Below are 112,612 nucleotides of genomic sequence, written 5' to 3'. Positions count from 1 at the left end.
CGTCGGCTTCGACTATGCCCAGGCGAACCGCCTGGTCTACGTCGATCTCATCAATGCCGACGGCCGCGTCGTGCAGCCGACCCTGGCCTCCATCGCGGCGGCGGCTGCCGCTGGGGACTGGTCGCACGGGCTGACGCCGTCGCTGCAGGCTCGACCGGGCGGCGCGAGCTGGCCCATCGTGTCGGCCACCTACGTGTTGATGCGGAAGTCCAACAAGGACGATCTGGCGGCCTGGACGGTCCTGAAGTTCTTCGGCTGGGCGTTCCGCTCCGGTGGCCCCGCCGCCGAGGACCTCGGCTTCGTCCCCATCCCCGCCCGGGCCGAGGCCGAGGCGCGCCGCGCGCTGCTGGGCGTGCAGGACCTGCAAGGCCGCGCGCTGGCCCCGCCGGACGTGACATCCCCCCCGCCCGGAGCGTCGCCCTGAGCCCCGCCGATCCCCGAGCGGCCGTTTCCGCCGTCCCCGACCTCGCCGCCGGCTGGGGCGCCGAGCAGCGGCTCGACCTCGCGCGGCTGTCGCCCAACGACCGCGCCCTGGCCGAGCGCGTCGCCGCCGACCTGCCCGCGCTCGACGGCGCCGCCATCAACGGTTTCGGCGCCGACACGCAGACCCGCGCCAACGCCTTCCTCGACGAGCTTCTCGACGGCATCCGCACGGCGGACGCCGGCGTGTCGGGCCGCCTGCTGGCCGAACTCGCCACCGGCGTGAAGGCCCTGAACATCCCGGGCCTGAAGCGCGAGGCCGAAGGGCGCGGCACCGCGCTGATGCGGGTGGCGGGCGAGCTGCCGATGGTGGGGAGGTACGTGTCGGCCTTCACGCGCTTCCGCGCCGACTACCGGATGGTGGTCGACCAGTTCTCCGACATCGAGAAGCGCGGCCGCATCGAGATGGGCCGGCTCGCCGCGATGGACAGCCGCCTGGACAAGCTCGTGGCCGAGAACCTGCGGTCGCTGCGCGAGCTGGAGGTGCAGGTGGCGGCCGGCCAGATCGTGCTCGACCGCGAGCGCGCCCGCTTCGCCCGCGAGCGGCGCGACGCGCTGCAAAGCCGCGATCCCGCCGCGCTGGCCGCCGTGCGCGACTTCGGCGAGCAGATCAACGGCTTCGAGGCGCGGCTGCTGCGCCTGTCCATGGCGATGGGCGACGCCATGCTGTCCGTGCCGCAGACCCGCACGGCCCAGACGGCCGGGCGCATCGAATACCGCAACATCCTCGACACGCTGCTGTTCGACCTGCCGCGGCTGAAGTCCGCCATCCTGCGCATCGCGGCGCTGAAGGGCATCGCGGACGCGTCCAAGGCCAGCGACGCGCGCCGCCGCCTGGCGCAGCAGATGAACATGGCCGGGATCGACGCGCTGGAAAGCGCCTATCTCCGCGCCAAGGACAGCGAGGGCGGCTCGCTCGGCGAGGTGGCGGCGCTGGGCGAGATCGCCGACCGCATCATCGGCATGGTCGACAAGGGCGCCGCCATCGACGCCCGGAACCGCGCCGAGCGGGCGCAGGCCCAACTGGCACTGGAAGGCACGAAGAAGCGTTACGTGGACGGGCTCGCCGCGGCCGGCGAGCGGGCCGTCCAATCCGAGCGTTCGGCCTGATCCGGAAGGGTCGGGCGGGCCGGGGGGCAGGGGATCATGCAGTTCAGGCTGGACAGCTTCTTCAACCCGCACCTCGCGCCCGGCGTGCGGCGGCTCGACGCCATCCTCACCGTGACGGCGGACGGGGACGCCGGGGCCGCGGCGGCGCGGCGCGCCGTCGGCATCGTGCTCGACAACTCGAGCTCCATGAACTTGCAGGGCAAGATCGAGGCGGCCCGCCACGCGGCGCGGCGCTGCATCGACCTCCTGCCGCGCGACGCGCTGTTCACCGTCGTCACCTTCGGCACGGCGTCGCAGGTCGTGGTGCCGCTGTGCGAAGCGACGGACGCCAACCGCGCCGCCGCGCACCGCGCCGTGCAGGCCATCGCGGCCAACGGCGCCACCTTCATGTCGAAGGGGCTTTCGGCGCTGCGCCGCGAGCTGGAGAAGGCACCGGACGCGATCCCCTACGGCTATTTCCTCACCGACGGGCAGAACGACGTCGACGACCGCGAGGACCTCCGCCGCGCCGTGGAAGCCTGCCGCGGCCGGATCGGTGTCGACTGCCGCGGCGTCGGCACCGATTGGGAGCCGGACGAGCTGCGCCGCATCTCGTCCGTGCTGCTCGGCACCGCCGATGCGGTGCCGGAGCCCGCGAATCTCGAGGCGGACTTCCGCGCCTGCCTGGCGCGCGCCCTGTCCAAGGCCACCGGCAAGGTGATGCTGCGCTTGTGGCAGCCGGCTTCGGCGCGCCTCGTGTCGCTGCATCAGATGAACCCGGACGACATCGACATCACGGCGCTGGGCGCGCCGGCGGACGCCCGATCGACCCTGTGGAACCTCGGCGCCTGGGGCCGCGAGACGCGCGACTACCACGCGGTGTTCCAGGTCGGCGACGGCGGCGTCGGCGAGGACATGCTGGTGTGCCGGCCCACGGTGCTGTGGGACGCCGGCGCGGGCGAGGGCAAGGCCGCGGGCGCGCCCGTCGTCGCCACCTGGAGCGAGGATGCGGGGCTGACGGCGCGGCTGAACCCCGAGGTCGCCCACTACACCGGCCAGGCCGAGATCGCCGCCTCCATCCGCGACGGCCTGGAAGCGCGGGACCGCGGCAACGACGCCGAGGCGACCCGCCTGCTCGGCCGGGCGGCCCGCATCGCCGCCGCGTCGGGCAACGAGGACGTCACGCGGCGCCTCAACAAGGTGGTGGACGTGGTCGACGCCACGGCGGGGACGGTGCGGCTGAAGCGCGGCGCCGGCAAGGCCGAGGCGCTTGAACTCGAGATGGGCGGCACCCGCACGGTGCGCCGCCGGCCGGGCGCATGAGCGACGCCGTCTGCCCGCGCGGGCACCTGTCGGACGACCCGGACTTCTGCTCGGAATGCGGGCTGCGCATCGCCCCGCCCGCGTCGACGGTCCCGCCCACCACGCCCCCGGCCGCGGCTCCGCCGCCGCAGCCTTGCCCCGACTGCGGCACGCCGCGGGTGCCCGGCGCCCGCTTCTGCGAGGTGTGCCGGCACGATTTCTCGTCGGCGCCGTCCCCCGCTCTGCCGTCGGCCGGCCCGCCGCTCGCCGCGGCGGCGCCATCGGCCGCGCCACCGCCACCGCCGACAGGGGCCGCGCCATCACCTCCGCTGCCCGTTTTCGCCGGTGCGGCCGCGGGCAACATGTGGATCGTGGTGAGCCGCGACCCCGCCCGGCTCGACCCCGCCGTTCCGCCCGAGCCCGACCGCGCTTATCCGCTCGACCTGGTCGAGAACCTCGTCGGCCGCCGGAACGGCCGCCGCGACCTCCACCCCGAGGTCCCCGTCGCCGATCCGTCGGTGTCGGCCCGGCACCTCAAGGTCTGCCGGCGGCCGGACGGGAGCCTCTACGGCCTCGACGTCGGCTCGTCGAACGGGACGCTGCTCAACGGCGCTCCCCTCATCGAGGGCGTCGAAGCGCCGTTGAAGGTGGGCGACGTGCTGGCGCTCGGCGCCTGGACGGTGCTGAAGCTGGAAGCGCGCTGAGATGTCCCTGCCCGCCTCCGTCCCCCCGGGCCTCACGGTCGCGACCTTTCGGGCCGGCCTCGCGCGCGGCGCGGGGGCGGTCGCCGCGGCGGCGCGGCCGTGGCGGGGCGGGGCGGCGCCCGGGGACTACCGCTCGCCGTTCCAGGCGCGGCTGCGCGCTGCCCGCGCCGCTGTCGTGGTCCTGGCGCTCCTGTGGCTCGCGGCGGGCTTCCACGGGCTGAACGCGACGGCCTCCATCGTCCGCACGGTCGGCTACGACACGGCGCCCTCGGTGTCCTCCGCCGAAGCGGTCCGCACCGGTCTCGCCGCCGCCAACGCCGACTACGCCCTGGCGATGCTGTCGGACGAGGGCTCGGACGGCGCGATCCTGTCGTCCATGAGGCGGCGGCTCCGGGCGGTGCGGGCCGCCCTGGTCGATGCCGCCGCCAACATCACCTACGGCGACGAGGAGCGCGGCCCCATCGGCACGGTGCTGCAGGGGCTCGGCGACTACGAACAGGCCGTGGGGCGGTCCATCGCCAGCGCGGGCGACGCCCGCCGGAGCCTCGCCTTCGCGGCCGACGACCTCATGCACTGGACCGTGCTGCCCGCTGCCGCCACGCTGGAGCGCGTCAACGCCGATCATCTCGCCGCGGCCTATGGAGACTACCTGCGAGGGACGCCGCTGGCCTGGTTGACGGTCGCCACGCTGCTCCTGCTGGCGCCGCTCGCCGCCGCGCAGGTCGACATCGCCCGGACGGCGCGGCGCTTGGTGAACCCGGGGCTCGCCGGTGCGACGCTGGTTGTCGCCTCCGCCTCCGCCGTCGTCGCCCTTCGCCTGCTCGCCGCGCAGGGGGACCTGCGCACCGCCAAGGTCGACGCCTTCGACTCGGTCTACGCGCTGTCGACCGCCCGGGCGCTGGCCGCCGACGCCGATGCGGCCGAAAGCTTCGCGCTGCTGGCCGAAGGGGATACCGCCCGCGCGCGACGTCAGCGGGACACCGTCGACGCCCTCGCGGCCCGCCTGCTCCCCATCGACGGGGAGGTGGCGATCCGGTCCGCCAAGGCCGGGCGGAGCCCCGGCGGCTATCTCGGGGACGAGCTCGCCAACACGACCTTTCCCGGCGAAGACGCGGCCGCCACCGCGGCGGTCCGGGCCTGGGGGACCGTGCTGCAGGCCGACCGGGCCCTGGGCGCCGCGCGACAGCGGGGGGACGGCCCCGGGGCGGTCTCGGTCAAGTCCAGTGCGGTGCCGTCCGGGGCGCAGACGGCCTTCATGCGTTTCGACGCCGCGCTCGGTGCGGTGCTGGCCATCAACCAGCGCGCCTTCGCAGCCTCGATCGCTTCCGCGGAGCGCGACGACGCCCCGCTCGGGGCCCTGCTGGCGGCCGGTTTCGTGCTGGCGGTCGCGGCGGCGGGGTTCGGCATCGGCCGCCGCCTCGACGATTACCGGTTCTGACCGCGTGGAGCCCGCGCGCCGCGCCGTGGAGATGTGGCGGGACCGCCTCGCCGTGGCGGCCCGCAACCTCGCCGACCTCAACGACAGCGACGACGTTCGGCACCTCCGCGCGCGCCTCGCCGGCCTGGACGCCTTCGAGGGCGCCACGCTGGCCCAGGCCCGGCGGGTCGCCGCCTCGCTCGACGGGCTGTGGGCCGACTACCTCCTGGTGGCGCGCACCGTGGACGAGGCCGCCGCCCTGGCGCGCCGCCCGCTCTTCGGCCAGCCCCGCGACGGCGACGCCGCGGCGCTGCTCGACGGCCCGTCAATCCGCCTGCCGGCCGTGTCGGTGCCGTTGCGCGCGCGCGGGCTGCTCGACAGCGCCGAGCGCAGCGCCGCCGTCACGCCCTCGGCCATGCTCGACGCCATGGTGGAGGGCTTCGAAGCGGCGCGGCGCGGCGCGGCCGCGATCGCCGCCGCCGTCACGGCGAACTGCATCAAGCTCGACGGCCTGCGGGCCGAGCCCGCCGCGCGAGGACAGCCGATGGCGGCGCGGCTCGACGCCGCCGCGCGCGCGCTCGACCGCGACCCGCTGGGCGCCGCCGCCCTGCTGGCTCCGCTGCCCGCCGCCCTCGCGGTCGTCCGGGCCGAGGCGGAAGCTTTGGAGCGGCATCGCGCCGCCCTGGCCGGCGAGGTCGCGCTCGCACGCGCCGACCTCGTCGCGCTCGAGCTGGCGGTCGCGCGCCGTGACGCGGCGCGGCGGGGCGCGGCGGGGCTGGACATCGGGCCCTCAGCCGACGCCGCCGGGGCCCAGGACTTCGCTGGCGGGCCCCAAGACTTCGCCGCCGGGCTCCAAGACCTCGCCGCCTGGCTCGACCGGCTCGCCGCCCTGGCGGCGGCCGGGGCGGGCGCCGCCGCCGTGGGGCTGGGGCGCTGGCGGGCGGCCTGCGCCGAAGCGCGGCGCGCCGCGCAGGCCGAGGCGGACGGCATCGCGGCGCGTTCCCGCGAGCGCGACGACCTGCGCGGGCGCTTCCGCGCGCTGCTGGCCAAGGCCGAGGCCGCGCGCGGCACGCCGCCGCCCTTCGATCCCGTCGCGGTCGCGGCGGCGCTCGACGCCGAGCCCTTCGATGCCGGGCGTGCGCGGGCGTTGCTGGCGAACGGCGACGCCGGGTTCATCGCGGCGAAGCGCGCGACGTGAAGCGGCCGAGCCCGCGGGGGGAAGGCGCATGAGGAGAGCACCATGGCGGCCCTGACCTGCGCCCGCGTCGACGCCGGGGGCCGCGTCTGCGGCGGCGAGATCGACGAGGGCGTCTGCTCAACCTGCGGCCGGCCGGCCGAGGCCGGCGCTCTCGCGGGGGCCGTCGCGGTGGCGGCGGCCGCCACCGCCGCGCCCGGCGCCGCGGTGCCGACGGGCCCCTGGTCTCAGGCGCCGGCACCCGCCGCAAGCCCCCTGGCAGCGGGCGGCTGGAGCGGAGCCACCGTGTCGCGCACCACCGGCACGGCGGCGCGCACGGGCGCCATGGGCCACGGGGTCGGGCATACCCGGGGCAGCCGGGCCAGCCGCCGGCAGTCTCGCGGGACCACGAGCCGGCGGCAGTCGCTCGGCGGCGGGCTGGTGTCGCTGCCGCCGCAGCCCAGCCAGGACCCGCTGGCGCTCGTCATCGCCCGGCCGGAGGTGTCGCTCGGCAAGCGGCGCTGCCCGCATTGCGACGCGCGCGTCAACCGGGTGAAGGGCTTCTGCCCGCAATGCTCCGAGGCCTACGACTTCGAACCCAAGCTGAAGCCCGGCGACGTCGTGGCCGGCAAATACGAGGTCAAGGGCGCCATCGCGTTCGGCGGCATGGGGTGGGTCTACCTCGGCTGGGACGCCGTGCTGTCGCGCTGGGTGGTGCTGAAGGGCCTCCTGAACTCGAAGGACCCCGAGGCGGTCGCGGCGGCGCTGGCGGAGCGGCAGTTCCTCGCCGCCGTGAAGCACGGCCGCATCGTCGGCATCTACGACGTCGTGAGCCAGAACGGCGAAGCCTTCATGGTGCTGGAATACGTGGGGGGCCGCACCGTCGAAGCGATCCGCGAGGAGCGCGGCCCGCTGCCGCCCGAGGAGGCCATGGCCTACATCCTCGGCATCCTGCCGGCCTTCGGTTACCTCCATGCGCAGGGCTTCGTGTACTGCGACTTCAAGCCCGGCAACCTGATGATCGAGAGCGACGACGTGAAGCTCATCGACATGGGCGCCGTGCGGCGGGTCGGCGACCCGGACGGCGCGGTTTTCGGCACGGACGGCTATTCGGCCAAGGAAGCGTCGGACGAGCCGACGCCCGTGTCCGACCTCTACACCGTCGGCCGGACGCTGGCGGTGCTGCTGATGGACTTCCTGTACCGCGTCCAGAAGGACGCCGATCCGGCCACCGGCGCCGTCACGACCACGCGCCGCATGCGCGCCGACTACGTCCACGCCCTGCCGACGCCCGACGCCGAGCCACTGCTCGCCGCCAACGACCCGCTGTACCGGTTCCTGATCCGCGCCACCCACGACGACCCCGACCAGCGCTTCCAGACCGCCGAGGAGATGGAAGGCCAGCTCTTCGGCATCCTGCGCGAAACCGTGGCGTTGCGCTCTGGCCCGCGGCCGGCCGAAAGCCGCGTCTTCTTCGGCGACGGCCTGGTCGACGGCGGCGACCGCGCCGGCGCCGCGGCGCCCCTCGCCCGCCTGCTGCCCGCGCTGCGGCTCGACACCGGCGACCCCGGCGCCGCCGACATCCTCAGCCTCGCCGCCGTGCTGGATCCGGCGCGGCGCATCGAGGGGCTGCGGGCGCTGGCCCGCAAGCGCCCGAACTCGGCCGAGGCCAGGCTCCGCCTCGCCGAAGCGCTGATCGCCGCCGGGAGCGGCGACAGCGCCATCGCGCAGCTCGACACGGCCCTCGCCGCCAACGCGTTCGAGTGGCGGGCCTACTGGTATGCCGGGCTGGTCCACCTCGCGGCCGGGCGCGCCGACCGCGCCTTCACGGCCTTCGACAGGGTGTATTTCGAGATGCCGGGCGAACTCGCCCCGAAGCTCGCCATGGCGTTCGCCGCCGAGACCGGCGGGCGGGACGCCGACGCGGCGGCGCTGTACCGCCGCATCGTGGCGACGGACCCGTCCTACGCGTCGGCCTGCTTCGGCCTCGCCCGCTGCGAAGGCCGCGCCGGCCGCCGCGACGGGGCCGCCGCGGCTCTGTCCGCCGTGCCGGCGACCCACAGCCTGTCGGTGGCGGCGCGCACCGAGCTCGCCGGTCTGCTGATCGGCGCGGGATCCGCGGTCGACGAGGCGCGCCTCGTGCGGGCCGCCGGGGTGATCGAGGGCATCCGGGCCGACACGGCCGAGATGCACCTCCTGACGGCCCGCCTCTTCGCCGCCGCCCTGGAAGCGGTGGGCCGGGGGACGGCGGCGGAACGGCGCGACGTCGAGCTGCTGGGCCGGCCCATGACGGCGAGCGCCCTGCGCTTCGGCGCCGAGGCGGCCTACCTCCAGGCCGGCCGGCGCGCGGCGTCCCGCTCCGAGAAGGCGCGGCTGGTGGACCTCGCCCACGCGGTCCGCCCGGTGACGCTGCTGTGAGGCCCCCCGCGTCGTGCGCCGCCTGCGGGGAACCCGTCCCCGACCCGGCGGCGCGGTTCTGCGAGAACTGCGGGGCTTCGCTGGCCGTCGCGGCCCTGTCGGCGGTGCCGGCGGGGCCGCCGGCCGCCGGTTGCGAGGAATCCATCGACGCCGCCCTCGCCATGGCGAGCGACCGCGGCCGGCGCCACCCCCTCAACCAGGACGCCGGCGCCGTGGCGCGCCGGCCCGACGGCGCCGTGCTGCTCTGCGTCGCCGACGGCGTGTCGTCGGCCGACAACGCCGAGGGCGCTTCCGCGGCCGCGGTCGCGGCGGCCCTGGAGCGGTTCGCCGCGGGGCCGGGGAACACGGTGTCGGTGTCGGGCGAGGCCCGCGCCTGCGTCGAGGCGGCGGCCCGCGCCGTGCTGGACGTGCCGCGGCTCGGCGAAGACCCCGACCTCGACCCGCCCGAAACCACCATCGCGCTCGCGGTGGTGCGGGACGGCGTGGCCGGCCTGGCCTGGGTGGGGGACAGCCGCGCCTACCGCGTCGACGGCGCCGCGGACACGCTGCTGACCCGCGACGATTCCTGGGCCTGGGACGCGGTGGCGCGCGGCACGATGAGCCGCGAGGCCGCGGCGCGGGACCCGCGCGCCCACGCCATCACCCAATGCCTGGGCATGCCGCCCGACGACATCGAGGTCCACGCATCGACGGCGGCACTGCCCGCCGGGGCCGCGCTGCTGCTCTGCACGGACGGGCTGTGGAACTACCACGACGCGGCGGGCGGACTCGGCGAAGCCTACGCCGATGCGGCCGGGGGCGGCGCCGACGCGGCGCTGGCCTGTCGCCGCCTCGTCGCCGAGGCCAACGGCATGGGCGGGCGGGACAACATCACGGTGGCGCTCTTGAAGACCTGAGCGACGTGCGGGCCCTTTTCCCCGAAGGCGAGGAGGGCTCGGCGGGCGCCGCTATGCCGTCCCCACGCCCGTCACGGCCCGCGGCACCACTTCGCCGAGCGGCACCGGCCGCGCGTGCGAGCGGGTCGCCAGCATGTCGTCGATCAGCGCCAGCGCTTCCCCGCGGCCGCTGTTGCGCACCTGTTCGAAGGGCGTCCACGTCGACCCGAAGTCGAGCGGCGCGAAGACGTCGCGGTACCGCCGGAGCTCGGCCGGGCTCAGCGGGACCCCCCGGACGAAGGCCTTGTGGGCCGAGATGGTCGTGGCCCGCCTGCGGTCCGCCGGGTCGAGTTCGAACTTCAGCGCGTCGCCGCAGAACAGGATCCTCCGCGCCCGGTCGTAGAGGACGGTATGGCCGTCGAAATGCCCCGCCGTCAGGTGCAGCTCGAGGCCGGGCAGGGGCTCCAGCCGGTCGTCGAAGGGCCAGGTGACGCAGACGGCCGCCGACCAGGCGAGGTCGCCGGGATGCAGCGCCAGCTCGGGGTCGAAGCGGTCCTGGACCTGCCACAGCGCGCCGTAGCTGTGGGGGTGCGAGGCGGACAGCACCTGGACGCCGCCGCGCCCGGCGATGAAGTCCAGCGCCGCGTCGCTGAAGGCCGCGCAGCCCTCGAACATCAGGTTGCCCTGCGGCCCTTCGAGGAGATAGCTCATCGAGCCGATGCCGCTCACGGGCTCGTTCCAGAAGCGCCACACGCCGGCCTCCAGCTCCTCCCAGTGACACGGGTAGAGCGCCTGCGCCTCGGCCAGGGTGCGGAAGCTCCAGCCGGTCTGGGGCACGACGTGGCGGGCGTCGAGGCACAGCGGGCAGGAGGGCGGCACCTCGAAATGCCGCTGCCAGAAGCCGCAATTGTCGCAGAAGAAGGCCGGCAGATCGAGCGCGCCGGCGAAGGGCAGGTAGCCGGGGCTCACGGGCGGCGCTCGGCGCTGGGCGGGACGGTTGGGCTCGGGGTCAAGGCGCTCTCCGGGGTCGACGCCGACGACATCGCGCGCCCGGGCTCGCGCGTCCAGCCCGGCGGCGTCACGGCTCCGGTTCGATCAGGTCCCACAGGTTCCCGTACAGGTCGGCGAACACCGCCACCGTCCCGTAGGCTTCCCGGCGCGGCGCCTCCGTGAAGCGGACGCCTTTCGCCGTGAACGCGGCGTGGTCGCGGGCGAAGTCGTCCGTCTCCAGAAAGAACCCGACCCGCCCGGCCGCCTGTCGGCCCACGGCCGCCCGCTGGTCGTCGCCGTCGGCCCGCGCCAGCAGCAGCCCGGCCCCGCCGCCCGCGGGCGCCACCGTGACCCAGCGCTTGCCGGCGCCGTCGAGCGGCTCGTCCTCGCCCACCGCGAAGCCGAGCGCGCCCGTGAAGAAGGCCAGCGCCTCGTCGTAGTCGCGCACCAGGAGCGTCGCGAGGGCGATCCGCTTCGCCATGCCGTCACCTCTCAGCGCGCTCGCGCGTTGCCGTGCCGCCCGGCTTGGGCGCACGACGGAGGGTAGCATGAAGGTCGACAGCCTGGACCACCTCGTTCTCACGGTCGCCGACATCGAGCGCGCCTGCGTGTTCTACGAGGCCGTGCTCGGCATGGAGCACGTGGAGTTCGAGGGCCGCCACGCGCTGCGTTTCGGGACGCAGAAGATCAACCTGCACCAGAAGGACCACACGTTCGAGCCCAAGGCGCGGCATCCGCTGCCGGGCTCGGCCGACCTGTGCTTCCTGACCTCCGTGCCGATCCCCGACGTGCTGACCCACCTCGCGCGCTGCGACGTGCCGGTGGTCGAGGGGCCTGTCGCCCGCACCGGCGCCACCGGCCGGCTGCTGTCGGTCTACGTGCGCGACCACGACGACAACCTCGTCGAGATCAGCAACCTCGCCGGCTGATCCTCACGCGAAGCCCGTCGGCAGCGCCGTGTCGTCCTTCAGCGTTTCCATGGAGATCGACGCCGACACGTCGAACAGCTCCACCCGCCCGACGAGGTCCTTGTACACCTTGTCGTAGTGCTCGACGTCGGGCAGCACGATCTTGAGCACGTAATCGTAGTGGCCGGTCAGGCGGTGCACCTCGACGATCTCGGGGATGTCGGCGACGGCCCGGCGGAAGCTGTCGAGCCAGTCGGCGGCGTGGCGCGTCGTGCGCAGCATGGCGAAGACCGTGGTGGGAACCCGCATGGCGCGGCGGTCGAGGATGGCCACCTGCCGCGCGATGTAGCCCGCCTCGCGCAGGCGCGCGATCCGGCGCGAGCAGGCCGACACGCTGAGCGCCACCCGCTCGGCGAGCTCCGTCACCGAAGCCTCGGCGTCGCGCTGGAGGAGGGTGAGGAGCTTGCGGTCGCGGTCGTCGAGCATGCCGCTTCTTGCAGGCCGGCGGCGCCTCGCGCAACGCCTTTGCGCTTCTTCGATATTTTCCGCCCGGCCCTTGCACGTCAGATATTCCAGAGCGCGAAACACGCGCGCCCTTTGTCGGGCATCCGCGCCATCATGGCGGCAGGTTCGAAACAAGGAGCGCACGCGTGAAGACGATCGGCCTCATCGGCGGCATGTCCTGGGAAAGCACCCTGGTCTACTACCGCCTGCTCAACGAGGGCGTGCGGGCGCGCCGCGGCGCCCTGCATTCGGCCGACGTGCTGCTCCATTCGCTGGATTTCGAGGCCGTCGTGCGCCTGCAGAAGGCCGGACGCTGGGACGAGGCGGGCGCCCTGCTGGGCCGCGCCGGCGCCGGCCTCGCCCGCGCCGGGGCCGATTGCCTGCTGATCTGCACCAACACCATGCATCTCGTGTCGGGCGCCGTGGAGCGGGCCGGCGGCGTGCCGCTGATCGACATCATCGCCGAAACCGGCCGCGCCGTGGCGTCGGCCGGCTGCCGCCGCCCGCTGCTGCTCGCGACCCGCTACACGATGGAACACGGGTTCTACGCCGACCGCATGCGCGACGCCGCCGGGATCGACCCGATGGTGCCGGACGCCGAGGATCGCGCGCTGGTGCACGGGATCATCTTCGACGAGCTGTGCCAGGGCATCGTGCGGGATGCGTCCCGGGCGCGCCTCATGGAGGCGATCGGGCGCGGCGTCGCGCGGGGCGCCGACGGCGTGATCCTCGGCTGCACGGAGATCTGCCTGCTGCTCGACCCCGATCGCCTGCCCGTGCGGGGCTTCGACTCGACGGCGATCCACGCCGCCGCGGCCCTCGATTTCGCGCTCGGCGCGGAGGTCCCTGCGCTGCGCGAGGCCGCCTGACGCCATGTGCCGCTTCCTCGCCTATGCGGGTGCGCCGACCTTTCTCGACCGGCTGCTGGTCGAACCCGAAGCCTCGCTGATCGCGCAGTCGCTCGCGGCCCGCGAGGCCAAGACGGTGGTCAACGCCGACGGCTGCGGCATCGGCTGGTATGGCGAGCGCGAGGAGCCCGGCACCTATCGCGGCGTGCTGCCGGCCTGGTCGGACGACAATCTGGCGTCCCTGTGCCGGCAGATCCGCTCCCGCATGTTCGCCGCCCACGTCCGCTCGGCCACCTCCGGCGACGTGTCGCCCGCCAACTGCCACCCCTTCACGCTCGGGCGGCACCTGTTCCTGCACAACGGCCAGATCGGCGACTACGAGCGCATCCGCCGCCGGATCGACGCGCTGATTCCCGACGACCTCTACGCTCACCGCCGCGGCAACGGCGACAGCGAGGTGATCTTCCTCGCCGCGCTGGCGCGTGGGCTCGACGCCGACCCCGTCGCCGCCGTCGCGGCGACGCTGGGCGAGATCCTCGCCGTCATGCGCCGGGCGGGGGTGACGAAGCCGCTGCGCTTCGCGGCCGTCCAGGCCGATGGGGCGGACCTGCGCTGCTTCCGCTGGTCCAGCGACGGACGGGACCCGTCGCTCTACTGGCGCGACGAGGACGGCGGCTGCGTCGTCGCTTCCGAGCCCTTCGACGCCGAAGCGGGTTGGCACGCGGTGCCGCCGGGCAGCGTGCTGACGGTGGACATGCGCGGGCGCACCACGCTCGCGCGCTTCGCCCCCGCGAGCATCCCCGTCGCGGCCTGACGCCCGGCCGACCCGGCTTGCGCTCGCGCTCGGTTGCGGTCACGACACGCGCGGTCCACCACCGCCAGGAGTCCCCATGCCATCGGCCGCGACCGGCGCCGCCCCCCGCAGGCCACCCAGCGGCTCGTGGATCCAGCCCGCGACCTCGGGCTTTCTCGGCGTCGTGGTGGGCTTCGCGTCGAGCTTCACCCTGATCCTCGCGGGGCTCGCGCGCGTCGGCGCGTCGCCGGCGCAGGCCGCCTCGGGCCTGTTCGTCCTGTGCCTGCTGATCGGCGTGCTGGCCTTCGGTTTCGCCCTGTGGCGGCGCGAGCCGATCGCCATCGCCTGGTCGACGCCCGGCGCGGCGCTGCTGATCGCGACCGGCCTGCCGACGGGCGGCTATCCGGCGGCGGTGGGCGCGTTCCTGTTCGCGGCGGCGCTGATCGTGGTGGCGGGCCTTTGGCCCGCCTTCGGCCGCCTCGTCGGCGCCATCCCCCGCAGCCTCGCCAGCGCCATGCTGGCCGGCATCCTGTTCACGCTGTGCCTCGCGCCCGTCCGTGCCGTGGCCGAGATGCCGGCCCTGGCCGCCCCGGTGGTGCTGGCATGGGCGCTGGCCTGGCGCTTCGCCCGGCCCTATGCCGTGCCGCTGACCTTCGTGGTGGCGGCCGCGGCGATCCTGTCCGTCGCCAAGTTCCCGGCCGGCCTGTCCGCGCTGGGGCCGCCCGCGCTGGCCTTCGCCGTGCCGGTCCTCGTGCCGGCCACGCTGGGCTCGCTCGGCCTGCCGCTGTTCATCGTCACCATGGCCTCGCAGAACGTGCCCGGCCTGGCGGTGCTGTCCGCCAACGGCTACCGGCCGCCGACCGGGCCCATCTTCGTCGCCACCGGCCTGGGGTCCGGCATCTCGGCCCTGTTCGGCGGCGTGCCGGTCAACCTCGCCGCCATCACGGCGGCGCTGTGCGCGGGGCCGGAGTCCCACCCCGACCCGGCGAAGCGCTGGTATTCCACCGCCGTCTACGGCGTCGGCTACGTGGTGGTGGCCCTGTGCACCGGCGCCGCCACCGCGCTGGTGACGGCGGCCCCACCGCTGCTGATCGAGGCCGTCGCCGGCCTGGCCCTGCTCGGGAGCCTCGGCGGCGCGCTCACGGCGGCCCTCGCCGACGAGCGCGAACGGCTGCCCGCCGTGGTGACCTTCGCGGTGGCGGCCTCGGGGGTCGCCGCCTTCGGCATCGGCGCGCCCTTCTGGGCCCTGGCGGCGGGCGGCGCGCTGCTCGCGCTGGACCGGTGGCGGTGAGCGCGGCCGAGCGCATCGTTCCTGGACCGGCGGGATGCGGCGCGGCGCGGCTCCGCCACCCGCCGCGGTGGTCGGCCCTGGCGGCGTGGATCGGGGCCGCGGGCCTGGCGTCGCTCGCCGTCCATACGGTCCTGATCACGCTGCTGACCGTCGCCCGCACCCACAGCGCCATCCCGCAGGCCGACGAGTGGTTCAGCGTCGAACTCTACGACCGCTTCCTGCAGGCCCTCCAGGGCGGGCGGGCCGCGGCCGCGCTGCAACTCCTGTTCGAGCCGCACAACGAGCACCGGCTCGTCTTCCCCCGCCTCGTGTTCTTCGCCGATTACCGCGTCTTCGGCGGCTCCGGGCTGCTCGACAAGGCGGTCATCCTCGCCACGCAGGCGCTGCAGGCCGCGCTGTTGGTCTGGCTCGCCGTCCGGGCGGGCGCGGGCCCGGCGGCGCGCGTCGCGCTGGGCGCCGTCGCGGTCGCCCTGCTGTTCTCCCTGCAGCAGGGCGAGAACTTCGTTTGGGCCTTCCAGGTGCAGTTCGTGGGCGTCTTCGCCTGCGCGTCGCTGTGCTGCGCGCTGTTCGCCTTCGGCCTCCGCTCCGGCGTGGCGGGCCGGGGAGGGGCGCGCAGGGTGGCGGGCGCCTTCGCCCTCGTGGTCGTGGCCACCTTCACCATGGCCAACGGCCTCCTCGCCGGTCCCGTGCTGGTCGCGCTCGCCCTGTTGGCCCGCGCCGGCCGTCTCGCGGTGGTGGCCGCGGCGGCCGTCGCCCTCGCCGCCGTGGCGGCCTTCTTCGCGGGTTACCACCCCGACGCCGGCGGCGAGCCGACCGCGGACCTGCTCGCGCACCTGCCGCGCGTCGTCGCCTTCGCGGCCGGCTACCTCGGCACCTTCTCGCGCTTCGGCCTGGCGAGCCGGATCGCGCTCGGCGCCTGCGGGCTGGCCGCCACGGCCGCGGTCGCGGGCGCCCTGGCGATGCGCGGCGATGCCCTCCGCTCCGGCCGGGGCGCGGCCCAGCTCGCGCTGCTCGGCATCGCCCTGTTCGCCGCCGGTTCCGCGCTGGTGACGGCCGTGGGGCGATCCGGCTCGGGCCTCGAGTTCGTCGGGTCGAGCCGCTACGCCACGGGGGCGGCGTGCTTCTGGGGCGCGACCATCGTCAACCTGTGGACGCTGGGCCGCGGCGGCCTGCCCCGCCGCGCCGGACGGCTGGCCGCCGGCCTCGCCGCGGCCGTGCTGCTCGAAGCTACGGCGGCCGGCCAAGGCGACCGCGAGATCGAGATGGAGCGGCGGGCGGCGCAATACGGCGCGATGGAGGACGCCATGCTGCTCGGCTTCTACGACCTGCCGGCGCTGCGCAGCTTCGTGGAGCCCGTCGACCAGGCGCGCGAGATGGAGCCCGTGCTGCGCCGGCTGCACCTGTCGATCTTCGGGACGCGCGACGCGGGCCTGCTCGGGCGTCCGCCGTCCGCCGCGGCGGCGCCGGGCGCACCGCCCCTGGCCTGCGCGGGAAGCTTCGCGTCGGCCATCGCCGAACCCGCCCTCGGTGCCGACGGCGTCGCGGTCGCGGGGACGTCCGGCCTGCGGTCGCGGTCCGGCCGGCCGGGGCGGGTCTACGTGGCCGACGGCGAAGGCCGGATCGTCGGCTTCGCCCACACGGGCGTGGGCGACGCCCGATGGACCGGCTATGCCCGCGCCCGGCCGGGCGCCGTGCTGGCCGCCTGGGCCCTGTCGGACGCCGGCCGGCTGTGCCGCCTGGGCGAGATCCCGGTGTCGGCGGGGCCGCCGCCGGGCGACTGACCGCGGCCGTTCCGCTTCACCCAGCCTCGGGCCGCCGCGCCGCGAGCAGGTAGTTGACGTCTGTGTCGCGCGACAGGCTCCAGCGGTCGCGCAGCGGGTCGAACACCATGCCGGTGCGGTCGACGATCTTCAGCCCCGCGCGCCGCACCGGCGTGGCGATCTCCTCCGGCGTGCGGAACTGGCGCCAATCGTGGGTGCCGCGCGGCAGCCAGCGCAGCACGTATTCGGCCCCCACGATCGCCAGCGCGAAGCTTTTGGCGGTGCGGTTCAGCGTCGACAGGACGAAGAGCCCGCCCGGCCGCACCAGCGCGCAGGCCGTGGCCACGAAGGCGTCGGGGTCGGGCACGTGCTCGACGACTTCCAGCGCCAGCACGGCGTCGAAGAGGTCTCCGGCCGCCGCCAGGGTTTCCGCCGTGGTGGCCCGGTACGCGACCCGGACGCCGCCGGCTTCGGCGTGGCGGGCGGCGGCGCGCACGTTGTTGGGCGCGGGGTCGATGCCGGTGACCCGGCCGCCGAGGCGCGCCAGCGGCTCCGACAGCAGGCCCCCGCCGGAGCCGATGTCGAGGATGGACAGCCCGTCGAGCGGCAGCGCCGCGTCGGTCGGCACGGCGAAGTGGCGCACCATCGTGTCGCGCAGATAGCGGATGCGGGTGGGGTTGAGGCGATGCAGCGGCGCCATGGCGCCCTTCGGGTCCCACCATCCGTCGCCGAGCGCGTCGTATCGGGCGACGTCGGCGCCGTCGACCAGGTTGGCCGGGCCGTAGTCGGCGGGCGGGGCGGTCTCGGTCATGGCAACGGTTCCGGCAGGTGACAGGCGACGCGCGGTCGCGACGGGTTCGCGCCCGGCGGCCTCCTCCGACGCCCCGGGTGCGGTGCCCCGGCTCCTCGGGCGGAGGAGGGGACCGCGCCGGTCGCGGCGGCCGGCCCCGCGCCTTCGATGGTGCGCCGCATCGGGCCCGCGTTGACAAGCCGATGCGCTGCCGCCATCCATACGCGCCCTCCGGCCCGGGGGCGAGTCCCCCTTCGACGGGCGGGCGCGCGACCGGCCGGCCCCTCCAGTTCAGAGCCGATGAGCCGTCTCGTCCTCAAATTCGGCGGCACCTCCGTCGCCACCATCGACCGGATCCGCAACTCCGCCCGCCACGTCAAGCGCGAGGTCGACGCCGGCCACGACGTCGCCGTCGTGGTGTCGGCCATGTCGGGCAAGACCAACGAACTCGTCGGCTGGTGCGCCGAAGCGGCCCCGCTGCACGACGCCCGCGAATACGACGCGATCGTGGCGTCGGGCGAGCTCGTCACCGCCGGCCTCATGGCGATCGTGCTGCAGGAGATGGGCGTGCAGGCCCGCTCCTGGCAGGGCTGGCAGATCCCCATCCTGACGTCGGACGCCCACGGTGCGGCCCGCATCCAGTCGATCGACGGCGGCGAGATCGTGCGCCGGTTCTCCGAGCGCAACGAGGTCGCCGTGATCGCCGGCTTCCAGGGCCTGCACGAGGCGACCGGCCGCGTCACCACGCTCGGCCGCGGCGGCTCCGACACCAGCGCGGTGGCGGTGGCGGCGGCGCTCGGCGCGGACCGCTGCGACATCTACACGGACGTCGACGGCGTCTACACCACGGACCCCCGCGTCGTGCCCAAGGCGAAGCGGCTCGACCGCGTCACCTTCGAGGAGATGCTGGAGATGGCGTCGCTCGGCGCCAAGGTGCTCCAGGTGCGCTCCGTCGAGGTGGCGATGAACCACAACGTCAAGGTCTTCGTCCGCTCGTCCTTCGACGATCCCAGCCACCCCAAGCCCGGCACGCTGATCTGCGCCGAGGAAGACATCATGGAACAACAGGTCGTCACCGGCATCGCCTTCGCCAAGGACGAAGCGCAGATCACGCTGCGCCGCATCGCCGACAAGCCCGGCGTGGCGGCGGCGATCTTCGTGCCGCTGGCCGAAGCGGGCATCAACGTCGACATGATCATCCAGGTCGTGTCGGACGACGCCGCCACCACGGACATGACCTTCACGGTGCCGGGTGCCGATTTCGAGCGCACCAAGGCGCTGCTGTCCGAGCGGCGCGAGGAGATCGGCTACGGCGTGCTCCAGGGCACCGACGACGTCGTCAAGGTGTCGGCCATCGGCATCGGCATGCGCTCGCATGCCGGCGTGGCGGCCCGCGCCTTCCGGGCGCTCAGTGACAAGGGCATCAACATCCGGGCCATCACGACCTCCGAGATCAAGTTCTCGGTGCTGATCGACGCGGCCTACACCGAGCTCGCGGTGCGCACGCTCCACACGCTCTACGGGCTCGACAAGGCCTGACCTCCGTCGCCCGGTTGCGGCCGGATCCGCTTGCCGATCCGGCGACGCTCCGGTTATAGGGTCCGGGGCGACAGGGCGGGGCGGCCGGCGCGGTGCCGGCTGATCCGCCCTGATGAGGCGTGAGGGAAGCGGGCGATGCGTGGCGCTCTGGCCGGACCGCGACTGCTGCTGCGCCGGCTGCGCGAAGTCATGGCGGAGCCGATCGCCGCCCAGGCACGCCTCGACAAGATCGTCGTCCAGATCGCCTTCAACATGGTGGCCGAGGTGTGCTCGGTCTACGTGCTCCACACGGACGGCCGCCTCGAGCTCTACGCCACCGAGGGGCTGAACCGGGAAGCCGTCCACAACACCACGATGCGCAAGGGCGAGGGCCTGGTCGGCCTCATCGCCGCATCCGCCGAAGCCCTGGCGCTGCCCGACGCCCAGAACCACCCGGCCTTCTCCTACAAGCCCGAAACCGGCGAGGAGATCTACCTGTCGTTCCTGGGCGTGCCGATCCTGCGGGCCGGCAACACGCTCGGCGTGCTGGTGGTGCAGAACAAGGCCCGGCGGCAATATTCCGAGGAGGAGGTCGAGGCCCTCCAGACCACAGCGATGCTGATGGCCGAGATGATTGCCGCGGGCGAGCTGCAGTCCATGCTGCCGGGGCCCGCCGTGCTGCGCCAGCCGCTGTCGCTGCGCGGCGCCGGCGTGGTGGACGGCGTCGGGCTCGGCCACGCCGTGCTGCACGAGCCCCGCGTGGTGGTGACCAAGCTCGTCGCCGAAAACCTCGACGCCGAGATCGCGCGCCTCGAGGACGCCATCGCGGCGCTGCGCGAATCCATCGACCGGCTGGTCGAGCAGGGCGACGTGGCCGGGCCCGGCGAGCATCGCGAGGTGCTGCAAACCTTCCGCATGTTCGCCAACGACCGCGGCTGGCTGCGCCGCCTGCGCGAAGCGGTGATGACGGGCCTCACCGCCGAGGCCGCCGTGGAGCGGGTGCAGAGCGACACCCGCGCCAAGCTCGTCCGCCAGACCGACCCCTACCTGCGCGACCGCCTGCACGACCTCGACGAGCTCGCGAACCGGCTGCTGCACCAGCTCACCGGCGACAGCATGGTGGCGCCGCTCGACGCGCTGCCCGAGAACGCCGTGATCGTGGCGCGATCCATGGGGCCGGCGGCGCTGCTCGACTACGACCGCTCGAAGCTGCGCGGCCTCGTGCTGGAGGACGGCGGCGCGTCGAGCCACGTCGCCATCGTGGCCCGCGCGCTCGGCATCCCGCTGGTCGGCGACGTCGCCAACGTGTCGAGCCTCGTCGAGCCCGGCGACGCGCTGATCCTCGACGGTGCGCTCGGCGTCGTCGAGGTGCGGCCGCCGCCCGACGTCGAGTCGTCCTATGCCGAGAAGGCCCGCTTCGGCGCCCGCCGCCAGGAACAATACCGGCGCCTGCGCGACGTGCCGGCCGTCACGGCCGACGGGGTCGAGATCGGCCTCCACATGAACGCCGGGCTGCTGCTCGACCTGCCGCACGTCGCCGAAACCGGTGCGGGCTCGATCGGCCTGTTCCGCACCGAACTGCTCTTCATGGTGGCGTCGAAGTTTCCGCGCATCGAGAAGCAGACCGAGCTTTACCGCTCCGTGCTCGACGCGGTCGGCGGCCGGCCGGTGACGTTCCGCACCCTCGACATCGGCGGCGACAAGATCCTCCCCTACATGGCGCGGCCGGACGAGCCGAACCCGGCGCTGGGCTGGCGCGCCATCCGCATCGGGCTCGATCGCCCGGGGCTGCTGCGCTCGCAGCTGCGCGCCCTGCTGCGCGCGGGCGGGGGTCGCGTGCTGCGCATCATGTTCCCCATGATCGCGTCCGCGGCCGAGTTCGACGCCGCCAGGGCCATGGTGGCGCGCGAGGTCGACCACATGGTCCGCCACGGCTACCAGACGCCCTATGAACTGAAGCTCGGCGCCATGGTGGAGGTGCCGTCGCTGCTGTGGGAGCTCGACGAGCTGACGAGCCGCGCCGACTTCATGTCGGTCGGCTCCAACGACCTCATGCAGTACCTCTTCGCCGTCGACCGCGACAACAAGCGCGTGGCGACGCGCTTCGACCCGCTGGCGCCGTCGATGCTGCGGGCGCTGGGCAGCATCGCCGAAGCCGGCCATCGCCACGGCATCCCGGTGACGCTCTGCGGCGAGTTCGGCGGCAAGCCGCTCGGCGCCCTGGCGCTGGTCGCCCTCGGCTACCGCAACCTGTCCATGTCGGCCTCCTCGCTCGGCCCCGTCAAGGCGATGCTGCTGGGCCTCGACGCCGCGGACGCATCCGCCTATGTCGGGGACCTCCTGGCATCGCGGGACGGCGCCGCCTCGCTGCGGCCGGCCCTCACCGCCTATGCGGAGCGCCACAGCCTGCCGCTTTGACGGCCGGCCGGGGACGCCGCCGCCCGGCCCGATCGGCGCAGCCGCGCCAACGCTTCGCCCCTCTCTCGCCCCGGTCCCGATGCTCCCCCATTCCAAGCTCGACCTGATCCTGCGCCGCCACGAGGAGGTGTCGGCCCGCCTGTCCGACGGGCCCGATGCCGCGACCTTCGTGGCGCTGTCGCGCGAGCTCAGCGACACCGACGGGATCGTCGAGGCCATCCGGGCCTATCGCGGGATGCGGGCGGAGCTCGACGGCGTCGAATCGATGCTGGCCGAGCCGGCGCTCGACGAGGAGATGCGGGCGCTGGCGGAGGCCGAGCGCGCCGCGGCCCTGGAAAGCCTGGACGCCCTCGAGCAGGGCATCCGCCTGGCCCTGCTGCCGAAGGACGCCGCCGACGCCAGAAGCGCCATCCTGGAGATCCGCGCCGGCACGGGGGGCGACGAGGCCGCGCTCTTCGCCGGCGACCTGTTCCGCATGTATTCCCGCTACGCCGACCTCCACCGCTGGAAGGTCGAGGTGCTGTCGGTCAGCGAGGGCACGGCCGGCGGGTTCAAGGAGATCGTCGCCGAGGTGCAGGGGGCGGGGGTCTTCGCCAAGCTGAAGTTCGAAAGCGGCGTGCACCGCGTGCAGCGCGTTCCCGACACCGAAACCCAGGGGCGCATCCACACCTCCGCCGCCACCGTGGCGGTGCTGCCGGAAGCCGAGGAGGTCGACGTCGCCATCAACGACGCCGACCTGAAGATCGACACGATGCGGGCGCAGGGCGCCGGCGGCCAGCACGTCAACAAGACGGAATCGGCGATCCGCATCACCCACCTGCCGACCAACACCATCATCTTCGTCCAGGACGAGCGCTCCCAGCACAAGAACCGCGCCCGCGCCATGGCGCTGCTGCGCGCCCGCCTCTACGACATGGAACGCCAGAAGCTCGACGCGGAGCGCTCCGCGGACCGCAAGTCGCAGGTGGGCTCCGGCGACCGCTCGGAGCGCATCCGCACCTACAATTTCCCGCAGGGCCGGATGACCGACCACCGCATCAACCTGACCCTCTACAAGCTCGACAAGGTCATCGCCGGCGAAGCGCTCGACGAGGTCGTGGACGCGCTGACGACGGAGCACCAGGCGGCGCAGCTGGCCGCCGCGGACGGATAACGGGTCCCGCCGGGTCACCCGTGCCTGTTCATGACGAGCTCGCCCGGACCATCCATCGAACGGCGAGGGTGTAGACTGCCGCTCCGGTGAGCCCACCGAAAAGATAGGCAGGCGCTCCATTGAGGACGCTCTCCGGCATTCCGAAGATGTTCGCCCCAAACGTCTTCCCCGCCATGACCGAGATCATCGGCGGTACAGCGAGAAAGCTGTATGCTCCGACGAGGGCAATGAAGGTGACCAACGGGAGAAGGCCATCGTATAAGTCGAAGACCAGGTCGGCCTGGCGTTGCGCCGCGCGGTCGATCCTGTTCGTCGCCGCGATCAAGGGAGAGCTGAGGACGACGTTGAGGATCGACATGACCGGTGTCGCGAGAAGGAGGAGCCACGCTCCAGCCTCGTTGGCTCCGTGCAAGTCCCGTTCTGGAACGGTCCGGTACAGCGTGGCGATGAAGTTGAACGCCGACGAGGCGAACGTTCCTGCGGTGACGCCTAGAACGAGGCTTCCGCCGCGAACCTGAGCGCGGGTGACCCGGGGCAGGCCGGGCGCGGCACGAAGGTGGGAGGCGTCCCGCTGCTCACCCATCCCGCTTCTTCCACCACAGCTCGATCGGCGTCACGTTGCTGAAGCCGAACAACGGCACCTCCTTCGGGCGTCCCAGCCAGGACGCATAGGCGATCCACTGGTCGTCGGTGTGGAACAGCGGCACGATGTAGAAGCCCGTCAGCAGCAGCCGGTCGAGCACCCGCACGGCGGCGGTGAAATCGTCCTCGCTCCGGGCGGCCAGGATCGCCGACAGCGCGGCGTCGACGGCGGGCGAGCGGGCGCCGGGCAGGTTGAAGGACGCGGGCTGGTCCGCCGCCGCCGAACTCCAGCGCGAGCGCTGCTCGGCGCCCGGCGACGCCGGCGCGATCCACTGACCCAGCATCATGTCGAAGTCGAAGCTTTGCCGACGGCGCTGGTACTGCACCTCGTCGACGAGCCGCACCGTGGCGTCGACGCCGATGTCCTTCAGGCTGTCGGCGAAGGCCAGGGCCAGCCGCTCCTGGCGGCGGTCCACCACCATGATCTCGAAGCGGAACGGCGCGCCGTCGGGGAGCCGCATCACCGTGCCGTCGAGCTTGTCGCCGGCGGCGGCCAGCAGGGCCAGCGCCCGCCTGGCCTCCGCCCGGTCGCGGCCCGATCCGTCGCCGGCGGGCGGCTTCCAGGTGCCGGCGAGGATGTCGGCCCGCACCGCGCCGGGGTAGGGCGCCAGCAGCGCGGCTTCGGCGGCGTCGGCGGCGTGCCCCGTGGAGCTGAGCGGGCTTTCGGCGAAGAACGACGGGGTGCGGCGGTAGAGCCCGCCGTAGAGCGCCCGGTTCACCCAGCCGAAGTCGAACATGTCGCCGATCGCTTCCCGCACGCGGACATCGGCGAAGAGGGGGCGCCGCGTGTTGAAGGCGAAGCCTTCCATGCCCTTGGGGAGGCGCAACGGCACCGCCTGCTTCAGGTCGCGCCCGTCGCGCAGCGCGGGAAAATCGTAGCCCGTCAGCCAGCGCGCCGGATCGGTCTCGATGCGGAAGTCGCACAGGCCCGCCTTGAACACTTCGAACAGCGCGTTGGCGTCGCGGTAATAGTCGATGTCGACCCGATCGAAGTTGAACATTCCGCGCCGCGTCGGCAGGTCGCGCGCCCAATAGTCCGGGTTCCGCTCCAGGACGAGCCGCGTGCCGGGGTCGACCGCGGCTACCCGGTAGGGGCCGCTGGCCACGGGCGGCGCCAGCGTCGTCTCGTCGAAATGCGCGGCGTCGACGCCGTGGCGCGGCAGCACCGGCATCAGGCCGAGGAACAGGGGCAGCTCGCGGTCGCCGAGGCCGGCGAGGTCGAAGCGGATCGTCAGGGCGTCGGGCGTGGCCACCGCCTTCACCTGCCCGAAAGCCTGGCGCTGCTGCGGGCGGCCGTGGGCCTTCAGCAGCTCGAAGGTGAAGCGCACGTCGTCGGCGGTGATCGGCACGCCGTCCGAGAACCGGGCCAGGGGGTCGAGGTGGAACGTCGCGAAGGACCGGGCGTCGTCGGTGTCCATCCCGCGCGCCACGAGGCCGTAGAGCGTGAAGGGCTCGTCCTGCGAGCGCGCCATCAGGGGTTCGAACACCATGGTGTTCAGCCCCTGGGCGGTCGAGCCGGCCTTCAGGTTGAAGGGGTTCAGGCTGTCGAAGGTGCCGAGCAGGCACAGGCGCAGCCGCCCGCCCTTCGGCGCGGCGGGGTCGGCATAGGGGAAATGGGCGAAGCCCTCGGGCAGGGCGGGGGTGCCGTGCATGGCGATCGCCGGCGCCGCGCGGGCCCCTGTGGCGCCGCCCAGGGCGACCAGGAGGGTGAGGGCGGCGCGGCGGAAGCGTCGCCCCGCGAGGGTCGGGATGGCGGTCATGCCGGTCACGCTGGCACGCGATGCTGGTGTGGGTGTGACCAAGGCCGGGCGAAGGCCGGCGCACCGGCTTGCAATCGCGGCCGAGATCGACGACGAGAGGCCGCCGTCGCTGCGGCGGGCCGGCCGACACCGTGTCGCCGCATTCCGCCGCGATGACCCGCGCGCCACGCCCGCCCGGGCGGCGATGCCCCGTCCCGACGGACCGGGACGCCGACGTCGCCCGGTTCCGCCGGCGGGCGCCCGGACATGAATCTCGACACGCGTCGCCCCGACGCCCGCCATCCAGACCACGAGGAAGTCCCATGTCGATGCAGACGATGAAGCTCGGGGCCGCGGCCCTCCTGGCGGGCGCCCTGCTCGCCTCCCAGGCGCAGGCCCAGACCGCCGGCGCTCCGGCCGGCGGCCAGCCGGGCCAGGCGCCGAACCCCAGCGCGCCCGTCAAGCTCGACATGAAGACGCTGGAGGGCAGCGACTGGACCAAGGTGTGCGGCAAGCCCGCCCCGGGCCAGAAGGAGACCTGCTTCACCACCCGCGACTTCACCACCGACCCGAAGCAGCCGCCGCAGGTCGCCCTGGCGATCTACGACGTCAAGGGCGAGGACAACCGCATCGTCCGCGTGCTCCTGCCGATCGGCCTGATGCTGCGGCCCGGCGTGCGCTTCTCCGTCGACAAGGGCGCGGCGTCGAGCGGGGCCTACGAGTTCTGCATGCCGAACGGCTGCTTCGCCGAGGCCCAGGTCAACGGCAAGGTCGTCGACCAGATGAAGAAGGGCACCGCCCTCAACGTCGTCGCCAAGGGGCCGGCCAACAACGAGATCACCTTCTCGCTGCCCCTCGCCAACTTCGGCAAGGGCTTCGACGGCGCCCCGATCCCGACCGAGGTGCTCCAGAAGCGCCAGGAGGACCAGCAGGCCGAGCTGCAGAAGCAGCTCCAGGCGCGCGCCCAAGCGCAGCGCCAGCAGCTCGAGCAGGCCCCGGCGGCCGGTGCGCCCGCCGCGACCCCGCCGGCCGGCGCCACCCCGGCCCCGACCGCTCCCGCCAAGCCCTGACGGGCAGCCTCCGCACGGAGGGAAGAGGGGAGGGCGCGCACCGCGGTGCGCGCCCTTTTTTTCGAGCTGTCGGCCCGGCCGGCGCCGGGTGCGCCCGGTTCAGTTCCGCGCGGCCGTCTTGGCGCGGTAAGCGCCTCCCGCCGTGCGCTCGAAGCTGTCGCCGATCTGCGGGTGGCGCAGCGGTTCGCCCGATTCGTCCGGCAGCAGGTTCTGCTCCGACACGTAGGCGATGTACTCGGTTTCGCCGTTCTCGGCGAACAGGTGGTAGAACGGCTGTTCCTTGATGGGGCGCACGTCTTCCGGGATCGACAGCCACCATTCCTCCGTGTTGGCGAACACGGGATCGACGTCGTAGATCAGGCCGCGGAACGGGTATTTGCGGTGCCTCACCACCTGCCCGATGCCGAATTTCGCGGTCAGGGCTTTCATCCTCGTCTCCGTCTGCGGGTGCCGGCCGGGCCCGATCCGGAGCCGCGGGCGCGTTGCGGCCCCTCGCCCTCGTGATCCCGGAAAGATGTCCACCGCCCGACCATCCGTCAACCGATCCCGAGCACACCGGCGGACGACGCGCCGCTTGCCAGCGGGGCCGAAATCGGGCATGAAGTTCGGGCGCGGCGTCGCAGGCTTCGGTCGTGATGGATGCCGCTCCGCAGGAGTGTAGCTCAATCGGCTAGAGTACCGGTCTCCAAAACCGGGGGTTGTGGGTTCGAGTCCCACCTCTCCTGCCAGTCCGACTGGCGCCAAGCCCCGAGCTTCCGTCCCGACAATCTTTTCACTTGGTTCCCTCACGTCCTGCCGCTATAGGACCGTTCAGGGGCGCGCGGCCGAACGGTCGCGCGCCGCTCTTCATTCAGGCGCAGCGGGAGTCCACGCCCTCGCGAATGCCGCGCGGAAACGACATGGCCAACCCGTTCGAGTTCATCCAGGACGTCCGCACCGAAGCCGGCAAGGTGACCTGGCCCACGCGTCGCGAGACGGGCATCACCACCGTGATGGTGCTGATCATGGTCGTACTGGCCGCCGTGTTCTTCGTCGCCGTCGACGAGATCATCCATTTCGGCGTGTCGCTGATCCTCGGCTACGGCGCGCTCTAGGGCGATCTCCGCCCGGCTGGCGGCGCTTCCCCGCCCGTCCCACACGTTTCGCCGCGCCGAACGGCCCCTCCCCACCCCGAGTCCCCGTCCATGAGCATGCGTTGGTACATCGTTCACGCTTATTCGAACTTCGAGAAGAAGGTGGCCGACTCCATCCGTGAGCAGGCGGCCCAACGGGGCCTGACGGACCGGTTCGAGGACATCCTCGTCCCCACCGAGAAGTTCACCGAGGTGAAGCGCGGCCGGAAGATGGAGTCGGAGCGCAAGTTCTTCCCCGGATACGTGCTGGTGCGCACCGACCTCACGGACGAGATCTATCACCTGATCAAGAACACCCCGAAGGTGACGGGCTTCCTCGGGGCGGACAACAAGCCCCACCCGATCTCGGATTCCGAGGCGGACCGCATCAAGGGCCAGGTCGCCGAAGGGGTCGAGCGGCCGAAGTCCTCCGTCACCTTCGAGATCGGCGAGCAGGTCCGGGTGTCGGACGGCCCCTTCGCGTCGTTCAACGGCACCGTCGAGGAGGTCGACGAGGGCCGGTCCCGCGTCAAGGTCGCGGTGTCCATCTTCGGCCGCGCCACGCCGGTCGATCTCGAATTCGGCCAGGTCGAAAAGCTCTGACCTGACCGCATCCGCGCCTCGAAAGAGACGCGGCCGCCGGCCTTCGACGGCCGGCACGGGGCCCCATGGGGTCGCGCTCCGCATCGCCGGCCGGTTCCGAAAGGGCGGCCGAGGCGGCGCTCGGCCCCGGTGGACGCCTTTCGCCGTGGGAGTCGCGTCCGGTTCGCCAGGCCGGATTCACCGACGGACCACGATCCTGTCATGCCCCGCCGCGACGCGCGGGGCGCCACGAGGAGTATTCGATGGCGAAGAAGATCACGGGTTACATCAAGCTTCAGGTCCCGGCCGGAAGCGCCAACCCGTCCCCCCCGATCGGTCCCGCGCTGGGTCAGCGCGGCCTGAACATCATGGAATTCTGCAAGGCCTTCAACGCCCGCACGGCGCAGATGGAGAAGGGTTCCCCGATCCCGGTCGTCATCACGGCGTTCCAGGACCGCTCCTTCACCTTCGAGCTGAAGCTGTCGCCGGTGTCGTTCTTCCTCAAGAAGGCGGCGGGCATCAAGGCCGGGTCCAAGACCCCGGGCCGCGGCACCGTCGGCCGCGTCACGCGCGACCAGGTGCGCGAGATCGCGGAGAAGAAGATCGTCGACCTCAACTGCGCGTCCGTCGAGGCCGCGATGTCGATGGTCGAAGGTTCCGCCCGTTCCATGGGCCTCGAGGTGGTGGGGTAACACGATGGCCAAGTCCGGTAAGCGCATCGCCGCCGCCCGCGAGGGCATCGACCGCATCAAGCTTTACGGCGTCGGCGAAGCCGTCGGCCTCGTGAAGAGCCGCGCCAAGGTGAAGTTCGACGAGACCGTCGAGATCGCCATGAACCTCGGCGTCGACCCCAAGCACGCCGACCAGATGGTCCGCGGCGTGGTCAACCTGCCGAACGGCACGGGTCGCACCGTGCGGGTGGCGGTGTTCGCCCGCGGCCCCAAGGCCGACGAGGCCCGCAACGCGGGCGCCGACGTGATCGGCGCCGAGGATCTGGTCGCGGCCGTCCAGGGCGGCACGATCGACTTCGACCGCTGCATCGCCACGCCCGACATGATGGGCCTCGTGGGTCGCCTCGGAAAGGTGCTGGGCCCGCGCGGCCTGATGCCCAACCCGCGCGTCGGCACCGTCACCATGGATGTCGCCGGCGCCGTCAAGGCGTCGAAGGGCGGCGCGGTGGAGTTCCGCGTCGAGAAGGCCGGCATCGTCCAGGGTTCGGTCGGCAAGGCCTCGTTCGACGACGAGAAGCTCGTCGAGAACATCAAGGCCTTCGTCGACGCCGTCACCCGCGCCAAGCCGGCCGGCGCCAAGGGCACCTACCTGCAGCGCGTGGCCCTGTCGTCGACCATGGGCCCGGGCGTGAAGGTGGATCCGGCGACGCTCGGCACCGCGTGATGCGCCCGTCCCTCGACGAGGGACGACGAATCCGCTTGGCATGAAGATGTGAAGTCTTTATGAGGGCTGAAGGGTCCATGATCGGACCTCGAAGATGGCACCGCGCGGCTCCCTCCGGGAGGTCGGGCGGTGTGTCCTGATAAGGCCGGGCGGTGCTGGAGCGATCCTGCATCCTGTCCGGCCGTGTCCTGTCCAAGACTGCAGGTGCCGCACCCGCCCCCGGGCGGGTGGCTTGAATCCCAGCATCGGAGGCGCCAGCGCCGCCGATGGCCGGGGAGCCCGCATAGACGGTGAAGCCGATTTGAATTCCGGGCCCGCGCGAGCGGGCCTTCAGATTTGGTTCGATCCATCTGTCCGGAGGCCGACGAGGTCGCCGGGGGCAGGCACAGACCGTCGGCGTCGGGCGCTCCGGCAACCGGCACGGCGGACCACTTGTGCAGTCGCGGGGCTAGACTTCGCTATTTCGGAGTTTCAACTTTGGACAGAACGGAAAAGAAGGAGCTCATCGACGAACTCAACGGCGTCTTCCAGAAGACCGCCGTCGTCGTCGTGGCTCACTATTCCGGCCTCACTGTCGCGCAGCTTCAACGCTTGCGCAAGCAGATGAGAGAGGCCGGAGCAACGGTGCAGGTCACCAAGAACCGCCTGACCAAGATCGCCCTCGAGGGCACGGACGTCGCTTCCATCGGCTCGCTGCTGACGGGGCCGACCATCCTGGCCTATTCGGACGATCCGGTCGCGGCGCCGAAGGTGGCGGCGGCCTTCGCCAAGGATTTCGAGAAGTTCGTCATCCTCGGCGGGGCCATGGGCAAGACCGCCCTCGACCCCAACGGCGTCCGCTCGCTCGCCACCATGCCGTCGCTCGACGAGCTGCGCGGCAAGCTGATCGGCCTCATCCAGGCGCCGGCCACGAAGCTCGCCCAGCTGACCACGGCCCCCCAGGCCAAGCTGGCGCGCGTGTTCCAGGCCTATGCCGACAAGGATGGCGCCGACAAGGAAGCGGCCTGAACGTCGCGGCCCGACCGGCACCCTTGATTTCACCCTTCACGAACCAAACCTAGAGAACTGACAATGGCCAACCTTTCCCAGATCGTCGACGACCTGTCGGCCCTCACCGTCCTCGAAGCCGCCGAGCTCGCCAAGATGCTCGAAGAGAAGTGGGGCGTTTCCGCCGCCGCCGCGACGGTCGCCGTCGCCGCCGGCCCGGCCGGCGCCGCCGCTGCCCCGGTCGAGGAGCAGACCGAGTTCACCGTGATCCTGTCCGCCGTCGGCGACAAGAAGATCGAAGTCATCAAGGAAGTCCGTGCCATCACGGGCCTGGGCCTCAAGGAAGCCAAGGACCTCGTCGAGGGCGCCCCGAAGCCCGTCAAGGAAGCTGTTTCCAAGGACGACGCCGCCAAGCTCAAGGCGCAGCTCGAGAAGGTCGGCGCCAAGGTCGAGCTCAAGTAAGCAGGTGGGAGACCGCGCGATCGAGATCGCGCCCCTCCGCTGACGATGATGATCGGTCCCGGGGACTTTCTCCGGGACCTTTCAGTCGTTTCCCGTTCGGCCTGCCCGGGAAGCGGCTTCGAAGCGAGACAGGCCCCCGTCGCGGCGCGAGCCCGCCCGGCGGCGACGGACGGCACGTCGGTCCCCCTCTCGTCCAGGGGTCGACCGCCGGGATGCCGGGCTCGGACATTGGCCGGAGGGTCGTCGCGTGACGGCACCTTCGAGGCGGAGACCGGGCGTCGGGCCCGGTTCGAGGTTCCGCCGCACGAAAGGTACGAGGAGCGACATGGCGCAGACGTTCACCAGCCGGAAGCGGGTCCGCAAATTTTTCGGCCACATCCGCGAAGTCGCCGAGATGCCCAACCTGATCGAGGTCCAGAAGGCCTCCTACGATCAATTCCTGCTGGTCGATGAGGCCCAGGGCGGCCGCCCCGACGAGGGGCTGCAATCCGTCTTCAAGTCCGTCTTCCCGGTGTCGGACTTCGCCGGCACGGCCCTGCTCGAATTCGTCAAATACGAGTTCGAGCAGCCCAAGTTCGACGTCGACGAGTGCCGCGCCCGCGGCATGACCTTCGCGGCGCCCCTCAAGGTGACGCTGCGCCTCATCGTGTTCGACGTGGACCCGGACACCGGCGCCAAGTCGGTCAAGGACATCAAGGAGCAGGACGTCTACATGGGCGACATGCCCTTCATGACGTCGAACGGCACCTTCATCATCAACGGCACCGAGCGCGTCATCGTTTCGCAGATGCATCGCTCCCCGGGCGTGTTCTTCGACCACGACAAGGGCAAGAGCCATTCGTCGGGCAAGCTGCTCTTCGCGGCCCGCATCATCCCCTATCGCGGCTCGTGGCTCGACATCGAGTTCGACGCCAAGGACATCGTCTACGCCCGCATCGACCGCCGCCGTAAGATCCCGGTGACGTCGCTGTTCTACGCGCTCGGCATGGACGGCGAGGAGATCCTGTCGACCTTCTACAACACCGTGCGCTACGAGCACGCGGCGGACGGCTGGCGCGTGCCCTTCAACGCCGAGCGGCTGAAGGGGATGAAGGCCACCGTCGACATGATCGACGCGGATTCCGGCGAGGTCGTCGTCGAGCTGGGCAAGAAGATCACCGCCCGCTCGGCTCGCCTGCTCGCCGAGAAGGGCGTCAAGGCCCTGCGCGCCACCGACGAGGACCTCTACGGCCAGTACCTCGCCGAGGACCTGTACAACGCCGAGACGGGCGAGATCTACGCCGAAGCCGGCGACGAGATCACGGCGAAGACGCTGCCGGGCCTGCTCGACCACGGCTTCGACACGCTGCCGATCCTCGACATCGACCACATCAACATCGGCCCCTACATCCGCACCACCCTGGCGGTCGACAAGAACTCGTCGCGCGAAGACGCGCTCTTCGACATCTACCGCGTGATGCGCCCCGGCGAGCCGCCGACGCTCGACACCGCGCAGGCGATGTTCCACTCGCTGTTCTTCGATCCCGAGCGCTACGACCTGTCGGCCGTGGGGCGCGTGAAGATGAACATGCGCATGGACCTCGACGCCGAGGACACCGTGCGGGTGCTCCGCAAGGCCGACATCCTCGCGGTCGCCCGCGCGCTCGTCGACCTGCGCGACGGCCGCGGCGAGATCGACGACATCGACCATCTCGGCAACCGCCGCGTCCGGTCCGTCGGCGAGCTGATGGAGAACCAGTACCGGCTCGGCCTGCTCCGCATGGAGCGCGCCATCAAGGAGCGCATGTCCTCCGTCGACATCGACACCGTGATGCCGCAGGACCTCATCAACGCGAAGCCCGCCGCGGCCGCGGTGCGCGAGTTCTTCGGCTCGTCGCAGCTGTCGCAGTTCATGGACCAGACCAACCCGTTGTCGGAGATCACCCACAAGCGCCGCCTGTCGGCGCTCGGCCCGGGCGGCCTGACGCGCGAGCGCGCCGGCTTCGAGGTGCGCGACGTGCACCCGACGCATTACGGCCGCATCTGCCCGATCGAGACGCCCGAAGGCCCGAACATCGGCCTGATCAACTCGCTGGCGACCTTCGCGCGCGTCAACAAGTACGGCTTCATCGAGGCCCCGTACCGTCGCGTCCGCGGCGGGGCGGTGTCGGACGACGTCGTCTACCTGTCGGCGATGGAGGAGACCAAGCACTACGTCGCCCAGGCCGACGCCGCGCTGAGCAAGGAGAACACCCTCACCGAGGACCTCGTGCTGTGCCGCCACGCCGGCGACGTGATGCTGGTCCCGGTCGACCGCGTCGACTTCATGGACGTGTCGCCGAAGCAGCTCGTGTCCGTGGCGGCGGCGCTGATCCCGTTCCTGGAGAACGACGACGCCAACCGCGCCCTCATGGGCTCGAACATGCAGCGCCAGGCCGTGCCGCTCGTGAAGGCCGACGCGCCGCTGGTCGGCACCGGCATGGAAGCCGTGGTCGCCCGCGACTCCGGCGCCGCCATCGCGGCGCGCCGCACCGGCATCGTCGACCAGATCGACGCCACCCGCGTCGTCATCCGCGCCACCGAGGAGGTGGACGGCGGCAAGCCCGGCGTCGACATCTACCGGCTGATGAAGTTCCAGCGCTCGAACCAGTCGACCTGCATCAACCAGAAGCCGCTCGTGCGCGTCGGCGACCGGGTGAAGAAGGGCGACATCATCGCGGACGGCCCGTCGACGGACCTCGGCGACCTGGCGCTCGGCCGCAACGTGCTCGTCGCCTTCATGCCCTGGAACGGCTACAACTTCGAGGACTCGATCCTTCTCAGCGAGAAGATCGTCAAGGAGGACGTGTTCACCTCCATCCACCTCGAGGAGTTCGAGGTGATGGCTCGCGACACCAAGCTCGGGCCGGAGGAGATCACGCGCGACATCCCCAACGTGTCGGAAGAGGCGCTGAAGAACCTCGACGAGGCCGGCATCGTCTACATCGGCGCCGAGGTTCAGGCCGGCGACATCCTGTGCGGCAAGATCACGCCGAAGGGCGAGAGCCCGATGACGCCGGAGGAGAAGCTGCTCCGCGCCATCTTCGGCGAGAAGGCGTCCGACGTCCGCGACACGTCGCTCCGCGTCCCCCCGGGCGTCACGGGTACGATCGTCGAGGTGCGGGTGTTCAACCGCCACGGCGTCGACAAGGACGAGCGCGCCCAGGCCATCGAGCGCGAAGAGATCGAGCGGCTGGCCAAGGACCGCGACGACGAGCTCGCGATCCTCGACCGCAACGTCTACGCCCGCGTGGTGACCGTGCTCGACGGCCACACCGGCATCGGCGGCCCGCGCGGCTTCAAGAAGGAGACCGTGCTCGACCGCGAGGTGATCGAGGGCTACCCGCGGTCCCAGTGGTGGAACTTCGCCGTCGCCGACGACGCGGTGATGAGCGAGCTCGAGGCCATGCGCAAGCAGTACGACGAGTCGAAGAAGGGGCTGGAAAGCCGCTTCCTCGACAAGGTCGAGAAGCTGCAGCGCGGCGACGAGCTGCCGCCCGGCGTGATGAAGATGGTGAAGGTCTATGTCGCGGTGAAGCGCAAGATCCAGCCCGGCGACAAGATGGCGGGCCGCCACGGCAACAAGGGCGTGGTGTCCAAGATCGTGCCGCAGGAGGACATGCCCTTCCTCGCCGACGGCACGCCGGTCGAGATCGTGCTGAACCCGCTGGGCGTGCCGTCGCGCATGAACGTCGGCCAGATCCTGGAAACGCATCTCGGCTGGGCCTGCGCGGGCCTCGGCCGCCAGGTGGGCGAGCTCGTCAACGCCTACCAGCGCCAGGCCGCGCTGGAAGGTCACGGCGACATCGCCCCGCTGCGGGAGAAGATGGACGCGATCTACGGCGCCAACGCCGAAGTGAAGGGCCTCGACGACGAGGGGCTGGTCGAGCTCGGCCACAACCTCCGTCGCGGCGTTCCCATCGCCACCCCGGTCTTCGACGGCGCCCACGAGCCCGACATCGTGACGCTGCTGGAGCAGGCCGGGCTCGACGGCTCGGGCCAGTCGACGCTCTACGACGGGCGCACCGGCGACGCCTTCGACCGCAAGGTGACGGTCGGCTACATCTACATGCTGAAGCTCCACCACCTCGTGGACGACAAGATCCACGCGCGGTCCATCGGGCCCTATTCGCTCGTCACCCAGCAGCCGCTGGGCGGCAAGGCGCAGTTCGGCGGTCAGCGCTTCGGCGAGATGGAGGTGTGGGCGCTCGAAGCCTACGGCGCCGCCTACACGCTGCAGGAGATGCTGACCGTGAAGTCGGACGACGTGGCCGGCCGCACCAAGGTCTACGAGGCCATCGTGCGCGGCGACGACACGTTCGAGTCGGGCATCCCCGAGTCGTTCAACGTGCTGGTGAAGGAGATGCGCTCGCTGGGCCTGAACGTCGAGCTGACGTCCAAGGTGAAGCCCGAGACCGAGGCGCTGCCCGAAGCCGCGGAGTGATGCCCTGGCGAGCGGCCCCGCGCCGCTCGCCAGAACTCCCCGGGGTGCCGACCGGCGCCGGCGCCGAGGGGCGCCCGCCCGCGGGGCCGGGCCCGACGTGAATTTTCCCGAGGTGAGCCGCGAACCGCGCGCTTCCTCCGCGGTGGACATCGGCCTCGGTCGATGCCCGCCGGTTCCAGATGACGAGCCCGCTCGCGGGTTCTTGGAGAAGACCATGAATCAAGAGGTCATGAACCTTTTCAGCCCGGCGGTTCAGCCCCAGGCTTTCGACCAGATCCAGATCGGCATCGCGTCCCCGGACAAGATCCTCTCGTGGTCCTTCGGCGAGATCAAGAAGCCGGAAACCATCAACTATCGTACCTTCAAGCCGGAGCGGGACGGCCTGTTCTGCGCGCGCATCTTCGGGCCGATCAAGGACTACGAGTGCCTGTGCGGCAAGTACAAGCGCATGAAGTACAAGGGCGTCATCTGTGAGAAGTGCGGCGTCGAGGTGACGCTGTCGCGCGTGCGGCGCGAGCGCATGGGCCACATCTCCCTCGCCGCCCCCGTCGCCCACATCTGGTTCCTGAAGTCGCTGCCGTCGCGCATCGGGCTCCTGCTCGACATGACGCTGCGCGACCTCGAGCGCATCCTGTACTTCGAGTCCTACATCGTCATCGAGCCCGGCCTCACACCGATGAAGGAGCGTCAGCTCCTCACCGAGGACGAGTACCTGCGCGCCCAGGACGAGTACGGCCAGGACAGCTTCACCGCCATGATCGGCGCGGAAGCCATCCGCGAGATCCTGCGCAACATGGACCTCCAGAAGATCTCGGAAGACCTCAAGGTCGAGATCCAGGAGTCGACCTCCGAGCTGAAGCCGAAGAAGCTCGCCAAGCGCCTGAAGATCATCGAGGCCTTCATGCATTCGGGCAACAAGCCCGAGTGGATGATCCTGACCGAAGTCCCCGTCATCCCGCCGGACCTGCGCCCGCTGGTGCCGCTGGATGGCGGCCGCTTCGCGACCTCCGACCTCAACGACCTTTACCGCCGCGTCATCAACCGCAACAACCGCCTGCGGCGGCTGATCGAGCTGCGCGCCCCGGACATCATCATCCGCAACGAGAAGCGCATGCTTCAGGAGGCGGTCGACGCGCTGTTCGACAACGGCCGGCGCGGGCGCGTCATCACGGGCGCCAACAAGCGCCCGCTGAAGTCGCTCGCCGACATGCTGAAGGGCAAGCAGGGCCGCTTCCGCCAGAACCTGCTCGGCAAGCGCGTCGACTATTCCGGCCGCTCGGTCATCGTCGTCGGCCCGGAGCTGAAGCTGCACCAGTGCGGCCTGCCGAAGAAGATGGCGCTGGAGCTGTTCAAGCCCTTCATCTATTCGCGCCTCGACGCGAAGGGCCTGTCCACCACGGTGAAGCAGGCGAAGAAGCTCGTCGAGAAGGAGAAGCCCGAGGTCTGGGACATCCTGGACGAGGTGATCCGCGAGCATCCCGTGATGCTCAACCGCGCGCCGACGCTGCATCGCCTGGGCATCCAGGCCTTCGAGCCGACGCTGATCGAGGGCAAGGCGATCCAGCTGCACCCGCTGGTCTGCGCCGCCTTCAACGCGGACTTCGACGGCGACCAGATGGCCGTCCACGTGCCGCTGAGCCTCGAAGCGCAGCTCGAAGCCCGCGTGCTCATGATGTCGACGAACAACATCCTGCACCCCGCCAACGGCCTGCCCATCATCGTGCCGTCGCAGGACATCGTCCTCGGCCTCTACTACGTCACCCTGATGGTCGACGGCGACGTCGGCCAGTATTCGGAAGACCCGACGACCAAGATGCCGTTGGGCGGCTACTTCTCCAACATGGGTGAGATCGAGCACGCCATCGCGGCGAAGGCGATCACGCTGCACACGAAGATCAAGGGGCGCGCCTGGACCTACGAGGACGGGGTGCGCAAGTCCAAGATCTTCGACACCACGCCGGGCCGCATGATCCTCGGCCAGCTGCTGCCCGACCACGCCAAGATCCCCTTCGACGTCGCCAACAAGCTGATGACGAAGAAGGAGATCTCGAACATGATCGACACGGTCTACCGCAACTGCGGGCAGAAGGAGACCGTGATCTTCTGCGACCGGATCATGGCACTCGGCTTCCGCGAAGCGTTCCGCGCCGGCATCTCCTTCGGCAAGGACGACATGGTGGTGCCGGAAACCAAGCCCGCCATCATCGAGTCGACCTCGGCGCTCGCGAAGGAATACGAGCAGCAGTACAACGACGGCCTGATCACCCAGGGCGAGAAGTACAACAAGGTCGTCGATGCCTGGGCCAAGTGCTCGGACAAGCTCGCCGAGGAGATGATGATCCGCATCTCCTCCGTGAAGAAGGACGAGGGCGGCAAGGACAAGCCGATCAACTCCATCTACATGATGAGCCACTCCGGTGCCCGTGGGTCGCCCACGCAGATGAAGCAGCTCGCCGCCATGCGCGGCCTGATGGCGAAGCCGTCGGGCGAGATCATCGAGTCGCCGATCATCTCGAACTTCAAGGAAGGCCTGACCGTTCTCGAGTACTTCTCCTCGACCCACGGCGCCCGCAAGGGCCTCGCCGACACGGCGCTGAAGACGGCCAACTCCGGCTATCTGACGCGCCGCCTCGTCGACGTGGCGCAGGACGCCATCATCTCGACGGTCGACTGCGGCTCGCAGGGCGGCATCAAGATGCGGGCGATCCTGGACGCCGGGCAGGTGGTGGCCTCCTTGGCGATCCGCATCCTCGGCCGCACCACGGCGGAGGACCTCAAGGACCAGGACGGCAACGTCATCGTCGCCACCGGGGAGATGATCCAGGAGTGGCACATCGAGCGCATCAACGCCGCCGGCATCCAGGAGGTGAAGATCCGGTCGGTGCTGACCTGCGAGTCGAAGAACGGCGTCTGCGCGACCTGCTACGGGCGCGACCTCGCCCGCGGCACGCCCGTCAACATGGGTGAAGCGGTCGGCGTCATCGCGGCGCAGTCGATCGGCGAGCCCGGCACGCAGCTGACCATGCGCACGTTCCACATCGGCGGCGCCGCGCAGATCGCCGACTCGTCCTTCATCGAGACGAGCTTCGACGGCACGATCGGCTTCCGCAACAAGGCCATCGCCCGCAACGCGGAAGGCGACCTGATGGTCATGGCCCGCAACGTCGCCATCGTGGTCCTCGGGCCCGACGGCACGGAACGCGCGTCCCATCGCGTGCAGTACGGCGCACGGCTCAAGGTGGACGAAGGCGACAAGGTGAAGCGCGGCCAGCGCATCGCCGAGTGGGACCCCTACACCCGGCCGATCATGACCGAGATCGACGGCGTCGTCGGCTTCGAGGACCTGGTGGAAGGCTCGTCGATGTCGGAAAGCATCGACGAGGCGACCGGCATCGCCAAGCGCATGGTCATGGACTGGCGCCTGAACCAGCGCTCGGCCAGCCTGAAGCCCGCCATCGTCATCAAGGGCGCCGACGGCAAGATCGCCAAGGTGGCCCGCGGCGGCGATGCCCGCTACCTGCTGCCCGTCGAGTCGATCATCGCCTTCGATCCCGGCGCGACCGTCAAGGCCGGCGACGTGGTGGCCCGCATCTCGATGGAAGGCGCCAAGACCCGCGACATCACCGGCGGTCTGCCGCGCGTCGCCGAGCTGTTCGAAGCCCGGCGGCCTAAGGACCACGCGATCATCGCGGAAATCTCGGGCATCATCCAGTTCGGCAAGGACTACAAGAACAAGCAGCGCCTCCAGATCGTCCCGCACGAAGAAGGTGCGGAGCCCGTCGAGTACCTGATCCCCAAGGGCAAGCACATCCATCTCCAGGACGGCGACGTCATCGAGAAGGGCGAGTACATCGTCGACGGCAACCCGGCGCCGCACGACATCCTGGCGATCAAGGGCGTCGAGGAGCTGGCCGCCTATCTCGTCAACGAGATCCAGGAGGTTTACCGGCTGCAGGGCGTGTCGATCAACGACAAGCACATCGAGGTCATCGTCCGGCAGATGCTGCAGAAGGTCGACATCGTGGATCCGGGCGAGACGGACTTCCTGCCCGGCGAGCAGGTCGACCACGTCGAGCTCGAAGCCGCGAATGCCGCCGCGCAGGCGGAGGGCAAGAAGCTCGCCTCCGGCACCCCGGTGCTGCTCGGCATCACCAAGGCGTCGCTGCAGACGCGGTCGTTCATCTCGGCGGCCTCGTTCCAGGAAACCACCCGCGTGCTCACCGAGGCGGCCGTCAACGGCAAGAAGGACACGCTGGAGGGGCTGAAGGAGAACGTCATCGTGGGCCGGCTCATCCCGGCCGGCACGGGCGCGGCGATGTCGAAGCTGAAGCGCGTCGCGGCGTCCCGCGACGACATGATCCTGGCCCAGAAGGCCCAGGCGTCGCAGGAAACGCTGCCCCGCCTGCCGGCACCCGCCCCGGCGGAGTGACGCCGAGGCCATCGACCATGGGGGAAGGGGCGCTTCGGCGCCCCTTCTTCGTTTCGGGGGAGGGGGGCGCCGTTTCGGTCGGCGGAAACTGTCGGGAGCGCCCTGGCGCCAGTCCGCGCGGCAGTTTCTCCGGGCGCAGCCGGGCAAAGCGGTTGACGCCCCCCGAGTCGCCCGTTAAAGAAGGGCAACTTTCGGCAGGCCGTAGGCACCTTTGCTTCGGGACGACGCGTCCTGGACCCATAAGAGCCTAAACGCTGCCGGCCTCACCTGAGACCAAGCCTCGATCGCAGCCGCGGTCCGGGTCATCGAAAGAAGCATGATCGCGGTGCGTGAGCGTCGTGGTCCTCTGCGTTTCGTGCGCTTGAGATCCTCGCAGGATCATGAGCGCACTTCGCTTTGCACGCGTTTCGGCGCCGGCGTTTTCGCCATGCCGGGCCGCTCGGATCGGACCTAGAGAAGCAAACATGCCGACGATCAGTCAGTTGATCCGCAAGCCGCGCGTCGTCGCCAAGGCGCGCAACACGGTGCCCGCTCTCCAGCAGAGCCCGCAGAAGCGCGGCGTGTGCACGCGCGTCTACACGACGACCCCGAAGAAGCCGAACTCGGCTCTCCGCAAGGTCGCCAAGGTCCGCCTGACCAACGGCTTCGAGGTCATCGGTTACATCCCGGGCGAGGGCCACAATCTCCAGGAACATTCCGTGGTGATGATCCGCGGCGGCCGCGTCAAGGATCTGCCGGGCGTGCGCTACCACATCATCCGCGGCGTGCTCGACACCCAGGGCGTGAAGGACCGCCGCCAGCGCCGGTCGAAGTACGGCGCGAAGCGTCCGAAGTAAGGAACGAACACGATGTCCCGCCGCCACAGCGCAGAGAAGCGTGAGATCATCCCGGACGCCAAGTACGGCGACGTGACGCTCACGAAGTTCATGAACTCGATCATGTACGACGGCAAGAAGTCGGTCGCCGAGGCGATCGTCTACGGCGCCTTCGAGAACATCGAGCAGCGCCTCCGGGTCGAGCCCCTGCCGATCTTCATGCAGGCGCTCGATAACGTCGCCCCCGCCATCGAGGTCCGCTCGCGGCGCGTCGGCGGCGCCACCTACCAGGTGCCGGTCGAAGTCCGCCCCGAGCGCCGTCAGGCGCTGGCGATCCGCTGGCTCATCACCGCGGCCCGCGGCCGCAACGACAAGACCATGGTCGACCGCCTGTCGGCCGAACTGATGGACGCCGCCAACAACCGCGGTAATGCCGTCAAGAAGCGGGAAGACACGCACCGGATGGCGGAAGCCAACCGCGCCTTCTCGCACTATCGCTGGTAATCCGGCGAACACGCGCCGTCCGAGGATCGATCCATGCCCCGCAGCCACCCCATCGAAGACTACCGCAACTTCGGCATCATGGCCCACATCGATGCGGGCAAGACGACCACGACCGAGCGGATCCTCTTCTACTCCGGCAAGTCCCATAAGATCGGCGAAGTCCACGACGGCGCCGCGACGATGGACTGGATGGAGCAGGAGCAGGAGCGCGGCATCACCATCACGTCTGCCGCCACCACGACCCAGTGGAATGGCAAGCGCCTCAACATCATCGACACCCCCGGCCACGTGGACTTCACCATCGAGGTGGAGCGTTCGCTCCGCGTGCTCGACGGCGCCGTCTGCGTGCTCGACGGCAACCAGGGCGTCGAACCCCAGACCGAGACGGTTTGGCGCCAGGCCGACAAGTACAACGTGCCCCGCATCTGCTTCGTCAACAAGATGGACAAGATCGGCGCCGATTTCTACAAGTGCGTCGATGACATCAAGACTCGCGTCGGCGGCCGTCCGGTGTGCATCCAGCTGCCGATCGGGTCCGAGGCGGACTTCAAGGGGATCATCGACCTCGTCCGCATGAAGGCGGTCGTCTGGGAGAACGAGAACCTCGGCGCGAACTATCACGACGAGGAGATCCCGGCCGACCTTCTCGACCGCGCCAAGGAATACCGCCTGGCGATGATCGAAGCCGCCGTCGAACTCGACGACGACGCCATGTCGGCCTACCTCGACGGCGAGGAGCCCTCCGAGGAGACGCTGAAGCGCCTCATCCGCAAGGCGGTCCGCCAGATCTCGTTCCATCCCGTGCTCTGCGGCACGGCCTTCAAGAACAAGGGCGTGCAGCCCCTGCTCGACGCCGTCGTCGACTATCTCCCATCCCCGGTCGACCGCGAGTCGATCAAGGGCATCGACGTCAACACCGAGGAGGAGGTCACCCGCCCGGCGTCCGACGCCGAGCCCTTCTCCCTGCTCGCCTTCAAGATCATGGACGACCCCTTCGTGGGGACCATCACCTTCTGCCGCATCTACTCGGGTCACATCGAGAGCGGCACGACCGTGATGAACTCGACCAAGGATAAGAAGGAGCGCATCGGGCGCATGCTCCTGATGCACGCGAACAATCGCGAGGACATCAAGGAAGCCTATGCGGGCGACATCGTCGCCATGGCGGGCCTGAAGGACACACGCACCGGCGACACGCTCTGCGACATGCAGAAGCCCGTGATCCTGGAGAAGATGGAATTCCCCGAGCCGGTCATCGAGATCGCGATCGAGCCGAAGTCCAAGGCCGACCAGGAGAAGCTGGGCGTCGCCCTGCAGAAGCTGGCCGCCGAGGACCCGTCGTTCCGCGTGTCGACCGACCAGGAGTCGGGCCAGACCATCCTGAAGGGGATGGGCGAGCTCCACCTCGACATCAAGGTCGACATCCTGCGCCGGACCTACAAGGTGGATGCCAACATCGGCGCCCCCCAGGTGGCCTACCGCGAGAAGCTGACCCGCCGCGTCGAGCAGGACTACACGCACAAGAAGCAGACCGGCGGCACGGGCCAGTTCGCCCGCGTCAAGATCGTCTTCGAGCCGAACGAGGCCGGCGCAGGCAACCTGTTCGAGTCTAAGATCATCGGCGGCGCGGTGCCGAAGGAATACGTGCCGGGCGTCGAGAAGGGCATCAATTCGGTCATGGGCGCCGGCATCCTGGCGGGCTTCCCCGTCGTGGACGTCAAGGCCACCCTGATCGACGGCGCCTTCCACGACGTCGACTCGTCGGTCCTGGCATTCGAGATCGCGTCCCGGGCGGCCTTCCGGGAAGCGTTGCAGAAGGGCGGGTCGGTTCTGCTCGAGCCGATCATGAAGGTCGAGGTCGTGACGCCGGAAGAATACACCGGGTCCTGCATCGGCGACCTGAACTCCCGCCGTGGGCAGATCCAGGGCCAGGACGTGCGCGGCAACGCCAACGTCATCAACGCCATGGTGCCGCTGGCCAACATGTTCGGCTACGTGAACCAGCTCCGCTCCTTCTCCCAGGGGCGCGCCACCTTCACGATGCAGTTCGATCATTACGAGCAGGTCCCGGCCAACGAGGCTGCCAAGGTCCAGGCGAAGTACGCCTGACCTCCCCACACGTAGAACGAAGCTTGAGAGGAGCCTTCCATGGCTAAGGAAAAGTTCGCGCGGAATAAGCCGCACTGCAACATCGGCACCATCGGGCACGTCGATCACGGCAAGACGTCGCTGACCGCGGCCATCACCAAGATCCTCGCCGAGTCCGGCGGCGCCACCTTCACGGCCTACGACCAGATCGACAAGGCTCCCGAAGAGAAGGCCCGCGGCATCACGATCTCGACCGCTCACGTCGAGTACGAGACCAAGAACCGCCACTACGCCCACGTCGACTGCCCCGGCCACGCCGACTACGTAAAGAACATGATCACGGGCGCCGCCCAGATGGACGGCGCGATCCTGGTCGTGTCGGCCGCCGACGGCCCGATGCCGCAGACCCGCGAGCACATCCTGCTCGCCCGCCAGGTCGGCGTCCCCGCCCTGGTGGTGTTCATGAACAAGGTCGACATGGTCGACGACGCCGAGCTCCTCGAACTCGTCGAGCTCGAAATCCGCGAGCTGCTGTCGAAGTACGACTTCCCCGGCGACGATATCCCGATTACGCAGGGTTCCGCCCTGTGTGCGCTCGAGAACAAGCGCCCCGAGATCGGCCATGACGCCGTGCTCAAGCTGATGGAGACGGTCGACGCCTACATCCCGCAGCCCGAGCGCCCCGTCGACCAGCCCTTCCTGATGCCGGTCGAGGACGTGTTCTCGATCTCCGGCCGCGGCACCGTCGTGACCGGCCGCATCGAGCGCGGGATCGTCAAGGTCGGCGAGGAAATCGAGATCGTCGGCCTGAAGGCCACCGTGAAGACCACGGTCACCGGCGTCGAGATGTTCCGCAAGCTGCTCGACCAGGGCATGGCGGGCGACAACGTCGGCTGCCTTCTGCGCGGCACCAAGCGCGAGGACGTCGAGCGCGGCCAGATCCTGTGCAAACCCGGCTCCGTGAAGCCCCACACCAAGTTCAAGGCCGAGGCCTACATCCTCACCAAGGACGAGGGTGGCCGTCACACGCCGTTCTTCACCAACTACCGCCCGCAGTTCTACTTCCGCACCACGGACGTGACCGGCATCGTGACCCTCCCCGAGGGCACCGAGATGGTGATGCCCGGCGACAACGTGACGATGACCGTCGCCCTGATCGTGCCGATCGCCATGGAGGAGAAGCTCCGCTTCGCCATCCGTGAAGGCGGCCGCACCGTCGGCGCCGGCGTCGTCGCCTCGATCATCGAATAAGAAGCCAACAGGTCGGGGAGCGGGAGCTCTGCTCCCGCTCCAACCGATCAGGGGACATGACGATGAACGCCCAGAACATCCGCATCCGGCTCAAGGCCTTCGATCACCGCGTGCTCGATGCCTCGACCAAGGAGATCGTGTCCACGGCGCGCCGCACTGGCGCTCAGGTCCGTGGCCCAATCCCGCTGCCCACGAGGATCGAGAAGTTCACCGTGAACCGTTCGCCCCACGTGGACAAGAAGTCCCGCGAGCAGTTCGAGATCCGCACGCACAAGCGTGTCCTCGACATCGTGGATCCCACTCCGCAGACGGTTGACGCGCTGATGAAGCTCGATCTGGCCGCCGGCGTCGACGTCGAGATCAAGATCTGACGTCCGCCCACTGCGATACGCTGTAGCGAAGTATCTTGAAGGAAATCTGACATGCGGTCAGGTGTCATCGCCCAGAAGGTCGGAATGACCCGTGTTTTCACGGAAGCGGGCGAACATGTGCCGGTGACGGTGCTCAAACTCGACGGTTGCCAGGTCGTGGCGCATCGCACGGCCGAGGTGAACGGCTACAGCGCGTTGCAGATCGGTATCGGCAAGGCCAAGGTGAAGAACGTGTCGAAGGCCGAGCGCGAGCGCTTCGCCATCGCCAAGGTCGAGCCGAAGATGAAGCTGGCCGAGTTCCGGGTCGAGGCGGATCACATGATCCCCGTCGGCGCCGAATTTCAGGCCGACCATTTCGTGCCGGGGCAGTTCGTCGACGTGACGGGCACCTCCACCGGCAAGGGCTTCGCCGGCCCGATGAAGCGTTGGAACTTCGGCGGCCTGCGGGCCACCCACGGCGTGTCGGTGTCGCACCGCTCGCACGGCTCGACCGGCGGTCGCCAGGACCCCGGCAAGACGTTCAAGAACAAGAAGATGGCCGGCCACATGGGCGTCGACCGCGTGACCACCCTGAACCTCAAGGTCGTCCGCACCGACGTCGAGCGCGGCCTGATCCTCGTCGAGGGCGCGGTCCCCGGCACGGTCGGCGGCTACATCTACGTGCGGGACGCCATCAAGAAGGCGCCCCACAAGGACCTGCCGATGCCCGGCAAGTTCCGCATGACGTCCGAGGTCACCGACGCCGCCCCGGCCGCCGAAGCCGCCATCGAGGGTTGATTGAGCCAATGAAGATCGACATCACCTCCCTCGACGGCCAGACCGACGGTTCGGTCGAGCTCGACGACACCATCTTCGGCCTGGAGCCCCGCCAGGACCTCATCGCCCGGATGATCCGCTACCAGCTCGCCAAGCGGCGCGCCGGCACGCACAAGACCAAGGGCCGGGCCGAGATCGCCCGCACGGGCAAGAAGCTCTACAAGCAGAAGGGCACCGGTTCGGCGCGTCACGGCTCCGCCCGCGTGCCGCAGTTCCGCGGCGGCGGTCGCGCGTTCGGCCCCGTCGTGCGCTCCCATGCCCACGACCTGCCCAAGAAGGTGCGCGCCCTGGCGCTTCGCCACGCGCTGTCCTCCAAGGCGGCCGAGGGCGACCTGATCGTGTGGGGCGCCGCCTCCGCGGCCGAGCATAAGACGAAGCTGCTGAAGCAGAAGTTCGCCACGGCCGGCCTGAAGAGCGCGCTCATCATCGACGGCGCCGCCGTCGAGGAGAACTTCGCCCGCGCCGCCCGAAACATCCCGATGATCGACGTTCTGCCGGTCCAGGGGATCAACGTTTACGACATTCTGCGTCGCAACAAGCTGGTCCTGACCAAGGCTGCGGTGGACGCGCTGGAGCTGCGATTCAAATGAGCCAGGACCCCCGCCACTACGACGTGATCCTGTCGCCGGTCATCACCGAGAAGGCCACGGCCGCGTCCGACTTCAACCAGGTCGTCTTCAAGGTCGCCAAGACGGCGACCAAGCCGGAGATCAAGGCCGCCGTCGAACAGCTGTTCGACGTGAAGGTCGAAGCGGTCAACACCACGATCCGCAAGGGCAAGGCCAAGACGTTCCGCGGCATCAAGGGTCGTCAGGCCGACCTGAAGAAGGCCATCGTGACGCTCGCGGCCGGGCACAAGATCGACGTCACCACGGGTCTCTGAGCGCAGGCATAAGGATAAAAGTGCCATGGCACTGAAGACATTCAAACCGATCACGCCGAGCCTTCGCCAGCTCGTGATCGTCGATCGCAGCGGGCTCTACAAGGGCAAGCCGCTGAAGATCCTGACCGAGGGTCTGTCCAAGTCGGGCGGCCGCTCCAACACGGGCCGCATCACCGTGCGGTTCCGCGGCGGCGGCCACAAGCAGACCTACCGGATCATCGACTTCAAGCGTCGCAAGCTCGACCAGCCGGGCAAGGTGGAGCGGATCGAATACGATCCGAACCGCACCTCCTTCATCGCCCTCGTCCGCTACGCGGACGGCGAAGCCGCCTACATCATCGCGCCGCAGAAGCTCGGCGTCGGCGACGAGGTGGTGGCGAGCCGCCAGGCCGACGTGAAGCCCGGTAACGCCATGCCGCTGTCGGCCATCCCGGTGGGCACGATCGTGCACAACATCGAGATGAAGATCGGCAAGGGCGGCGCGATCGCCCGCTCCGCCGGCGCCTATGCCCAGATCGTCGGCCGCGATGCCGGCTACGTGTCGCTGCGCCTGTCGTCGGGCGAGCAGCGCCTGATCAACGGCCAGTGCTTCGCCACGATTGGGTCGGTGTCCAACCCCGACCACATGAACATCTCCTACGGCAAGGCGGGTCGCCGCCGCTGGCTCGGACGGCGCCCGCACAACCGCGGCGTCACGATGAACCCGGTCGATCATCCGCACGGCGGCGGCGAAGGCCGCACCTCCGGCGGTCGTCACCCGGTGACGCCGTGGGGCAAGCCCACCAAGGGCAAGAAGACGCGCACCAACAAGTCGACGGGCAAGTTCATCGTCGCCTCCCGCCACGCCCGGAAGAAGTGAGGGCTATCCATGTCACGTTCGATCTGGAAGGGGCCCTTCGTCGACGGTTACCTGCTCAAGAAGGCAGATACCGTTCGCTCGGGTGGCCGATCCGAAGTTATCAAGATGTGGAGCCGTCGCTCCACCATCCTGCCGCAGTTCGTCGGCTTGACCTTCGGCGTCCATAACGGCCACAAGCACGTCCCGGTCACCGTGACCGAGGACATGATCGGCCACAAGTTCGGCGAGTTCTCGCCCACCCGCACGTTCCACGGCCACGCCGCGGACAAGAAGTCCAAGAGGTGATCCGATGAGCAAGCAGGCGAAGCCCCGCGCGCTCCCCGAGAACGAGGCGAAGTGCGTCGCGCGCATGCTGCGCGTGTCCCCGCAGAAGCTGAACCTGCTGGCTCAGCTCATCCGCGGCAAGAAGGTCGAGACGGCCTTGGCCGACCTCGAATTCTCGCGCAAGCGCATCTCCGTCGAGGTCAAGAAGGCGCTGGAAAGCGCTATCGCCAACGCCGAGAACAACCACGAGCTCGACGTCGACGACCTCATCGTGTCGGAGGCCTATGTCGGCAAGGCCATGGTGATGAAGCGCTTCAGCCCCCGCGCCCGCGGCCGGGCCGGCCGGATCGAGAAGCCCTTCTCGAACCTCACCATCATCGTCCGCGAAGTCCAGTCGGCGGCCTGAAGGATTTAGCCATGGGTCAGAAGGTCAATCCGATCGGGCTGCGGCTCGGCATCAACCGCACCTGGGATTCGCGCTGGTTCGCCAGCAAGGGCGAGTACGGCAAGCTGCTGCACGAGGACATGAAGATCCGCGAGGTCCTCATGGCGGCGTTGAAGCAGGCGGCGATCTCCAAGATCGTCATCGAGCGTCCGCACCGGAAGTGCCGCGTCACCATCCACTCGGCGCGTCCGGGCGTGGTGATCGGCAAGAAGGGCGCCGACATCGACAAGCTCCGCAAGATGGTGTCGAAGATCACCTCGTCCGAGGTGGTGATCAACATCGTCGAGGTTCGCAAACCCGAGGTCGACGCCACCCTCGTGGCCGATTCGATCGCGCAGCAGCTCGAGCGCCGCGTCGCGTTCCGCCGCGCCATGAAGCGCGCCGTCCAGTCCGCCATGCGCCTGGGCGCCGAAGGCATCCGCATCAACTGCTCCGGTCGACTCGGCGGCGCCGAAATCGCCCGCCAGGAGTGGTACCGCGAGGGCCGGGTGCCGCTGCACACGCTGCGCGCCGATGTCGACTACGGCGTCGCCACGGCCAACACGGCCTACGGCACCTGCGGCATCAAGGTGTGGATCTTCAAGGGCGAGATCCTCGAGCACGATCCGATGGCGCAGGACAAGCGCGCCGCCAACCAGGAACACGCCCCGGGCGGCGAGCGCCGTCGCCGCGACGACGACCGCGGCGGCCGCGACCGTGACCGTGACCGGGATCGCCGGCGCGAGCGGGCCTGAACGGCCTGATCGACCACAGGGCGCGGGCTTCCGCAGGGAAGTTCCGCGCTTTCGGCGCACGTTGACGGTTGCGTGACGTGCTCCGGCATGAAATAGCAAGACCCATCGACCGACCTCGGGGCCTCTGAAAGGGCCTTCGAGCGGTCCGGACGTGCTCCGACCGACTTTCAGGACCCCTTTCCCATGTTGCAACCCAAGCGAACCCGCTTCCGCAAGGCCTTCAAGGGCCGGATCAGCGGCGAAGCCAAGGGCGGCTTCGAGCTCAACTTCGGCCAGTACGGCCTGAAGGCCATGGAGCCGGAGCGCGTCACCGCCCGCCAGATCGAGGCCGCCCGCCGCGCCCTCACCCGCCACATGAAGCGCGCCGGCCGCGTTTGGATCCGCATCTTCCCGGACGTGCCGGTGTCGAAGAAGCCGACCGAGGTCCGGATGGGCAAGGGCAAGGGCGCTCCGGAGTTCTGGGCCGCCCGCGTCCACCCCGGGCGTATCATGTTCGAGCTCGACGGCGTGCCGGTCGATCTCGCCAAGGAGGCACTCCGCCTCGCCGCCGCGAAGCTGCCGATCAAGACGCGCTTCGTCGAACGCATCGCCGAGTGAGGTAGGACCATCATGAAGACCAAGCAGCGCCTGTCCGACCTCTGGGTCATGTCGGACGACCAGCTCAACGACGAAGTGCTTCGCTTGAAGCGCGAACAGTTCAACTTGCGCTTCCGCCGCGCCACCGGGCAATTGGAGAACACCTCCACGGTCCGCACGGTCCGCCGCGACATCGCCCGGGTGAAGACCCTGGCGGCGATGAAGCGCGCCGCAGCGAACGGGTGAGAGACAACAGATGCCGAAGCGTATCCTCCAGGGCGTGGTCGTCAGCGACAAGCAGGAGAAGACCGTGGTGGTGAAGGTGGAGCGTCGCTTCACCCATCCGCTGCTGAAGAAGACCGTGCGCCGCTCCAAGAACTACCACGCGCACGACGAGGCCCGCACCTTCAAGGTCGGCGACATCGTTTCCATCGAGGAAACGCGGCCGATCTCGAAGTTGAAGCGCTGGATCGTCCTCGGCGCGGACGCGGCGGCGAAGACCGGGGCCGAAGCCTCAGCCTGAAGCCGATCCGGGGGAGGGGCCCTGAGCGGCCCCCCGAACCCCGCCAGGCGCAGTCCGGCACGCGATGCCGGAAACCGTTCTGACAGAAAGTCATATCCATGATTCAGATGCAGACTAACCTCGATGTCGCTGACAATTCCGGCGCCCGCCGCGTCATGTGCATCAAGGTCATCGGCGGCTCCAAGCGGAAGTATGCCGGCGTGGGCGACATCATCGTCGTGTCCATCAAGGAGGCCATCCCGCGCGGCCGCGTGAAGAAGGGCGACGTGATGAAGGCCGTGGTGGTTCGCACCGCCAAGGACATCAAGCGCGCCGACGGCACCGTCATCCGCTTCGATAGCAACGCCGCCGTCATCGTGAACAACCAGTCCGAGCCGGTCGGCACCCGCATCTTCGGGCCGGTTCCGCGCGAACTGCGCGCCAAGAACCACATGAAGATCATTTCGCTGGCCCCGGAGGTGCTGTGATGGCCGCCAAGATCAAGAAGGGCGACAAGGTCGTCGTGCTGACCGGCCGCGACCGCGGCAACACGGGCGAGGTGCTCCAGGTCATGCCGAAGGACGAGCGCGCCATCGTGCGCGGCGTTAACCTCGTCAAGCGCCACCAGGCGCAGAGCCAGCGCCAGGAAGGCGGCATCATCACCAAGGAAGCGACGATCCACCTGTCGAACCTCGCCCTGCAGCACCCGACGACCGGCAAGCCGGTCCGCGTGGGCTTCAAGGTGCTCGAGGACGGCCGCAAGGTCCGTGTCGCCAAGGGTTCGGGAGATCAGATCGATGGCTGAGGCACAGGCCACCGGCGGCAAGAAGGCCGCCAAGGGCAAGGAGAACCGCAAGTCGGGCTCCGACATCAACATGGAGGCCTCGCCGGCCCTCCCCGCCGGCTACGTGCCGCGGATGAAGCAGATCTACCGCGACACGATCCGCCAGGCGATGGTGGAGCAGTTCGGCTACACGAACCAGCTCGCCGTGCCGCGGCTCGACAAGATCGTGCTGAACATGGGCGTCGGCGAAGCCGTCAACGACACCAAGAAGGTGACGAGCGCCGCTTCCGACCTGTCGCTGATCGCGGGCCAGAAGCCCGTCATCACCCACGCGCGCAACGCCATTTCGACCTTCAAGGTCCGCGAAGGCATGCCGCTCGGCGCCAAGGTGACGTTGCGCGACACGCGCATGTACGAGTTCCTCGACCGCCTGATCACGGTCGCGCTCCCGCGCATCCGCGATTTCCGCGGCCTGAGCGCCAAGTCCTTCGACGGCCGCGGCAACTTCGCCATGGGCATCAAGGAGCACATCATCTTCCCCGAGATCGATTATGACAAGGCCGAGACGATGCTCGGCATGGACATCATCGTCTGCACCACGGCGAAGACCGACGACGAAGCGCGCGCGCTTCTGAAGGCATTCAATTTCCCGTTCCGGCAGTGAGGTCAGCGGGGGCAGGGGGAGGCCCTGGCCCCGCCGTGCAGTCCAGCACGGCTTCAGACGCGGAAAGGAGAGGACGACTCAATGGCTAAGAAGAGTTCTGTCGAGAAGAATGAGCACCGGCGGTCGCTGGTGAAGCAGTACGCCGCCAAGCGGGCCAAGCTGAAGGGCATTGCCGACGACGCCAACCTCCCGATGGAGGAGCGTTTCGAGGCGCGGCTGAAGCTCAGCGAGCTGCCCCGCAACTCGGCCGCGGCGCGCATCCGCAACCGGTGCGAGGTGTCGGGCCGGTCGCGCTCGGTGTATCGCAAGATGAAGATGTCCCGCATCGCGCTCCGCGAGCTGGGCAACAAGGGCCTGATCCCAGGCCTCGTGAAGTCGAGCTGGTGAGGGGAGGCGAACTATGTCGGTGAACGATCCCCTGGGTGACATGCTCACCCGCATCCGCAACGCCCAGCTCCGCAAGAAGGGTAAGGTGTCGACGCCGGGTTCCCGGCTCCGCGCCAACGTCCTCGACGTGCTGGAGCAGGAAGGCTTCATCCGCGGATACTCGACGACGGACCACGGCAACGGCCGCACCGAGTTCGACATCGAGCTGAAGTATTTCGACAACGCCCCGGTCATCAAGATGATCGAGCGCGTGTCGCGCCCCGGCCGCCGCGTGTACGCGGCCGTCGACGCCCTGCCGCGCGTCGCCAACGGCCTGGGCATCACGATCGTGTCGACGCCCAAGGGCGTCATGGCTGACCACGCCGCCCGCGACAACAATGTCGGCGGAGAGGTCCTGTGCAAGGTCTTCTGACCTGAGCCATGAAGGAATGAACGATGTCCAGGGTCGGTAAGAAGCCGGTCTCGCTCCCCAAGGGCGTGACCGCGACAATCGAGGGCCAGTCGGTTCAGGTCAAGGGCGCCAAGGGGACTCTGTCCTTCACGGTGCCCGACGACTGCGACGTGGCGCTCAACGACAACGAGGTTTCGGTGAAGCCCCGTTCCGAGACCAAGCGCGCGCAGGCCATGTGGGGCATGTCGCGCGCGATGATCAACAATCTCGTGACCGGCGTGTCGGCGGGCTTCGAGCGCAAGCTCGAGATCACCGGCGTCGGCTACAAGGCCGCGGTGCAGGGCAAGAAGCTCGTCCTGTCGCTCGGCTACAGCCACGACGTCGACTATCCGATCCCGGATGGCATCGACATCAAGGCCACGAAGCCGACCGAACTGGTCATCACCGGCATCGACAAGCGCGAAGTCGGCCAGGTGGCCTCCGAGATTCGCTCCTATCGTCCGCCGGAGCCCTACAAGGGCAAGGGCGTGAAGTACGCGGGCGAGTTCATCTTCCGCAAGGAAGGCAAGAAGAAGTAAGGGCGATGAGCAAGAGCGATCTTTCCGACCGCCGCAAGGCTCGCGTCCGTCTGGCGATTCGCAAGAACGCCGGCGGCCGTCCCCGCCTTTCGGTCTTCCGGTCTTCCAAGCAGATCTACGCGCAGGTGATCGACGACGCGCGCGGCGTCACACTGGCTTCGGCGTCCACGCTGGAGAAGTCGAACCGCGAGGGCCTCAAGACGGGCGCCGACAAGGCGGCCGCCGAGCAGATCGGCAAGCTGGTGGCCCAGCGTGCCGTCGAGGCCGGCGTGACCGAGGTCGTCTTCGACCGCGGCGCCTACATGTACCACGGCCGCGTCAAGGCGCTGGCCGACGGCGCCCGCGAGGGTGGCCTCAAGTTCTGATCGAAGCGTCGCTTCGGTTTCGAAGATCAGCGGGCCGGCTTGTGTCAGACGGAAGCGTCGGATACAGGTCGGCCCGTTCCCTTGCAGGGTCGGCGTGGCGCGGGGCGGTTCTGACCGCATCCCCGCGCTTTCGCTCATCCGCGACGGCACCATCCCAGCGAGCGGCAGGGCCCATCCCGGGTCGCCGCGTCAGTGACGGACAGTTTAGATGGCTCGTGAAAGAGAGCGCGACCGCGAGGATCGCGACAATGAATTCGTGGACAAGCTGGTCCACATCAACCGCGTCGCCAAGGTGGTGAAGGGCGGCCGGCGCTTCGGCTTCGCGGCGCTCGTCGTCGTCGGCGACCAGAAGGGCCGCGTCGGCTACGGCCACGGCAAGGCGCGCGAAGTGCCGGAAGCCATCCGCAAGGCGACGGAAGCCGCCAAGCGCGGCATGATCCGCGTGCCGCTGCGCGAAGGCCGCACCCTCCATCACGACGTGAACGGACGCCACGGCGCCGGGCGCGTGATCCTGCGGGCCGCCCCGGCCGGCACCGGCATCATCGCCGGCGGCCCGATGCGCGCCGTCTTCGAAACGCTCGGCGTCCACGACGTCGTGGCGAAGAGCCAGGGCTCGTCGAACCCCTACAACATGGTTCGCGCCACCTTCGACGCGCTCATCCACGAGGATTCGCCCCGCCAGGTCGCGGCTCGCCGCAACCTCAAGGTGTCCACCCTGCAGTCCCGCCGCCAGGGCGTGGACGCCGACGCCGTCGAAGTCTGAGGAGGACAGACATGGACTCCCAGACCCAGACCAAGTTCGTCGTCGAGCAGACGAAGAGCCCCATCGGCCGCCCGGCTTCGCAGCGTCAAACGCTGGTCGCCCTCGGCCTCAACAAGATCGGCCGCCGCTCGTCGCTGATCGACAACCCTTCGACCCGTGGCATGGTGGCGAGCGTCGCTCACCTCGTCCGCGTCGTCGACGGCGAGTGAGGATCCCGTCATGAAGCTCAACGAGATCAGGGACAACGAAGGCTCGTCCAAGCCCCGCATGCGCGTCGGGCGCGGCATCGGCTCGGGCAAGGGCAAGACCGGCGGCCGCGGCGTGAAGGGTCAGAAGGCCCGCACCGGCGTGCGCATCAAGGGCTTCGAAGGCGGTCAGATGCCGCTGCATCGCCGCCTGCCGAAGCGCGGCTTCACCAACATCTTCCGCCTCGACTACAACGAGATCAACGTCGGCCGCATCCAGAAGGCGATCGACGAGGGCAAGCTGCAGGCGGGGCCGATCACCATTGAGACGCTGGTGGACTGCGGCCTGTGCACGAAGGCGCGGGACGGGGTGAAGATCCTGGGTGCCGGCGAGATCACCGCCAAGGTGGAGATCGAGGCCGCCCTGGCGTCGAAGTCCGCCATCGCCGCCATCGAGGCCGCCGGCGGCTCCGTGAAGGTGCTGCGCGAGCCGAAGGTGAAGGCCGAGAAGGCCGCCTGATCCCCGACGGGATCGGTCGCGATCATCGACAGGGCGGCGGCGAAAGCCTGCCGCCCTGTCGTCGTGTCGGCCCGGGGACGGAGCCGGCGGGTGCCCCCGTCCCCGCCTTGGCGCCGCCATGGTCGGCTTTCAATCTGGCGTGACGGCGTCACGCGCGCTAAGGGTCGGCTTGGCTGCCGGGCCCTTCGCGGCGGTCTCTTGGAGCAGGTGTATGGCGTCGGCAGCGGAACAGCTCGCAGCGAACATCAATTTCGCGTCGATCGGCAAGGCCGAGGAGCTCAAGAAGCGCATCTGGTTCACCTTGGGTGCCCTGATGGTCTACCGGCTCGGGACATACATCCCGCTGCCCGGCATCGACCCCGCCGCCTTCGAGGCCAATTTTTCCGGCCAGAAGCAGGGCGTGCTCGAGCTGTTCAACATGTTCTCGGGCGGCGCCGTCCAGCGCATGGCGATCTTCGCGCTGAACATCATGCCCTACATCTCGGCCTCGATCATCATCCAGCTCATGACCTCGGTCGTGCCGTCGCTGGAAACCCTCAAGAAGGAGGGCGAGTCGGGCCGCAAGGTCATCAACCAGTACACCCGCTACCTGACGGTCGTCCTGGCGGCCTTCCAGGCTTACGGCATCTCGGCCGGGCTCGAGGGGCAGGCGGGCGTGGTCACCGACCCCGGCCTGTTCTTCCGCGTGAGCTGCGTCATCACGCTGATGGGCGGCACCATGTTCCTGATGTGGCTCGGCGAGCAGATCACCTCGCGCGGCATCGGCAACGGCTCCTCGCTCATCATCTTCGCCGGCATCATCGCGGCCTTCCCCGCCGCCATCGGCCACACGCTGGAGCTCGGCCGCCAGGGTGCGATCTCGACCGTGTTCATCCTCGCCGTCGTGGTCGTGGCGGTCGCCACCATCGCCTTCATCGTGTTCATGGAGCGGGCGCAGCGGCGCGTGCTCATCACCTATCCGAAGCGGCAGGTGGGCAACCGGATGTTCGAGGGGCAAACCTCGTTCCTCCCGCTGAAGCTCAACACCGCGGGCGTCATCCCGCCGATCTTTGCCTCCTCGCTGCTGCTGCTGCCCACGACGGTCGCGAACTTCACGTCGATGAACGGGGGCAGCGGCGGCTGGCTCGGCACCGTGACGAGCTTCCTCGGCCACGGCCGGCCCGCCTACATCGTCCTGTACCTGTTCCTGATCGTGTTCTTCGCCTTCTTCTACACCGCGGTGGTGTTCAACCCGGTCGAGACGGCCGACAACCTGCGCAAGCACGGCGGCTTCGTCCCGGGCGTGCGGCCCGGCGAGCGCACCGCGCAGCACATCGACACGATCCTGACCCGCATCACCGTGCTGGGCGCGGGCTATCTCGCGATCATTTGCCTTCTGCCCGAGCTTCTGATCTCCTACGCGGCGCTGCCCTTCTATTTCGGCGGCACGTCGCTGCTGATCGTGGTGAGCGTGACCATGGACACGGTTGCGCAGGTCCACGGCCACCTGCAGGCGCAACAATACGAGAGCCTGATCAAGAAATCGCGGCTCAGAGGGAAGAAGCGATGAGGATAGTGTTTCTGGGCCCACCCGGCGCAGGAAAGGGAACGCAGGCCGCGCGGCTCATGGCGCGGCACGGCATACCGCAACTCTCGACGGGCGACATGCTCCGCGCCGCCGTCAAGGCCGGCACGCCCGTGGGGCTGAAGGCCCAGGCCATCATGGAGCAGGGCGGCCTCGTGCCGGACGCCATCGTGGTCGGCATCGTGGCGGAGCGCTTCATGGAGCCGGACGCCGCCCGCGGCTTCATCCTCGACGGCTTTCCCCGCACCGTGGCCCAGGCGGAAGCGCTCGATCTCGCGCTGGAGAATCGCGGGCTCAAGCTCGATGCCGTGCTGGAGCTGGACGTCGACCCCAAAGTCCTCGTCGAGCGCATCGAGAAGCGCGCGGCGGAAACGGTGGCGGCCGGCGGCACCGTCCGCGCGGACGACACGCCCGACGTGTTGGCCCGGAGGCTCGCGACCTACCACGAGCAGACCGCGCCCGTGTCGAACTATTACGCCGGATCGGGCCGCCTCAAGGCGATCGACGGCATGGCGCCGATCGGGGCCGTGTCGGACGCGATCGACGCCGCCCTGTCCGTCGCGGCGCAGTGACGGGCGTCCACGAGGCCGCGTCTCCGTCTTCCGCGAGGGAGACGGTCGCGCCCGCGGTGGGCCGGATGCTTCGCGATCCATCCTTGACCAGGGTCTAGGAAATCGCTAAGGCGACCCTAGCGGGCTTTCGATCGTGCGACGCCGGGTCACCCCTCCGCGGGGATCCGGTGTTCGCCGTTGGCGCGCAATCCGACAAATCGGCGTCTTTCGGCACGGCGGTGCCCGGGCGCATGGAGAACACACGTGGCCCGTATCGCTGGCGTCAATATCCCGACCAACAAGCGCGTGGTGATCGCGCTTCAGTACATCCACGGCATCGGCGGGCAGAAGGCCCAGGAGATCTGCGAGAAGGTGTCCATCCCGGCCGAGCGCCGCGTGGCCCAGCTTTCGGACGCCGAAGTGCTGCAGATCCGCGAAACCATCGATCGCGACTACCTGGTCGAAGGCGACCTGCGCCGCGAGAACTCGATCAACATCAAGCGTCTGATGGACCTCGGCTGCTACCGCGGCCTGCGCCATCGCCGCCAGCTGCCCGTCCGCGGCCAGCGCACCCACACCAACGCCCGCACCCGCAAGGGCAAGGCGAAGCCAATCGCCGGCAAGAAGAAGTGATCCGCTGACGGCGAATCGTCCCGGGTTCGCCCCGGGGTCGAACATGTATCTCCCGAGCGCCTGGCATCACGGGCGCGCTTGAAGGACCAGGACTGGATATTATGGCAAAAGAGGCAACCCGCGTCCGTCGTCGTGAACGCAAGAACATCGCGTCGGGCATCGCCCACGTGAACTCGACGTTCAACAACACGATGATCACCATCACGGACGCGCAGGGCAACACCATCTCGTGGTCGTCCGCCGGCACCATGGGATTCAAGGGCTCGCGCAAGTCGACCCCCTACGCGGCCCAGATGGCCGCCGAGGACGCCGCCCGCAAGGCGCAGGAGCACGGCATGCGCCTGCTCGAGGTCGAGGTGTCGGGCCCCGGTTCGGGGCGCGAGTCGGCGCTGCGCGCCATCCAGGCCGCGGGCTTCACCGTGACGTCGATCCGCGACGTCACGCCGATCCCGCACAACGGCTGCCGCCCGCGCAAGCGTCGCCGCGTCTGACCGCCTGACACATCGACGGGGAGGGGCTGCGCCTTCGGGCGCCGCCCCTTCACGCGTTCCGCCGCCTCTGCGGCACAGGATCTCCACGGGCGCCTTCGCCGAGTGGGAGCAACGCCGCTCCCCGCTCCGCCAAGGTGCCCACCTTCACGCCGAGGCGCGCCGCTCTCCTGACGGCCTCCGGCGGGGTATTAAGCCCGGAAAGACGTCCATGACCACCGTGATCTCGAAGAACTGGCAGGACCTCATCAAGCCCAACAAGCTCGAGGTCCAGATCGGGGACGACCCGAAGCGCGTCGCCGTCGTGGTGGCCGAGCCGCTGGAACGCGGCTTCGGCCTCACCATGGGCAACGCCCTGCGCCGCATCCTGCTGTCGTCGCTGCAGGGCGCGGCCGTCACCGCCGTGCAGATCGACGGCGTTCTGCACGAGTTCTCGTCGATCCCCGGCGTGCGCGAGGACGTGACCGACATCGTCCTCAACATCAAGGACATCTCGATCAAGATGTCGGGCGAGGGCCCGAAGCGGATGATCCTGAAGAAGTCCGGCCCGGGCGTCGTCAAGGCCGGCGACATCCAGGTCGTCAACGACGTGTCGGTGCTGAACCCCGAGCTCGTGATCTGCACGCTCGACGACGGCGCCGAGATCCGCATGGAGTTCACCGTCGACACCGGCAAGGGCTACGTCCCGGCGGACCGGAACCGCAACGAGGACGCGCCGATCGGCCTGATCCCCGTGGACAGCCTGTATTCGCCGGTCAAGAAGGTGTCCTACCGCGTCGAGAACACCCGCGCGGGCCAGATCCTTGACTACGACAAGCTGACCATGACGGTGGAAACCAACGGCGGCATCTCGCCCGAGGACGCCATCGCCTATTCGGCCCGCATCCTCCAGGATCAGCTCAACGTCTTCGTGAACTTCGAGGAGCCCCGCCGCGAGGAGGTGTCCGCCTCGATCCCCGAGCTGGCCTTCAACCCGGCGCTGCTGAAGAAGGTCGACGAGCTCGAGCTGTCGGTGCGGTCGGCGAACTGCCTGAAGAACGACAACATCGTCTACATCGGCGACCTCATCCAGAAGTCCGAAGCCGAAATGCTGCGGACCCCGAACTTCGGCCGCAAGTCGCTGAACGAGATCAAGGAAGTGCTGGCGCAGATGGGCCTGCACCTCGGCATGGAGATTTCCGGCTGGCCGCCGGAAAACATCGATGAGCTCGCCAAGCGGTTCGAAGAACACTACTGAGTTTTCGCCGATGGCGCGAAGCGCCATCGTATCGGGATCGGTGCTCCTGTCATGAGCACCGTGGCGGGCCGCGAGCCCGCCCGGAAAAGAGCGCGGCCGTACCTTGGCACGGCGGCCGCATGATCAACGAAGGAGCCACTCATGTATCACGGACACAAGAAGCGCCGCTTCGGCCGCACCGCCGAGCACCGCAAGGCCATGTTCTCCAACATGTGCGCCAACCTGATCCACCACGAGCAGATCGTGACCACGCTGCCGAAGGCCAAGGACCTGCGTCCCGTCGTCGAAAAGCTGGTGACCCTCGGCAAGCGCGGTGACCTCCATGCGCGCCGCATGGCGATGGCGGAGATTCGCCAGGCCGCGGTCGTCAAGAAGCTCTTCGACGTCATCGGCCCGCGCTACAAGGATCGCCAGGGCGGCTATTGCCGCGTGCTGAAGGCGGGCTTCCGCTACGGCGACGACGCCCCGATGGCGGTGATCGAGTTCGTCGATCGCGACGTGGACGCCAAGGGCTCCTCGCTCGGCAAGTACACGGCCTCGCCCGAGACCGACGCCGCCTGAGCGACGGCGGACAACGATCGTCAACGGAGGCCGGGGCTCGCGCTCCGGCCTTTTTTCTTCGAGGGGACGGGACTTCGCCGCCCTCGGGGCGCCAGGGGAAGAGCCCGATGGGCACCGGCAGAGCGTGGGGACCACGCCCTGTCCGGCGTCGTCCGGGTTTCCGCGGCGCCCGGCCCGTTCGGAACCGGGAGCGATCCCCCGGGTTCTCGCCGATACACCCGACGCGACCAGGAAGCTCGACCCGATGAAGACCCGTCCGCGCGCCGTCTGCCTCATGGCCCTGCCGCTGCTGCTGGCAGGGGCGCCGTCGCGCGCCGACGACCGGCAGCTCCCCGCGTCCAAGGCCGACGTCGTCCTGTCCTTCGCGCCGGTGGTGAAGCGGGTCGCGCCCGCCGTGGTCAACGTCTACGCGTCGCGCGTCGAGAAGCGCCCGCGCAACAGCCTGATGGACGACCCGATCTTTCGCCAGTTCTTCGGCGGCCACGACCGGCCCGGCAACCCCACCGCGCAGTCGCTCGGTTCGGGCGTGGTGGTCGACGCTTCCGGCCTCGTCGTCACCAACTACCACGTCATCGACGGCATGACGGACGTGCGCGTCGCGATGTCGGACAAGAAGGAATATCCCGCCGACGTGGTGCTGCGCGACGAGCGCACCGACCTCGCGGTGCTGCGCCTGAAGGGGGCTCAGAGCCTGCCCGTGATGGACCTCGGCGACTCGGACGCGCTGGAGGTCGGCGACATCGTGCTGGCCGTCGGCGACCCCTTCGGCGTCGGCCAGACGGTGACGCAGGGCATCGTGTCCGGGCTGGCGCGCAGCCAGATCGGCAAGAGCGACTACCAGTATTTCGTCCAGACCGACGCCGCCATCAACCCCGGCAATTCGGGGGGGGCCCTCGTCGACATGAAGTCGCGGCTGATCGGAATCAACTCCGCCATCTATTCGCAGTCGGGGGGCAGCGTCGGCATCGGCTTCGCGATCCCGGTGAACATGGTGAAGAGCGTCATCTCGGCCGCCCGGGCCGGCGAAACGCATGTGCGCCGGCCGTGGCTCGGCGCGAGCCTGCAGGGCATCACGCGCGACATGGGGGAAGCGCTGGGGCTCGACCGGCCGGCGGGCGTGCTGGTGTCCGACCTCGTCGACGGCGGCCCGGCGGACGCGGCCGGGCTGAAGCGCGGCGACGTCGTCACGGCGGTCGACGGCGCGCCGGCCGACGATCCGGACGCCTTCGGCTACCGCCTCGCCACCAAGTCCCTCGGCGGCACGGCCGGTCTGACGGTGCGGCGGGGCAACCAGACCCTGGCGCTGGCCCTGAAGCTGGTGCCGCCCCCCGAGACGCCGGCGCGCGACGCCGTCACGCTGCGCAACGATTCGCCCTTCTCCGGCGCCACGCTGGTGAACCTGTCGCCGGCCGTGGCGGAAGAGATGCAGATCAACGGCGTGCGCGCGGGTGTGGTGGTGGCCGCGGTGGCGGACAATTCCACCGCCGCCATGACGGGCATCCAGAAGGGCGACGTCATCGTCGGGCTCGACCGCTCCAAGGTGACGAGCACGCGGCAGGTCGAGAAGGCGACGGCGGCGCGTCAGGACTTCTGGCATGTCACCATCCAGCGCGGCGGCCAGATCATCGATTCCGAACTGGGGGGCTAGCGTCGAGGCCGGGCCGACGGCGGCCGGGCACGACCGCGTCGGCCCGCCTGGCGACGCGACCGAACGGGAGGCGGATGACGCGCCATGAGCGACCTGTTTTCCGCCGCCGGCCTCGATCCGGCCCCGCCGCCCGGGCCCGAGCCCGCATCCCCCGGCCATCGCCCGCTCGCCGACCGCCTTCGCCCCCAGACGCTGGGCGAGGTGGCGGGGCAGGGGCACCTCGTGGGGCCGGACGGGTCGTTGACGCGGCTGCTCGCCGGCGGCACCCCCGGTTCGCTGGTGTTCTGGGGCCCGCCCGGCACCGGCAAGACCACGGTGGCGCGCCTGATGGCGGACAGGACGAGCCTCGACTTCGTGGCCGTGTCGGCGATCTTCTCCGGCGTGGCGGACCTGAAGAAGCTGTTCGACGACGCCCGCGCGCGCCGGCGCGCCGGCCGCGGCACGCTGCTCTTCGTCGACGAGATCCACCGCTTCAACCGCGCCCAGCAGGACGGCTTCCTCCCCGTGATGGAGGACGGCACCGTGACGCTGATCGGCGCCACCACCGAGAACCCGTCGTTCGAGCTCAACGGGGCGCTCCTGTCGCGCTCCCGCGTGCTGGTGTTCCGGGCCCTCGACGCTGAAGCGCTCGGCGACCTCCTCGCCCGCGCCGAAGCGCTGGAAGGCCGGGCCCTGCCGCTCGCCGCGGACGCGCGCGAAGCGCTGCTCGGCATGGCGGACGGCGACGGGCGCGCGGCTTTGAACCTCGCCGAGGACGTGTGGCGCGCCGCCCGGCCGGGCGAAACGCTGGACGCGGCGCGGCTCGTCGCGGTGCTGCAGCGCCGGGCGCCGCTCTACGACAAGAAGCAGGACGGCCACTACAACCTGATCTCCGCCCTGCACAAGGCGGTGCGCGGTTCGGACCCCGACGCCGCGCTGTATTACCTCGCCCGCATGCTCGACGCCGGCGAGGACCGGCTGTTCCTGGCGCGGCGCGTGGTCCGCATGGCGTCGGAGGACATCGGCCTGGCGGACCCGCAGGCGCTCGTGGTGGCCAATGCCGCCAAGGACGCCTTCGACTTCCTCGGCAGCCCGGAAGGCGAACTCGCCATCGCGCAGGCGGTCGTCTATCTCGCGACGGCGCCGAAGAGCAACGCCGTCTACACGGCCTACAAGGCCGCGATGGCGCTGGCGAAGCAGGGCGGCTCGGTGCTGCCGCCGAAAAGCATCCTCAACGCGCCCACCAAGGTGATGAAGCGCGAAGGCTACGGCGAGCACTACCGCTACGACCACGACGAGCCTGACGCCTTCTCGGGCCAGAACTACTGGCCGGAGGCGATCGGTCGCCAAAGCCTGTACCGCCCGACGGAGCGCGGCTTCGAGCGCGACCTCGGCAAGCGCATGGCGTGGTGGGCCGAGCGTCGGCGCGAGCGCGGGGACGGTTGAGCCGCGCGGGCGCGCGTCAACCCGTCGTTAACCACGTTCTGCGATGAAGGGTGGTCTCAACCCATGGCCAAGGACGGACCGGCATGGACGCGGCCCTGACCTTCGATTTCTCTTCCTCGATCCGCTACGCCCTGACGCCCCGCCCGGCGCCGGGCGGCCGCTTCGACATCGTGCTGGACCTGTTCCGCGGCGCCGCCCCGGCGCTCACCCGCACGGTCGCCTCCGTGGGGTCGCACGAACTGGCCCCCGTCGTCCTGGCCTGCCGCCGCTACCTGGAGCGCCGCGGCGCCCACGCGGTGTCGCAGACCGAGACGGCGCCCGAGCCGGCGCCTGCCTGGGCGGCGCCGGTGGCGGCCTTCGACTGGATGTTCGCCGGCTGACCCCGCCGGCGGGGGCCCGCCCACGCTGGTCGGCCGGCGGTGCGCCGCCGTCCCCATGATCGCGTCCCGATGCGATGCCGAAATGCGATGACGGGTCGTCGGCAACGGTCTTGGACCGGCCCGAGCGCCGTCGCCTAGCCTGACCGGAACGGGGGCCCATCGCGACGCGATGCCGAACGGCGCCCCGCCCGGGGGGACGACGCGATGACGAGCCTGCATTCGATCGGACCCTGCGCGGCCGCGATGGCCCTGCTGCTGGCCCAGGGCCCGCTGTCGAAGCCTGCCCGGGCCGATGCGCCGTTCCGCATCGGCGTGGTCGAGGACCTGTCCGGCGTGTATTCGGGCAACGGCGGCTCCAGCATGGTGCTGGCGACCCGGATGGCGGTCGAGGACTTCGGCGGCACGGTCCTGGGCCGGGCCATCGAGGTCATCGCCGTCGACCACCAGAACAAGGCGGACCTCGGCTCGGCGCTGGCGCGCCAGCTCGTCGACGACAGCCACGCGTCCGCGCTCGTGCTGGGCGGCGCGAGTTCGGTCGGGCTCGCCGTGCAGGCCTATGCCAAGGAGAAGCGCGTCACCACGCTCGATGCCGGCGGCTACGCGTCCCAGTTCTCCGGGCCGGGCTGCTCGCCCTATGGCTCGCAATGGGTGCCTTCCACCAACGAGCTCGCGAACGCGGTCGCGGAGGCCATCGTGAAGGAGGGCGGCAGGAGGTGGTTCTTCATCACCGCCGACTACGTCTTCGGCAACGGTCTGTCCGCCGCGGCCAGCCAGGCCGTGAAGGCTGCCGGCGGCTCGGTGGTGGGCGAAGTCAAGCACCCGCTGGGCACGGCCGACATGTCGTCGCCGCTGCTGGAAGCCCAGGCTTCGGGCGCCGACGTGATCGGCCTCGCCAACGCCGGGCCCGACCTCGTCAACGCCATCAAGCAGGGGCGCGACTTCGGCGTGTCGTCGAAGATGGCCGCCATGCTGGTCTTCACCAACAACACGGTGGCGCTGGGCCTCGACGTGGCGCAGGGCATCCGCTTCTCGGTGAGCTTCTACTGGGACCTGAACGACGACACCCGCGCCTGGACGAAGCGCTTCATGGCGCGCAACGGGAACGCGGTGCCGACCATGGGCCATGCCGCAGGCTATTCGTCCACGCTGCACTACCTGCAAGCCGTGGCCAAGGCCGGTACCGACGACGCCGCGACGGTCGACGCGGCATTCAAGGCCCTGCCCATCACCGACAAGCTCCTCGACAACCCCCACATGCTCGCCAACGGCCGCGTGGTGATGGACATGCACCTCGTCGAGGTGAAGACGCCCGCCGAATCGAAGAGCCCCGCCGACCTCTACAAGGTCGTCGAGACCATCCCGGGCGACACGCTCTTCACCCCGGCCGCCAGGAGCGGCTGCCCCTTCACGGCGGGGTGAGGGGGCTGCCCGTCGCCCGTCGGGGGAGACGGCGTCGACGCGCCGCGGCGGCGGACGAGGGGCCGAGCGCCGCGCGGCCCGGCCGACGGAACATGGTCCCCATTGGCGCGGCCCGTCCGGTGTGCCACCACGGGGGCGCCTCGCCCCACGCCCCTCGGAGCCCCGCCCCCTTGCGCCTGACCGCCACCGACCTGCCCGCCGTCATCGATCCGTTCGGGCTGCACTTCACGATGGAAAGCCGGCAGGGGCCGGTGCGCTGCCACGTTTTCCGCGAAGCGGTGGACGAACTGGAGGAAAGCCACGCCCGCAACGCCGCCGAAATGCTGCGCCGGTTCACCGTCCATCGGAAGCGGCTGGAGCGGGTGGCGGACCGCATGTACGGCGCCGGCCACACGACGCCCTGGATCAACGTCGAGGACCTGCTGCTCGGGGTGTCGCCCGACGCGTGGGACTACGATTGAGGGAAGGCGCCTTCGATCCGAGATCGGCCTGAACCTCGCCGCTCGGCGCCGACGAGCCTCCGGACATCGACGGTCGTCCGCCGACAGCCTCGCCGCCCGGTTCGGCCCCGGCCGCGGCCCGCCAGGGGGCCGAGGTGCTCCTCGACATCCATCCGGAGGCCTGTCCTCGACGACGGAGATGCTGACCCATCTCCGTCGCGTTGCGCCGCACGAGCGGCGGCGCGCGATCGCATTTGCCAGCGATCACGATTTTCGACTGCTGGTGTCACTCCGGTGACGGTTGGCGGCTCGATCGCGAGCGCATCTTTCAGGGCGTCGGGCGGACAGCGTCGAACGCGTCGGATCCAACCCGCACAAGGAGGACCGCTCCCCGGCAGCTTGATCTCCCGAAAGCACCAGTGGGACGGCACCGACCGAGCCGTCATGTGCTTCCTCGCACGATCAGCTCGAAACCGACGTCGACCCGGCGCACCTTGGGGCTGCCGACCTCGATGGCGCCGAGGAGCTTTTCGGCGCCGATGCGGCCGATGGCGCGGCGGGGCGATACGATGGTGGTGAGGCCCGGCGTGACCAGGCCCGAGATGTCGAGCCCGTTGAAGCCCGCGATGGCGACGCGGCCCGGCACCGCGATGCCCTCGCGCTGGGCCCGCAGGATGGCCCCCACGGCGAGGTCGTCGTTGGCGTAGAAGATCGCGCCGGGCGGTGGATCGAGGCGCAGGGCTTCGACCAGCATGTCGCCGCCGAGCGCCGGGCTGGACGGGACGTTTCGCGTCAACGGCGGCCGCCGCGCCGCCCCGAAGGACGCGAGCGCGCGGTCGAAACCGCGGAAGCGTTGGCCCGCCCTGTAGTCTTCCGCGATCCGGCAGCCGGCGAAGAGCAGGTTCGCATGCCCCCGTTCGAGCAGGTGCCGCGCCATGGCGGCCCCGGCGGCCCCGTGCGACAGGCCCACGTTCATGTCGATCGGCTTCGCGCCGACCTCCATGATCTCCACCACCGGGCGGCCCCACCGCTCGATCAGCGCCCGCGTGCGCGGCTGGTGGCGCGTCCCCGCGAGGATGAGGCCCGGCGGGGACCAGCCCAGGAAGGTCGAGATCCAGGCGTGCTCGCGGTCGAGGTCGTATTCGGTGTTGCCGAGCAGCAGCTGGAAGCCCGCGCGCTGCACCACCTCCTGGATGCCCTGGATGGTTTCGACGAACACGGCGTTGGACAGGGACGGGACGACGACCGGGATCACCGGCGAACTCGCCGACGCCAGCGCGCCCGCCACCCGGTTCTGCACGTAGCCGAGCTCGTCCACCGCCAGCCGCACCCGGTCCCGCAGGTCGGCCGACACCATCGCGGGCTTGTTCAGCGCGCGCGACACCGTGATGGGCGACACGCCGGCCCGTTCGGCCACGTGCTTCAGGGTCGCCGCGCTCGGAACCTCGCGCGCACCGGGCATCCGCGGCACCGTCTTCATGGCGGAATCAAAGCATGAAACCGCGGCGGGGCCAAACCGCGGCCCGCCCGCCGATGATTGCGACATCATGATTGCGCAATCACGAGCGCCGGCCTACAGTCGGGGCGTCGAAAGAGCCCGAACGGCTCGGCGACGGCAGGGAGGGCCATCGGATGAGCGCGCAGCGCGACGCTGATTCGGCGATGCCGGGCTTCTACGCGGCCCAGGGCATCCGGAAGAGTTACGGCGCCATCCAGGTGCTGAAGGGCATCAGCCTCGACCTGAAGCCCGGCCGCATGGTCACGATCATGGGCGAGAACGGCGCCGGCAAATCCACCCTGTTCAAGATCCTGGCGGGCCAGGTCCCGCCGACGGGCGGCACGCTCCGCCTCGCCGGCGCGCCGGTCGCGCTGGCGTCGCCCTCGGCCGCCCACGCCCGGGGCATCTACCTCGTCCCGCAGGAGCCCGCGCTGCTGCCCGAGCTCAGCGTGGCGGAAACCATGTTCGTCGGCGCCCTTCCGACGCGCGGCGGCCCGCTCGGGCGGCGGGTGGACTGGGCCGCGATGCGGGCGCGGGCGCGGGCGGCGCTGGATGCGCTCGAACTGCCCATCGACGTGGACCGGCCGGCCCGCACCCTGTCCATCGCCCAACAGCAGCAGGTGGAATGCGCCAAGGCCCTGCTGCGCGGGTGCCGCATCATCCTCTTCGACGAGCCCACGAGCCCCCTCACGTCGCACGAGGTCGAGCATCTCTTCTCCATCATGCGGCGGTTGAAGGCCGACGGCTGCACGCTGAGCTTCATCAGCCACCGCATGGACGAGGTGCTGGAGATCAGCGACGAGATCGCGGTGCTGCGCGACGGCGTGCTGGTCGACGTCGTGGCGCGCCCGTCCTTCGACCGCGCGCGCCTGCTGTCGCGGATGGTCGGCCGGCCCCTGAAGGCCGTCCCGCGCCGGGCCGCTTCGAACGCGCGGGACGAGGTGGCCCTCGAGGTCCGCGGCCTGTCGGACGGCCTGCGCTTCGCCGACGTCGGCTTCAGCCTGCGGCGCGGCGAAGTGCTCGGCCTCGCCGGCCTCGTCGGCGCCGGCCGGACGGAGATCGCCGAAACCGTCTTCGGCGTCCGCCCGGCCGCGGCCGGCGAGGTCCGGCTCGGCGGCGCGGTCGTCACGGGCCTGGACTGCCACGCGATGATCCGCCGAGGCCTCGTCTACGTGCCCGAGGACCGGGCGCGCCACGGCGCGGTGCTCCCCATGACGATCACCGAGAACGTCACCTCGGGCCTGCTCGACCGCGTTCGCCGTCGCGCCGGCCTGCTCAGCGCCCGCGACGAGGCGCGGATCTCCGCCGCCGCCGTCCGCGATTTCCGCGTGCGGTGCGCGGGCCTCGACCAGCCCCTGCGCGAGCTGTCCGGCGGCAACCAGCAGAAGGTCGTCTTCGCCAAGTGGATGACCACCGGACCCCGCGTGGCCATCCTCGACGAGCCGACCCGGGGCGTCGACGTCGGCGCCAAGGAGGACATCTACGAGATGATCGACGCGATGGCCCGCGACGGCATGGCGCTGCTCGTCATCTCGTCGGAAAGCGAGGAACTGGTGCGGCTCTGCGACCGCATCCTGTCCATCTACGAGGGGCGGGTCGTCGCGGAACTGTCCGGCGCGGACATCTCGCCCGCCGCCGTCGCCCGCTCCTACCTCACCGCCGCGGCGCCGTCGGGCGGGGTCGCCGCATGAGCGCCGCCGCGGCGCGGCCCGCCGCCGACCCGCGTCCGGGCTGGCGGGACCGGCGGGAACTCGTCCTCGTCGCCGTCACGGCCGCCTCGGCGGGCGCCGTCGGCATCGTCAACCCGGGCTTCCTCACGGTCGAGAACCTCCGCTTCGTGGCGCTGAACTCGGTGGTGCTGTCCATCGTGGCCCTCGGCCAGACGCTCGTCATCGCCATGCGGGGCATCGACCTGTCGGTGGCGCCCCTCATGGGCCTGTCCGCGATGGTCTGCGGCCTGCTCGCGCAAACCCACGGCCTGCCGCTCTGGGGCGCGGTCGGGGTCGCGCTTGCCATCGGCCTGGCGCTCGGCACGCTCAACGGCGTGCTGGTGGCGGCGCTGAACATCCCGCCCATCATCACCACGCTCGGCACCTACAGCCTCTTCGGCGGCCTGACCTTCCTGTATTCGGACGGCACGCAGGTCGACCAGGTGCCGCCCGCCTACGCGGCCTTCGGCAACGCCGGGCCGCTCGGCCTGCCCGTGCCGACCCCCGTCCTGGTGCTGCTCCTGGTGACGGCCGCCTGCTGGTTCGCCCTCGGCCATTCGCGCTTCGGCCGGGCCGTGCTGGCGGTCGGCAACAACGCCGCCGCGGCCTACAACGCGGGCCTCCGCGTGGCCGTCATCCGCATCCAGGTCTACGCCCTGTCCGGCCTGCTGGCGTGCCTCGGCGGTCTGGTCTTCGTCTGCTACACGGGCTCGGCCACGGTCACGACCGGCACCGGCGACCACGTCGAGCTGCAGTCGATCGCGGTGGCGCTGGTGGGGGGCACCCTCATCGCCGGCGGCCGGGCCAACGTGCTCGGCACCGTGCTGGCGAGCCTGTTCCTCAGCACCGTGCTGACCGCGCTGGTGTTCCTGCAGGTTCCGCCCATCTGGTACTCGGCCGGCGAGGGGCTGATGATTCTCGTGGCGGTGCGGGGCGGCACGCGCCGCGCCGCCGGGAGGGCGTGAGCGTGGACATGCGCGCCCCCGCGGCGGCCGACGCCGCGACGCCCCGCGACGGCCGACGCCTGCCCGTCGGCGGGTGGGAACTGGCGCTGACGGCGCTGCTCGTGGCCGTCGTGGCTGGCTTCGGCGCGGCCGCGCCCGGCTTCTACGCCGGTCCGGCCTCGCTGCTCGGCCTGACCGAGAACTTCCTGCCCTTCGGCCTCGTGGCGCTGGGACTGAGCCTCGTCATCCTGACGGGCGGCATCGACCTGTCGGTCGGCGCCGTGGCGAGCCTGTCGGCCGTGCTGGCGGCGCAGCTGTGGAGCCGCTTCGGCGTCGACATCTGGGCGGCCTCGGCCCTCGGCGTCGCGATCGGCGCGCTGCTCGGGCTCCTGAACGCCGCCGTGATCCTGCGCCTCGGCATCGAGCCGCTCATCGCCACGCTGGGCACGAGCTTTCTTTACGGCAGCGCCGCCGTCGCGGCGGCCGGGGCCGCCCCGCCCTCGGGGTTCCCGGCGAGCTTCACGGCCGTCGGCACCGGGACCCTCGGGTCGCTCGGGCCCCTGGCCGGCCTCGTGCCGATCCAGCTCGCGCTCTTCGCCGCCCTCGCGGTCCTGTTCTCGGCCCTGGTCGCGCGCAGCCCCTTCGGCCGGGTGCTCGTGATGGTGGGCTACAGCCCGGACGCCGCGCGCTATTCCGGCATCCGGACCGGGCGCGTGCTGGCGACCGCCTACGCGGTCAGCGGCGCCATGGCGAGCCTCGCCGGGCTGGTGCTGGCGTCCTACTACGACGCCGTGCGGCCCGACATGGGCGACGTCCTGCTGCTCACAGCCATCACCATGGTGGTGCTCGGCGGCATCAGCATCTTCGGCGGCGAAGGCACGGTCGCCGGGGTCGTAGTGTCGGTCCTGGTGCTCGGCTTCCTGCGCCAGGGCATGCTCATCGCCGGCTTCTCCGACATGGTCACCACCATGCTGACCGGAGCCATCCTGCTGGCCTCCATCGCCGCGAAGAACCTGTTCAACAGGCGCGGTACGGGGCTCGCCAACCAGATCTGGGCGACCATCCGACGCCCCGAGCCCCCGCGCGCGAACCCGAACTGAGACGACGGGCCGCGCGGGACCACCCATCGGACCTCCCGGGAGGAGACACCATCATGAACCGTCGTCGTCGATCGTTGGGCGGAGCCGCCCTCGCCCTCGCCCTGTCCGTGTCGCCGCTCTTCGCGGCGGACGGCGCGATGCCCGACACCGCCAAGCGCATCAAGGTCGCCATGGTGCCGAAGCTGGTCGGCCTGTCGGTGTTCAAGGCCAATGAGCAGGGTGCCATCGCGGAAGCCAAGGACCTCAACATCGATTTCCTGTACACCGGGCCGGTGACGGCCTCGGCGCAGGGGCAGGTCGACGTCTTCAACAGCCTCATCGCCCGCAAGTTCGACGTGATCACCACCACGTCCAACAACCCGACTCAGCTCGCCCCGTCCCTGGAACGAGCCATGAAGGCCGGCATCAAGGTGGTCGCCTACGACAGCGACGTCGCCCCCCAGGCCCGCGACTTCTTCATCCAGAACACGTCCTACCCGGCCTTCGGCAAGGCGCTGGTCGAGTCGGTGATCAAATACGCCGGGCCGGACGCGAAGATCGCCATCCTGTCGTCGACCCCGGACGCCACGATCCAGAACGAGTGGATCGGGGCGGTGAAGAGCTACCTCGCCGCCACCTACCCGAAGGTGCAGATCGTCGCCACGGAATACGGTCAGTCGAGCCCGTCGCAGTCCCTCACGGCGGGGCTCAACATCCTGCAGGCCCACCCCGACGTGACCGGCATCATCGCGCCCGACGGCGCCGCCGTGGTGGGGGCGGCCGCCGCGATCGAGAAGCTCGGCAAGACCGGCAAGGTGTTCACGACCGGCGCCAGCAACCCCGACGCGGTCCGCCAATACGTCAAGAGCGGCGTCATCAAGGAAACGCCGCTGTGGGACGAGGTGAAGGAGGGCCGGCTCGTCCTGTACGTGGCGCGGCTCGCGGCCGACGGGGCCTTGAAGGACAACGACACGTTCACGGCGCCGGGCCTCGGCACCTACGAGGTCAAGGACAAGGTCATCGTGTTCAGCGAGCCGCTGGTCTTCGACGCTTCCAACATCGACCAGTACAAGTTCTGACAGGTCGAGTCCGACGGGGCCGCCCGCCCGCGGGCGGTTCCGATTCCACCACGATAGAAGGGTTTCCGGCATGAAACGCGTGATGTTCACGGGCGGCAGCGGCAAAGCGGGCCGCCACGTGGTCCAGCACCTGGTCGACCACGGCTACCAGGTGCTCAACCTCGACACCAAGCCGCTCGACAACCCGAAGGTCCGCACCCTCGTGACGGACATCACCGACAGCGGGCAGGTGTTCAACGCCCTGTCTAGCTACATGGGCCTGCACGAGTTCGACCCCGACCTGTCGCCCCAACCGGTCGACGCGGTGGTGCACTTCGCCGCCATCCCCCGCATCATGCTGGTGCCCGACAACGAGGTGTACCGCATCAACGTGATGGGCACCTACAACGTCATCGAGGCGGCCCTCAAGCTCGGCATCCGCAAGGTCATCATCGCCTCGTCCGAGACGACCTACGGCCTCGTCTTCAACCACGGCCACCGCGATCCCGAACACTTCCCCCTGGACGAGACCTATCCGGTCGATCCGCGCGACAGCTACGCCATGTCGAAGATCTGCAACGAGAAGACCGCCCAGGCCTTCGCGGGCCGCACGGGCGCCGACGTCTACGCGATCCGCATCGGCAACGTGGTCGAGCCCGACGAATACAAGCTGTTCCCGGGCTTCTTCGCCAAGCCCGACTTCCGCAAGCGCATCGCCTGGAGCTACATCGACGCGCGCGACCTCGGCCAGATCATCCGGCTCGGCATCGAGACGGACGGCTTGGGCTTCCAGATCTTCAACGCCGTCAACGACCACACCTCCTCGGACCTGCCGACGGCCGAACTGCTGAAGCGCTACTACCCGAACGTGCCGGTGCGCGGCGAGCTCGGCGAATACGAGGGCCTGCTGTCGAACCGCAAGGCGAAGGAGGTGCTGGGCTTCCGGGAAGCCCACAACTGGCGCCGCGAGGTCCCGGCGGCCTGACGGCCGCTCACCCCCCGTGCGCGTGTTCGGGCGGGCCGCCGAAGGCCCGCCCGAGCTCCGCCACCTGGGCGGGGGACAGGAGGCGGGGGTTGAGGCCGCGCAGCAGCATGTAGAGCTTCGCGGTTTCTTCCAGCTCCTCGATGGCGTTGACGGCGGCCGTCAGGGTGTCGCCCGCCATCACGGGCCCGTGATTGGCCAGCAGCACGGACGCGTAGCGGCCCGCGAGCCCCCGAATCGCATCAGCGACCGCGGGGTCCCCGGGGCGGTGGTAGGGCACCAGCGCCGTGTCGCCGACCCGCATCACGTAATAGGCGGTCAACGGCGGCAGCACGGACCCGGGCTCGACCTCCGGCAGCATGGAAACCGCCACCGAATGCGTGGAATGCAGGTGCACCACGGCGCCGGCGGCATGGCGCGTCTCGTAGAGGGCGCGGTGCAGCGGCCCCTCCTTGGTGGGCCTGTCGCCGGACAGGAGGCGTCCGTCGGCGTCCAGCAGCGACAGGCGGGCGGGGTCGAGGGCGCCCAGCGACGCGTCGGTCGGCGTCATCAGCAGCCGCCCGTCGTCCAGGCGCACGCTGATGTTGCCGGAGGAGCCGGGCGTCAGACCGCGGTCGAACAGGGATCGGCCGTGGCGGCAGATCTGGTCGCGGATGTCGATCTCGCGCATGGAACGCTCCGGCGGGTTGAGAACAGCGTTGACAGGAGCGAAGGCTCGGGTCGATGCTGGATGATAGCGCTATCATCGAGGGGTCGCAATCCGCCGCCGCTGGGGCGGGGCGCAGAAGAAGGGTTCGGTCGATGGGTGGGAATGGGACATCGGGCGCCGCAGCCGTGATCGGCCTGGGGTCCATGGGGTTCGGCATGGCGCAGTCGCTGCTGCGGGCGGGTTTCGTCGTCGCGGGCTACGATCCCGCGAGCGTCGCCCTGGACCGGCTCGCCGCCGCGGGCGGGCGCGCCGCCGCGAGCCCCGGCGACGCGGCGCGGGGCGCCGACGTGGTGGTGGCGGTGGTGGTCAACGCGGACCAGACCGAGGCCGTGCTGTTCGGGGCCGACGGCTGCGCCGACGCCATGGCGCCCGACGGCGTCGTCGTGTCCTGCGCCACCATGGCGCCGGAGCGGGCCCGCGCCCTGGCGAAGCGCCTGGAAGCCGCCGGCCGCCACTACCTCGATGCGCCGATGAGCGGGGGGGCGGCCCGCGCGGCCGACGGTTCCCTCACCATGCTGGCGTCGGGCAGCGAGGCCGCCTTCGCCCGGGCCGAAGCCGCGCTCGCCGCCATGACGGGCACGCTGTACCGCCTGGGCGACGCCGCTGGCCAGGGCGCGGCCTTCAAGATGGTCAACCAGCTCCTCGCCGGGGTGCACATCGCGGCGGCCTGCGAGGCCATGGCCTTCGCTAGCCGGGAAGGGCTCGACCTCGCCCGGGTGTTCGACGTGATCACCCAGTCGGCCGGCAATTCGTGGATGTTCGAAAACCGCGTGCCCCACATCCTGGACGGGGATTACGCCCCGAAAAGCGCGGTCGAGATCTTCGTCAAGGACCTCGGCATCGTGGTCGACATGGCGCGGGCGAGCCGCTTCCCGGTGCCGGTCGCCGGCGCGGCGCTGCAGATGTTCCTGATGACCGCCGCCGCCGGCATGGGCCGCGACGACGACGCGTCCGTGGCGCGCCTCTACGCCAGGATCGCCGGCCTCGACCTGCCGGGACAGGAGTGAACCCATGCCGCGCTTCGCCGCCAACCTGACCCTGATGTTCACCGAACTGCCTTTCCTCGACCGTTTCGAGGCGGCGGCCCGGGCGGGGTTCGACGCCGTCGAGTTCCTGTTCCCCTACGACCATCCGCCCGAGGCCGTGGCGGAGCGCCTGCGCCGCCACGGCCTCGCCCAGGCCCTGTTCAACCTGCCGCCGGGCGACTGGGCGGCGGGCGAGCGCGGCCTCGGCGCCCTGCCGGAGCGCCGCGACGAGATGCGGGCGAAGTTCGACGAGGCCGTGCCCTACATCCGCGCCACGGGCACGCCCTCGGTCCACCTCATGGCGGGCAGGACGGACCGCTCGGCCCCCCACGCCCGCGCGTTCCGCGACGCCGTCGCCTGGACGGCGGAACAGCTCCACGCCCTCGGCGTGACCCTGGTGCTCGAACCCCTCAACACGCGGGACAACCCCGGCTACCACCTCGTCGACTTCGACGAGGCCGCGGCGCTGATCCGCGACCTGGCGCTGCCGAACCTCAAGCTGCAGTTCGACATCTACCATTGCCAGATCGTCCACGGCGACGTGACGCGCCGGCTGGAGGCCGCCATGCCCATCGTCGGCCACGTCCAGGTCGCCAGCGTGCCGTCGCGCCACGAGCCCGACGGCGAGGAGCTGAACTTCCCCCACCTGTTCGCGCTCCTGGACCGGCTCGGCTACGGCGGCTACGTCGGCTGCGAATACCGGCCGCGCGGCGCGACCGCCGACGGCCTCGCCTGGTTCGCGCCCTATCGCGCCCGCCGCGGAGCCGACGCGTGAGCCTGCTGCTCGGCGCCGTGGCCGACGACTACACGGGCGCGTCCGACCTCGCCGGCACCCTCGCGGGCGCGGGCCTGCGCGTGGTGCAGACCATCGGCGTGCCGCCGGACGACCTCGCCCTGCCGGAGGTCGACGCCGTGGTGGTGGCGCTGAAGAGCCGCTCGGTGGCGGCCGGGCGCGCCGTGGCGCTGTCGCTCGCCGCGGACGCCTGGCTGCGCGGCCGCGGGGCGCCCCACGTGCTGTTCAAGGTCTGCTCCACCTTCGATTCCACGGACGACGGCAACATCGGCCCCGTGACGGACGCGCTGGCGGCGCGGACCGGTTCGGTGCCGCTCGTGTGCCCGGCCTTCCCGCGCAACCGGCGCACCGTGTACCGCGGCCACCTGTTCGTCGGCGACGACCGCCTCGACGAAAGCCCGCTGAAGGACCACCCGCTGAACCCGATGCGGGATTCGAGCCTCGTCCGCACGCTGGCGCGCCAAAGCGCCAAGCCGGTCGGCCTGATCCCGATCGAGACCGTGGAGGACGGCACTGACGCCGTGCTGGCGCGGCTGACCTCGCTCGCCGCGGAAGGCTGCGGCAGCGCGATCATCGACGCCGTGCTCGACCGCCACCTCGACGTTCTGGGCCGCGCCGCCCTGGCCGGCCCCCTGTCCACCGGCGCTTCCGGCCTGGGGCTCGGCCTCGCCCGTGCCGTGGGTCCGCGGCGGCCGGCCGCGGCCGCGGCGGCCCCGCGCCCGGGGCGCGGCGCGTCCGCCCCCGGCACGCTCATGCTGGCGGGCAGCTGTTCGGCGGCGACGCTCGGCCAGGTCGCGCGGGCGGAGGCGGCCGGCGTGCCGGTCCGCCACCTCGACGTCGAGGCTCTGATGGCGGGGGGCGACACCGGCGACGCGGTCGCCTGGGCGCGCGAGCGGCTCCCGCGCGGCCCGGCCCTGGTGGCGACGAGCCGGTCGCCGGCCGAGGTCGCGGCCCTGCAGGCCCGCTTCGGCGCGGCCGCGGTGTCGGAACGGCTCGAAGCCGCGTTGGCCGAGGTCGCCGCGGCGCTGGCCGCCGGCCTGTCCCGCCTGATCGTGGCGGGCGGCGAAACGTCGGGCGCCGTGGTGGACCGGCTCGGCTTCCAGGCCTTCGCGCTCGGGGACGAGATCGCCCCCGGTGTGCCGCTGCTGCGAGCCGTCGGGGCGCGCCACGCCGGGCTGAGCCTCGCGCTGAAATCGGGCAACTTCGGCGGCATCGACTTTTTCGCCGACGCCACGCGGGCCAACTGAGGAGAACGGGACATGGACAAGGAACGGGTCGGCTTCGCGGGCGTGGGCCTGATGGGGCACGGGATGGCGCGCAACATCGTCGACAAGGGCTGGCCGCTGTCGGTGCTCGGCTACAAGCGCCGCGATGCCGTCGAGGACCTCGTCGCGCACGGCGCCCGCGAGGTTCGCTCGGCGCGGGAGCTCGCCGAGAACAGCGACGTCGTCGTGCTCTGCGTGACCGGCTCGCGCCAGGTCGAAGCCCTGGTGGAGGGGCCGGACGGGCTGGAGTCGGCCGGCGTGCCGCTGGTGGTGGTCGACTGCTCGACCTCGGAGCCCGCCTCGACGACGCGCCTCGCCGCCGCCCTGGCGCCGCGGGGCATCACGCTGGTCGACGCGCCGCTGAGCCGCACGCCGAAGGACGCCTGGGCCGGCACGCTCGACGTCATGGTGGGCGGCGACGAGGACGCCGTGGCGCGCGTGCGGCCCATCATCGACTGCTTCGCCGGCCGCGTCGTGCCGACCGGCCCCGTGGGCACCGGCCACACGATGAAGCTGCTCAACAACTTCGTGTCGCTCGGCTATGCGGCGCTGTATTCGGAAGCGCTGATGCTCGGCGCCAAGGCCGGGCTGACCCCGCAGGTGTTCGATTCCGTGATCCGCGGCGGCCGCATGCACTGCCCGTTCTACGACACGTTCTTCACTTACGTGCTCGAACGCGACCGCGACGCCCACAAGTTCAGCCTGTCGAATGCCCTGAAGGACCTGACCTACCTGGCGGGCTTCGCCCAGGCCGCCGAGGTGGCGAACCCCGTCGGCGCCGCGGTGCGCAACAGCTTCGCCCAGGCGGTGGCGGGCGGCCGCGGCGCCGACTACGTCCCCATGCTGTCCGACATCGTCGGTGCCGCGAACGGCATCGCCGAGGGCTGAGCCGGGCGCGCCATCCATGGCGAACTCGAGCAGCGCAGATCGGCCCCGCCGCGACCGTCGAAGACGGGGGGATCGGGAGCCAGAGAAGTGATGCACGGAGTGCCGACGGATTGCTCGTGCGTGTTTCAGGCAACGCGACGGAGACGCGCCAGCATCTCCGTCGCTTGGTATAGAACGTCCTAGGTTCGGAAAAGTCGTTCATCGGCGGATCGCGCCAGGACGGATCGTGCAGCGATGGCCGGCACGCACAGGCCACCGTCCCGGCATCGATGCGCGAATGAACCCTCGGTCACAGGCGCCCGCGCCGGAAGGCGGCGAGCCCGTGCCATGTCGCGACCCGGCGGAGCCCGACGGCGACCGCCGGCGTCCCACGGGACGGGGCGCGCGGGGGTCGGGACACGGCACCGGCGGCTGCGAGAGGCGCGATGTCGGCCGATCGGTCACGGTCCGGGCGCGAAGGTGGTCCGAGGGCCAAGCGCTTCGCGCGGCGCGTCAGCCGGCCAGGGCGCCGTCCGCGACGGGCCGGAGCGTCAACGGCGACTCCTTCGGCCAGTGGGGCAGGAACCCCGACACGATGGACCGCGGGATGTCCAGCGGGCGATAAGTCTTGCTGTCCACGAACATGAGCGACTGCTCGCCCTTGCCGAGCAGCCCCTGCCTCAAGCCATGCACCTCGTGCAACAGGGTGACGAACTTTCGATTGTGGGAGCCGATCCGCAGCTTCACCACCACGTCCTCGAACTCCTTCGTTTCCCGCTTGAAGTCGTGCTGGAACGACTTGGTCAGCACGTAGAAGCTCGTGTCCTGCAGGTCGAAGTCGGGCATGCAGGCGTTGAAGAACAGTTCCCTGCACTTGCCGACCCATCGGACGTAGTTGGCGAAGTACACGTTGCCGACCGAATTGGTGTCATCGTAGGTCGGCGTCAGTCGCATCACGTACCACCCCTGCTCGAAGCCGTGGGCCTGCGTCGGGCAGATCCTGTCGGGCGGGGGGAGCGCCACGACCTGTTCAGGCTCGAACGCCGGCGCAGGGGCGGTGACCGCCGGGGACGGCGCTTCCCGCCCGCCGGCCATGCGACGCGCGACCGTCGGCAGAGCACCCGCGAGGCCCAGCAGGGGCGACAAGGCCAGGAGCCACGCGGATTGCGTGTAGCCCACCACGAAGGCCAGGGCCGACGCCAGGCCCAACAGCCAGCACAATGACCGGTCGTAGGCGCTGCGCAGGCCGAACACTTCGGCGACGAGGCACGCGCCGCCGCCCGTCAGCAGCGTCGCGTAGGGGAGCATCAGGTACATCATCGACAGGCCCGCCTGGGACGCCGCCGCCCAGGCGATGCAGGCGGCGAGCAGGGGCCACACGGGGCTGCCGACCAGGGACGCGGGCACGAAGGCCAGCAGCGGGGCGTTGCTCTTGGTCAGCACGCTCGAGGTCATCCAGCGGATGGACTGGTACGCGCCGTCGAAGGTGGAGACGGCCGCGATCGCCGCCCAGGCCAGGAGGGCGTAGCGGTGCCAGGACCCGGCCATCGCCGCCACCGCGGAGCCGTGGTAGTTGACGATCCCGTCGCTCGCCATCGCGCCTTCCCCGCCCCAGGCCCGCGCCAATGCGGCGTTGATGACCAGGAGCACGAAGAAGCCCGCCGCACCGGCCGCGTAGGACGCCCGCACCGATCCTCCCGCGCGACGGATCTCGACGGCCCGGTGCCATTGCTGCACGTCGAGCCACGGCCCGAGCAGGAACCCGACCAGCGTGGGCAGGACGAGGCCGAGGAACAGGGCGTCGATGTCCCCCGGCGGCAAGGCGCGGACCGGCGCGTCGCCGAAGGGCGGGAACGCCAGGGCCGCGGCCGCCACGCCGGCGCAAAGGTAGGCCGCGTGGACCTTGCGCAACTGGACGAGCGTCGTGGCCCGGCCGACCGCGCAGGACACGAGCAGGAGCATCACGGTCATCACCGCGGCTCCCGGGCCGAGCAGGGACGACGCGACGTAGCGCGTGAAGGCGAAGGCGGTCACCGCGACGGCGAAGACCTGGGCGGCGAGGAGCAGGCCCATGTAGGTGCCCTGGATCGCGCCGAACACCCGTCCCGGGTCGTTGCCGCGGGATTCCAGGACATGGCCGAACAGGAACAGGCCGATCGCGTTCGGGATCGCGAAGGCGAAGAAGCCGAGCCATCCGTAGGCCATGGCCACATGCATGGAGTAGAAGAACCCCAGCCCCCAGAGCCACGACATCGCGATCGTGGGCGACCAGGACAAGGAAACCTTAACGCGTCGCATGTCGTGTCCACCACCGGTCTCGATCCCCGCCGCCAGCATGAGTCGCATGACGGACGGAGGCAAGCCCGTCGGCCGCGGTCGGTCGTTTGCGGCAGCCCGGGGGCGCCGCGCCAAGGCACGGCCGCCCGCCGGCCCGGCGGCATCGCGCGGCGCCGTCCCGCCCAAGCGGCGCGACCGGGCCGCCATCCTGGCGCCGTCGCGGGATCCGTCGCGGGGTCCCGGGCTCGGCCGGGGCCGCCCTTGCGGCACCCGCGCAAAAAGGACATCTTCCGCCGTCAGCGTGCCTCGGCCGGCGCCGGGCCCCCCGGGGTCGCGCCGCCCATAACCCGACAAGGTTTCCGTGCCCGACCAGTCCTTTCCGCGCCGCCGCGCGACCCGTTTCGCGGCCTTCCTGCTCGCCGGCACGGCCTTCGCCTTTCCCGCCCTGGCCCGCGACGTGGTCGCCATGCCGCCGCCGCCGGACGTGTCGGGCAGCGTGTCGGGCAACTACCTGTCGGCGCTGGTGGCGGGCGCGGACCGCGACACGCAGGCGGCCTCGGCCTATTTCAAGGAGGTCCTGCGCTCCGATCCCCGCAACCCGGAACTGATCGAGCGGACCTTCGTGGCGTCGCTGGCCAACGGCGACATCGACGACGCCCTCGATTTCGCCCGCCGCACCGTCAAGAACGACCCCAAGAACGGGCTCGGCCACATGGTGCTGGGCATCGGCCAGATGCGGGACGGGCATTGGGTCGCGGCCCGGCGCGAGTTCATGTCCGGCGGCGCTGGCAGCGCCCACGACATCACGGCGACGCTGCTCGCCGCCTGGACCTTCGCGGGCCAGGGCGACGAGAAGAAGGGTCTCGCCGCCATCGACGAGCTCAAGGACACCGGTTTCCGGGTGTTCCGCGACTACCATGCCGCGCTGATCGCCGACCTCGCCAACGACCTCCCCGAGGCCACCAAGCGCTTCAAGGTGGCCTATGCCGAGGACCACACGATCCTGCGGCTCGTCGACGCCTACGCGCGTTTCGAAGCGCGCCACGGCGCCAAGGACGAGGCCCTGCGCGCCCTCGACGCCTTCGGGCAGGTGCTGCCGCACCATCCGCAGGTCGAGGCGCTGGCGGCCGACATCCGGGCCGACAAGCCGATCCAGCCGCTGGTCAGGTCCGCCCAGGAAGGCGCCGCCGAGGTGCTCTATGGGCTCGGCGCCGCCGGCGGGCGGCAAGGCGACGAACTCGCCGCCATGATCTACCTGCGCCTGTCGCTCTACCTCGCCCCCAACAACAGCCTCGCCAACATCACCCTGGCGGACCTCTACGCCCGGCTGAAGCAGAACGAGCAGGCTATCGCGGTCTACGGAAGGGTGCCGGACGCCAGCGCGCTCCGCAACAACGCCGACGTCCAGACCGGGCTCACCCTCGACGTGATGGGCAAGCCCGACGACGCCATCAAGTACCTGAACGACATCGTCGCCAAGCACCCCAGGGACCTCGACGCCTTGACCACGCTGGGCAACGTGCAGCGCGAGCAGAAGCGCTACGCCGAAGCGGCGGCGACCTATTCCAAGGCCATCGACACGCTGCCGAAGGACGACAAGAGCGCCTGGACGCTGCTGTATTTCCGCGGCATCTCCTACGAGCGTGCCAAGGACTGGCCCAAGGCCGAAGCCGACTTCCAGCACGCGCTCCAGCTCGAGCCGGACCAGCCGCTGGTGTTGAACTACCTCGGCTATTCCTGGGTCGACCGCGGCGAGCACCTCGACGACGCGTTCAAGATGCTGCGCAAGGCCGTGGCGCTGCGGCCGGAGGACGGCTTCATCGTCGACAGCCTCGGCTGGGCCGACTACCGCCTCGGGGACTACGACGGGGCCATGAAGGAGCTGGAGCGCGCCATCGCGCTGAAGCCCGGCGACCCCACCATCAACGACCACCTCGGCGACGCCTATTGGCGCACGGGCCACAAGCTCGAAGCCCAGTTCCAATGGAACCACGCCCGCGACCTGAAGCCCGACCCGGACGACCTGCCGGCGATCCTCGACAAGATCGCCCACGGCCTGCCCGACCCGAAGCCCACGGCCGCCGCTTCCGCCGACACCCGGCCCGCGGTGCCGGACGCCAAGCCCCCGGAGACCAGGCCGGCCGACAGCCAGCCGGCCGACGCCAAGCCGGCGGGCGAGGCGGCACCGAAGTAGCTCGGGGCGTCGTCACGGGTGCGGCGGGTCGCGATCCGCGAAAGCCGCTTGCATCCCGCGCCGCGCCGCGCCATTCCATCGTGCTCACGGCGCCCTCCCTCCCCGGGTCGGGCGGCCTTCGGCTTTGGCGTGGTGCGATCCCTTCGGTTCCTCTGCCCCCGATGAGGATGAACCCATGAGCGTCGACACCCTGACCGTCACCGAGGACGAGGACGGCATGCGCCTCGACCGCTGGTTCAAGCGGCGCCATCCCGACCTCACGCTCGGCCACCTGAACAAGATCGTCCGCACCGGCCAGGTCCGCGTCGACGGCGCGCGGGTCAAGACGTCGACGCGCGTCGCCCCCGGCCAGACCGTGCGGGTGCCGCCCTTGAAGGCCAGCGAGTTCCCCGGCCCCGTCACGCGCCGCGCCGTGGCCTCCGAGGAGGACCTGCGCGCGATCCGCGAGATGGTGCTGTTCGAGGACCGCGACGTGATGGTGCTGAACAAGCCTTACGGCCTCGCCGTCCAGGGCGGCTCCGGCACCACGCACCACATCGACGGCATGCTGGCGAGCTTCGCTTCGGAGAACGGCGACCGGCCGCTGCTGGTCCACCGGCTCGACCGCGACACGTCGGGCGTGCTGCTCGTCGCCAAGACGCGCAAGATGGCGTCCGACCTCGGCGAGGTGTTCCGCTCCCGGCAGGCGCGCAAGCATTATTGGGCGCTGGTGCAGGGCGTGCCGAAGCCCGCGCAGGGGCGCATCTCGTTGTTCCTCGCCAAGGGCGAAGGCATGGGCAACGACCGCGCGGAGCGCCCCAGGGGCGGCCAGTCCGCGGCGGGGCGCGCCGCCATGGAGCGCATGCGCGTGGCCAAGCACGGCGACCCCGACGCGCAGCATTCCGTCACGCTCTTCGCGACGGTCGACCGCGTGCTGCCGCGACTCGCCTGGCTGTCCATGAAGCCCATCACGGGCCGCACCCACCAGCTGCGCGCCCATGCCGAGGCGATCGGCCATCCGATCGTCGGCGACCCGAAGTATTTCGTGGCCCCGCCCGGCGGTGCGAAGCAGCTCGACCCGTCCCGCGCCGTGCCGTCCGAGGTCGAGAACAAGCTGCACCTGCTGGCGCGCCGCCTCGTGTTGCCGCACCCGCGCGGCGGCACGCTGGACGTGACGGCGCCCCTGCCGCCCCATATGCAGAAGACCTGGGACCTGTTCGCGTTCGACGCGAAGCAGTTCGACCCGATCGAGAACGCCCCCGAGGATTGATCGCATGGTGCATGAGCCGGGCCCGATGATCCCCGGTCGGCAGGCCCCGCCGCCGAAGCCGAAGCGGTTCTACGCCGCCGCCACCGCCGAGGAACGCGACGGCGCCTTCGCGCTGCTGCTCGACGGCCGCGGCGCCAAGACCCCGGCGAAGCGCGCGCTGGCGCTGCCGTCCCGCCCCGCCGCCGAAGCCCTGGCGGAGGAGTGGAACGCGCAGGTCGAGGTGATCGACCCCGCCCGCATGCCGCTGACCCGCATGAGCAACACCGCCATCGACGGGGTGGCGGTGCAGATGGCGGCCGTCGCCGACGAGGTGAAGACGTATCTCGGCTCCGACCTGCTGGTGTACCGCGCCGCGGATCCGGCGCCCCTCGTCGCCGCTCAGGCGACGGCGTGGGACCCGGTGCTCGATTGGGCGCGCGAGGCCTTGGGCGCGCGCTTCGTGCTGGCCGACGGCATCACCTTCGTGGCGCAGCCGCCCGCGACGCTGCAGGTCCTGGGCGCGGAAGTCGATGCCGTCGTGGGGCAGGGGCCCGGGGCGCCGTTCCGCCTGGCCGCGCTCAACGTGATGACCACGCTGACAGGGTCGGCGCTGCTGGCGCTCGCGGTGATGCGGGGCCGTCTCTCGCCCGAGGCCGCCTGGGCGGCGGCCCACGTCGACGAGGTGTTCCAGGAATCGCAATGGGGGGCCGACGCCGAAGCGTTGGAGCGGCGCGAGCGACGCTGGGCCGACATGGAAGCCGCCGCGAGGCTCGGCAGGCTGGCCGGGTAGGTTCTCGATCGCGCGCAACGCGCTCGCTCGACGGGAGCGCCGTCGGGGCGGGCTCGAACTCTCGTGCAATTGCCGATCTCGTGAGCTCGCTCCGGCGCTTTCACGCCGCGGCGGATGTCACGGTGCGGCGTTTGTCGGCTCGACGCCCGCTGCCGCATGCGAAAAGGCTCCCGGCGGTCCGACCGCCGGGAGCCTTGCATCCGTGCCGGAAAACCCGGATCAGTCGCCGGTGCCGGCCACAGGGGAGAACAGCTCGGCCTTGCCGGGCTTGCCGTCCCACTCCTTGCTGTCGCCCGGAGCCTCCTTCTTGACGGAGATGTTCGGCCAGGACTTGGCATATTCGGCGTTGATGCCGAGCCACTTCTCCAGGCCCGATTCCGTGTCGGGCTTGATGGCCTCGGCCGGGCATTCGGGTTCGCACACGCCACAGTCGATGCACTCGTCGGGGTGGATCACGAGCATGTTCTCACCCTCGTAGAAGCAGTCTACGGGGCACACCTCGACACAATCCATGTACTTGCACTTGATGCAGTTCTCGACGACGACGTATGTCATGTCCTGTCCTTTGCGCGCTCTTCGCGGCCGCGGGCGCGATTGTGTCGGGGCGCGGTGCAGCCCACGGCCCGTGCTAATCAGTTTGTTCCGCGCGTGCAAGCGCGGGGCCCGGGCGACGATGACGCGCCGGGATTAACCGTCCGCCTCATCGGCATCGGATTCCGCATCGGCGCCGGCCGAGGGTGACGGCCGTGGCGCCAGGTCCTCGTAGAGCGTCTGTGCTTCCGGCGCGGGCCCGCGGCGCTCGCCGCCGGCCAGCACCTTCAGCACGCGGACGTGACGCTCCAGCGCCACCGTCACCACGTCCCCCGGCTTGACCGCCTTCGAGGCGGTCTCGACCCTCACCGAATTCACCCGGACATGGCCTTCCGTCACCAGCCGGGCGGCGAGCGACCGCGTCTTCACCACGCGCGTGAACCAGAGCCACTTGTCGAGGCGCTGGCGCGCGGGTTCGGCGCCCGCCGGTGGAGGAGGCGTGCCGGGCAAGCGGGGTCAGGACTCCTTCTTGCCGCGCTCCATCTCGGCCTTCAGCGCCATCAGCTTGGCGAAGGGCGAGTTGGGGTCGGGCTGGCGGTCGCGCGGAGCCGGGCGGGGCGCCTCGGTAGAGAAGTTCTGCGGGCCGCGCCCCTCGTCGCGCCGCCCGTCGCGCCGCGGTCCCCCGCGATCGCCGCCGCCGCGACCCTCGAAGCGGGGCTTGCCGGCGCCGCCGTTGCGCGGCGGGGCGTTGAAGTCGCGCGCCGGCCGGGCGGCGCGGGCTTCGCCGGGCGTCGCTTCGGCGGAGGCCTGCGGGGCGCTCCCGTCCGTCGCGGTCGCCGGCTGTGGGCGGCGGTCCCGGTCGAAGCGGCGGTCGCCGCCGCCCGGCCCGCGATGGTCCGGACGCGGCCGGGCACCGCGGCGATCGTCGCGGCGCTCGCCGCCCGGGTTCCCTTCCGCCGCCACGGCGCCCTCGCCGGCCGCCTGGGGCGGCCCGCGGCGCCCGTCGGGCCGGCCGCCGTCGCGGCGCGGGCCGCGCCCGTCCGGGCGGCGCTGGGCATGGTGGTTGGTGCGGTGCGGGCGCCAAACCTCGATGAGCACCGGCTCGGCCGGGGCCGCGGGCTCGTCCGGGGCGGCGTCCTCACCCGCGGTCTCGGCCGACGCTTCGCTCGGCGCCGCGTCGGACGCGGCGTCGACCGGCGCCGCTTCGGCGGTGGTATCCCCGTTCGGGGCGGGGGCGTCAGGGGCAGCGGCGTCCGGAACCAGCGCCTCGGCGGCGGGGGCGGCTTCGCCGTCCGGCGCCGGGTTCGGTTCGGCGGGAGCCGGCGCGGCGGGGTGCTGCTCGGCGTCCGACACCGTGACGGCTTCGGGCTCGGCCGGCACCTCCTCGGAGCGGGACACGCCCGTGCCGTCGATCAGCGTGCCGTCGTCGACGGGGATCTCGGCCCGGCCGGCCTCGGCCTCCACCGGCGCCGCTTCGGCGTCGGGCGACAGGCCTTCGACGGGCTCGCCGGCGGTGGACTCCTCGGCCGGCACGTCCTGGTCCGCGACGGCGCTGTCCGCCGCCGCGGGGGCCGGGGTCGGCTTCAGCGGCTCGACGGGCGCCATGGGCATCAGCGGCACCGTGATGGCGGGACCGGCGCGGCGATCGAGCACGTAGCCCAGCGCCTTCAGGATGGACGCGAAATCCTCGCCCGAGCAGCCGGCGAGCGATGTCATCTGCACGGTGGTGACGAAGCCGTCCGCGTCGGCGGTGCCGGGCGGCGGCGCGCCCGGCGTCGTGCCGGGGCGGTACGCGATGGCGGGGCGGATGAGGTCGGCCAGCCGCTCGAGGATGTCGACCCGCACCGCGCGGACGCCGCACACGCGGAAGCCCGCGGCGCGGTACAGGCCCTTCGGCACTTCGGGGTCGGCCACGAAGGAGGTCCGGCCGGAGGCGGCGAGGTGGGGCACCTCGTCGAGCCCCTTGGCGGCCTCGACGCCGCCGTGGCGCAGCGCCCAGAGCTGGGCCGCCAGGGCGCGCGGCGCGGGCTTCACCAGCGCGGGCATGTAGATGTGATAGGCGCCGAAGCGCAGGCCGAGCTTGCGCAGCGTGCCGCGGGCCGTCTGGTCGAGGCCCTTCATCTCGTCGGCGACGCGCGAGCGCTCCAGCACGCCGAGCGCTTCGGCCACCTGGAACGCGATGCCGCGGACGATGCCGTCGAGCCCTTCGCCGGCTTCGAGCTCGAACAGCACGCCCAGGTGCTTCTTGATGTGCTGGGCCAGCCAAAGGTCGAGGCGGCGCTGCACGGTTTCGAGCGCCGGGCCGGTGAGGTATTCGTCGGCGACGATGCGGGCGCGCGGGACCAGCAGCTTGTCGCCGGCGCTGAGCTTCGCCACGGGGTCGCCGAGCCAGCGGATCGTGCCGTCGTTGGCGAGCGCGAAGCTGTCGTCGACCGCGGCCGCGAAGCGGTCCGCGCGGGCCTCGATCTCGCCGCCGAGCGCCTTCAGGGCGGCCGCGTTCAAGGCCTTGGCGGCCTCGCCGGCGGCCTGCGGGTCGGGCGTGAACCGGAAGCCGTGCAGCTGACCCACGTGCTGGCCTTCAACCACCACGTCGCCGCCGGCCGTGATCTCCGCTTCCAACATCGCATTCTCTCTCAGGCGCCGCATCAACACGCTCGTCCGCCGGTCGACGAAGCGCTGGGCCAGTCTCTCGTGCAGGGCATCGGACAGCCGATCCTCTAGCTGACGCGTGACGCCCTGCCAATGCTCGGGATCGCCGAGCCAGTCGGGCCGGTTGGCGATGTAGGTGAGGGTGCGCACCTGGGCGATGCGGGCCGACAGCGCGTCGATGTCGCCCTCGGTGCGGTCGTAGAGGGCCACCTGCTGGGCGTACCAGAGGTCGGGGATGCGGCCCGCCCGCACCACGTAGCCGTAGAGCGCCAGCGCGAACTCGGCGTGGGCCGCGGGGGACACCTTGCGGTAGTCCGGCACCTGGCAGACTTCCCACAGCCGCTGCACGTCGGCGCGGGTCTTGGCGCCGCGGCGCACCGCCTCGTCGCGCGCGGCAATGTCGAGCACCAGCACGTCCTCGGCCAGCGGCGCGCGCGTCAGCCCATGCTCGTTGGGAAAGATTTCCAGCGAAGCCTGCAGGGCGGCGATGGACGAGAAGTCGAGGTCCGAGTTGCGCCACTGCAGCGTGGTGACGGGATCGAAGCGGTGCTCCTCCAGCGCTTCGACGAGTTCCTCTTCGAAGCCCGGGCAGCGGCCGGTGGTGCCGAACGTGCCGTCCTTGACGTGGCGGCCGGCGCGGCCGGCGATCTGGCCGATCTCGGCCGAGTTGAGGCGCCGGTACTGCCAGCCGTCGAACTTGCGCTCGCCCGCGAAGGCCACGTGGTCGACGTCGAGGTTCAGCCCCATGCCGATCGCGTCGGTGGCGACGAGGTAGTCGACGTCGCCGTTCTGGTACATCGCCACCTGGGCGTTGCGGGTGCGCGGCGACAGGGCGCCCAGCACCACGGCGGCGCCGCCGCGCTGCCGACGGATCAGCTCCGCGATGGCGTAGACCTCGTCGGCCGAGAAGGCCACGATGGCGGTGCGGTGAGGCAGGCGCGACAGCTTCTTCTCGCCCGCGAAGGTGAGGTTCGACAGCCGCGGCCGGTTGATGATGGTGACGCCCGGCAGCAGCTTCTCGATCATGCGCTGCATCGTGCCGGCGCCGAGCACCAGCGTCTCGTCGAGGCCCCGCCTGTGCAACAGGCGATCCGTGAAGACGTGGCCGCGGTCGAAATCCTGGCACAGCTGGATCTCGTCGATGGCGACGAAGCTCACGTCGAGGTCGCGCGGCATGGCCTCGACGGTGCACACCCAGTAGCGCGGGTGCTTCGGCTTGATCTTCTCCTCGCCGGTGATCAGCGCGACGTGCTCGGCGCCCACCTTCTCGACCACCCGGCCGTAGACTTCACGGGCGAGCAGGCGGAGCGGCAGGCCGATGATGCCCGACGGGTGGGCCAGCATGCGCTCGATGGCGAAATGGGTCTTGCCGGTGTTGGTCGGCCCGAGGACGGCCGTGACGGTGCGGGCCCGGACCTGGTCGCGGACGCCGCGCAGGGCCCCCGCGAGGGCGCCCGGCGCGTGGCGGTTCTGGTGATCCATCGGCGGGGGACGGGCCTCAACGATCGACGAACTGAGACCGATCAGTTCCGGCCCGTAGGCCGCAACCCGCTCCGCAGACGCGGCCCGACGGGGCCGGTGCCCACAATGTCAGCGAGCGAGGCGCGGAATTCAAGGCGCCGCTTGGGCGCAGGCCGGGTCGCGCCCGGCCGGAGCCCCTTCAATGCGCCACGGCGGCCTGCACGGGGGCGCCGATGGCGGCCTCGGTGGCGTCGATCGTCACCATGCCGATCATGCTCATCACGGCGACGTGGTGGGGATAAACGAAGCGGGTGTCGCCCACGGGCGCCAGCCACACCTCCATGTCCTTGTTGTCGGCCATGAACTTGTTGACGGGACGGTCGGGCCGGTAGCCCGAGATGGGCTGGTAGCGCGCCCCGCAGACCGCGACGGGCCCCGTGTAGGCGGGCGTCGCCACCTGCTGCAGCCGCTTGAAGCTGAGGTTGATGTTGAAGCGCACGCCGCCGTCGAACAGCGGCAGGGTGCGGTCGCAGGCGGCCGGGCCGAGGAGCTCGCCCGTGCCCGGCACCGGCATGATGAACGAGCTCATCGGGTCGATGATGTTGCGCTTGTCCGCCGGCGACAGCGGGATGCGGTCCGGCGTCTGCTGGTACATCGGGTCGATCACGACCTGGGTGGCGGCGTTCTTCTCTTCCGACATGCGGATGGTGAGCAGGTAGTGCGGCGTGCCGGCCGTGGCGGCGAAGCCCGACGGGATCACGCGGCCGTCCTTCAGGGCGCCGGTCGACGTCACGGCGCCCTTGGTGTCGACGAACACGCCGGCGATGCCGGTGAGCTTGCCGGTGCCCGACAGCTTGTAGTCCTTGGCGCCCACCGCGCCGTCCACCGTCGCGGTGCCGATCGGCAGGCCGATCAGGGCGACGCCGTACCGGAGGTGGATGGGCGTCGCCGGTGCGGCCGGCGCCGGGGCGGCCGCCGCCGGCACGGCGAGGAGCGCCAGGGGGGCCAGGGCGGCGAGGGCCGGAACGAAACGTGTCATCGAAGGGGCATCTCGGGGACCGCGGAAGCGCGCGTCGGGCGTCGCCGGTAGGGTTACCGCCCGGAGCTTGCGCGAGCAAAGCGGCTTCTTTCGGTCGCTTTCGCGTGGGTTCCCGCCGGAACGCCCCTTTTCGGCCGGCCCGCCCCGGCGGTGGCGCTCGGGGCCGCGGCCTTGCAAGCCCTTCCCGGCGGGCATACGTGCGGACATCCCCGCCGGAGACGTCGATGCCCCACGGAAACGAGCCCAGCCAGCCCTTCCACGCCACCACGATCCTGATGGTGAAGAAGAACGGGCTGACCGTGATCGGCGGCGACGGCCAGGTGTCCTTCGGCCAGACCGTGATGAAATCCTCGGCCCGCAAGGTGCGGCGCCTCGCCAAGGGCGGCGTCATCGCGGGTTTCGCGGGCGCCACCGCCGACGCCTTCACGCTGTTCGAGCGGCTGGAAGCCAAGCTGGAACAGTTCCCCGGACAGCTCATGCGCGCGTCCGTCGAGCTCGCCAAGGATTGGCGCACCGACCGCTACCTGCGCCGCCTCGAAGCCATGATGCTGGTGGCCGACGAGAAGACCGCGCTGGTCCTGACCGGCACGGGCGACGTGCTGGAACCCGAGATGACGGAGCACGGCGCCGTGGCGGCCATCGGCTCGGGCGGCAACTACGCGCTCGCGGCGGCCCGCGCCCTCATCGACACCGACCTCGCCGCCGAGGCGGTGGTGCGCAAGGGCATGCGGATCGCCGCCGAGATCTGCATCTACACCAACGAGAACCTCGTCGTGGAAACGATCGGGGGCTGAGGATTCATGCCTGACTTTTCCCCCCGCGAGATCGTGTCGGAGCTCGACCGGCACATCATCGGCCAGAACGACGCCAAGCGCGCCGTCGCCATCGCGCTGCGCAACCGTTGGCGCCGCCTCCAGCTCACCGGGCCGATGCGCGACGAGGTGCTGCCCAAGAACATCCTGATGATCGGGCCGACGGGCTGCGGCAAGACCGAGATTTCGCGCCGCCTCGCCCGCCTCGTCAACGCGCCCTTCCTGAAGGTCGAGGCCACGAAGTTCACCGAGGTCGGCTACGTCGGCCGCGACGTCGAGCAGATCGTGCGCGACCTCGTCGAGATCGGCATCGGCCTCGTCAAGGAAAGCAAGCGCAAGGACGTGGAAGCGCGGGCCGAGGTGGCCGCCGAGGAGCGGCTGCTCGACGCGCTGGTGGGCGAAAAGTCCTCGCCGGCGACGCGCGACAGCTTCCGCCGGCGGCTGCGGGCCGGCGAGCTCGACGACAAGGAGGTGGAGATCGAGGTGGCGGCGCCGAGCCCCGCCCTGCCGATGATGGAGCTGCCCAACATGCCGGGCGCGTCCATCGGCGCCATCTCGATCGGCGACATCTTCGGCCGCATGGGCGCCAAGGCCACGAAGTCCCGCCGCATGAGCGTGAAGGACGCGCATGCGCCGCTGCTCGCCGAGGAAAGCGAGAAGCTGCTCGACCCCGAGGCGGTGACGCGGCAGGCCATCCACGAGGTCGAGAACAACGGCATCGTGTTCCTCGACGAGATCGACAAGATCTGCGCGCGGGACGGCCGGGGCGGGGAGGGCGGCATCTCGCGCGAGGGCGTGCAGCGCGACCTGCTGCCGCTGATCGAGGGCACCACGGTGCCGACCAAGCACGGGCCGGTGAAGACCGACCACATCCTGTTCATCGCGTCCGGCGCCTTCCACGTGTCGAAGCCGTCCGACCTGCTGCCGGAGCTGCAGGGCCGCCTGCCGATCCGCGTCGAACTGGCGGCGCTCACCGAGGAGGATTTCCGCCGCATCCTCACCGAAACCGAGGCGTCCATCATCAAGCAGTACGTGGCGCTGATGGAGACGGAGGGGCTGAAGCTCGACTTCCTTCCCGAATCGATCGACGAGCTCGCCCGGGTGGCGGTCGAGGTGAACTCGACGGTCGAGAACATCGGCGCCCGGCGGCTGCAGACCGTGATGGAGCGCGTGCTCGACGACATCTCCTTCACGGCCTCCGACCGCTCGGGGCAGGAGGTCACGATCACCCGGGACTACGTGAAGAAGAACGTGGGCGACCTCGCCAAGAACGCCGACCTGTCGCGCTTCATCCTGTGACGCGCGGCCCCGTCCCGCCGGGCGGGACGGGGTTCACGCCACCGCCGACACGAACCAGCACCGCGCGCCGAGGCCGATCCCGTCGGGCCCGTCCGAGTTTCGCAGCGCGTCGCGCACCCCGGCGAGCGCCGCTTCCTTCTGCGCGTCCGTGCCCGTCGCCAGCGCGCGCGCCACCGGGCCGATCTGGACGATGAAGCGCAGCGCGTCCTCGATGTCGCCGCTCCGCCCGAACCGCAGCGTCGCGTCGAACGGCGCGACCTCGACGTCGCCGAACCCCGCGACGCCCAGGATGCGCTTCACCCGCTCGGGGTCCGCGAAGGCGAAGGGTCCCGGCGCGTCCGGGTCCGGCTTGTCCTGCTCGGGCAGGTGCGGCACCGCGGCCTTGTAGGGGGTGTGGAACCAGGGATTCCCCGAGAACGGGCGCCAGCAGGCGAAGAACAGCCGCCCGCCGGGCGCGAGAGCGCGGCGGATGTTGACGAAGGCTTCCGACGGCGCGTCGAAGAACATCACGCCGAAGCGCGAGAAGGCGAGGTCGAAGGTGCCCGGCGAGAAGGGCTCCGTCGCGGCGTCCGCCTTCAGCACGGCCGCCTGGGGCAGCGCCCGCCCGGCGATGCGCCGCCCGGCCACCGCCAGCATGGGAGCCGAGATGTCGACGCCGGTGACGGCCCCGAGCGGGCCCACCGCTTCGGCCAGCGCCAGCACGGTGTCGCCGCAGCCGCAGCCGACGTCGAGCACGCGATCGCCCTGGCGCACGCCCGCGGCCGCCACGGCGGCGGCGCCGATCGGCGCGAACAGGTCGTCGAGGCGCGCCTGCAGCCGGGCCCATTTGTCGCCGGCGTCGCCGTTCCAGTAGGCGAGCTGGTCGGCGTTGGGCATCGCCGTCTGCTGGTCCTGCACGGGATTGCCTCCGGTTTCGATCGGATCGGCGAGTCCGTTCCATGCACCGAGATAGCATGATCTCGGGCGAGAGTCAGATTTCGGAACACGGGGCGTCGCATCGGCGGACGTGTCGCGTCAAGCTTCGAGGCCCGGAATGCGGCCGATCTGCTCGGTTAGGAAGGCGGCGAGGAGGCGGACCCGGGCGACCGCCGCGCGCTCGGGGACGATGAGCATGTTGAGCGGAACGGGCGGCAAGGTATAGTCGGGCAGGACCGAATCCAGGCGACCGTCGGCGAGGAGATCGTCCACGAGCCAGCGATGGGCGGGACCCAGTCCCCGGCCGGCCAGCAAGGCCTCGCGCGCGGCGAGGCCGTGATCAACGCGCAGCCGTCCGCCGAAAACCGCCGCATGCTCCTTCCCGTCCGGCCCGCGCAGGACGATCCGATCACTGCCCGACACGTTCGACATGCGGATGCCCTCGTGGGCGGACAGATGGTCCGGGATCAGCGGACGGCCGTGCGTCGCCAGGTAGGCCGGCGATGCGACGAGCAGGCGTCGGCTGACCCCAAGCCGGCGCAGTTTTAGAGAGCTGTCGTTCAACGGTCCGAGTCGGATGGCGAGATCGGCGCCCTCGCGCACGAGGTCGATGCGCTCATCGCTGAGGCTGAGGTCTATCCCGATGTCTCGGTGAACGTCTTGGAACGCGAAGATCAGCCGCGCAATGTGGCGGACGCCCAAAGCGGCCGTGCAGGACAACCGCACGGATCCGGCCGGGGTGCCCCTGCCGTAGAGGGCATCCTCTCCCGCTCGTTCGACAAGGTGCAGGATCTCGATCGCTTGCGCGTAGTAGCGTCGCCCTTCATCCGTCACGGCAGCGCGGCGCGTTGTCCGGCTGAGCAACGGCACGCCCACGGCTTCCTCCAACTCGCGGAGTTGCCGCGTCACCGTCGACTGCCCGACGCCGAGGTCGCGTGCGACCGCCGTCATGTTTCCGCGTTCCACCACGCGGGCGAACGTGCGTAGCCGATCCAGGGTGACGTTCGATCTATCCATTTTCCGGCATGATCATCTGCGGGCAGGACGCGTCGTCGGCCGTCCCGAGGTTGGCTATTCACTGGGTATCACAGACCCAAAGGACCTCCCGCCACCATGAAGATTCTGCTCGTCTATGCCCATCCGGAGCCGAAATCCCTCACCTCGTCCCTTCGCGACATCGCCGTCGCCGCACTGGAAGGCGAAGGTCACGAGGTCAAGGTCTCGGACCTCTATGCCGCCGCATGGAAATCCGAGGTCGACCGCGCGGATTTTTCCAATCTCGCGGCTAAGGATCGATTGCAGGTTGCCGACGCCTCGTGTTCGGCCTTCGCAGCCGGTGCGCTCACCCCTGATGTGGAAGCCGAACAGGACAAGCTGCTCTGGGCCGACGCGTTGATCCTGCAGTTTCCCTTATGGTGGTACGCCATGCCCGCCATACTGAAAGGTTGGGTGGATCGCGTCTACGCCAATGGCTTCGCTTACGGCGTCGGCGAGCACAGCGACCGGCGCTGGGGCGAGCGCTTCGGAGAAGGGACGATGGCCGGAAAACGGGCCATGCTCATCTTGACGGCAGGAGGATGGGAATCCCATTACGGCCCGCGCGGCGTCAATGGACCGCTAGACGACCTTTTGTTTCCCATCCACCACGGCGTGCTGTTCTATCCTGGCTACGCGGTGCTCCCGCCCTTCGTGGCCTTTCGGGTCGACCGTCTGGACGCTTCGGGTTTCGACAGGCTCGCGGGCCGGCTCCGCGAGCGTATGCAGAGTTTATTCACGGACGCGCCGATCCCATTCCGACAGCAGAACGGGGGCGATTATCTCATCCCGGAACTGACTCTGTGTCCCGAGATCGGTGACGCCGACGCGAGTGGCTTCGCGCTGCACATCGAAACCAGTCGCACGACGTGAGCCTACTCCTCCCTCATCCGAGTCGTCGAGGGAAGGCGTCACTCCGGCAGCTTGCGCACCGCCCCCTTCGACGCGCTGGTGGTCATGGCCGCATAGGCCTTCAGCGCCGTCGAAACCTTGCGCTTGCGGACCTCGGCGGGCTTGAAGCCGCGCCCGTCCTCCAGCGCGGCGCGGCGGCGCGCCAGTTCGGCGTCCGGCACGTCGAGGTGGATGGAACGGTTCGGGATGTCGATGGCGATGCGGTCGCCCTCCGCCACCAGCGCGATCGTGCCGCCTTCGGCGGCCTCCGGCGACACGTGGCCGATCGACAGGCCCGAGGAGCCGCCCGAGAAGCGCCCGTCCGTCACCAGGGCGCAGAGCTTGCCCAGGCCCTTCGACTTCAGGTAGCTCGTCGGGTACAGCATCTCCTGCATGCCGGGGCCGCCGCGCGGGCCCTCGTAGCGGATCAGCACGACCTGGCCGGGCGACACGCGGTTGGTCAGGATGGCGTCGACCGCCGCGTCCTGGCTTTCGAACACCCGCGCGGTGCCGTCGAACACGAGGTTGGACGGGTCGACGCCCGCCGTCTTCACGATGCAGCCCTCCTCGGCGAGGTTGCCGTACAGCACCGCGAGGCCGCCGTCCTGGCTGAAGGCGTGTTCCTTGTCGCGGATCACGCCGCCCTGGCGGTCGGTGTCGATCTCCTCGTAGCGGCGCTCCTGGCTGAAGGCCACCTGGGTGGGGACGCCGCCCGGCGCCGCGCGGAAGAAGTCCCGCACCGCTTCGCTCGAGGTCCGCATCACGTCCCAGCGGTTCAGGGCTTCGCCGAGCGAGCCTGAATGGACGGACCCGCAGTGGCTGTGGATCAGCCCGGCGCGGTCGAGTTCGCCCAGGATGCCCATGATGCCGCCGGCGCGGTGCACGTCCTCCATGTGGACGTCGGATTTCGCGGGCGCGACCTTGCACAGGCAGGGCACGCGGCGCGACAGCCGGTCGATGTCCGACATGGAGAAGTTCACCTCGCCCTCGTGGGCGGCGGCGAGCAGGTGCAGCACCGTGTTGGTCGACCCGCCCATGGCGATGTCGAGCGTCATGGCGTTCTCGAAGGCCTCGAAATTGGCGATCGAGCGCGGCAGCACGCTCATGTCGTCACCCTCGTAGTGGCGGCGCGTCACGTCGACGATGAGGTGGCCGGCCTCGACGAACAGGCGCCGGCGGTCGGCGTGCGTGGCCAGCGTCGAGCCGTTGCCGGGCAGCGCCAGGCCCAGCGCTTCGGTGAGGCAGTTCATCGAGTTGGCGGTGAACATCCCCGAGCAGGAGCCGCAGGTCGGGCACGCCGAGCGCTCGATGACCTTCACCTCCTCGTCGGTGTAGTCGTCGTCGGCGGCCGCCACCATGGCGTCGACGAGGTCGAGCGCCTTGATCTTGCCCCGGTGGTCGACCTTGCCGGCCTCCATCGGGCCGCCCGACACGAACACCGCCGGGATGTTGAGCCGCAGCGCCGCCATCAGCATGCCGGGCGTGATCTTGTCGCAGTTCGAGATGCACACCATCGCGTCGGCGCAATGGGCGTTGACCATGTATTCGACGCTGTCGGCGATGACCTCGCGCGACGGCAGGCTGTACAGCATGCCGTCGTGGCCCATGGCGATGCCGTCGTCGACCGCGATGGTGTTGAACTCCTTGGCGACGCCGCCGGCCGCCTCGATCTCGCGCGCCACGAGCTGGCCCAGGTCCTTCAGGTGGACGTGGCCGGGCACGAACTGCGTGAAGCTGTTCACCACCGCGATGATCGGCTTGCCGAAGTCGCCGTCCTTCATGCCCGTCGCGCGCCACAGGCCGCGGGCGCCGGCCATGTTGCGGCCGTGGGTCGTGGTGCGAGAACGATAGGGAGGCATGGCGGGTCTCGACTGTGGACAATCGGCTAAATCTAGGGCGGTTCTAGACCCGCACAACCGCCCCGCCAAGGCGGAACGCGCCCGGCCCCGGTCGCATCGCGGTTCGCCGGCGCTGCCGCCCTTCGCGGGCCGGCGCCGGCGCGGGCCGTTGCCCCGGGCCGCGCGATCCCCATCTCAGGGCGGATGCAGCCTCCCGCCGAGCCACACGGAGCCGCCATGATCCCCTTCTCGGTCCTCGACCTTTGCCCCGTTCCCGAGGGCTCCGACGCCGGCCAGGCGCTGAACAACGCGCGCGGCCTCGCCCAGCGCGCCGAAGCGCTCGGCTATCACCGCTACTGGCTGGCCGAGCACCACAACATGGTCGGCATCGCGTCGGCGGCCACGTCCGTGGTGGCGGCCCACATCCTCGACGGCACCGCGACGATCCGCGTCGGCGCGGGCGGCGTCATGCTGCCCAACCACGCGCCGCTCGCCATCGCGGAACAGTTCGGCACGCTGGCGGCGCTGCATCCGGGCCGGGTCGACCTCGGCCTCGGCCGCGCGCCGGGGTCGGACGGACTGACCGCGCGCGCGATGCGCCGGAGCCTGTCGGACGCCGATGACTTCCCGCGCGACGTGATGGAGCTGCAGCATTATTTCGCCGAAGCCGAGCCCGGCCAGCAGGTGCGCGCCGTGCCGGGCGCGGGGCTGGAGGTGCCGCTGTTCATCCTCGGATCCAGCACCTACGGCGGCCAACTCGCGGCGGCGTTGGGCCTGCCGCATGCCTTCGCGTCGCATTTCGCGCCGGCGCAGATGCGCGAATCCGCGGCCGTGTACCGGGCGAACTTCCAGCCGTCCCGGCAGCTCGGGCGGCCGCACATGATGTTCTGCCTCAACGTCACCGCCGCCGACACCGACGAGGAAGCCCGCCACCTGTTCACCTCGGTCGAGCAGCAGTTCATCGCCCTGCGCCTCGGCACGCCCGGCAAGCTGCCGCGCCCGCTCGCCGACCGCGGCCATCGCTGGGGACCGCGGGAACAGATGGTGCTGCAGAGCGCGCTGTCGCAATCGATCGTGGGTTCGCCCGACACGGTGCGGCGCGGGCTCGAAGCCTTCGTGGCCGAGCATCGGCCGGACGAGATCCTCGTCACCGCCATGATCCACGACCACGCGGCGCGGCTGCGCTCCTTCGAGATCGTCGCCGAGGTCCGCGACGCCATGGGGAAGCGGGCCGGGCTGTCGAACGCGGCCTGACGCGCCGCAAGCGGCTTCGCCGGCGGTCGAGGTTCAGGCCGCCGCGTAGGCCCGCAGGAACAGGTCGACGGCCCGCTTCACCTGGGCCTCGATCTCGCCCTGGGCCGGCCGCGGCACGACGCAGAGCAGGACTTCGAGGAACAGGCCCGCCTTGCACAGATCGAAGAACTGCTGGGCCGCCGCGAGCGTGTCCGGCATCGCCAGCCGGCCCGCCTCGACCTGCCGGTCGAAGTAGACGGCCAGGCGCCGGCGCCCCGTTTCGGGCCCGGCCTCGTAATAGGCGCGGCCGATCTCGGGGAATTTCGGCGCCACCGCCATCACGGTGCGCAGGTGCGCCAGCGAATCGGGCCGCAGCAGCAGGTCCATGAACCGTGCCCCGAAGGCGTCCAGCGTCGCCCGGACGTCCGGGCCGCCGTCGTCGAAGCGGCAGACCTGCTCGGCCTGTTCCCGCTTCTCGGCCCGCAGGAGCGCCGCGAACAGCTCCTCCTTGCTGGCGAAATACACGTACAGCGTGCCCTTCGACACGCCCGACGCGCGCGCCACCTCGTTCATGCTGGCGCCGTCGAACCCCGTCGACAGGAAGACGCGCCGGGCGCCGTCCAGGATCTGGCGCCGCTTGGCGCCGTCGTCGCGGGCCTGGGGGACATCGAGGGTCGTCTCGGGGGAGGCGGCCAAGGGGTACTCCTGATCGTCGACGCCAAACCCGGCGCTCCGCCCGGGACGCGGCCCCGCCGGCCGCGCGCCGGTCGGGCAGGGCCCAGAACGGTTGATCTAGACCAGGGATCCGGTTACATCAACGGCTGACCGAACGGTTCAGTCAACCGCTTCGGCAGCCGCCGGCCGTGCCGGACCGCAACCGGATGGGACCGAGATGGCCGACACCGCGACGACGCCGACCCTCCAGGCCGCCGCCGGCACCCCGTCGAACGAGGGCGCGGTCGCGCTGCGCCCGGGATCGGCCCCGGCCGCCGCGGCGCGGCACGGCGAGATCCTCCCGCCCGCCGCCCTGGTGGTGCGGCCGAAGCGCAAGAAGCGCGTCGTCCTGCCGCTGCTGCTGGTGGCGGCGCTCGGCGGCGGCGCCTATGCGGGCTACGGATATTTCGTCGAGGGCCGGTTCCTGGTCTCGACCGACGACGCCTACGTCAAGGCCGACATGTCGACCGTCGCCGCCAAGGTGGCGGGCTACGTCAGCCTGGTTCCGGTGGTCGACAACGCCGTGGTGGCGAAAGGGCAGGTGCTGGCCCGCATCGACGACGGGGACTACGCCAACGCCGTCGACGCCGCGAAGGCCCGCATCGACACGCAGGACGCCACGGTGGCGCGCATCGGCCGGCAGGTCGCGGCCGGCGCCGCCACGGTCGACCAGGCCCGCGCCACCCTCCTGTCCGCCAGGGCCGACGCGACGCGGGAAGCCGCCGAGTTCGACCGCGCCGACAGCCTGATGCATTCGAGCTACGGCGCCCAGCAGCGCCTCGACGCCGCCCGCGCCGACCGGGACCGCTCTGCCGCCGCCGTCGCCAACGCCGTCGCGGCGGTCGCCTCGGCCGAAGCCGCCATCGACGTGCTGAAGGCGCAGCGGACGGAAGCCGAGAAGGTGCGCGCCGAACTCGTCACCACCCTGGCCCGCGCCGAACGGGACCTCGGCTTCACCGTGGTCCGGGCGCCCTTCGCCGGTGTCGTGGGCAACAAGTCGGTGCAGCCCGGGCAATACGTGCAGACGGGCGGCCGCCTGCTGTCGCTGGTGCCGCTCGACAGCGCCTACGTCGAGGCCAACTTCAAGGAAACCCAGGTGGCGCGGCTGAAGCCCGGCCAGCGCGTCGTCGTCAAGCCGGATGCCTACGGCGAGCGCGCCGTCGAGGGCCGCGTCGAAAGCATCGCGCCGGCGTCCGGCGCCGAATTCTCCATGTTGCCGCCCGAGAACGCCACCGGCAACTTCACCAAGATCGTGCAGCGCCTGCCGGTCCGCATCGCGCTGCCGCCCGAGGTCGCGCGCGAAGGCATCCTGCGGCCGGGCCTGTCCGTGGAGGTCGAGGTCCACACCCGCCCCGAGGGCCAGCCGGCGCCGACGATCGGGGGCGCGGTCGCGCCCGTCCTCGACGCGGTTGTGCGCCGCGTGCGGGACGCCGCCGCTTCGCTCGGCCTCGGCGGCGCCCCGGCGCCCCGGCACACCGCGGAGCGCTGACGCCATGGCGGCCGCAGCCCTGCCCGCCGCCGCGCCGGCCGCCGCGTCCACCGACACGCGCCGGCTGATCACCTTCATCGCGATGGTGTTCGGCATGTTCATGGCGATCCTGGACATCCAGATCGTGTCGGCGTCCCTCAGCGAGATCCAGGCCGGCCTGTCGGCCTCCTCCGACGAGGTCGCCTGGGTGCAGACCAGCTACCTCATCGCCGAGGTCATCATGATCCCGCTCAGCGGGATCCTGTCGCGCGCCTTCTCGACCCGCTACCTGTTCTTCGCGAGCTGCGCGGGCTTCACCGCCATGAGCTTCCTGTGCTCGACGGCCACCACGATCGACCAGATGATCGTGTACCGCGCCCTGCAGGGCTTCGTCGGCGGCGCCATGATCCCCACCGTCTTCGCCGCCTCCTACACGATCTTCCCGCGCGAAAAGCAGCCGGTGGTGGGGCCGCTGATCGGCCTCGTGGCGACGCTCGCCCCCACGATCGGCCCGACGGTCGGCGGATACCTCACCGACCTGTTCTCCTGGCACTGGCTGTTCCTCGTGAACGTCGGCCCCGGCATCGTCGTCTCGCTGATGGCCTGGTTCCTCATCGACTTCGACGAGCCGGACCTGTCGCTGCTGGAGCGCTTCGACTGGTGGGGCCTCGCCGGCATGGCGGGCTTCCTCGGCGGCATGGAATACGTGCTGGAGGAGGGGCCGCAGAAGGACTGGTTCTCGGAAGACCTGGTCCTGATCTGCGCCATCGTGTCGGTGCTGGGCGCGGTGCTGTTCTTCTGGCGCGCCGTCACGGCGGAGCAGCCCATCGTCGACCTGTCGGCGTTCCAAAACCGCAACTTCGCCTTCGGCTCGCTCTTCTCCTTCGTGATGGGGGTCGGGCTCTACGGCCTCACCTACGTGTACCCGATCTTTCTCGCCCGGGTGCGGGGCTACGATTCGCTGCAGATCGGCGAAACCATGTTCGTGTCGGGCCTGTGCATGTTCGTGGCCGCGCCCATCGTCGGCAAGCTGATGCGCCGCGTCGACCCCCGCGTGCTGATCGCGCTCGGCTTCTCCGGCTTCGCGCTCGGCACCTGGATGGCGTCCGGCATCACCAAGGACTGGGACTTCGGGGAACTGCTCGTGCCGCAGATGCTGCGCGGCTTCTCGCTGATGACCGCCATGGTGCCGATCAACAACGTGGCGCTCGGCACGCTGCCGCCGTCGCGGCTGAAGAACGCGTCCGGCCTCTACAACCTCACCCGCAACCTCGGCGGCGCGGTCGGCCTCGCCGTCATCAACACGCTGATCAACGACCGCTGGGACCTCCACCTGCAGCGCCTGCACGAGAGCGTCGCCTGGGGCCACGAGGCGGCGGAGCGCACCCTGTCGACGCTGACGCAGGCCTATGCCGGGATGGGGTCGGGCGCGGCTGCGGCGGCGACCAGGACGCTCGCCCTGACGGTGCGCGGCCAGGCGCTGGTGATGTCGCTGGGCGACGTGTTCCTGGCCCTCACCGTCCTGTTCGTCGCCCTGGCGGCCGTCACGCCGCTGATGAGCCGGCCGGCGAAGGCGGGCGGCGGCGGCGGTGGGGCGCATTGATGGCGACCCTCCGCCGGGGCTGGATCCGGCCCGGCGCCGGCTGCCCGGAGCGCCTCGACCCGGAGTCCCTGCGCTTCGCCTGGAGCTGGAACCGGTCCGGCCGCGCCAGCACCCACGCCTTCGCGGCTTCGTTCCCGGGCCGGGCCATCGTGCTGCGCGGGCGGCGCGAGCAGATGCGGTTCGACCGCGAACACGTCGGCCCGGCGGGGTAGGGGCGCCGGACGGGCCGCGCGACGGCGCTTCCGCGCGCCGCAGCGAATCTCTATATGAACCGGACGATCGTCGGCGCGGCGATGGCGCGCGACCCATCGTCGGCGCGGGTTGCGCCGCGCGCCGCGGACCCCGATGCTGACCAACAAGGGCAAATACGGCCTCAAGGCCCTGGTGCACCTCGCCGGCCTCCCGCCGGACGCGACGGCCCAGTCCATGGAGATCGCCACCGCGGAAGCCATCCCGAAGAAGTTCCTCGACGCCATCCTGGGCGACCTGCGCAACGCCGGCCTCGTCGTGGCGCGCAAGGGCAAGAACGGCGGATACCGCCTGTCGCGCCCGCCGTCCGAGATCATGGCGGGCGCCGCCATCCGGGCGCTCGACGGCCCCCTGGCGCCGATCGGCTGCGCCAGCCGCACGCGCTACCGGCCCTGCGACGATTGCGGCGACGTGGAAAGCTGCTCGGTGCGGCTGCTGATGACCGAGGTGCGCGACCTGTCGGCCAAGCTGCTCGACGGCACGTCCATCGCGGAGATGCGGGGCCGCGCCGCGGCGGTCATCGAGCATTACACCTACCACATCTGAGCGCGCCGGGTGGCGCGAAGGGGACGGCGATGGCGGATTGGGACGCGGCGGGCGGATACCCGGCGCTGTGGGACTGGCGGCGGCGCGTGTCCGACCTCTACAGCGCCGTGCGGGCCGAAGCCGACCCGCGCCGGGCGTGGACCCTGTGGCGGGAGGTGCGCGACGGGCTGTTCCGCGACCATCCCCAGTCCCCGCTGGAGCCCGAAGCGCGCCGCGGCTTCGCGGGGCTGCCGGTCTTCGACTACGACCCGGCGATGCGCTTCCACGTCGGCATCGACCCGCTGGAGGCCGAGCCCGTGGCCGCCGAGGCGGGGCGGGACGGCGCGCTGTCGCTGAAACCTTTCGGACGGACGCGCGGGCTCGCCGAAGCGCTCGGCGCCGAACTCACGCTGTTCTGGGTGGCGGGCTACGGGGGCGGCGTGTTCCTGCCCTTCGCCGACGCCACCGCGGGCGCCGAAACCTACGGCGGCGGCCGATACCTGCTCGACACGATCAAAGGCGCGGACCTGGGCTCGGAGTTCGGCGCGGACCTGGGCTCGGACGGGTCCGGGCGGGCGGTGCTGGACTTCAACTTCAGCTACAACCCGTCCTGCTCCTATTCGCCGGCCTGGGTGTGCCCCCTGTCGCCGCCGGCGAACCGGCTGCGCGTCCCCGTGCGGGCGGGCGAGAAAGCGCCGCAACTGGAATGACGCCCGCCCGGTCGGGGACCGCGGCGCCGCTGGAACCGGCCGGTGCCCCGGCCAGAAGGCGACGACGCCGGCCGACCGCCCGGGCCCGTCACCCCACGGCGGGCTCCGGCCGCTTGGCTTCGGCGCGCTCCCGCACCAGGCGGCCCACGGCCGGGTGGTCGAGCTTGCCGGAGCCGAGCAGCGGCAGGGCCTCGACCACCACCACCTCGGACGGCATGGCGACGTCGGCCACGCCGCGGTCGCGGGCGTAGGACGCGAAGGCCTGGCGCGTCGCGTCTCGCTTCTCCGTCACCAGCACGATGCGCTCGCCCTTGCGGGGGTCGGGCAGGGTCGTCGCGGCGGTGCCGCTGTCGGGCCACAGGTCGGCCGCGACCGCTTCCAGCGCCGCCAGCGACACCATCTCGCCGGCGATCTTGGCGAAACGCTTGGCGCGGCCCTTGATCGACACGAAGCCTTCCGCGTCGATGTCCACGATGTCGCCCGTGTCGTGCCAGCCGCCCGGCGGCGGCTCGAGCGCGCCGAGGTCGCCGCCCCGCACGTAGCCCAGCATGACGTTGGGCCCGCGCACCGACAGGCGCCCGCCGCCCTCGACGCCGTCGACGGGCTGGAGGCGGTGCTCGATATCGGGCAGGAGGCGGCCCACCGTGCCGAAGCGGTTGAACATGGGCGTGTTGACGGCCAGCACCGGGCCGGTCTCGGTGATGCCGTAGCCTTCGAGGATGCGCAGCCCGAACTTCTCCAGGTACACCTTGCGGGTCGCGTCCTTCACCGCCTCGGCGCCCGCCACGACGAGCCGCAGCGAGCGGAAGTCGTAGGCGTTGGAGGAGCGCGCATAGCCGGCCAGGAAGGTGTCGGTGCCGAAGATCGCCGTGCAATTGTTGGCGTAGACCAGCTCCGGCACGATCCTGTAGTGCAGCGGCGACGGGTACAGGTACACCGGCACGCCCGACACCAGCGGCAGCACGAGCCCCGCCATCAGCCCGAAGGCGTGGAACATCGGCAGCACCTGGAAGATCTTGTCGGCGCGGCCGAAGTCGATGCGCGCCGCCACCTGGGCCACGTTGGCGAGGAGGTTGCGGTGGCTCACCACCACGCCCTTCGGGGCGCCCTCGCTGCCCGACGTGAACAGGATCGCGGCCGGATCGCCCGGCCCGCGCCGGACCAGCGGTTCGCGATAGGCCAGCAGGCCGCGGAGCTTGTCGGCCGCCGTTATCGTGGCGCGCACGTCCTCGAGGTAGACGAGCGTCACGAACTCCGCCATCGCGGCGGCCAGCCTGTCGAGCTTGGCCTTCTCCACGAAGGCGCGCGACGTCAGCACCGTGTCGACCCCCGCTGCCGCGCAGGCGGCGCGGACGTTGGCGGCCCCGGCGGTGAAGTTGATCATGGCGGGCACCCGCCCTGCCGACTGCAGCGCCAGCACCGTCACGGCGGTGCCGGCGGCGGTGGGCAGCATGACGCCCACCGCCCGACCTTCGGGGGCGAGCGCCATCAGCTTGGCGCCGAGCACGCGCAGCCCGACCGCGACGCGCTTGTAGGTGAGGGCGCCGGCGATCGGGTCCTCCAGGGCGACGCGCTTCCAGCCGTGCTCCTCGCCGGCCGCCAGCGTGGCTTCAACGATCGTCCGGTCGATGGCCGAGGTGCGGAACGCCGCTTCCGACATGACGTCGTAGAGGGCCGCCCCGGCCGCCTGCCGGCGCTTCTTGCCGAACAGCCCCTCGGGGACGTGCACGGTGCGGGGCTCCAGCACCGTGGCGTGGACCTTCGGCAGCATGCGCGGCCGGGTCTGGAACACCGTCAGGTAGGAGAAGGGGGTGCGCTCCAGCCCGTCGATGCGCACCGGCACCACGGGCACGCCGGTCTTGTCGGCGATGAGGCCCGCGCCGTCGTACACCTTCATGAGGCTGCCGGTGCGGGTGATGCGGCCTTCCGGGAAGATCACCAGCGTGCTGCCGTCCCGGACGGCGTTGATCAGCGCGCGCGTCGCCATGGGCTTCGACGGGTCGATCGGCAGCGCCTTGGTGAGCTTGAGGAAGGGCTTCACCCACCACCGCGTGGCGATGGTGGCGTCGATGGCGAAGACCGGCTCCTCGTCGAGCAGCGACAGCGCCAGGCCCGCGTCGAGCAGGCTGACGTGGTTGAGGGCGATGATGGGGTTCGGCCCCGCCTTGGCGAAGTTCTCCAGGCCCGTGACGTCCATGCGGTAGAAGCAGCGCAGGATCATCGACAGGAGGTCGCGGAAGCCGCTGGTCGGCAGGGTGCGGAAGATCCACCAGGCCGCGACCAGGTTCGCCACGCCCAGCACGGCGAAGAGCTGCGGGGTGGTGAGCCCCACGGCCTGCAGGGCCGCGGTGGCGACCGCGCCCGCCACCATGAAGCCGGCCGACAGGATGTTGACGGCGCCGATGTTGCGCGCCCGGTCCTCGGCCGTGCTCCAAACCTGCACGGCGGTGAACACCGGCACGATGAACAGGCCGCCCGAGACGGCGATCATGAACAGGTCCACCGCGGCGTGGATGCCGTCGGCGCGCGACAGCAGGTCCCCGGCGCCGAGCGTCCGGTCGGCGAAGAAGTGCCCCGCGCCCCACCCGAGATCGAGCGAGAACAGCCCGAGCAGCACGGACGCGACGGCGGTGGGCAGCAGGATGACGCGCCCCGCCGACAGCCAGGACGCGAGGCCTGAGCCCACCGCGATGCCGACGGAGAAGATCGCCAGCGCCGCCGTGGTGGAGCCCTCGCTGCCGTGGAAATCCGCCTTGACCAGGATGGGCAGCAGCGTCAGCGCCACCGCGCCCGTCAGCCAGAACCAGCTGACGAAGAGCCCGCAGGACCACAGGCGCCGGTCGGCGTGGAGGTGCGTGACGAGCTGGCCGGTGGAGCGGAAGATGTTGGCGTCGACGGCGAGGTCGTGGTCGCCCTCGTTCGTGGCGGGGATGAGCAGCGCCGAGCCCCAGCACAGCAGCGCGAACACGGACACGACGAGGCCGTAGGTCAGCGCGTTGCCGTCGGCCGCCGCCCAGCCGCCCGCGATGGTGCCGAGCAGGATGGCGATGAAGGTGCCGCCTTCCACCAGGGCGTTGCCGGTCGGCAGTTCCTCGGGCCGGAGCTGGTCGGGCAGCATGCCGTATTTCACCGGGCTGAACAGCGCCGCGACGGTGGAGAACAGCACGAGCGCGGTGAACAGCAGCGGCAGCGACACCAGCACGAAGCCCAGCACCGAGAACAGCGCCGCCGCGATCTCGAACAGCTTCAGCTTCTGCGCCACCCAGGCCTTGTCGTAGCGGTCCGCCCACTGGCCGCCGAGGCCCGACAGGATGAGCGGGGGCGCCACGAACAGCGCGCCCGCCACCGTCACCAGCATGGCGGCGGTGGCCGGGGAAGCGCCGACCTTGAACAGGATGAGGAACACCAGGGCGTTCTTGAGGACGTTGTCGTTGAAGGCCGAGAAGAACTGGCACCAGAACAGCGGCGCGAAGCGTCTCGACGTCATCAGCGATCGGAACATGACGGCTCATCCTGTGGCGACCGCGGCGGTCCCCGCGCGGGGCTGCACGCGCGGGTCGGCGGCTGGCCGTCCTCTTAACGTCGAAACCGGCGCGTGACGACTGCCGAGATTGGAGCGGCCTGCGGTGGAATGGGGAGGGCGGTCCCCGGCACACCGTCTTGGATCGGCCCACGCGGTCGTACCCGACACCGACGGCGGCCTGAACGGGCCCGATTCTCCCCCGTCCTCGCCCTGGACCCGTCGAACGACGATACGGGCGCCCCGCGCCCTGCTCGGGAGGCGGGACCGGGGGCGAACACCGATCCCGGCCCGGCCGCTGTGGGTCCGCGCGGACGCACCCTTGACGTGCCCGCCGTTGCCGTCTCAATGAACAAAGGTTTCCAAAGGGTTCTCCTTTGGCGGGATTCGGGGTTTCCCCCAGGGAACGTCCGCGGGGATCCGCTCCCGCATTCCGCGACTGGCCGAAGAAGAAGAGTCCGGCAATCGGCTCTCGGAGGGAGGAGTTCAACGATGAGCCTGACGCGCGAAGACCGGAAACGGCGCATCGGCAACGTGTTCCGCGTCGCCACCGGCAACTTCCTCGAACAATACGACTTCTTCGTCTACGGCGTTTATGCCGCCTCGATCGGGCAGGCGTTCTTTCCGTCCGACAACGAGTTCGCCGCCACGGCGAAGTCTTTCGCCGCCTTCGCGATCAGCTTCCTCATGCGTCCGCTCGGCGCCGTCATCCTCGGGTCCTACATCGACCGCGTGGGCCGGCGGCAGGGCCTGATCGTGACGCTGGGCCTGATGGCGGTCGGCACGCTGACGCTGGGCCTCACCCCTGGCTACGCCGCGATCGGCATCGCGGCGCCGATCCTCATCGTGCTGGGGCGCCTGCTGCAGGGCTTCTCGGCCGGGGCCGAACTCGGCGGCGTGTCCATCTACCTGTCCGAGATCGCCACCCCCGGGCGCAAGGGCTTCTACACGTCGTGGCAGAGCGGCAGCCAACAGGTGGCCGTCGTGTTCGCGGCCCTGCTCGGCGCCGTGCTGACGGCGATCCTCGCCCCGGCCGACATGAAGGCCTGGGGCTGGCGCGTGCCGGTGCTCATCGGCTGCGCCATCATCCCGCTGATCTTCTGGCTGCGAGGCTCGCTGGAGGAGACCGACGACTTCAAGCGCATGCACAAGGCGCGGCGCACCAGCGAAGTCATGCTCCTGCTGACCGCCAACTGGGCCGTGGTGCTGGTCGGGATGGGCCTCGTCGCCACCACGACGACGCTGTTCTACTTCGTCACCATTTACACGCCGACCTTCGGAACCCAGGCCCTGCACCTCGCCAGCAGCGACGTGCTGATCGTCACCGTCTGCGTCGGGCTGTCGAACCTGATCTGGCTGCCGATCGGCGGCAGCCTGTCGGACCGCTTCGGGCGGCTGCCGCTGCTCACGGTCGTCCCGATCCTGGCGATCATCACCGCCTATCCCATCATGGCCTGGCTGGCCGATGGCCCGACCTTCGGCAAGCTGCTGACGGCAGAGCTGATGCTGTCGGCCTATTTCGGCCTCTATAACGGGTCCATGATCCCGTACCTGTCGGAGATCGTCCCGCCGCATGTCCGCACGGCCGGCTTCTCGCTGGCCTACAGCCTCGCCACGGCGGTGTTCGGCGGCGTCACGCCCCTCGTGTCGGACTACATCATCCACAGCACCGGCAACACCGCCATGCCGGCCCTGTGGCTGGGCTTCGCCTGCCTGGTCAGCCTCGCCGCCGTCGCGGCGTCGCGCGGCGTGGCCCGCTCGACCGCGGCTCGCGCGGCGCTCGACATGCCGGCGAAGCGCGCTTCGCGGGTCTGACCGCCCCCGCACCGGCGGCCACAGCTCCTGACCGCCGGTGCGCTCGAACGCGCGCCGCCGTTCGGCGGGCGGGAATCGGCACGTCTCAGGTGTGGAAGCGGAACACGTTGGGGTGGGTGATCAGCTCCGCCTTGGTGACCCCGTCGAGCTTGATCGTGTCGGTGGGGCTGAGGTGGATCACCGCGCTGCCGTCGAGCGCCGTCGTGGTGTGGTGCATCACCTGGGCCATCTTGGTGAAGACGGCCTGGGGCAGGCTGATCACGTCGTGCTCGATGCCCGTCGGGCTTTGGGCGGCGCTGAGGTAGTGGAAGTTGGTGATCTCGTCCTGGCCGAAGCCGCGGCGGAACAGGAACGTGGTGTTGCCCGTGCCGTCGCCGGTCATCACGTCGTCGTAGGCGCTGCGGATCACCTCGGCCGTGGACGTGCCGCCGTTGACGGTCGGCCCGCCGTCGTTGCTGCGCGCCACCACGGTGCCGTCCGCCGCGTAGGACGTGGTGGCGGCGACGGCGCCCGAAGCGCTGTGGTCGATCTCCTGGTAGACGAAGGGGCTGCCCACCACGCCGGCCTTGATGGCGAAGGAACTCTGCGAGGAGGCGACCTGCCCCGAGATGCCCGTCGCCACGGCGGTGAAGACGTGGTTGCCGGGGGCCACATGGGCGTCGAACGACCAGGTGCCATCGGTGCCGAGCGTGGCGTAGCCCAGCGGCTTGGCGGTCGACAGCAGCGTGCCGTCGGTGGCGCTCACCGTCGTCGCCGCCGTCCCGTCGAAGATCTCGATGGTCGACGTGCTGCCGTAGGCCGAGGTCGTGCCGGTGAGCAGCGCCGCGGTGGAGCTTTCGAAGGTGGCCGTCGGGTCGAAGGCGACGGACAGGGGCGCCGCGGCGCCGCCGCCGACCGCCACCGCGGTCTGGCTCACCAGCGCGCCGGAGCCGTCGTAGCTGCTGATGCGGGTGAAGGCGCCGTAGGTGCCGGCGCGGTTCGCGGCGGCGGAGGTGTCCTCGTCGAGTTCCTGGTAGACGTAGGGCTGGTTCTGGATGCCCGTCACCAGGCGGTAGGGCGAGTTGATCGTGTAGCTGGCGCCCGACAGCTCCGTCACCGTGGCGGTGATGATGTGCTTGCCGGCCGGCAGCGCGGCGATGACGCCCCAGCTCTGGTTCGAGGACTGAAAGCCGCCGGTGCTGGCGAGGGGCGTGCCGCCATCCGAGATCTGGATATTGGCGATGTAGGTCGCGTTGGACGCCGTTCCGGTGATGAGGACCGTGCCGGGGCCGTCCGCGGGCTCGAAGAGGGCCGAGCTGTTGAAAGCGGCGTGGCTGACGGGCTGGCTGTCTGTGGAGCTCATCTCAAATAGTTCCGTGCTGGCTCTTCTGCACGGTTAGATTAGCCGCCGATGGTTAAGGCCGGGCTACGCGGGCGCGGCCCGTCTCCACTTTCAATCGATCATATATCGCACGCCGATCCGGACCTCCTGGGTCGACAGGTCCCGCGTGACCGTGGCGGAGGGGAACAGCGACACCGTCGTGTGCCCGAGGTCGAGGTAGCGGTAGCCGATGTCGAGCAGCGCGTGGGACCCCACCGCGTAGGACACGCCCGCCATGGCGGCCCAGGCGAAGCCGTAGTCCGTGCGGGTGGGGATGCCCGAGGTGACGGTCGTGCCCGTCCGGGGATCGATGACGCCCGATGCGAGGGCGTTGCCGTTGATCCGGATGGAGCCGTCCGCCACCGTGCCGGCGATGCCCGCGCCCGCGCCGACATAGGGCGTGAGGCCCGCATAGGTGCCGAGGTCGACGTAGCCGTTCACCAGCCCGTCGAACCGCTGCACCTCGGTGCGCTGGTTGATGGCGCAGGTGGCGCCGCAGGGGATGTTGGCGGCATAGCGGAACGGGTCGAGGTAGTCGCCCGTCACATCCGCCCGGAACCAGTCCGTGAACTTGTAGCCCGCGCCGGCCCCGAAGGCGTAGCCGGTGCCGCTGCCCTTGCGGTCGAAGGCGGGCACGTTGCCCTGCAGGAGCAGCTTCGGCCTGTCCTCGGGGCCGAAGGCCGCGTCGCCGCGCAGGTACCAGCCGGACCCGAACTCCTGCGGCGCTTCCGCCCGCGGGGCGTAGGCGTCGGGCGGCGAATAATAGGACGGCATGTCGGCCGCCGCCGCCTCGCCCGCCGCCATGGGGGCGAGTGCCAAGAAGAGCGCCGCGACCGCCGTCGCCGTTCCGAGCCGCATGTTCCTCGTTCCCCCGACCAGGCGCCCTCGACGGACGCTCCATCAACCCGATGGAAACCATAAGCCCGCGCCCTTAAGGCCGGCTTAACCATGCGGGGCCGGCGCGACGGGCCGGAAAAAAGAGAAGCGGGCCGCAAGGCCCGCTCCAGGGTTCGACGGCGGGACGACCGCGCGCGATCAGTCCTTGCGCACCAGCGGGGGCGCCGGCGGATAGTAGGGCGCCGGGGCGGGCGCCACGTCGGGCACGTCGGCGAACAGCCAGCGCATGCCGATCTTCACGTCCTGCGAGGCGAGGCCGATCTTCTGCACCTCGTGGGGGCAGGTGCTCGTGTTCTGGCAGTTGATGGCGCCCGAACGCACGTCGCCCCTGTCGAGGTAGCGGTAGGCGATTTCGAGCTTGGCGTTGGGCGTGATGTCGTAGGCCAGGCCGACCGTGCCCTGGTAGGCCAGGCTCACGCCGCTGCGCTCGCGGGCATAGCCGAAGCCCGTGTTGGACCCGCCGACGCCGATGTCCGTCAGGTTGGACACCCGGTTGAACGACCCGCCGATGCCGCCGCCGAAGAACAGCGTGGCGCGGTGGAAGTGGAAGGCGTCGACGTAGACGTTGGCCAGCGCGACCGTGCTCTGCACCTGGCCCGTATAGGTGTCGTAGGAACGGCTGCCGTCCCGGGGGGTGTTGAAGTACCCGGAATTGTAGCTTTCCACCGCATTGTAGGATTCGGCGGTGCGGTATTCGCCGGTGGCGTCGAAGCGGAGCCAGTTGTTCAGCTGGTAGCCGACGCCGCCGCCCACGAAGGCCGAATCGCCGAGGCTGCGCTCGTCGAACCGCGGGTTCGGCACCGTGACGTCCGCGTCGAAGGTGGAGCGGATGTCGGGGCGGAGGGTGGCCCCCACGCCGACGTCGCCGCGCAGGTACCAGCCGCCGAACTCGACGGGCTCGGGCGCCATCGGCTCGATCGCGGGCGGATACGGCAGGTCTGCCGCGTGGGCGGACCCGATGGCGCCGAAGGCCACCGCTCCCGCGAGAAGAAGGGCGTTCAGCTTGCCCATGGATGCAGTCCCCATTGATACGGCGCGGGATCGGAAAACCCCGGCGTTTGGCCGATGGGCTCACCCTGCCATCCACAGTTTAAAGGGAGCTTAACCCTAACGGCCGATCGGCGGCGGCCGCGCCGGGGCGCCGGCGAAGGGGCGGAAGGCGCTGTCTCACCGGCGCCACAGGTGGCGCGGATCTGAGCCCGAACTGATTCAGGTCGTTGCGGCAGCGAGGCTTTTTCCATAGTGACGGGAGATCGTGTGTCGCATTCGGACACGCCGCGAGCTCCCGCCTCGGCGTTCGCACGGGATGGGAATGGGATGACGGGTGAGCCGACACAGCGGTCGATGAAGGTCCTGCTGGCCCAGCCGCGGGGGTTCTGCGCCGGCGTGGTGCGGGCGATCGAGATCGTCGAGCGCGCGCTGGCCAAGCACGGCGCCCCGGTCTACGTCCGCCACGAGATCGTCCACAACCGCCACGTCGTCGAAACCCTGACGTCCAAGGGCGCGGTCTTCGTGGAGGACGTGTGCGAGGTTCCCCCGGGCGCCGTCACGGTGTTCAGCGCCCACGGCGTCGCGCGGTCCGTCGAGGACGAAGCGGCCGGCCGCGGGCTGCGGGTGCTGGACGCCACCTGCCCGCTGGTCGCCAAGGTGCATTCGCAGGGCATCCGCTACGCCGGGCAGGGCCGCACCGTGGTCCTCATCGGCCATGCCGGGCATCCCGAGGTGGTGGGCACGCTCGGCCGGGTGCCGGGGCCCGTGCACCTCGTCGGCAGCGTCGCCGAGGTCGAGGCCCTGCCGATCCCCCGCGACACCCCGGTCGCCTACATCACGCAGACGACGCTGTCGGTCGACGACACGCGCGGCATCATCGCGGCCCTGCAGGCGCGCTATGCCGATATCGCGGGTCCCGAAACGCGCGACATCTGCTATGCGACGCAGAATCGACAGTCGTCGGTGCGCGACCTCGGCCGCGTGGCCGACGTCATCCTCGTGGTCGGCGCCAGCAACTCGTCGAACTCGAACCGCCTTCGCGAGATCGGCGGGGAATGCGACGTCCCGAGCTACCTCGTGGCGGACGGCTCCATGCTGGACGCCGCCTGGGTGCGGGACGCCGACGTCGTCGGCGTGACGGCCGGAGCTTCCGCGCCGGAAGTGCTGGTCGACGACGTCATCGACGCGCTCCGGCGCGTCCGCCCGGTCGAAGTGTCGATCATGCCGGGCATCGAGGAAACCATCTCGTTTCGCCTGCCGGCGGAACTCGCCGATCTTTGAACCCCACCCCACGGCCGGCCGACACGCCGGTCCGGCCTGAAGGAGTCGATCACTTGGGTATCCCGTTCCACCAGACGGCGCGCATCGGCGCCTATGTGTTGAAGCAGCACATCACCGGCCGCAAGAAGTACCCGCTGGTGCTCATGCTGGAGCCCCTGTTCCGCTGCAACCTCGCCTGCGCGGGCTGCGGCAAGATCGATTACCCGGACAAGATCCTGAACCAGCGCGTGTCGGTCGCCGACGCCATGAAGGCGATCGACGAGTGCGGCGCGCCCGTCATCTCCATCGCGGGCGGCGAGCCGCTGCTGCACAAGGAGATGCCCGAGATCGTGCGCGGCGCCATCGCCAAGAAGAAGTTCGTCACGCTGTGCACCAACGCGCTGCTGATGGAGAAGAAGCTCGACCAGTACAAGCCGAGCCCCTACTTCAATTGGTCCGTCCACCTCGACGGCGACGAGACCATGCACGACAAGTCGGTGTGCCAGAAGGGCGTCTACGACAAGGCGGTCTCGGCCATCAAGGCCGCGAAGGCCAAGGGCTTCCGCGTCAACATCAACACGACGCTGTTCAACGATGCCGACCCCGAGAAGGCGGCCAACTTCTTCGACGTCGTCACCGCCATGGGCATCGACGGCATCACGGTGTCGCCCGGCTACGCCTACGAGCGGGCGCCCGACCAGCAGCACTTCCTCAACCGTTCGAAGACGAAGGAGCTGTTCCGGGGCATCTTCGCCCGCGGCAAGGGCGGCAAGGCCTGGCCCTGGTTCCAGTCGCCGCTGTTCCTCGACTTCCTGGCCGGCAACCAGACCTACGAGTGCACCCCCTGGGGCAACCCGACCTTCACGGTTTTCGGCTGGCAGAAGCCCTGCTACCTGCTCGGCGAGGGCTACGCCCAGAGCTTCAAGGAGCTCATGGAGGAGACCGAGTGGAAGAAATACGGCGTCGGCAATTATGAG

Annotated in this window: 107 protein-coding genes and 1 tRNA gene (2 of these 108 only partly in view); 86 read left to right on the top strand and 22 right to left on the bottom strand. The window is 70.6% G+C overall.

Annotated elements, in window-relative coordinates; genetic code table 11:
- The 8 genes in view from pstS to D3273_RS01025 are tightly spaced (at most 42 nt apart) and all read left to right on the top strand, a layout consistent with a single transcriptional unit that may run on beyond the window.
- Nucleotides 1-424: the 3' end of a phosphate ABC transporter substrate-binding protein PstS gene (gene pstS / locus D3273_RS01060; RefSeq protein WP_129222734.1), read on the top strand. It extends 647 nt beyond the left edge of the window; only the last 424 of its 1,071 coding nucleotides appear in the window; its start codon lies off the left edge, out of view; the stop codon is at nt 422-424.
- Nucleotides 397-1,590: a toxic anion resistance protein gene (locus tag D3273_RS01055; RefSeq protein WP_342634254.1), complete on the top strand. Its 1,194-nt coding sequence runs from the start codon at nt 397-399 to the stop codon at nt 1,588-1,590. Before pstS ends, D3273_RS01055 begins: the two co-directional genes overlap by 28 nt.
- 36 nt (nt 1,591-1,626) lie before the next feature.
- On the top strand, nt 1,627-2,892 hold the full coding sequence (locus D3273_RS01050; protein WP_129222732.1) for a VWA domain-containing protein: 1,266 nt from the start codon (nt 1,627-1,629) through the stop codon (nt 2,890-2,892).
- Entirely contained in the window at nt 2,889-3,575 is a 687-nt protein-coding gene (locus D3273_RS01045) for an FHA domain-containing protein (protein ID WP_129222731.1), read from the top strand. The genes D3273_RS01050 and D3273_RS01045 overlap by 4 nt, the downstream gene beginning before the upstream one ends.
- Before the next feature lies 1 nt (nt 3,576).
- Nucleotides 3,577-5,013 (top strand): hypothetical protein, encoded by a 1,437-nt coding sequence (locus D3273_RS01040; RefSeq protein WP_129222730.1) that lies wholly within the window; start codon nt 3,577-3,579, stop codon nt 5,011-5,013.
- A 4-nt stretch (nt 5,014-5,017) separates the two neighbouring features.
- Complete coding sequence (locus D3273_RS01035) at nt 5,018-6,190, top strand: hypothetical protein (RefSeq protein ID WP_129222729.1); 1,173 nt, start codon at nt 5,018-5,020, stop codon at nt 6,188-6,190.
- 42 nt (nt 6,191-6,232) lie between these two features.
- Nucleotides 6,233-8,584 (top strand): serine/threonine-protein kinase, encoded by a 2,352-nt coding sequence (locus D3273_RS01030; RefSeq protein ID WP_129222728.1) that lies wholly within the window; start codon nt 6,233-6,235, stop codon nt 8,582-8,584.
- On the top strand, nt 8,581-9,480 hold the full coding sequence (locus D3273_RS01025) for a PP2C family protein-serine/threonine phosphatase (protein WP_129222727.1): 900 nt from the start codon (nt 8,581-8,583) through the stop codon (nt 9,478-9,480). The genes D3273_RS01030 and D3273_RS01025 overlap by 4 nt, the downstream gene beginning before the upstream one ends.
- A gap of 51 nt (nt 9,481-9,531) precedes the next feature.
- Here D3273_RS01025 and D3273_RS01020 read toward each other — a convergent pair whose 3' ends face one another.
- Nucleotides 9,532-10,428: an MBL fold metallo-hydrolase gene (locus tag D3273_RS01020; protein ID WP_129222726.1), complete on the bottom strand. Its 897-nt coding sequence runs from the start codon at nt 10,426-10,428 to the stop codon at nt 9,532-9,534.
- Nucleotides 10,429-10,537: 109 nt separating this feature from the next.
- Nucleotides 10,538-10,930, bottom strand: coding sequence for a VOC family protein (locus D3273_RS01015; RefSeq protein WP_129222725.1), 393 nt, complete (start codon nt 10,928-10,930; stop codon nt 10,538-10,540).
- Nucleotides 10,931-10,997: 67 nt separating this feature from the next.
- On the opposite strand from D3273_RS01015, the gene D3273_RS01010 reads away from it, so the two are divergent.
- Nucleotides 10,998-11,378 carry a VOC family protein gene (locus D3273_RS01010; protein ID WP_129222724.1) on the top strand — a complete coding sequence of 127 codons (381 nt, stop codon included), beginning with the start codon at nt 10,998-11,000 and terminating at the stop codon, nt 11,376-11,378.
- Nucleotides 11,379-11,381: 3 nt separating this feature from the next.
- On the opposite strand, the gene D3273_RS01005 is transcribed toward D3273_RS01010, so the two are convergent.
- Nucleotides 11,382-11,843, bottom strand: coding sequence for an Lrp/AsnC family transcriptional regulator (locus D3273_RS01005; protein ID WP_129222723.1), 462 nt, complete (start codon nt 11,841-11,843; stop codon nt 11,382-11,384).
- 164 nt (nt 11,844-12,007) lie between these two features.
- On the opposite strand from D3273_RS01005, the gene D3273_RS01000 reads away from it, so the two are divergent.
- The 4 genes from D3273_RS01000 to D3273_RS00985 all read left to right on the top strand — a co-directional run bounded on the left by D3273_RS01000 (nt 12,008) and on the right by D3273_RS00985 (nt 16,574).
- Nucleotides 12,008-12,730, top strand: a complete 723-nt coding sequence (locus D3273_RS01000; RefSeq protein WP_129222722.1) for an aspartate/glutamate racemase family protein — start codon at nt 12,008-12,010, stop codon at nt 12,728-12,730.
- 4 nt (nt 12,731-12,734) lie between these two features.
- Nucleotides 12,735-13,523: a class II glutamine amidotransferase gene (locus D3273_RS00995; RefSeq protein WP_129222721.1), complete on the top strand. Its 789-nt coding sequence runs from the start codon at nt 12,735-12,737 to the stop codon at nt 13,521-13,523.
- A gap of 76 nt (nt 13,524-13,599) precedes the next feature.
- Nucleotides 13,600-14,793, top strand: coding sequence for a benzoate/H(+) symporter BenE family transporter (locus D3273_RS00990; protein WP_129222720.1), 1,194 nt, complete (start codon nt 13,600-13,602; stop codon nt 14,791-14,793).
- The gene (locus tag D3273_RS00985; protein ID WP_129222719.1) at nt 14,790-16,574 is read left to right on the top strand and encodes a hypothetical protein; all 1,785 of its coding nucleotides are present in this window, start codon (nt 14,790-14,792) and stop codon (nt 16,572-16,574) included. The genes D3273_RS00990 and D3273_RS00985 overlap by 4 nt, the downstream gene beginning before the upstream one ends.
- Before the next feature lie 16 nt (nt 16,575-16,590).
- Here the strand turns inward: D3273_RS00985 and ubiG are convergent, their stop codons facing one another.
- Nucleotides 16,591-17,364: a bifunctional 2-polyprenyl-6-hydroxyphenol methylase/3-demethylubiquinol 3-O-methyltransferase UbiG gene (gene ubiG / locus D3273_RS00980; RefSeq protein ID WP_129222718.1), complete on the bottom strand. Its 774-nt coding sequence runs from the start codon at nt 17,362-17,364 to the stop codon at nt 16,591-16,593.
- 279 nt (nt 17,365-17,643) lie between these two features.
- Between ubiG and D3273_RS00975 the strand changes: the two genes are divergently transcribed.
- The 3 genes from D3273_RS00975 (at nt 17,644) to prfA (ending at nt 22,432) form a co-directional block, all read left to right on the top strand.
- Nucleotides 17,644-18,882 carry an aspartate kinase gene (locus D3273_RS00975; RefSeq protein ID WP_129222717.1) on the top strand — a complete coding sequence of 413 codons (1,239 nt, stop codon included), beginning with the start codon at nt 17,644-17,646 and terminating at the stop codon, nt 18,880-18,882.
- A gap of 135 nt (nt 18,883-19,017) precedes the next feature.
- Entirely contained in the window at nt 19,018-21,279 is a 2,262-nt protein-coding gene (gene ptsP / locus D3273_RS00970) for a phosphoenolpyruvate--protein phosphotransferase (protein ID WP_129222716.1), read from the top strand.
- A 79-nt stretch (nt 21,280-21,358) separates the two neighbouring features.
- On the top strand, nt 21,359-22,432 hold the full coding sequence (gene prfA / locus D3273_RS00965; protein WP_129222715.1) for a peptide chain release factor 1: 1,074 nt from the start codon (nt 21,359-21,361) through the stop codon (nt 22,430-22,432).
- A gap of 28 nt (nt 22,433-22,460) precedes the next feature.
- Here prfA and D3273_RS00960 read toward each other — a convergent pair whose 3' ends face one another.
- Entirely contained in the window at nt 22,461-23,015 is a 555-nt protein-coding gene (locus D3273_RS00960; protein WP_129222714.1) for a hypothetical protein, read from the bottom strand.
- The gene (locus D3273_RS00955) at nt 23,008-24,834 is read right to left on the bottom strand and encodes an extracellular solute-binding protein (protein ID WP_129222713.1); all 1,827 of its coding nucleotides are present in this window, start codon (nt 24,832-24,834) and stop codon (nt 23,008-23,010) included. The genes D3273_RS00960 and D3273_RS00955 overlap by 8 nt, the downstream gene beginning before the upstream one ends.
- A 302-nt stretch (nt 24,835-25,136) precedes the next feature.
- On the opposite strand from D3273_RS00955, the gene D3273_RS00950 reads away from it, so the two are divergent.
- Nucleotides 25,137-25,883: an invasion associated locus B family protein gene (locus D3273_RS00950; protein ID WP_129222712.1), complete on the top strand. Its 747-nt coding sequence runs from the start codon at nt 25,137-25,139 to the stop codon at nt 25,881-25,883.
- Between the two features lie 99 nt (nt 25,884-25,982).
- On the opposite strand, the gene hspQ is transcribed toward D3273_RS00950, so the two are convergent.
- Nucleotides 25,983-26,312: a heat shock protein HspQ gene (gene hspQ, locus D3273_RS00945; RefSeq protein WP_129222711.1), complete on the bottom strand. Its 330-nt coding sequence runs from the start codon at nt 26,310-26,312 to the stop codon at nt 25,983-25,985.
- A 222-nt stretch (nt 26,313-26,534) separates the two neighbouring features.
- On the opposite strand from hspQ, the gene D3273_RS00940 reads away from it, so the two are divergent.
- The 45 genes from D3273_RS00940 to D3273_RS00720 all read left to right on the top strand — a co-directional run bounded on the left by D3273_RS00940 (nt 26,535) and on the right by D3273_RS00720 (nt 64,424).
- Nucleotides 26,535-26,611 (top strand) — tRNA-Trp (locus D3273_RS00940).
- Between the two features lie 171 nt (nt 26,612-26,782).
- Nucleotides 26,783-26,977, top strand: coding sequence for a preprotein translocase subunit SecE (gene secE, locus D3273_RS00935; protein ID WP_129222710.1), 195 nt, complete (start codon nt 26,783-26,785; stop codon nt 26,975-26,977).
- Between the two features lie 90 nt (nt 26,978-27,067).
- The gene (nusG, locus tag D3273_RS00930; protein ID WP_129222709.1) at nt 27,068-27,598 is read left to right on the top strand and encodes a transcription termination/antitermination protein NusG; all 531 of its coding nucleotides are present in this window, start codon (nt 27,068-27,070) and stop codon (nt 27,596-27,598) included.
- A gap of 242 nt (nt 27,599-27,840) precedes the next feature.
- Complete coding sequence (gene rplK, locus D3273_RS00925; RefSeq protein ID WP_129222708.1) at nt 27,841-28,269, top strand: 50S ribosomal protein L11; 429 nt, start codon at nt 27,841-27,843, stop codon at nt 28,267-28,269.
- A 4-nt stretch (nt 28,270-28,273) separates the two neighbouring features.
- The gene (gene rplA / locus D3273_RS00920) at nt 28,274-28,972 is read left to right on the top strand and encodes a 50S ribosomal protein L1 (protein ID WP_129222707.1); all 699 of its coding nucleotides are present in this window, start codon (nt 28,274-28,276) and stop codon (nt 28,970-28,972) included.
- 477 nt (nt 28,973-29,449) lie between these two features.
- Nucleotides 29,450-29,980: a 50S ribosomal protein L10 gene (gene rplJ, locus D3273_RS00915; RefSeq protein WP_129222706.1), complete on the top strand. Its 531-nt coding sequence runs from the start codon at nt 29,450-29,452 to the stop codon at nt 29,978-29,980.
- 63 nt (nt 29,981-30,043) lie between these two features.
- Nucleotides 30,044-30,421, top strand: a complete 378-nt coding sequence (gene rplL / locus D3273_RS00910) for a 50S ribosomal protein L7/L12 (protein ID WP_129222705.1) — start codon at nt 30,044-30,046, stop codon at nt 30,419-30,421.
- A gap of 325 nt (nt 30,422-30,746) precedes the next feature.
- The gene (gene rpoB / locus D3273_RS00905; protein WP_129222704.1) at nt 30,747-34,883 is read left to right on the top strand and encodes a DNA-directed RNA polymerase subunit beta; all 4,137 of its coding nucleotides are present in this window, start codon (nt 30,747-30,749) and stop codon (nt 34,881-34,883) included.
- Between the two features lie 214 nt (nt 34,884-35,097).
- On the top strand, nt 35,098-39,312 hold the full coding sequence (gene rpoC, locus D3273_RS00900; protein WP_129222703.1) for a DNA-directed RNA polymerase subunit beta': 4,215 nt from the start codon (nt 35,098-35,100) through the stop codon (nt 39,310-39,312).
- A 464-nt stretch (nt 39,313-39,776) separates the two neighbouring features.
- The gene (gene rpsL / locus D3273_RS00895) at nt 39,777-40,148 is read left to right on the top strand and encodes a 30S ribosomal protein S12 (RefSeq protein WP_129222702.1); all 372 of its coding nucleotides are present in this window, start codon (nt 39,777-39,779) and stop codon (nt 40,146-40,148) included.
- Nucleotides 40,149-40,160: 12 nt separating this feature from the next.
- Nucleotides 40,161-40,631, top strand: a complete 471-nt coding sequence (gene rpsG, locus D3273_RS00890; RefSeq protein ID WP_129222701.1) for a 30S ribosomal protein S7 — start codon at nt 40,161-40,163, stop codon at nt 40,629-40,631.
- A gap of 33 nt (nt 40,632-40,664) precedes the next feature.
- Nucleotides 40,665-42,740, top strand: coding sequence for an elongation factor G (gene fusA, locus D3273_RS00885; protein WP_129222700.1), 2,076 nt, complete (start codon nt 40,665-40,667; stop codon nt 42,738-42,740).
- 39 nt (nt 42,741-42,779) lie between these two features.
- Nucleotides 42,780-43,970 (top strand): elongation factor Tu, encoded by a 1,191-nt coding sequence (tuf, locus tag D3273_RS00880; protein WP_129222699.1) that lies wholly within the window; start codon nt 42,780-42,782, stop codon nt 43,968-43,970.
- Between the two features lie 62 nt (nt 43,971-44,032).
- Nucleotides 44,033-44,341 carry a 30S ribosomal protein S10 gene (rpsJ, locus tag D3273_RS00875; RefSeq protein ID WP_129223017.1) on the top strand — a complete coding sequence of 103 codons (309 nt, stop codon included), beginning with the start codon at nt 44,033-44,035 and terminating at the stop codon, nt 44,339-44,341.
- Between the two features lie 51 nt (nt 44,342-44,392).
- Nucleotides 44,393-45,118, top strand: a complete 726-nt coding sequence (gene rplC / locus D3273_RS00870; RefSeq protein WP_129222698.1) for a 50S ribosomal protein L3 — start codon at nt 44,393-44,395, stop codon at nt 45,116-45,118.
- A gap of 8 nt (nt 45,119-45,126) precedes the next feature.
- Nucleotides 45,127-45,747, top strand: coding sequence for a 50S ribosomal protein L4 (rplD, locus tag D3273_RS00865; RefSeq protein ID WP_129222697.1), 621 nt, complete (start codon nt 45,127-45,129; stop codon nt 45,745-45,747).
- Nucleotides 45,744-46,040 carry a 50S ribosomal protein L23 gene (locus tag D3273_RS00860; protein ID WP_129222696.1) on the top strand — a complete coding sequence of 99 codons (297 nt, stop codon included), beginning with the start codon at nt 45,744-45,746 and terminating at the stop codon, nt 46,038-46,040. The genes rplD and D3273_RS00860 overlap by 4 nt, the downstream gene beginning before the upstream one ends.
- Nucleotides 46,041-46,065: 25 nt before the next feature.
- Nucleotides 46,066-46,899, top strand: coding sequence for a 50S ribosomal protein L2 (rplB, locus tag D3273_RS00855; protein ID WP_129222695.1), 834 nt, complete (start codon nt 46,066-46,068; stop codon nt 46,897-46,899).
- Between the two features lie 9 nt (nt 46,900-46,908).
- Nucleotides 46,909-47,184, top strand: a complete 276-nt coding sequence (gene rpsS, locus D3273_RS00850) for a 30S ribosomal protein S19 (RefSeq protein ID WP_129222694.1) — start codon at nt 46,909-46,911, stop codon at nt 47,182-47,184.
- Between the two features lie 4 nt (nt 47,185-47,188).
- Entirely contained in the window at nt 47,189-47,569 is a 381-nt protein-coding gene (gene rplV, locus D3273_RS00845; protein WP_129222693.1) for a 50S ribosomal protein L22, read from the top strand.
- 11 nt (nt 47,570-47,580) lie between these two features.
- A complete protein-coding gene (gene rpsC, locus D3273_RS00840) occupies nt 47,581-48,342 on the top strand; it encodes a 30S ribosomal protein S3 (RefSeq protein WP_129222692.1) in 762 nt (253 codons plus the stop codon).
- A 183-nt stretch (nt 48,343-48,525) separates the two neighbouring features.
- Entirely contained in the window at nt 48,526-48,939 is a 414-nt protein-coding gene (rplP, locus tag D3273_RS00835; RefSeq protein ID WP_129222691.1) for a 50S ribosomal protein L16, read from the top strand.
- Between the two features lie 12 nt (nt 48,940-48,951).
- Nucleotides 48,952-49,164: a 50S ribosomal protein L29 gene (gene rpmC, locus D3273_RS00830; protein WP_129222690.1), complete on the top strand. Its 213-nt coding sequence runs from the start codon at nt 48,952-48,954 to the stop codon at nt 49,162-49,164.
- 10 nt (nt 49,165-49,174) lie between these two features.
- Entirely contained in the window at nt 49,175-49,441 is a 267-nt protein-coding gene (gene rpsQ, locus D3273_RS00825; protein WP_129222689.1) for a 30S ribosomal protein S17, read from the top strand.
- Between the two features lie 98 nt (nt 49,442-49,539).
- Nucleotides 49,540-49,908, top strand: coding sequence for a 50S ribosomal protein L14 (rplN, locus tag D3273_RS00820; protein ID WP_129222688.1), 369 nt, complete (start codon nt 49,540-49,542; stop codon nt 49,906-49,908).
- Entirely contained in the window at nt 49,908-50,225 is a 318-nt protein-coding gene (rplX, locus tag D3273_RS00815; RefSeq protein WP_129222687.1) for a 50S ribosomal protein L24, read from the top strand. Before rplN ends, rplX begins: the two co-directional genes overlap by 1 nt.
- A gap of 70 nt (nt 50,226-50,295) precedes the next feature.
- Nucleotides 50,296-50,868: a 50S ribosomal protein L5 gene (gene rplE / locus D3273_RS00810; RefSeq protein WP_129223015.1), complete on the top strand. Its 573-nt coding sequence runs from the start codon at nt 50,296-50,298 to the stop codon at nt 50,866-50,868.
- Between the two features lie 81 nt (nt 50,869-50,949).
- Entirely contained in the window at nt 50,950-51,255 is a 306-nt protein-coding gene (rpsN, locus tag D3273_RS00805) for a 30S ribosomal protein S14 (protein ID WP_129222686.1), read from the top strand.
- 13 nt (nt 51,256-51,268) lie between these two features.
- Nucleotides 51,269-51,667 carry a 30S ribosomal protein S8 gene (gene rpsH, locus D3273_RS00800; RefSeq protein ID WP_129222685.1) on the top strand — a complete coding sequence of 133 codons (399 nt, stop codon included), beginning with the start codon at nt 51,269-51,271 and terminating at the stop codon, nt 51,665-51,667.
- 23 nt (nt 51,668-51,690) lie between these two features.
- Nucleotides 51,691-52,224 (top strand): 50S ribosomal protein L6, encoded by a 534-nt coding sequence (gene rplF, locus D3273_RS00795; protein ID WP_129222684.1) that lies wholly within the window; start codon nt 51,691-51,693, stop codon nt 52,222-52,224.
- A 5-nt stretch (nt 52,225-52,229) separates the two neighbouring features.
- A complete protein-coding gene (rplR, locus tag D3273_RS00790; RefSeq protein WP_129222683.1) occupies nt 52,230-52,589 on the top strand; it encodes a 50S ribosomal protein L18 in 360 nt (119 codons plus the stop codon).
- 208 nt (nt 52,590-52,797) lie between these two features.
- Nucleotides 52,798-53,352: a 30S ribosomal protein S5 gene (gene rpsE / locus D3273_RS00785; RefSeq protein WP_129222682.1), complete on the top strand. Its 555-nt coding sequence runs from the start codon at nt 52,798-52,800 to the stop codon at nt 53,350-53,352.
- 11 nt (nt 53,353-53,363) lie between these two features.
- Nucleotides 53,364-53,561 carry a 50S ribosomal protein L30 gene (gene rpmD, locus D3273_RS00780; protein WP_129222681.1) on the top strand — a complete coding sequence of 66 codons (198 nt, stop codon included), beginning with the start codon at nt 53,364-53,366 and terminating at the stop codon, nt 53,559-53,561.
- Nucleotides 53,562-53,571: 10 nt separating this feature from the next.
- Nucleotides 53,572-54,057: a 50S ribosomal protein L15 gene (gene rplO, locus D3273_RS00775; protein WP_129222680.1), complete on the top strand. Its 486-nt coding sequence runs from the start codon at nt 53,572-53,574 to the stop codon at nt 54,055-54,057.
- Between the two features lie 211 nt (nt 54,058-54,268).
- Nucleotides 54,269-55,606 (top strand): preprotein translocase subunit SecY, encoded by a 1,338-nt coding sequence (secY, locus tag D3273_RS00770; protein WP_129222679.1) that lies wholly within the window; start codon nt 54,269-54,271, stop codon nt 55,604-55,606.
- On the top strand, nt 55,603-56,193 hold the full coding sequence (locus D3273_RS00765) for an adenylate kinase (protein WP_129222678.1): 591 nt from the start codon (nt 55,603-55,605) through the stop codon (nt 56,191-56,193). The genes secY and D3273_RS00765 overlap by 4 nt, the downstream gene beginning before the upstream one ends.
- Nucleotides 56,194-56,436: 243 nt before the next feature.
- On the top strand, nt 56,437-56,805 hold the full coding sequence (rpsM, locus tag D3273_RS00760; RefSeq protein ID WP_129222677.1) for a 30S ribosomal protein S13: 369 nt from the start codon (nt 56,437-56,439) through the stop codon (nt 56,803-56,805).
- 101 nt (nt 56,806-56,906) lie between these two features.
- Entirely contained in the window at nt 56,907-57,296 is a 390-nt protein-coding gene (rpsK, locus tag D3273_RS00755) for a 30S ribosomal protein S11 (RefSeq protein ID WP_129222676.1), read from the top strand.
- 208 nt (nt 57,297-57,504) lie between these two features.
- Nucleotides 57,505-58,530: a DNA-directed RNA polymerase subunit alpha gene (locus D3273_RS00750; protein ID WP_129222675.1), complete on the top strand. Its 1,026-nt coding sequence runs from the start codon at nt 57,505-57,507 to the stop codon at nt 58,528-58,530.
- Between the two features lie 141 nt (nt 58,531-58,671).
- On the top strand, nt 58,672-59,091 hold the full coding sequence (gene rplQ, locus D3273_RS00745) for a 50S ribosomal protein L17 (protein ID WP_129222674.1): 420 nt from the start codon (nt 58,672-58,674) through the stop codon (nt 59,089-59,091).
- A 244-nt stretch (nt 59,092-59,335) separates the two neighbouring features.
- Entirely contained in the window at nt 59,336-60,739 is a 1,404-nt protein-coding gene (locus tag D3273_RS00740; protein WP_129222673.1) for a Do family serine endopeptidase, read from the top strand.
- A gap of 84 nt (nt 60,740-60,823) precedes the next feature.
- Complete coding sequence (locus D3273_RS00735) at nt 60,824-62,164, top strand: replication-associated recombination protein A (protein ID WP_129222672.1); 1,341 nt, start codon at nt 60,824-60,826, stop codon at nt 62,162-62,164.
- Nucleotides 62,165-62,247: 83 nt separating this feature from the next.
- A complete protein-coding gene (locus tag D3273_RS00730) occupies nt 62,248-62,544 on the top strand; it encodes a hypothetical protein (RefSeq protein ID WP_129222671.1) in 297 nt (98 codons plus the stop codon).
- A gap of 204 nt (nt 62,545-62,748) precedes the next feature.
- On the top strand, nt 62,749-63,963 hold the full coding sequence (locus tag D3273_RS00725) for an ABC transporter substrate-binding protein (protein WP_245500916.1): 1,215 nt from the start codon (nt 62,749-62,751) through the stop codon (nt 63,961-63,963).
- A 170-nt stretch (nt 63,964-64,133) separates the two neighbouring features.
- A complete protein-coding gene (locus D3273_RS00720) occupies nt 64,134-64,424 on the top strand; it encodes a DUF1488 family protein (RefSeq protein WP_165359329.1) in 291 nt (96 codons plus the stop codon).
- Between the two features lie 421 nt (nt 64,425-64,845).
- Here D3273_RS00720 and D3273_RS00715 read toward each other — a convergent pair whose 3' ends face one another.
- On the bottom strand, nt 64,846-65,883 hold the full coding sequence (locus D3273_RS00715; protein ID WP_129222669.1) for a LacI family DNA-binding transcriptional regulator: 1,038 nt from the start codon (nt 65,881-65,883) through the stop codon (nt 64,846-64,848).
- 152 nt (nt 65,884-66,035) lie between these two features.
- Between D3273_RS00715 and D3273_RS00710 the strand changes: the two genes are divergently transcribed.
- From D3273_RS00710 to D3273_RS00690, 5 genes are all read left to right on the top strand, one after another.
- Nucleotides 66,036-67,592: a sugar ABC transporter ATP-binding protein gene (locus D3273_RS00710; RefSeq protein WP_129222668.1), complete on the top strand. Its 1,557-nt coding sequence runs from the start codon at nt 66,036-66,038 to the stop codon at nt 67,590-67,592.
- Nucleotides 67,589-68,575, top strand: coding sequence for an ABC transporter permease (locus D3273_RS00705; protein WP_129222667.1), 987 nt, complete (start codon nt 67,589-67,591; stop codon nt 68,573-68,575). The genes D3273_RS00710 and D3273_RS00705 overlap by 4 nt, the downstream gene beginning before the upstream one ends.
- A gap of 8 nt (nt 68,576-68,583) precedes the next feature.
- Nucleotides 68,584-69,654, top strand: coding sequence for an ABC transporter permease (locus D3273_RS00700; RefSeq protein WP_245500939.1), 1,071 nt, complete (start codon nt 68,584-68,586; stop codon nt 69,652-69,654).
- A gap of 53 nt (nt 69,655-69,707) precedes the next feature.
- A complete protein-coding gene (locus D3273_RS00695) occupies nt 69,708-70,712 on the top strand; it encodes an autoinducer 2 ABC transporter substrate-binding protein (protein WP_129222665.1) in 1,005 nt (334 codons plus the stop codon).
- 70 nt (nt 70,713-70,782) lie between these two features.
- Nucleotides 70,783-71,676 (top strand): NAD-dependent epimerase/dehydratase family protein, encoded by an 894-nt coding sequence (locus tag D3273_RS00690; protein WP_129222664.1) that lies wholly within the window; start codon nt 70,783-70,785, stop codon nt 71,674-71,676.
- 7 nt (nt 71,677-71,683) lie between these two features.
- On the opposite strand, the gene otnC is transcribed toward D3273_RS00690, so the two are convergent.
- Nucleotides 71,684-72,343 carry a 3-oxo-tetronate 4-phosphate decarboxylase gene (otnC, locus tag D3273_RS00685; protein WP_129222663.1) on the bottom strand — a complete coding sequence of 220 codons (660 nt, stop codon included), beginning with the start codon at nt 72,341-72,343 and terminating at the stop codon, nt 71,684-71,686.
- A 131-nt stretch (nt 72,344-72,474) separates the two neighbouring features.
- On the opposite strand from otnC, the gene ltnD reads away from it, so the two are divergent.
- From ltnD to D3273_RS00665, 4 genes are read left to right on the top strand one after another with little or no spacing between them, the layout of a single operon-like run.
- Nucleotides 72,475-73,389 carry an L-threonate dehydrogenase gene (gene ltnD / locus D3273_RS00680; protein WP_129222662.1) on the top strand — a complete coding sequence of 305 codons (915 nt, stop codon included), beginning with the start codon at nt 72,475-72,477 and terminating at the stop codon, nt 73,387-73,389.
- A 4-nt stretch (nt 73,390-73,393) separates the two neighbouring features.
- Nucleotides 73,394-74,182, top strand: a complete 789-nt coding sequence (gene otnI / locus D3273_RS00675) for a 2-oxo-tetronate isomerase (protein ID WP_129222661.1) — start codon at nt 73,394-73,396, stop codon at nt 74,180-74,182.
- Nucleotides 74,179-75,447 carry a 3-oxo-tetronate kinase gene (gene otnK, locus D3273_RS00670; protein ID WP_129222660.1) on the top strand — a complete coding sequence of 423 codons (1,269 nt, stop codon included), beginning with the start codon at nt 74,179-74,181 and terminating at the stop codon, nt 75,445-75,447. The genes otnI and otnK overlap by 4 nt, the downstream gene beginning before the upstream one ends.
- Nucleotides 75,448-75,459: 12 nt before the next feature.
- Entirely contained in the window at nt 75,460-76,353 is an 894-nt protein-coding gene (locus D3273_RS00665; protein WP_129222659.1) for an NAD(P)-dependent oxidoreductase, read from the top strand.
- Nucleotides 76,354-76,845: 492 nt separating this feature from the next.
- Here the strand turns inward: D3273_RS00665 and D3273_RS00660 are convergent, their stop codons facing one another.
- On the bottom strand, nt 76,846-78,630 hold the full coding sequence (locus D3273_RS00660; protein ID WP_245500915.1) for an acyl-CoA thioesterase: 1,785 nt from the start codon (nt 78,628-78,630) through the stop codon (nt 76,846-76,848).
- Nucleotides 78,631-79,075: 445 nt separating this feature from the next.
- On the opposite strand from D3273_RS00660, the gene D3273_RS00655 reads away from it, so the two are divergent.
- The 3 genes from D3273_RS00655 to D3273_RS00645 all read left to right on the top strand — a co-directional run bounded on the left by D3273_RS00655 (nt 79,076) and on the right by D3273_RS00645 (nt 82,821).
- Nucleotides 79,076-80,803: a tetratricopeptide repeat protein gene (locus tag D3273_RS00655; protein ID WP_129223009.1), complete on the top strand. Its 1,728-nt coding sequence runs from the start codon at nt 79,076-79,078 to the stop codon at nt 80,801-80,803.
- A 175-nt stretch (nt 80,804-80,978) separates the two neighbouring features.
- Nucleotides 80,979-82,052 carry an RluA family pseudouridine synthase gene (locus D3273_RS00650; RefSeq protein ID WP_129222658.1) on the top strand — a complete coding sequence of 358 codons (1,074 nt, stop codon included), beginning with the start codon at nt 80,979-80,981 and terminating at the stop codon, nt 82,050-82,052.
- Between the two features lie 4 nt (nt 82,053-82,056).
- Entirely contained in the window at nt 82,057-82,821 is a 765-nt protein-coding gene (locus D3273_RS00645; RefSeq protein ID WP_129222657.1) for an ATP12 family chaperone protein, read from the top strand.
- Between the two features lie 219 nt (nt 82,822-83,040).
- On the opposite strand, the gene fdxA is transcribed toward D3273_RS00645, so the two are convergent.
- The 4 genes from fdxA to D3273_RS00625 form a co-directional block, all read right to left on the bottom strand.
- Entirely contained in the window at nt 83,041-83,376 is a 336-nt protein-coding gene (fdxA, locus tag D3273_RS00640) for a ferredoxin FdxA (protein ID WP_129222656.1), read from the bottom strand.
- A gap of 132 nt (nt 83,377-83,508) precedes the next feature.
- Nucleotides 83,509-83,862, bottom strand: coding sequence for an RNA-binding S4 domain-containing protein (locus tag D3273_RS00635; RefSeq protein WP_129222655.1), 354 nt, complete (start codon nt 83,860-83,862; stop codon nt 83,509-83,511).
- Between the two features lie 6 nt (nt 83,863-83,868).
- Entirely contained in the window at nt 83,869-87,483 is a 3,615-nt protein-coding gene (locus D3273_RS00630; RefSeq protein ID WP_129222654.1) for a helicase-related protein, read from the bottom strand.
- 178 nt (nt 87,484-87,661) lie between these two features.
- Nucleotides 87,662-88,501: a DUF3108 domain-containing protein gene (locus tag D3273_RS00625; protein WP_165359328.1), complete on the bottom strand. Its 840-nt coding sequence runs from the start codon at nt 88,499-88,501 to the stop codon at nt 87,662-87,664.
- 224 nt (nt 88,502-88,725) lie between these two features.
- On the opposite strand from D3273_RS00625, the gene hslV reads away from it, so the two are divergent.
- A complete protein-coding gene (gene hslV / locus D3273_RS00620; protein WP_129222652.1) occupies nt 88,726-89,295 on the top strand; it encodes an ATP-dependent protease subunit HslV in 570 nt (189 codons plus the stop codon).
- 6 nt (nt 89,296-89,301) lie between these two features.
- A complete protein-coding gene (gene hslU / locus D3273_RS00615) occupies nt 89,302-90,612 on the top strand; it encodes an ATP-dependent protease ATPase subunit HslU (RefSeq protein ID WP_129222651.1) in 1,311 nt (436 codons plus the stop codon).
- 33 nt (nt 90,613-90,645) lie between these two features.
- Here hslU and D3273_RS00610 read toward each other — a convergent pair whose 3' ends face one another.
- Together D3273_RS00610 and D3273_RS00605 are read right to left on the bottom strand one after the other, a co-directional pair.
- A complete protein-coding gene (locus D3273_RS00610) occupies nt 90,646-91,509 on the bottom strand; it encodes a class I SAM-dependent methyltransferase (RefSeq protein WP_129222650.1) in 864 nt (287 codons plus the stop codon).
- Nucleotides 91,510-91,626: 117 nt separating this feature from the next.
- Nucleotides 91,627-92,544: a LysR family transcriptional regulator gene (locus D3273_RS00605; protein WP_129222649.1), complete on the bottom strand. Its 918-nt coding sequence runs from the start codon at nt 92,542-92,544 to the stop codon at nt 91,627-91,629.
- Between the two features lie 96 nt (nt 92,545-92,640).
- Here D3273_RS00605 and D3273_RS00600 point away from each other — a divergent pair, with 96 nt between their 5' ends.
- Nucleotides 92,641-93,435 (top strand): NAD(P)H-dependent oxidoreductase, encoded by a 795-nt coding sequence (locus tag D3273_RS00600; RefSeq protein WP_129222648.1) that lies wholly within the window; start codon nt 92,641-92,643, stop codon nt 93,433-93,435.
- 38 nt (nt 93,436-93,473) lie between these two features.
- Here D3273_RS00600 and ilvD read toward each other — a convergent pair whose 3' ends face one another.
- Nucleotides 93,474-95,312, bottom strand: a complete 1,839-nt coding sequence (ilvD, locus tag D3273_RS00595; RefSeq protein WP_129222647.1) for a dihydroxy-acid dehydratase — start codon at nt 95,310-95,312, stop codon at nt 93,474-93,476.
- Between the two features lie 216 nt (nt 95,313-95,528).
- Here ilvD and D3273_RS00590 point away from each other — a divergent pair, with 216 nt between their 5' ends.
- Nucleotides 95,529-96,545 (top strand): LLM class flavin-dependent oxidoreductase, encoded by a 1,017-nt coding sequence (locus tag D3273_RS00590; protein ID WP_129222646.1) that lies wholly within the window; start codon nt 95,529-95,531, stop codon nt 96,543-96,545.
- A gap of 33 nt (nt 96,546-96,578) precedes the next feature.
- Here D3273_RS00590 and D3273_RS00585 read toward each other — a convergent pair whose 3' ends face one another.
- A complete protein-coding gene (locus D3273_RS00585) occupies nt 96,579-97,220 on the bottom strand; it encodes a TetR/AcrR family transcriptional regulator (RefSeq protein WP_165359327.1) in 642 nt (213 codons plus the stop codon).
- Nucleotides 97,221-97,416: 196 nt separating this feature from the next.
- Between D3273_RS00585 and D3273_RS00580 the strand changes: the two genes are divergently transcribed.
- The 5 genes from D3273_RS00580 (at nt 97,417) to D3273_RS00560 (ending at nt 101,793) form a co-directional block, all read left to right on the top strand.
- Nucleotides 97,417-98,727, top strand: a complete 1,311-nt coding sequence (locus D3273_RS00580; protein ID WP_129222644.1) for an HlyD family secretion protein — start codon at nt 97,417-97,419, stop codon at nt 98,725-98,727.
- A 4-nt stretch (nt 98,728-98,731) separates the two neighbouring features.
- Nucleotides 98,732-100,309 (top strand): DHA2 family efflux MFS transporter permease subunit, encoded by a 1,578-nt coding sequence (locus tag D3273_RS00575; RefSeq protein ID WP_129222643.1) that lies wholly within the window; start codon nt 98,732-98,734, stop codon nt 100,307-100,309.
- Nucleotides 100,309-100,521 (top strand): P-loop NTPase family protein, encoded by a 213-nt coding sequence (locus D3273_RS00570; RefSeq protein ID WP_129222642.1) that lies wholly within the window; start codon nt 100,309-100,311, stop codon nt 100,519-100,521. Before D3273_RS00575 ends, D3273_RS00570 begins: the two co-directional genes overlap by 1 nt.
- 133 nt (nt 100,522-100,654) lie before the next feature.
- Nucleotides 100,655-101,104, top strand: a complete 450-nt coding sequence (locus tag D3273_RS00565) for an RrF2 family transcriptional regulator (RefSeq protein ID WP_129222641.1) — start codon at nt 100,655-100,657, stop codon at nt 101,102-101,104.
- A gap of 29 nt (nt 101,105-101,133) precedes the next feature.
- A complete protein-coding gene (locus D3273_RS00560) occupies nt 101,134-101,793 on the top strand; it encodes a DUF1684 domain-containing protein (protein ID WP_129222640.1) in 660 nt (219 codons plus the stop codon).
- A gap of 88 nt (nt 101,794-101,881) precedes the next feature.
- Here the strand turns inward: D3273_RS00560 and D3273_RS00555 are convergent, their stop codons facing one another.
- Nucleotides 101,882-105,295: an acyl-[ACP]--phospholipid O-acyltransferase gene (locus D3273_RS00555; protein ID WP_129222639.1), complete on the bottom strand. Its 3,414-nt coding sequence runs from the start codon at nt 105,293-105,295 to the stop codon at nt 101,882-101,884.
- Nucleotides 105,296-105,805: 510 nt separating this feature from the next.
- Here D3273_RS00555 and tcuC point away from each other — a divergent pair.
- A complete protein-coding gene (gene tcuC / locus D3273_RS00550) occupies nt 105,806-107,128 on the top strand; it encodes an MFS transporter (protein WP_129222638.1) in 1,323 nt (440 codons plus the stop codon).
- 85 nt (nt 107,129-107,213) lie between these two features.
- On the opposite strand, the gene D3273_RS00545 is transcribed toward tcuC, so the two are convergent.
- The 3 genes from D3273_RS00545 to D3273_RS00535 all read right to left on the bottom strand — a co-directional run bounded on the left by D3273_RS00545 (nt 107,214) and on the right by D3273_RS00535 (nt 110,396).
- Complete coding sequence (locus tag D3273_RS00545; RefSeq protein ID WP_129222637.1) at nt 107,214-108,470, bottom strand: hypothetical protein; 1,257 nt, start codon at nt 108,468-108,470, stop codon at nt 107,214-107,216.
- A gap of 90 nt (nt 108,471-108,560) precedes the next feature.
- Complete coding sequence (locus D3273_RS00540) at nt 108,561-109,346, bottom strand: outer membrane protein (protein ID WP_129222636.1); 786 nt, start codon at nt 109,344-109,346, stop codon at nt 108,561-108,563.
- A 177-nt stretch (nt 109,347-109,523) separates the two neighbouring features.
- Nucleotides 109,524-110,396 carry an outer membrane protein gene (locus tag D3273_RS00535; RefSeq protein WP_129222635.1) on the bottom strand — a complete coding sequence of 291 codons (873 nt, stop codon included), beginning with the start codon at nt 110,394-110,396 and terminating at the stop codon, nt 109,524-109,526.
- 333 nt (nt 110,397-110,729) lie between these two features.
- Between D3273_RS00535 and ispH the strand changes: the two genes are divergently transcribed.
- Nucleotides 110,730-111,656 (top strand): 4-hydroxy-3-methylbut-2-enyl diphosphate reductase, encoded by a 927-nt coding sequence (gene ispH, locus D3273_RS00530; RefSeq protein ID WP_129223007.1) that lies wholly within the window; start codon nt 110,730-110,732, stop codon nt 111,654-111,656.
- Between the two features lie 53 nt (nt 111,657-111,709).
- A protein-coding gene (gene hpnH / locus D3273_RS00525; RefSeq protein WP_129222634.1) for an adenosyl-hopene transferase HpnH crosses the window boundary here: on the top strand, nt 111,710-112,612 show its 5' portion. The gene runs 282 nt beyond the window's last position; 903 of the gene's 1,185 nt are visible here — the first part of the coding sequence; its start codon is at nt 111,710-111,712; its stop codon lies off the right edge, out of view.

The sequence above is a fragment of the Lichenibacterium minor genome (assembly GCF_004137685.1).
In the GTDB taxonomy this organism is placed as follows: Bacteria; Pseudomonadota; Alphaproteobacteria; order Rhizobiales; family Beijerinckiaceae; genus Lichenihabitans; species Lichenihabitans minor.
The sequence above is the reverse complement of the archived record's forward strand: the minus strand, read 5'-3'. Positions and strand labels throughout refer to the sequence as shown.

Coding starts and splice junctions, on each gene's coding strand:
- D3273_RS00545 (WP_129222637.1), bottom strand. CDS start 108,470: ATGAGCTCCACAGACAGCCAGCCCGTCAGCCACGCCGCTTTCAACAGC.
- ilvD (WP_129222647.1), bottom strand. CDS start 95,312: ATGCCTCCCTATCGTTCTCGCACCACGACCCACGGCCGCAACATGGCC.
- D3273_RS00535 (WP_129222635.1), bottom strand. CDS start 110,396: ATGGGCAAGCTGAACGCCCTTCTTCTCGCGGGAGCGGTGGCCTTCGGC.
- D3273_RS01040 (WP_129222730.1), top strand. CDS start 3,577: ATGTCCCTGCCCGCCTCCGTCCCCCCGGGCCTCACGGTCGCGACCTTT.
- rpsK (WP_129222676.1), top strand. CDS start 56,907: ATGGCAAAAGAGGCAACCCGCGTCCGTCGTCGTGAACGCAAGAACATC.
- rplP (WP_129222691.1), top strand. CDS start 48,526: ATGTTGCAACCCAAGCGAACCCGCTTCCGCAAGGCCTTCAAGGGCCGG.
- ltnD (WP_129222662.1), top strand. CDS start 72,475: ATGGGTGGGAATGGGACATCGGGCGCCGCAGCCGTGATCGGCCTGGGG.
- D3273_RS00645 (WP_129222657.1), top strand. CDS start 82,057: ATGGTGCATGAGCCGGGCCCGATGATCCCCGGTCGGCAGGCCCCGCCG.
- D3273_RS00690 (WP_129222664.1), top strand. CDS start 70,783: ATGAAACGCGTGATGTTCACGGGCGGCAGCGGCAAAGCGGGCCGCCAC.
- D3273_RS00750 (WP_129222675.1), top strand. CDS start 57,505: ATGACCACCGTGATCTCGAAGAACTGGCAGGACCTCATCAAGCCCAAC.
- rplX (WP_129222687.1), top strand. CDS start 49,908: ATGGCCGCCAAGATCAAGAAGGGCGACAAGGTCGTCGTGCTGACCGGC.
- rpsE (WP_129222682.1), top strand. CDS start 52,798: ATGGCTCGTGAAAGAGAGCGCGACCGCGAGGATCGCGACAATGAATTC.
- D3273_RS00705 (WP_129222667.1), top strand. CDS start 67,589: ATGAGCGCCGCCGCGGCGCGGCCCGCCGCCGACCCGCGTCCGGGCTGG.
- hspQ (WP_129222711.1), bottom strand. CDS start 26,312: ATGAAAGCCCTGACCGCGAAATTCGGCATCGGGCAGGTGGTGAGGCAC.
- rpsJ (WP_129223017.1), top strand. CDS start 44,033: ATGAACGCCCAGAACATCCGCATCCGGCTCAAGGCCTTCGATCACCGC.
- D3273_RS00660 (WP_245500915.1), bottom strand. CDS start 78,630: ATGCGACGCGTTAAGGTTTCCTTGTCCTGGTCGCCCACGATCGCGATG.
- D3273_RS00560 (WP_129222640.1), top strand. CDS start 101,134: ATGGCGGATTGGGACGCGGCGGGCGGATACCCGGCGCTGTGGGACTGG.
- D3273_RS01010 (WP_129222724.1), top strand. CDS start 10,998: ATGAAGGTCGACAGCCTGGACCACCTCGTTCTCACGGTCGCCGACATC.
- rpsC (WP_129222692.1), top strand. CDS start 47,581: ATGGGTCAGAAGGTCAATCCGATCGGGCTGCGGCTCGGCATCAACCGC.
- tcuC (WP_129222638.1), top strand. CDS start 105,806: ATGAGCCTGACGCGCGAAGACCGGAAACGGCGCATCGGCAACGTGTTC.
- D3273_RS00695 (WP_129222665.1), top strand. CDS start 69,708: ATGAACCGTCGTCGTCGATCGTTGGGCGGAGCCGCCCTCGCCCTCGCC.
- D3273_RS00860 (WP_129222696.1), top strand. CDS start 45,744: ATGAGCCAGGACCCCCGCCACTACGACGTGATCCTGTCGCCGGTCATC.
- D3273_RS00975 (WP_129222717.1), top strand. CDS start 17,644: ATGAGCCGTCTCGTCCTCAAATTCGGCGGCACCTCCGTCGCCACCATC.
- otnC (WP_129222663.1), bottom strand. CDS start 72,343: ATGCGCGAGATCGACATCCGCGACCAGATCTGCCGCCACGGCCGATCC.
- D3273_RS00540 (WP_129222636.1), bottom strand. CDS start 109,346: ATGCGGCTCGGAACGGCGACGGCGGTCGCGGCGCTCTTCTTGGCACTC.
- tuf (WP_129222699.1), top strand. CDS start 42,780: ATGGCTAAGGAAAAGTTCGCGCGGAATAAGCCGCACTGCAACATCGGC.
- D3273_RS01005 (WP_129222723.1), bottom strand. CDS start 11,843: ATGCTCGACGACCGCGACCGCAAGCTCCTCACCCTCCTCCAGCGCGAC.
- rpsN (WP_129222686.1), top strand. CDS start 50,950: ATGGCTAAGAAGAGTTCTGTCGAGAAGAATGAGCACCGGCGGTCGCTG.
- secE (WP_129222710.1), top strand. CDS start 26,783: ATGGCCAACCCGTTCGAGTTCATCCAGGACGTCCGCACCGAAGCCGGC.
- D3273_RS00955 (WP_129222713.1), bottom strand. CDS start 24,834: ATGACCGCCATCCCGACCCTCGCGGGGCGACGCTTCCGCCGCGCCGCC.
- D3273_RS00950 (WP_129222712.1), top strand. CDS start 25,137: ATGTCGATGCAGACGATGAAGCTCGGGGCCGCGGCCCTCCTGGCGGGC.
- rpsG (WP_129222701.1), top strand. CDS start 40,161: ATGTCCCGCCGCCACAGCGCAGAGAAGCGTGAGATCATCCCGGACGCC.
- D3273_RS01030 (WP_129222728.1), top strand. CDS start 6,233: ATGGCGGCCCTGACCTGCGCCCGCGTCGACGCCGGGGGCCGCGTCTGC.
- D3273_RS00570 (WP_129222642.1), top strand. CDS start 100,309: ATGGCGACCCTCCGCCGGGGCTGGATCCGGCCCGGCGCCGGCTGCCCG.
- rpoB (WP_129222704.1), top strand. CDS start 30,747: ATGGCGCAGACGTTCACCAGCCGGAAGCGGGTCCGCAAATTTTTCGGC.
- D3273_RS00700 (WP_245500939.1), top strand. CDS start 68,584: ATGCGCGCCCCCGCGGCGGCCGACGCCGCGACGCCCCGCGACGGCCGA.
- rplC (WP_129222698.1), top strand. CDS start 44,393: ATGCGGTCAGGTGTCATCGCCCAGAAGGTCGGAATGACCCGTGTTTTC.
- D3273_RS00665 (WP_129222659.1), top strand. CDS start 75,460: ATGGACAAGGAACGGGTCGGCTTCGCGGGCGTGGGCCTGATGGGGCAC.
- nusG (WP_129222709.1), top strand. CDS start 27,068: ATGAGCATGCGTTGGTACATCGTTCACGCTTATTCGAACTTCGAGAAG.
- rplO (WP_129222680.1), top strand. CDS start 53,572: ATGAAGCTCAACGAGATCAGGGACAACGAAGGCTCGTCCAAGCCCCGC.
- rplR (WP_129222683.1), top strand. CDS start 52,230: ATGAGCAAGAGCGATCTTTCCGACCGCCGCAAGGCTCGCGTCCGTCTG.
- rplF (WP_129222684.1), top strand. CDS start 51,691: ATGTCCAGGGTCGGTAAGAAGCCGGTCTCGCTCCCCAAGGGCGTGACC.
- rpsQ (WP_129222689.1), top strand. CDS start 49,175: ATGCCGAAGCGTATCCTCCAGGGCGTGGTCGTCAGCGACAAGCAGGAG.
- D3273_RS00625 (WP_165359328.1), bottom strand. CDS start 88,501: ATGACACGTTTCGTTCCGGCCCTCGCCGCCCTGGCCCCCCTGGCGCTC.
- D3273_RS00590 (WP_129222646.1), top strand. CDS start 95,529: ATGATCCCCTTCTCGGTCCTCGACCTTTGCCCCGTTCCCGAGGGCTCC.
- ispH (WP_129223007.1), top strand. CDS start 110,730: ATGAAGGTCCTGCTGGCCCAGCCGCGGGGGTTCTGCGCCGGCGTGGTG.
- rplL (WP_129222705.1), top strand. CDS start 30,044: ATGGCCAACCTTTCCCAGATCGTCGACGACCTGTCGGCCCTCACCGTC.
- D3273_RS00990 (WP_129222720.1), top strand. CDS start 13,600: ATGCCATCGGCCGCGACCGGCGCCGCCCCCCGCAGGCCACCCAGCGGC.
- D3273_RS00630 (WP_129222654.1), bottom strand. CDS start 87,483: ATGGATCACCAGAACCGCCACGCGCCGGGCGCCCTCGCGGGGGCCCTG.
- D3273_RS00710 (WP_129222668.1), top strand. CDS start 66,036: ATGAGCGCGCAGCGCGACGCTGATTCGGCGATGCCGGGCTTCTACGCG.
- otnI (WP_129222661.1), top strand. CDS start 73,394: ATGCCGCGCTTCGCCGCCAACCTGACCCTGATGTTCACCGAACTGCCT.
- D3273_RS00765 (WP_129222678.1), top strand. CDS start 55,603: ATGAGGATAGTGTTTCTGGGCCCACCCGGCGCAGGAAAGGGAACGCAG.
- D3273_RS00730 (WP_129222671.1), top strand. CDS start 62,248: ATGGACGCGGCCCTGACCTTCGATTTCTCTTCCTCGATCCGCTACGCC.
- rpsL (WP_129222702.1), top strand. CDS start 39,777: ATGCCGACGATCAGTCAGTTGATCCGCAAGCCGCGCGTCGTCGCCAAG.
- D3273_RS01045 (WP_129222731.1), top strand. CDS start 2,889: ATGAGCGACGCCGTCTGCCCGCGCGGGCACCTGTCGGACGACCCGGAC.
- rplA (WP_129222707.1), top strand. CDS start 28,274: ATGGCCAAGTCCGGTAAGCGCATCGCCGCCGCCCGCGAGGGCATCGAC.
- D3273_RS00655 (WP_129223009.1), top strand. CDS start 79,076: ATGCCGCCGCCGCCGGACGTGTCGGGCAGCGTGTCGGGCAACTACCTG.
- rpmD (WP_129222681.1), top strand. CDS start 53,364: ATGGACTCCCAGACCCAGACCAAGTTCGTCGTCGAGCAGACGAAGAGC.
- D3273_RS00995 (WP_129222721.1), top strand. CDS start 12,735: ATGTGCCGCTTCCTCGCCTATGCGGGTGCGCCGACCTTTCTCGACCGG.
- rplV (WP_129222693.1), top strand. CDS start 47,189: ATGAGCAAGCAGGCGAAGCCCCGCGCGCTCCCCGAGAACGAGGCGAAG.
- rplQ (WP_129222674.1), top strand. CDS start 58,672: ATGTATCACGGACACAAGAAGCGCCGCTTCGGCCGCACCGCCGAGCAC.
- D3273_RS00715 (WP_129222669.1), bottom strand. CDS start 65,883: ATGAAGACGGTGCCGCGGATGCCCGGTGCGCGCGAGGTTCCGAGCGCG.
- ubiG (WP_129222718.1), bottom strand. CDS start 17,364: ATGACCGAGACCGCCCCGCCCGCCGACTACGGCCCGGCCAACCTGGTC.
- D3273_RS00600 (WP_129222648.1), top strand. CDS start 92,641: ATGAAGATTCTGCTCGTCTATGCCCATCCGGAGCCGAAATCCCTCACC.
- D3273_RS00725 (WP_245500916.1), top strand. CDS start 62,749: ATGACGAGCCTGCATTCGATCGGACCCTGCGCGGCCGCGATGGCCCTG.
- fusA (WP_129222700.1), top strand. CDS start 40,665: ATGCCCCGCAGCCACCCCATCGAAGACTACCGCAACTTCGGCATCATG.
- D3273_RS01015 (WP_129222725.1), bottom strand. CDS start 10,930: ATGGCGAAGCGGATCGCCCTCGCGACGCTCCTGGTGCGCGACTACGAC.
- rpoC (WP_129222703.1), top strand. CDS start 35,098: ATGAATCAAGAGGTCATGAACCTTTTCAGCCCGGCGGTTCAGCCCCAG.
- D3273_RS00650 (WP_129222658.1), top strand. CDS start 80,979: ATGAGCGTCGACACCCTGACCGTCACCGAGGACGAGGACGGCATGCGC.
- rplD (WP_129222697.1), top strand. CDS start 45,127: ATGAAGATCGACATCACCTCCCTCGACGGCCAGACCGACGGTTCGGTC.
- secY (WP_129222679.1), top strand. CDS start 54,269: ATGGCGTCGGCAGCGGAACAGCTCGCAGCGAACATCAATTTCGCGTCG.
- D3273_RS01050 (WP_129222732.1), top strand. CDS start 1,627: ATGCAGTTCAGGCTGGACAGCTTCTTCAACCCGCACCTCGCGCCCGGC.
- prfA (WP_129222715.1), top strand. CDS start 21,359: ATGCTCCCCCATTCCAAGCTCGACCTGATCCTGCGCCGCCACGAGGAG.
- D3273_RS00575 (WP_129222643.1), top strand. CDS start 98,732: ATGGCGGCCGCAGCCCTGCCCGCCGCCGCGCCGGCCGCCGCGTCCACC.
- rplN (WP_129222688.1), top strand. CDS start 49,540: ATGATTCAGATGCAGACTAACCTCGATGTCGCTGACAATTCCGGCGCC.
- D3273_RS00565 (WP_129222641.1), top strand. CDS start 100,655: ATGCTGACCAACAAGGGCAAATACGGCCTCAAGGCCCTGGTGCACCTC.
- rpsS (WP_129222694.1), top strand. CDS start 46,909: ATGTCACGTTCGATCTGGAAGGGGCCCTTCGTCGACGGTTACCTGCTC.
- ptsP (WP_129222716.1), top strand. CDS start 19,018: ATGCGTGGCGCTCTGGCCGGACCGCGACTGCTGCTGCGCCGGCTGCGC.
- hslV (WP_129222652.1), top strand. CDS start 88,726: ATGCCCCACGGAAACGAGCCCAGCCAGCCCTTCCACGCCACCACGATC.
- rpsH (WP_129222685.1), top strand. CDS start 51,269: ATGTCGGTGAACGATCCCCTGGGTGACATGCTCACCCGCATCCGCAAC.
- D3273_RS00960 (WP_129222714.1), bottom strand. CDS start 23,015: ATGGGTGAGCAGCGGGACGCCTCCCACCTTCGTGCCGCGCCCGGCCTG.
- hslU (WP_129222651.1), top strand. CDS start 89,302: ATGCCTGACTTTTCCCCCCGCGAGATCGTGTCGGAGCTCGACCGGCAC.
- rplK (WP_129222708.1), top strand. CDS start 27,841: ATGGCGAAGAAGATCACGGGTTACATCAAGCTTCAGGTCCCGGCCGGA.
- rpmC (WP_129222690.1), top strand. CDS start 48,952: ATGAAGACCAAGCAGCGCCTGTCCGACCTCTGGGTCATGTCGGACGAC.
- fdxA (WP_129222656.1), bottom strand. CDS start 83,376: ATGACATACGTCGTCGTCGAGAACTGCATCAAGTGCAAGTACATGGAT.
- D3273_RS00605 (WP_129222649.1), bottom strand. CDS start 92,544: ATGGATAGATCGAACGTCACCCTGGATCGGCTACGCACGTTCGCCCGC.
- D3273_RS00735 (WP_129222672.1), top strand. CDS start 60,824: ATGAGCGACCTGTTTTCCGCCGCCGGCCTCGATCCGGCCCCGCCGCCC.
- rplB (WP_129222695.1), top strand. CDS start 46,066: ATGGCACTGAAGACATTCAAACCGATCACGCCGAGCCTTCGCCAGCTC.
- D3273_RS00580 (WP_129222644.1), top strand. CDS start 97,417: ATGGCCGACACCGCGACGACGCCGACCCTCCAGGCCGCCGCCGGCACC.
- D3273_RS00740 (WP_129222673.1), top strand. CDS start 59,336: ATGAAGACCCGTCCGCGCGCCGTCTGCCTCATGGCCCTGCCGCTGCTG.
- rplE (WP_129223015.1), top strand. CDS start 50,296: ATGGAGGCCTCGCCGGCCCTCCCCGCCGGCTACGTGCCGCGGATGAAG.
- D3273_RS00555 (WP_129222639.1), bottom strand. CDS start 105,295: ATGTTCCGATCGCTGATGACGTCGAGACGCTTCGCGCCGCTGTTCTGG.